This is a genomic window from uncultured Ruminobacter sp. (assembly GCA_902764345.1).
In the GTDB taxonomy this organism is placed as follows: Bacteria; Pseudomonadota; Gammaproteobacteria; order Enterobacterales; family Succinivibrionaceae; genus Ruminobacter.
Window position 1 is genome coordinate 1 of sequence record CACWVT010000008.1, and the last position, 115,343, is coordinate 115,343.

Below are 115,343 nucleotides of genomic sequence, written 5' to 3' on the forward strand. Positions count from 1 at the left end.
TGGCTGACTTAAATAAGAATCAGCTGGCAAATCTGGCGATGAAGGCTTAATTTGGTAAAAAATTTATTTTATAGGTTTTTATAGATCCAAAATAGCGGAATTGCGGCGATTTTTCAGTTCCGATAATTATGGGAAAGCCGTGAAATACAATGATCTTTCATTCATAATTGAAGCCCTCCAATAAATAATTCTGTTAAAACAGCATAATTCATATATAATGCAAAATCGTGTTTTATTTTTAAAATTCGAGGTTTATGACAATGGATTTATTTGCAACTGCATATGCTGATGAAGGCGTTCAGACTGCTGCCAATACGGTTCCTGCCGGCGGCCCTGACATTACATTTCTTGTGATGATGGCCGTAGCTTTTGCCTGCTTCTATTTGTTTGTCCTGAGACCGGGCAATAAAAAGAACAAGGAGCGTGCCGAGTCTTTAAAGAAGCTTGAGGTGGGTGACGAAGTTCTTACCAGTGGCGGTTTAATCGGCAGAATCACCAAGGTTAATGAAGACCTTGATCTGCTGACAATTGAAATCGCTCCGGGTACATCAGTAAAAGTCAACAGACAGTACGTTGTAAGTCCTTTACCAAAGGGAACTTATGATGAACGTAAGGTCGAATCAAACAAGCAGAAGAAATAAAAAAATTTCGTGCTTTATGTGTGTGCGGGTATCAGATACCTGCAGGAGAATGCAAGGAGTAGGTTTTGATAAACAAATATCCTTTATGGAAAAATTTGCTGATACTGGCAGTTCTGATTGTTGGCGCAGTATACGCATTGCCTAATCTTTACGGTGAAGATCAGGCTATCCAGATTAGCGGTTCCAAGGGGATAACCCTGGAAAGCGAAGATTACCAGAAGATTGAAGGTGTTATCGCAAATGACTGCCCTGACTGTGTTGTTGAAAGAAACGAAGGTCAGGCCCTCATTCGTTTCAAGGATAACGATTTGCGCCTTCGCATGAAGGAAAAGCTGGTAGGTGAACTCGGTGACAATTACATTGTTGCCCTTAATCTTGCCGCAGCAACACCGGAATGGTTAAAAGCCATCGGTGCCAAGCCGTTAAAGCTCGGTCTTGACTTAAGAGGCGGTCTGCACTTCCTTATGGAAGTTGACATGGACGAAGCCATCAAGAAGATTGTTGCTCAGTCAATACAGGATTTCCGTACCGAACTCCGTGAGGAGAAGATCCGTCTGTCAGGTATCAGAAGCATCGGTCAGGACATCGTGATTACCTTCCGTGACGAGGAAACCCGTAACAAGGCCCTCAGACTGTTATCAGGCAAGCATCAGGATTTAACCTTTACCGAAGGTGATTCCTCTTCCTCATTTGAAATCAAGGCCGTAATGAAGCCTGAAAAGATCAAGGAAGTAAAGACTTATGCCGTTGAACAGAACATCAACATCATAAGAAACCGTGTTAATGAACTCGGTGTTGCGGAACCTCTGGTTCAGAGACAGGGTGCGGATCGTATTATTGTTGAACTTCCGGGTGTTGAAGACTCAGCAAGAGCCAAGGAAATCTTAGGTGCCACTGCTACCCTTGAGTTCCGTCTTGTTGATCAGGCAGCCGACCTTCAGAGCGCCGCAAGCGGTGTGGTATCCTCAAACGATGAGGTTCTTACCGACAGAAACGGCAGACCTGTGGTCGTAACCAAGCATGTCATTCTTACCGGTGACCATATCATCGACGCCAAGAGCGGCATGGATGAAAACGGTCGTCCTGAGGTAAACATCAGCCTCGATTCAAAGGGCGGCAACACCATGTCTAACTTTACCAAGGATCATATCGGTCAGCCTATGGCAACAAACTTTATCGAGTATAAGGTTGTTGACGATCAGAACGGCGGCGACGGTGCCGTAAAGTTCAGAAAGGTTGAACAGATTATCAACGTTGCCACCATTCAGGCCCGTCTCGGCAACAAGTTCCGTATTACCGGTCTTGACAGCCCTACGGAAGCACACAATCTGGCGCTGTTACTCAGAGCAGGTGCCCTGATTGCTCCTATCCAGATTGTTGAGGAAAGAAACATCGGACCAAGCCTCGGTAAGCAGAATATCGATAACGGTATGAGAGCGATGATGTACGGTCTGATAGTTCTCGGTCTCTTCATGATCGTGTACTACAGAGCTTTCGGTATCATTGCCAACCTGGCCCTGATTTTTAACATGGTTCTGCTTGTGGGCGTAATGTCCATGATCCCAGGCGCCACCATGACCCTTCCGGGCATTGCGGGTATAGTTCTTACCATCGGTATGGCCGTGGATGCCAACGTACTTATTTACGAACGTATCCGTGAAGAAATAAGAAACAACCGCGGCGTGCAGCAGGCAATCAATCTCGGCTATGAAAGAGCCTTTGTTACCATTATGGACTCCAACATTACCTCCATTCTGGTAGCTCTGATTCTGTTTGCCGTCGGTACCGGTGCGGTTAAAGGTTTCGCCCTTGTTCTGATGATTGGTCTGGTTTGCTCAATGTTTACCGCAGTTACATGCTGCCGCGCCATTGTAAATCTCATCTGGGGCGGTCGTGATGTTAAGAAGCTGGCTATTTAAAGGAGGACAGAAATGTTTCAAATCATAAAACCGGGAACAGTTATTCCTTTCATGAAGATAGCCAAACTGGTGGAAATTATCTGTATTGCCGCAGTACTGTTCTTTATCGGCTGTCTCTGCACCAAGGGACTCAACTGGGGTCTCGATTTCACCGGCGGTGTGGTAATTGAGGTTCAGTATCCAGAAGAGGCAAATCTGGAACGTATCCGCGGGGATCTGGCAAAGTCCGGCATTTCCAATGCGGTGGTTCAGAATTTCGGTACAACCCGTGACGTATCAATCCGCATTCAGCCTAAGGGTGAGGAAAATCAGAAGGATATCACCGAAAAGGTTAAGGTCGTTGTATCTGAACATGACAAGAGAGCTCAGGTTACCCGTTCAGAATACGTTGGTCCTGCCGTGGGTCAGGAACTGGTTGTAAGCGGTGTTATTGCCGTTCTGCTGTCACTGGTTATCCTGCTGGTGTACATTGCTGCACGTTTCGAGTGGAGAATGGCTACCGGTGCGATTATTTCCCTGGCGTATGACGTTATCGTGGTACTCGGTATCTTCTCCGTGTGGGGTATCGAGTATGACCTGACTGTTCTTGCAGCGGTACTGACCGTTATCGGTTATTCATTAAACGATAAGATCGTTGTGTTCGACCGTATCCGTGAAAATGCCAGAAAGCTGCACAAGATGGCCATGGTGGATTTGTTCAACAGATCTCTTACCGAGACCTTCTCAAGAACAATAATCACCTCACTCACCACCATAATTACCGTTGCGTCACTGCTTATTTTCGGCGGTGAAATGATTTTCGGGTTCTCTCTGGCTCTGTTAATCGGTATCGTATTCGGTACATTATCATCAATTTACGTGGCTTCAACCTGGCCTTTATTACTCGGAATCTCAAGGGAAAATCTCCTTGTTACCGAAGTTAAGAAGGATGTTGAGGAAATTTCTGAAGCAGATTACTGATTGAAATCTTCCGAAAAACGCAATTGATTCGTAAAGCCGTTCCGACAGTATGCCGGAACGGCTTTTTCATCCGTAAGAGCCGATATGTGACCTAATGATGGTGGCAGTTCTCATTTTTCATGAATAACGCATGGTCGGTAAGACGTTAAATATTATAATCTTTAGTATCCGGCGGTTCCTGCAGATACGGGGAAGAACCGTCAGCCTCATAATAAATAATGCTTCAGCGCTGCCCCGAAACAGCGTTTTATATCCTCTGAATCAGCATAATGTCAGTTAATGCAATGGAAAATAGTAATGTTTAAGAAAATCATCCACACGGCCGTAACGGCATCCTTGACAGTCATGCTTTCGGCATGCGCATCAACCGGGACGGAAACGGCTGACGGACATATCAATCCTGATTTCATTAAGATTGAATTGCCGCGCGTCGTTACACCGGCTGAACAGCTTAACATGGTTAAACTGTCCCAGGTTCTGGGAAACACCAAGCTCAATCATACCCAGGTAAGCGTGGTTATGTGGCACCGTGCCGAGCTTTATAACCGCATGGGACTGGATTTTCTGTCAGTCCTCAGTCTTCTGGGATGCGTCAACGAGGATAATCAGAATTCCGACTGCTATCGTGACTACGGCGGAGCCCTGTACAGTCACGGCAAGTTCCTTGAGGCTTACGATGCTTTAGACGGGGCACTGGAACTGAGTCCAAAGGATAATGCCGCCCATTTCAGCAGAGGTCTTGCCCTTTACTACGGTAAAAGGGAGAAGATGGCTGAAGAGGATTTTTATAAGGTTTATCTGAGTGACCGTCAGGATCCTTATTTTCAGCTGTGGCTGTTCTATGCGGAATATGCCTCAGATCCGGAAAAGGCCGGAAAGAATCTTCTGAGCAGGTACCGCATGATTAATGTGAAGGATCTGTCCTTCGGAACCAGGGTGCTGGAGGTTTATCTGAATATCAGATCAGAAAAGGATTTGTGGGATCATATTTTTGACGGAACCAAGAATTACATTGAAAGAAATGAAAGACTCTGCGAAGCCTATTTCTACATGGGTAAGATGCATCTCATGAACGGGGAGACCACGAGGGCTCTGGATTACTTCAAGCTGGCAAGAACCACCAACGTAAGCTATTTCCTCGAGCACAGCAATGCGCTGCTGGAGATTCACATGCTTGATACCGAAAATGAGTATGATGACATCGGCTTTGATGAAAAGATGGTAAACAGTGAAACCGGAACGCCGCAGTAATCCGCCTTCCCGGTTGGTACAGGCCGCCGGGATGAAGTCATGAAGTCCGGGAGGCCGATAATACACTCTTGTATTATCGGTCTCCTTGTGTTAGCTTTATCCACGGCGTCATGATGTCGCGCACATGACTTTTTTCGGGTTCGGGTCATGGCCGGCAATGCTGCGGAGAGAGTTTTTGGGGACTGATAATCGGAGAAAAAAGATGTCAGACAACTACGGTTCAGAAAAATATGAATGTCTGAATAACATGGTGATAATTCTGGTGGACCCAAGCCATTACGGCAATATAGGTTCGGCCTCGAGAGCAATGAAGACCATGGGATTATCGAAATTAAGAATTGTTTCATCAAACGGCAGTATTATTACCGATGAGGCCCTGGCTCTGTCAAAGGGTGCGGCTGACGTCCTGAAAAGTGCCGAGGTTTTCTCCACACTTGATGAGGCTCTTGCCGACGTGACGTTTGTTGCCGGTACGTCTGCTAGACACCGCAGCATAGAACTTCCGCTTTATCAGCCGCGTGAGGCCGTGGAGAAGATACGTCCGCACCTGATGAACGGCATGAAGTGCGCCATCATGTTCGGCAGGGAGAGAACCGGGCTTACGAACGAAGAACTGCAGCGCTGCGACATTCACATCAACATAGATGCCAATCCCGAATATTCATCACTGAATCTGGCAATGAGCGTGCAGGTGCTTTCCTATGAACTGAGACAGGCATGTCTGCGTTCCGGAAATCAGGAACCTGCGGCTGATTTTGATGAGGGACTCCGTAAGCCGAAGCATTCGGATCTGGAGCAGTTCTATAATTTCATTGAGAAGAATCTCTGTGACTGCGGATTCCTTAAAAAGAATCATAACGGCAGTGTGATGGGGCAGATAAGGCGTGTCTATGCCAAGGCGGACATGAGTGCCCATGAACTCAGAATCATATACGGAACCCTGGCATCAATGCTTAAGCACAGAAAGGACGGCGGAGAGTAACGCCGAAGCAGGCAGACCCGGTGCCGGTCTGACGGTGACGGATCATGGGGCTGCCGGCAGACCGGTTTTACGAAAATCCTGACGGTCAGGAGTGAGATCGTCAGGATTTTTTTGTCTGAAGTCGAAAGGAATCCGTAATTCAGAGGTATCTTTACCGGTAATATACACAAAACATGTTTGTGTTTCGTATAACAACAGAATACTTTAATATTATTGACGTGATTCACGAATATAAGGAAAAGAGGTCATTTTTATAAGATAATTATATTTAAATATCATGAAAAAGCTTTCATTATGTTTAAAATTTGTTAAAATTAACAAAATATTAAATCAGGAACAAGTCCTGATTTTTTTAAACATGTCCTTTTTTTCCATTTCCAGAGTGAATCCATATGAGTAACAGAATGTTAAGAATCAACGGCCTTTCCCTTGCCGTTGGTTTGGCAGTTGCCATCCCGGGGTTTGTCGTGTCTGATGATGCTCAGGCCGCCGGTGTCATAGCTGCAACCCATATATATCATAATCACATGCCTAATTTCTGGCCTTACTACAATACCGCAGATTACGAAAAGGCTGCCGTAGGTGATCCGATAAGATACGCCTATGACGGTCAGGTATTCAGGATTAAGGAAAACCCTCCTGCAGATTACACTTATTTTCTGCCTAAGAAGGGGACTCCGATGCCTCACGACAATCTGCAGCAGTATTATGACAGGGATGCAAAGCGCAACGCCTATACTTCATGGCCTGCTCAGACCGCCCGTGCCAACAGCGGGGCCCATCCGTTAAGCCAGACACAGGTAACAATGTCTGCTGCCGTAATCAATAACGTGCAGAGCTTTGCGGAACTTAATATTTTTGACTTCTTCAAGGAAGGCTGGTCTTCCGACTGGAAGTCAACCGTGGGTTCTCTTAAAACAACCAACGGCTTTAATGCCCTGGAACCGATTCATTTTACCGGTCACCATTCAATGGGACCTCTTGTCGGCCCAAGATATTTCCTCAAGGATCTTATTTATCAGAACGTAACCCTGCAGCGTGATTACTTCCTCGGTGCGGACAAGTTCAGATCTTCGAAGGGCTTCTTCCCGACAGAGCTCGGTTTCTCCGAAAGACTTATCCCAACCCTTACCAAGCTCGGCATTGAATGGTCTGTTGTGGGTAACAACCATTTCTCAAGAACCCTGAAGGACTACCCGTACAACTATAAGGATCCTTCATATGATACCCTGGTATCCCCTCCGAACAGGGCTGATCTGCAGAATACATACGAAGCAGGTGAATGGGTAAGGGTCGGCATGTCTCATGAACAGCAGCAGATTGTGAATAAGTTCCCGTTCTGCGACATTCCTCACTGGGTTCAGTATGTTGATCCCGTAACCGGCAAGGCTGATAAGATAGCCGCCATTCCGGTGGATCAGAACGGTTCCTGGCTTGAAGGCTGGGAAGGTGAGGCAAACGCGCACACCGAAATCGAACGTTCAAACTACGTTGCAGACGCAAATGGCAGAACCATGTACTACGTAATTGCCCATGACGGTGATAACGGTGAAGGCCGTGCCGGTTCAATCAGCACCTGGCTGGCTTCCGGTTCCGAATACAGTGCCGACGGAGTCGTCGGTATGGGTGTGGAGGAATATCTTAAGGCCTATCCAATCCCTGAATCCGACATTCAGCACATTCAGGACGGTTCATGGGTTGATACCCGTGATTCCTCATCAGATCCTGACTGGTATCACTGGCATATTCCGATGGGTGTATGGAAAGGACAGCTCAGTGATTTCAACAAGGCTTTAGGTACCGAATTCGAAATGCCGGTGAATTTTGCCGGAACCCCTATGGGACATGCCGTTTCCATGGAATACGGTTACCATTATCTGGAAAGAAACTTTGCCCTGCTTCAGGCAGCGGAAAACTACGCCGTCACCGCAGAGCAGATCTGGCTTGATGATCATCCTAACTACTGGTCTCCTTCAACAGATGCCGAAAAGCAGGTTACCTACGATGGCAATCAGCTTAACCCTTACATGATGTCATATCCTGTAAAGGGTGATGAGCAGAATGATTACAGGGGCGGCGCAAATCCTGCGGAACTCGGCTGGTACTTCCTGATTTCATCAATTGATTCAGGTTTTGGTTACTATGATGAAAATACCGATGATAACGTGAAGCCTTCTCTCGGCTTCAACCAGTCACTGTACTTTACCGAACCTTATGTTACCAAGAATGCGGCAAAGGACAAGACCGGACCTTCAATGTGGTGGGTTCAGCGCTATCCTACCAATCCGGGTTCCGCAAACAGCGGCAAGGCTGAAGGCTGGACTCCTATGTATGCCGACAATACCTTTGCCGTTTATACCTATGCCTATGACGTAAGCGGCATAAAGGATGTCAAGGTTTACGTCCGTGCCCACAAGAACAAGAGCATGGGTCCTACCGACATCGCTCCGCGCGTATATGATCCAAAGGCACTCGGTATCAGCGGTGATGCAGTGGGTGAATGGAAAGTATATGACACCAAGGTCAGGGATCTGACTCCTGACATGAACGGTGTGGCCTGGCAGGATAATGAGGTAAGTCTCAACTATAAGGTAATACCGGCCAAGAAGATTGCAAGCACCTATTATGCCTACATCAGCGATTTCAGGGACCAGCTGGTTGACTACTACATGGAAGCTACCGATACCCGCGGTAATGTTACCAGAAGTGAAATCAACCACACCTACGTCGGTGCCGGCAGATACAATCTGGTAGACGGTGCCTACATTGAAGACGTTAACGGTGAAATCGAAGGTTCACACATGTTCTTTACCGACGGTTCCGTCGTGCTTACTGACAGCGTAACCGTTTACGCCAAAGCAGGTGATGAATCAGTTACTTCCGTATACCTTGAACACAAGGACAAGGGTACTTCAGACTGGAACGGCGTGGAAATGAAGAAGGTCGGGGACACCACCTATTTCAAGACCACCGTGACCTATACCCGTGATGCCACCTGTGCCGATATCAGGGTCAGGGAAAACGGCGGTTCTTACTATAACGGTAACTCCGGCACCTGTCTCAGCAAGGGAACCTACGTCATCGGAAAGGACGGCAGCATAACTGAAGGGGCTCCTACCGATATCGTTACCCCTGTTACCTTCTACTTCAAGCCTGCATCATCACTTACCAGTGTCTGCGTTCACTACCGCGGTACTCCTCAGACCGGTGACAAGGGCTGGACTGCCGCACCGGGCGCTGCCATGACAGCACAGAAGAACGGCTGGTGGAGTTACACCGATACCGAAAGCTTCGGTGCCGAAATCTCCGGACTGGAATTCCTGTTCAACGACTGCGGCAACAGCTGGTACAAGAGCTCAAGCAACGGAAACTTCGTACTCAATTCAGTAGGCGACGTATGGGTTGACGGTACCAAGATGGGAACCGGTACCCCTGCAGAGCTTGATAATTCAAACAAGGCTCCGACTGCGGTAATTTCCGCTTCATCACTGAACATCAAGCAGGGTGAAAGCGTGACTCTTGATGCTTCAGGTTCAACCGACTCCGACGGTTCCATTGTTTCCTATAAGTGGAACACCGGCGAGACTTCGTCAAAGATTACGGTAACTCCTGATGAAACCACTGTTTACACCGTAACTGTAACCGATAATGACGGTGCAACCGCCACCAAGTCCGTAACCGTTAACGTTGAACAGCTGGCATGTGCCGTGGATCCGTTCTGGTATCTGCAGGCTGATTTCCTGGCAACAGTTCAGGGTGGTACGGTTAATCTTACAGATAATACCTATTTCGGTGAAAGAAAGAACTGCACATCTCCGGTAACCTCAACCGGAGTCAAGGTGTCCGAACAGTGTCTGGAGACCTTCGGTTCAGGCCCTGACTGCGGTCTTGTATACAGCTGGGATTTCGGAGACGGTTCATCTTCTTCAGAAACCTTCAGCGTTTCACATACCTACCAGCAGTCCGGCACCTATACCGTTGTGCTTAAGATCAGCAGAAACGGATCAGCATCAGATGTTCATACCGTAACAAAGAACTTCACTGTTGACGTTCCTCAGATCATCATGCCGGTGGCTAAAATCACGGTTGACAAAACTGAGATAAACAAGGGTGAAAGTCTTGTTCTCAAGGGAACCTCCTCAACCGGTAATGAACTGAGCTATCTCTGGAGCACAGGGGAAACCTCTTCTTCAATTACCGTTCAGCCTGAGGCAACCACCGTTTACACCCTTACCGTAACTGATAAGGACGGCAATACTTCTGAAAAGGCCAGCGTAACCATAACCGTGAAGGACGTGGTGAACCATGCTCCCGGCGTGTCCGTGGTAACATCTGCAGATAACGTGAACAGAACCGTCAAGAGCGGTACCACCGTAACTCTTGATGCTTCAGGTTCAGCAGATGAGGATAACGATCAGTTAACGTTCCTGTGGTCAAACGGCAAGACCGGTGCCGTAATTACCGAAACCCTTTACGAAACCACCACGTTTACCGTTAAGGTAAGTGACGGCAAGGCTGAATCAACAGGTGCCGTAACCATTACCGTTGTTGATGACAATGCCGCTCCTATTGCCAGAATCAGTACAAAGCAGACCGAGGCCGTAGAAGGCACCGAAATGACCTTCGACGGTTCAAGTTCAACTGATGACAAGGCCGTAAAGAAATATGAATGGGCGGTTAACGGTACGAAGTACGGTACCAACAGCAGCTTCACCCATAAGTTTGAAACCGCAGGTACATACGTTGTGACCCTTACCGTTTACGATGAAGAAGGCCTTTCAGGTTCACAGGCGGTAACCGTTACCATTGTTGCTGCCGAGGAACCTGTTGTTGAATTCACCATTTCAGGAAGCACGAATGTAAACATCAATGAAACTGCCGTGTTTACCACCTCTCTGGTGAATGCCGAAGCCTCATCATACTCATGGTATATTGACGGTGAAAAGGTTAACGGTTCTCAGAGCTCACTGAGCCATCAGTTTACCGTAGCCGGTACCCACGAGGTTAAGGTTGTCGTTACCGACAAAAAGAACGTGCAGCATCAGGCAGTAAAGCAGGTAACCGTGAACAATCCGTATGTAAGTACTCCGGTAAAGGTTGAAAACGGAAGTCAGAATCAGACCAAAAATAGCGAAATCCGTTTCGTGCAGTCAGATTCCGATGACAGAACCCCGGTTTCAATTGAAAGCCGTAAGATCATGAGCTTTGTGATTTCAAACATTTCTCATGAGGCTACCGTCCAGGTTGTAAGACTTCCTGACCAGAACGTAAAGACCTCCGGCGAACGCGTATGTCAGATTTTCAGCGGCTATGTTGTTGACTGCGACGCAACCGACGGTGTGGACTACAATCAGGTTTCCAACGATGCAACCGTTGATCTCAAGTTCATTCAGGCAGGCAGCTATGAAGTTAGAATCAAGGGTAAGAACCTTGCCGAAAGTGACTTCAGCGGCTATATTCCGGTAAGCGTTACCGAAGAAGAGAACAATATCGGTTCAAGTGAAGAAGAGGTTGGTTCAACTCCTTCAGAAAATACCGGCAGTTCTTCAGGCAAGAAGGGCGGCGGTGCCATCGGACTGTTTGATCTCATTCTTATGGCCGGTGCCGGTATCTTCGTGAGAAGACGCAGAAAGTAAGATTATATTATTAGACTTAAGGTGATTAAAGGCGGATCCCGGAAACTGAAGGGCTCCGCCTTTTTAGTTGATTTTTACCATGAATGAATTTATTATAGGTGTAAGCCGTTGCTAACAGAAAGGATGGTATTTAATTATGAGATATCATTACAGGGTTCTGGGAATAGACTGTCCGATGTGCGCATTAAGTCTTTCCGGAATGCTCAGGCGGATTAAGGATTTGCAGTCGGTTAACCTGAACATAATGACCCATGATCTGATTATATATACCTGGCTGGAACAGAATGAGCTCGATGCCGTTCTGGGCAGTAATGCGATATCGGTTCACGGACAGCTTGAGTACAGACTGATAAGCGCTTCATGATCTGAACAATCTTATACCAATATAACGGATTCGGAATATCCTGATGACTGACGTAAACAAGAACATTAATGAGTGCTTTACCCTGCACGACGCCAAGGCCGAGTGTCTTGACAAGCTTAAAAAGGCAAAGGTAAGAATGTCAAAGCAGCGTCTTGAGCTGCTTGATCTGCTTTTTTCCGGAACTTTTAACTGTACCAAGGAACTCTATTATGAGGCCCAGTCAAGAAATCCTGAACTGGGAATGTCAACAGTATACCGTTTCCTTAAGGTTCTGTATGACGTGGGCGTTATTTCAAACAACAAACTTCTGGACGTGAACTGCTCCAACTGTAATTTCAAGCTGGCTGCCTTAAGGGATCACGAAGGTCAGGAGTTAAGGGCCGACGGGCTGGATCTCCAGGAGCTTTTAAGACTGGGAATGGTGGTCAAGGGACTGATTAAGTCTGACGAAAAAATTGACGTAAAGATGCAGGATGATTCCGTCTATATTTCCGTGCTTAACGGAAAATAGTACCCGGCGGAAATCCTCTCTGAAAAAGAAAAAGCAGAACTGAACCGTCACACGGATAATAAAAAGAAAGAGACGGTTCTTTCAGGATGCTGACCGAACCTTCACGAAGCTGCTGACGTAAGGTCCGGTGCGGTATTCCAAACGGACATTTTGGTGTTTATCGGTAAGATTTTTTGGCGGAATGTCGGTGTATCCGATGTTCCCTTTTACAACTGAAAATAAGGAATACAGATGTCCAGAACAATCATAATAGGCGGTTCCGCCGCAGGCGCAACCGTTGCGGCAAGGCTCAGAAGGCTTGATGAACACTGCGAAATAGTCATCTATGAGAAAGGCCCGGATATTTCATATGCAAGCTGCGGTCTTCCGTATCATATCGGCGGGGTTCTTCCCGGAAAACAGTCTCTGGTGGTTACGTCCGTCGGAGCTTTTGTAAACAAATACAATGTTGACGTAAAACCTCTGCATGAGGTTCTTGAAATTCATCCCGAAGACAGAACCGTGACCGTGAGACGTCTCGCGGACGGAAAAATAATCACTGATTCCTATGACAGTCTTGTTATTGCCGCAGGTGCGTCTCCTGCAGTTCCGGGGTTCATAAAGGGGGCTAATCTTTCGCAGATAAAAACACTGAGAACCATAGAGGATGCCGACACCATCAGAAAGGATGTGGTGTCCGGCAGGATTAAGTCGGCAGTCATAGCCGGCGGCGGTTTTATCGGTGTGGAGCTTGCCGAGAATCTGATACGTTCGGGAGTCAGCGTGACGCTTGTTGAACTGAAGTCTGAGGTTCTCGGAGTCATGGATTCCGAACTCGGCAGACTGATGACAAAACATCTCCGAAGAAACGGCGTGGATGTCAGAACCGGAACTGGTATTAAGGGGTTTACCGTAAGTTCCGCAGACGGCAGGGAGACTGTAGATGCGGAGCTTACCGACGGAACACGCGTGGAGAGTGATCTGGCGGTTCTTGCCCTTGGAATCAGACCGAATACGGACATCCTGAAAAATACCGGCATCAGCACGGATGAGAAGGGCTTTATCAGGGTGAACTCTTATTTTGAAACGGGAGTTGACGGCATTTATGCGGCGGGTGATATTGTTGCCTTAAATCATGTCGTGACGGGTAAGCCCGTAAGCAGTGCCCTGGCAGGTCCGGCCGTGCGCGGAGCCAGAATAATCGCCGGCAGAATCGCGGGACTTGAGGAGGTTTCCGGATTCCCGGGAACAACCGGAAGCGGCATAGTTCAGGCCTTTAATCTTCAGGCCGGAATTACCGGATTCGGTGCAGAGTATCTTGAAGCCTCCGGTCTTGTAAGGGGAAAGGATTTCTTCACGGCCCTGGTTTCACAGAAGTCGCATGTCGGCTGGTTCCCGGGAGCAGGATTCCTGTTCATCAAGGGGATGTTTGAAAAAAAGAGCGGCAGGATTCTCGGTGTGGAGGCCGTCGGTTCCGCATCGGTTGACAAGGTTATTGATGCGGTTTCGGCTCTGATTCTTAAACACGGAACATACCGTGATCTTATGGAACTTGATGCGGCCTATGCACCGCAGTTCAATGCCCCGAAGTCTCCGCTCAACATGCTTGGGTTTACCGCTGAGAACATTGATCTGGGACTGGAATCTCAGACGGAGATTCAGGAGCTGCTGCGGATTATTGAGGATATGGAGCGGAACGGCGGCAGATCCGGGGAATATTATCTTCTGGACGTCAGGGAGCCGTCAGAGGTTATGTCCCTGAGACTGCCATGTTTCAACAACATTCCGCTCGGAACCCTGAGGGACAGTCTTGCGGAAATACCGAAGGACAAAACGGTAATCATAACCTGTGCCGTCGGAGTCAGGGCCTGGAACGCCGCCAGAATTCTTGCCGGAAACGGATACAGAACATCAGTTCTTACGGGCGGAGCCTCACTCTACGCCATGTATAAATAGCACGGACTGACCGTTTTCGGGCTTTTGTGCGGACGGACGGGCATCATTCTGAGGTGCCGTCCCGTGGAGGACATTCTTCGTAAAATATGCGGAGATGTCCTCCGTTCTTATTCTTTCACATCGTCTCCTGCGGTGTCTTATCCTCTGCGCTTACGGTAAATTGCCAAAGGCGGATTCGTGTTCCGAACAGTTCTGTTCTATAAAAATGTGAGGAGTGATATAATTTCAGCCGGTTAATTTATCACTTTGTATTTATTCAAGATTGTCTGAATCTGATTTTTTAGGTGGAATATCCATGAAACTTCCTGTTTATTTAGATTATGCTGCCACTACTCCGGTGGATCCAAGGGTCGCAAAGAAGATGGCTGAATGCCTGTGTCTTGAGGGAACCTTCGGTAATCCCGCTTCCAAATCACACATATACGGGTGGCAGGCCGCCGAAGCCGTGGATATTGCCAGAGGACAGATAGCCGATCTCATCGGTGCCGATACCAGGGAGATTGTATTTACCTCAGGTGCCACCGAATGTGACAATCTGGCTGTTACCGGGGTTGCTCTCGCCAGTCTCGGCGGCAGCAGAAAGAAGATAATAACCTCGGCAATTGAGCACAAGGCCGTGCTTGACCCGTGTCATTATGCGGAAACCCTGGGATACGAAGTGGTATATCTGAAGCCTGATGCTGACGGGCTTGTGACTCCGGAAATGCTGGAGGAAGCAATTGACGACAATACCCTGCTGGTAAGTCTCATGCATGCCAACAACGAGATTGGCGTCGTGCAGGACATCAGCAGACTTGCGGAAATAGCCAAAAGCCACGGTGCACTTTTCCACAGCGACTGTGCACAGAGCGCCGGCAAGGTCAGAATTGATGTAAACACCATGCCTGTGGATTATCTGTCACTTTGTGCACATAAGGTCTACGGACCGAAGGGCATAGGTGCGTTTTATGTCCGAAAGGGGGCTCAGAGACCAAATCCCGTAATAAGGGGAGGCGGACATGAAATGGGTATGCGCAGCGGTACCCTGGCCACTCACCAGATTGTGGGAATGGGTGAAGCCTTTGCTCTGGCAAAGGCCGAAATGAAACAGGAAAACAAGAGAATCGAAGGTCTCAGAAACCGTCTTGCCGAAGCTCTTCTTTCCCTTCCGGAAACATCAGTGAACGGTACAATGAATTCCCGTCTTCCCGGAAATCTCAATGTCACCTTCCGCGGTATTAACGGAGAGAACTTCATGCTGGCTCTGAGAAACATAGCGGTATCCACGGGATCCGCATGTACCTCGGCGTCTCTCAATCCTTCGTACGTGCTTAAGGCTCTGGGCTTAAGCGATGCCGACGCCCACAGTTCCATCCGTTTCAGCCTCGGTCGTTTTACCACGGAAGAGGAAATCGATTATGCCATCGGCGTGATTTCGGAGGAATATCAGAAGCAGCGTAAACTCGGCAGTCTCTGGAAGGTTTAAACAGACAGCGTTATTCCCCGTGCACTCCGTCTGAGTGCACGGGGCGGCAACCGCCGTAAATCGGCGGCGCTTTTTTAGTTGGATTATCTCCTATCTTGGAATGATTAAATGGAAAATACAGAAGATTTCTTTGTTCTTAAGGTTTTTAAGGCAGCTCCGGGAACCGCGACCGCTCCATATCTTAAGGACTGTGCCCTCAGCTATTCGGAAGAAGGTGCCTTTATTCATGCGGATACCGCGGAAAAGAAGAGTTATCTCAGAGCCGTTCAGGCGGCCGGTAAGAATATTTCGTCTGCAGGATACCGCAGGGTTGAACTTGCCGACAGGGAAGGTTTTAAATGGACAGAAGAAGATGCCATGTCCTTCTTCCTCGGTTTCCGCAGCATTAAGAACGGAGCCGACATCGTTTATCCGCAGGATCTCGATACCGAATCCTTCAGAACCGTAAGAAGCATAATCACCTGGTTAAGGGATACGATTGATGAACCGGCTTCGGCACTTAATCCGGTTTCATACATCGTTTATCTCAACAGTCTGAATGCCATAACGGGAAATGCCCTGACGGTTAAGGCATATACCGGTGACAGACTGCAGTCAGAAAATCTTACGGGACTCATGACCGTCGGCGGCGGCAGTGACAATCCTCCGTGTCTTTATGAGCTGGATTACAATCCTACCGGTGATGAAAACGCACCGGTATTTGCCGCTCTTGTCGGCAAGGGCATAACCTTTGATACCGGCGGATACAGTCTCAAGCCGTCTGAACTGATGCGTTCAATGCATACGGACATGGGCGGCTCCGCCACTGTCGCCGCCTCACTGGCACTTCTTGCCGTCTCAGGTTTCGACAGACGTGTAAAGGCATGGCTGTGCTGTGCGGAAAACATGGTTTCGGGAAAGGCCATGAGAGTGGGTGACATAATCAGTTATCCGAACGGAGTCAGCGTGGTAATCGACAATACCGACGCCGAAGGACGTCTGGTTCTTGCCGACGGTCTCATCCGTGCGGGTAATTCCGGGGCCGAATACATCATTGACGCGGCCACGCTTACCGGTGCGGCAAAGGTTGCTCTCGGAAGGGACTATAATGCGGCAATGAGTCTCAATGCCGACCTGAGCAGCGAATTCGTCAGAAGTGCCGCTTCCGTAAATGAGTATGCATGGCCTCTGCCTTTTGATAAATTCCATCTGGGACTGGTTTCATCACAGCTTGCGGACATAACCAATTCCGCATCCGGTGACGGTATTGCCGGAGCCACCTCTGCTGCGTCATTTCTCAGCAGATTCGTTCCTTCCGAAAAGTGGAATTCATGGCTGCACATAGACCTGGCGGCAAGTTACCGCAAGACTCCTAATGACATCTATCAGATTGGAGCCATGGGACACGGAGCCAGATCCGTTGCCGCATTCATCAGAAAGCTTGCCGGAAGACGGTAGGATGGTAATTCACTGTCCTTAATTCAGGTCAGTAAGCCGACAAATCCCGGAAAAGGTGTTTTCATTAACCTTTTCCGGGATTTTCTTTTTCAGTCTGCCGTCTTGTCCTTTTGAATGACTGTCAGGTGTGTGCGTACATGCATCCCGGCCGGTGATGTAGATATACTTCAAAAATCACGGCGGATGTGAATATCAAAGATCACATTTTGAATGCGGAGGCCTTACCGCAGGCGTTTTTTGAATTATTCTAGATTAAAAGTTTACGGATTCCGTCAGGCTCCGCGATAAAAGTCCCGACCGTCGGGACGGGGAAGAGCGGAACGATTGTGAAACGCCGTACCGTTATATGCCGGTTGCCGCCCCTGGCGGTTCAGGAAGAGGATCGGCAAAGTGTTATTCATAAAGGAGGGTATATGGCATTAGAAAGAACATTTTCAATCATCAAGCCTGATGTTGTGGCTCGCAATCTCATCGGCGACATCTATCACCGTTTTGAAAATGCCGGTCTGCGCATTGTTGCCGCCAAAATGGTTCATCTCAACCGTGAGGAGGCTTCAGGTTTTTATTGCCATCTGCGTTCCAAGCCTTTTTTTGAGGAACTGCTGGAATTCATGATGTCAGGTCCCGTCATGGTTCAGGTTCTTGAAGGAGAGGATGCGATAAAGCGTCATCGTGAGGTTATCGGCGATACTGACCCGAAGAAGGCCCGTGCGGGCTCAATCAGGGCCGACTATGCCACCAGCATAGATCAGAATGCCGTACACGGTTCAGACTGTCTTGAGGCTGCCGAAAAGGAAATAGCGTATTTCTTTACCGATGAGGAACTGTGTCCACGTACCAGATAATTATCATCGGCTTAATGACATCGGGACGGACATGAGTGCCGTTCCCTGCGTATGATTGATGATGCCGGAGCCGGTCCCTGACCGGTTTTCGTCTTTTTTCGGCATGTATATGCGGTTCCGGTGATGCGGACTGCTTTTTTCGGAGGTAAACATGAAAGAAATTCGCAACATACTGATACTTACCGGAGCCGGAATTTCCGCCGAATCGGGAATACCGGTGTTCAGATCGGAAACCGGACTATGGGAGCAGCACCGGGTCGAGGACGTGGCTACCTATGAGGGCTTTATGAGAAACAGACCTCTGGTTCATGAGTTTTACAACAGGATGCGGCGTAATCTTTTCAATGTCAGACCAAATCCGGCCCACTTCGCGCTTGCCCGTCTTGCCAATGAATGGAAAAAGGGCAGCGTATGTCTGATAACCCAGAATATTGACAATCTGCATGAGGCCGCAGGGTCCGGAAATGTCATTCACATGCACGGTGAACTGATGCGCATAAGCTGTGAAAGCTGTGGAGCAGTTGTCGACTGGGATAAGGATTCCTCCGTGGATACCAGATGTCCGAAGTGCGGTGAGGCCGCCATGCGTCCGCACATCGTGTGGTTCGGGGAAATTCCTTACCATATGGAACATATTGACGAGCTGCTTCGTGACTGTGATCTGTTCATGTCGATAGGTACTTCCGGAGTTGTTTATCCTGCCGCAAATTTTGCGAGAATGACACATGCCCTGGGAGCCTATAACATTGAATTCAATCTGGAAAAGTCCGCAACCGCGGGAAGCTTTGACAGAGGTATTTACGGCAAGGCCGGAACCACTCTGCCGGAATTTGTGGACAGTCTTTTGAAAACCGGAAATCTGGATTTTCTGGATCGGTGAGACTGAGTGTTAAGGATAAGCCTTCAGAAGCTTAAATCATTAAATAACGGAAAGCTCCATGGTATCGGAGCTTTTTCTTTATTCAAAACGTATTTTTATAATGCAACAGGGGTTTTCTCCGGATATTAAGCTCAGACATCCGCTGTCATTGCCTTCCTGCATTTTTGTCCGTGCTGTACTGACCGGTGGAATATGATCCCGGATTCCGGATTGCTGCAGGAAGCCTGTGTTTTCAGAAAAATCACCGGCGTTTTTATTCTGCGGACAAAGACGGCTCGGAACCCAGTTGCATATAAATAAAAATGGGACAGTTATCGTGTATTCTGATATAATCACGCAAATAATTGTGTTTATATTAAACTCGGGTAAGTTGTTGTCATAATGTCAGAAAGTAAGATTAATTTATTGGATTTGGATCGCGACGGTCTGAGGGCTTTTGTGGCCGAAATGGGCGAAAAGCCGTTCAGGGCGGATCAGATTATGAAATGGATATATCATTTCGGTGCTGATGATTTTACCAAAATGACCAATATCAACAGGGCCATGCAGGCAAAGCTTTCTGAATGTGCATACGTAAAGGCTCCTGAAATCAAGGCGGAGTACCGCAGCAGCGACGGAACCATTAAGTGGGCTCTGGACGCCGGAGACGGTCAGCTGATTGAGACCGTGTACATCCCTGACGGTGACAGGGCTACGCTGTGCGTGTCAACTCAGGTCGGGTGCGTGATTAACTGTGCGTTCTGCGCCACCGGTGCTCAGGGCTTTAACCGTAATCTTTCCACCTCCGAAATTATCGGGCAGGTGTGGAGGGCTACCTCCGTTATAGGCTTTACCCCGAATCCGAAATTCAGAGCCATTGATAACGTGGTTCTTATGGGAATGGGTGAACCTCTTCTGAATTTTGACAATACCGTGAGAGCCATGAAGATCATGCTTGATGACTTCGGCTTCGGACTGTCCAAGAGAAGGGTAACCATTTCCACTGCCGGTGTGGTTCCGGGAATTGACAGACTGGGTGATGCCATAGACGTGGCACTGGCCATTTCACTTCATGCTCCGAATGATGAACTCAGAAGTAAACTTATCCCTCTTAATGATAAGCACAACATCAGCAACATTCTGGCTGCCGTGAAGAGATATGTGGATAAGTCCAATGCCAACAGCGGCAGGGTTACCATAGAGTACATCCTGCTTGCCGGAGTAAATGACAGACCTGAGCATGCGCACGAGCTGGCAAAACTTCTGGCCAATACTCCGTGCAAGATTAATCTCATTCCGTTTAATCCGCATGAAGCAGGCAGATTCAGCAAGCCGAAGGCTGCGGATATTGACAGATTCTACAGAATCCTTCTGGATTACGGATATACCGTCGTCACCCGCAAGACCAGAGGTGATGACATAAAGGCCGCCTGCGGACAGCTGGCCGGCGAAGTGAAGAATAAACTGAAGAAAATAGCCACCTTCAGCGGAAAGGATCTGTAAGGATTCCTAAATTCCGTAAAGGACGGCAGATTTTAAATAAATATAAAGGGACACAGCTAATGAACATGATGAACAGATTATTACTGGCGGCAGTTGCCACGGGGCTGCTGACGGGATGTATAACGTCCAAGGAAATAATTGTTGGCCGTGATGAAAACGGCAATGAAATTGTCCGCAAGGCGGATGATATTGATTATGAAAAGGCATCACTTGCCAGAATCAATCTGGCATACAGCTTTATGCAGCAGAGGGAAATGAGTTCGGCAAAGGAAAATCTTAACATTGCCGAAAGCTATTCTCCGAATCTTGAGGCACTGCATCTTGCCTGGGGACGCTATTACGATATCGTGGGTGATTACGGCAATTCCGAAAAGAAGTATCAGCTGGCAATCAAGGAATATCCTGAATCCGGCATGAGCTATACCCACTACGGCAGTTTTCTGTGTTCCAGAGGCAGACGTGACGAAGGTCTGAACAACCTGCTTAAGGCAGTTTCAATTCCTAAGTTTGCCCAGATGAGCATGGCCTACGAGGCAGCGGCAACATGTGCATATGAAGCCGGAAAGATAGATGAATCAAGGAAATACTTTGAACAGGCAATGAGCTACGGCGGCAATGCTCCGTCACTCCTGTTCAACTACGCCACCTTCAGCTTCGAGAACGGGGATTATGAGAAGGCGGACAGACTCATGCGCAACTATGACATGTTCCAGCACAGGGACACACCGCAGACTCTGTTCCTTAAAATCAGAATTTCCCAGAAGATGGGTGAGTATGCTTCATCCGAAATATACGGCAGAAAGCTTCTCAAGGTATTCCCTAAGAGCGATGAAGCCAAGAAATTCAAGGCCGGCGATTACTAGAAACGGGGTAGAGGTTTAAACGGAAAATGATAAACAACAGTGCAGGCAGCGAAGCTGCCCAGCTTCTCGGCAACATGTACAGGGAAGCACGTGAAAGAAACAATGTTTCCCTCACAACGGCTTCAGAGCAGTTAAACATCAGAAGTTATCTGCTTAACGATATGGAAAAGGGGCGTTTCGGTCATCTTAAGCTTGGTGACTGTCTCGCATATGCAAAATACCTGTCCGTCGACATCGGCGTGGATGAAATCAACAAGATAAGACAGATCCAGGGCGCATCAGGCGAAACCTACGTTATTGACAGAAAGGTTTATGTGGGCGGTGCCGTGGTTCTCGGCCTGCTGGCGGCAGCCATTCTGGCACTGACCTCCGGTTCAGGAAAGAATGATAACGCTGCACCTGAAAACGGTGTTCTGCAGATTCCGCAGAACGGTGGCAGCGGCGTGATAGAGCTTCCTGCAGCAAATACTCCGCAGACGGTGGAGGTTCCTCTTGTTCAGCAGGCCCCAGCCGCGCAGCAGCCGGCTGCTCCTAAGGTGCAGATGGCAGACACCATGCCTAAGGAACCTGAACAGACCGCAGTGACTGCTCCTGCTCAGCAGAAGGCGGCTTCCGGGGTGGTTGTCGGTCCTGAAAGCGGTGACGTAATCGTTGAAGAGGAAATCAGATTTGAAAGTCTTCCTGACGTTGAGCCGTCTGAGGCTCCGGTTGTTGCCGCACCAAGAACCGAGACGGTAAGAAAGACCGGAACCGCAGGTGCTCCTGTCGCCAAAACCGTTCCTGCCGCAGGTAATGCAGTTCAGCATCAGCCTGCCCGTCAGCCTGAAAAAACTGCTGACGTCAGAAAGGAGGTTAAGCCTCAGAACGCATCACGCAGTGAGACTGCAAAGACAGCGGTAAGCACATCCAAGTCCGCGGTTCAGAATACAGCCGCAGGTGCTGAACGTAAGGCTCAGACCAGAACTCAGACCGCAGCGCCGGCAAAATCAACCGGACTCAAGTCCGGTCAGGTTGTATCACTGGCCGATGAACTCGGATATCAGAAACCTGCCCGCGCATCTCAGACATCTGCGTCAAAGCAGAGCGCAAAGCCTGCCCAGAAGCCTGTTCAGAAGCCTGTTCAGAGCCAGACCGCAACTGCGCCTAAGACTGCTGCTTCCGGCGTGAAATCAGGCAGTCTCAAGTCAGGTCAGGTGGTATCTCTTGCAGATGAAATGGGCTATCAGAAGAAGCCTGCGGCTCCTAAGAGCACCGGTGCGGCCGTTTCATCAGGAAACAGCGCAAAGAGCGGTGTCGTCGGACCGAAGATTACCGACCAGGCTGAAATAAAGAGACGTGCAAGTCAGGTTGTGATTACAGAGGCTGTACAGTAAGTCATGATTACATTAACGGAACAGATTAAGAGACGTAAAACCAGACGTATCATGGTAGGAAACGTACCGGTCGGCGGTGATGCCCCGATTTCGGTTCAGAGTATGACCAATACCGATACCACCGACATCGACGGCACAATTGCCCAGATAAGGGCAATTGCCGAAGCGGGAGCGGATATAGTGCGCGTCAGCGTGCCGACGCTCAAGGCTGCTGAGGCCTTTAAGGAAATCAGGGCCGGCTCACCGATTCCGGTGGTTGCCGACATTCACTTTGATTACCGCATTGCCCTCAAGGTAGCCGATTACGGTGCTGACTGTCTGCGCATAAATCCGGGCAACATCGGCAGTGACGAAAAGGTGCGTGCCGTGGTTTCCTCAGCCAGGGAGCACGGTATTCCAATCAGAATCGGCGTTAATGCCGGTTCTCTCGAGAAGGATATTCTTGAACGCTACGGTGAGCCTACTCCGGAAGCGCTGGTTGAGTCAGCCATGCATCACATCGGAATCCTTGAGCATCTTGATTTCCCGGATTTCAAGATTAGCGTTAAGGCATCAGACGTGTTTGTGGCATACGAGGCCTATAAGCTCCTGAGTCAGAAGATCGAGCAGCCGCTGCATCTCGGCATAACCGAGGCAGGCGGCTTCAGAAAAGGCTCTGTTATGAGTGCCATCGGCCTTTCCTGGTTACTTAAGGAAGGTATCGGTGATACCATGCGTGTGTCTCTTGCGGCTGATCCGGTAGAAGAGGTAAGAGTGGCCTTTGACATTCTGAAGGTGATGAAGCTGCGTACCAGAGGTATTAATTTCATTGCGTGTCCTACCTGTTCCCGTCGCGGCTTTGACGTTATCGGAACGGTGAACGAGCTGGAAAAGAGACTCGGAGACGTTACCGAATCACTGAACGTGGCCGTCATGGGCTGTGTGGTTAACGGTCCGGGTGAGGCTTCAAGGGCTAATCTCGGAGTATGCGGTGCCGCGGAAAAAAGCTATTACTACGAGGATGGCGAACGGCTTGACAGAATTCCGAATGAACAGCTTATTGATGAGCTGGAAAGGAGAATAAGGGCATACCTTGCGAAAAAGCAGGCCTAGCCCGGGGACTTCGGGATCCTTACCGGTGCGCATCGGAAGGCGATGCGGAAAAATAATAAAACCGGCAGATCCCGGCCGAAAGGTTCCGTGAGCCGGACATGTTTCCGGCTCACAATGATTTTGTGATTATATGGTTTGAATAATGTTTTTAAAGGAAGCTAGATAAAGTGGCGGTTAAAATTAACGCAATCAGAGGTATGAATGATCTTCTGCCTCAGGACAGCAGTATGTGGCAGCAGGTTGAAGCGGTTCTTAAATCAACCGCAGCCTCTTTCGGTTTCAGTGAAATCCGTTTCCCTATCGTTGAAAAGACCGGACTGTTCTGCAGGGCAATCGGTGAGGTTACCGATGTGGTCGAAAAGGAAATGTATACCTTCAACGACCGCGACGGTGATTCACTGTCATTAAGACCTGAGGGTACTGCCGGCTGTGTGAGGGCATGTCTTGAGAACTCCCTCATTCACGGTCAGGAACAGAGACTCTGGTACACCGGACCGATGTTCCGTCACGAAAGACCTCAGAAGGGCCGCTACCGTCAGTTCCATCAGTTCGGCTGTGAGGTGTTCGGACTGAAGGGACCGGATATCGATGCTGAAATCATTGCCTTTACCGCAGAAGTTCTGGCAAAGCTCGGTCTTACCGAACACGTAAGCCTGCAGCTTAATTCCCTCGGCTCCTCCGAAGAGCGTGCCGCATACAGGGATGCCCTGGTTGCATTCCTTGAAAAGCACCAGGATGTTCTTGATGAAGACTGCAAGCGCAGAATGTACACCAATCCTCTCAGAGTTCTTGATACCAAGAATGAGGATGTTATCGCCGTACTTAAGGACGCTCCGAAGTTAAGCGATTATTTCGGGGAGGAGACCAGGGCTCATTTTGAGGGACTGTGCTCAAGACTTGAAAATCTGGGCATTAAGTACGAGCTCAACAGCCGTCTGGTCCGCGGTCTTGATTACTACAATCTTACCGTGTTTGAATGGGTTACCGATGCTCTCGGTTCACAGGGTACCGTGTGCGGCGGTGGCCGTTACGACGGACTGGTGGAGCAGCTTGGCGGTCAGAGCACTCCGGCGATTGGTTTTGCCGTAGGTCTTGAAAGAATGATTCTTCTTCTTGAAACCCTGCAGCTTGTTCAGCGTAAGCCTGCGGTTGACATCATGATCTGTGCCATGGGCGAAGAACCTGAACGTCAGCAGTTAAAGCTTGCCCTTGATCTTAGAAAGGCACTGCCGGGTTTGGGTATAATGACACACTGCGGCGGCGGCAAGTTCAAGAAACAGATGGCCCATGCCGATAAGTCAGGTGCCCGTTTTGCGGTAATCATCGGTGATGATGAAATAAACAACCGGGTACTTAGTATCAAGGATCTGCGTTCAGGTGAACAGCAGACTGTGGAAATGGCGGCAGCAGCTGCTTATTTTAAGAGCGTATTTTAACAGGAGTATAATAAATGGACGTTTTTGAGGCTGATGCACAACAGAGAGAAGAAGAACTTCGCAAGTGGTGGCATGATAACTGGAAGAGTATTGCCATGGGCGTTATTCTGGCATTCGTCATTATTACCGCCGTGTTCTGGTACAGAGACCATACCAGAAAAATCAGATATCAGAATGCCGTGGATTTCTATGGGGTTGTAATGAACACCAATATGGCTGATGAAAAGAACGTTGCCGAAGTCAAGGCTTTCATCGGTGAACACGGTAACGACGTATACAGTCAGCTCGCAGCTCTTTCACTGGCAAAGCAGTTTGTAAGCGAAAAGAAGTATCAGGAAGCCGCCGATCTGTTAAACGGCAGTCTCGGTGCCGCAAAGGATTCAATTCTTGATGACGTGGTTCGTTTAAGAATTGCCAGAATCGACATTGAACTCAAGAAGTTTGATGATGCCGTTGCCGTTCTCAATGCAGTCAGAAACAATGACTCATTCAGATTTGAAGTTACCTCATTAAGGGGGGATGCCGCTTATGCTTCAGGCGACCTTAATGCCGCTTTCAAGTACTACGATGAAGCTCTTTCATATGCCAAGGCAGATGAAGATACCACCGTGGTTAAGATGAAGAGGGATGCCCTCAATGCCGTTAAGGGTGTGCCTGCCGCTAAAAATGCCGCACAGGTGACTGAACCTGCGGCTGAAGCTGCTGTCAAAGATACCGTTGCCGATGATGCGGCAGAAGCTGCGGCAAAGACTGTTGAAGCGGAAGCCTCAGCAAAGCAGTAAGCCGTAACCGGTTATGTGCAGGGATTTTGAGTTAAGAGAATTATCAGATGTTCAGCTTTTTTAAAAAGCAGTTTATTTCAGGGACGGTATTAGCACTGTCGGCACTTGCGGCAGGCTGTTCCACCGATGTCGACGTGTATAAGCCGGTATCGGCTCCAATTGTGACCAACAGTGTCGAAACCACTGTCGTATGGAGTGCATCCGTAGGTTCAGGTGTCGGCAATTACTATACCAGACTTACGCCTGCGGTGGATGAGGTTAAGGTATATGCGGCCTCACGAAACGGTGACGTGTTCGCACTTGACAGGGAGACCGGTTCAAGGGAATGGCATATTGATCTTGATGATGAGGATGAGAATGACGATCGTCGTTCAGCCCGTCTGTCAGGAGGTCTGGTCCTTCAGTACGGTACTCTTTACGTTACCAGTGAAAACGGCTATCTGTACGCCATCGATGCCGAGGAAGGCACCCTGAAATGGAAGACTGAAGTAGGGCAGGAGGTCATGGCAGCTCCGGCAGCCGGATATGACAAGGTATTCGTTCTGACGATTACCGGTCAGCTCCTCGCCTTCAATTCCGAGACCGGAGAAAAAATCTGGGCCAACGGTAATGACGGCAATACCGTTTCCCTGCGCGGAGACAGTAACCCGGTTGCGATTTCCGACCAGGTTGTCATCTACGGAACCTCAAACGGTAAGGTCAACATCGTTTCGCAGGAGACAGGCGTACTTATTCATCAGCTGAATGTTAATAATGCAAACGGTGCAACCAGAATTGCACGTCTCAATGACGTGAACAGTACACCGCTCAGCATTATGAATGAAGTGTACTCAGTGGCTTTCAACGGTAACTTCCAGGGATTCCTGATACCTGAATTCAGTTCAATGTGGAAGAGACAGTATTCGTCATGTCTTGATCTGGCAAGTGACTCAACCGATATCGCCCTTACCGACGTATCCGGTCATGTCTACTCCATCATCAGGGTTGACGGAACCCAGAGATGGGCAAATACCCGTCTTACCTACCGTGGCGTTACGGCGCCGGCTTATTTCAAGCGTCATGTGGTTGTAGGGGATTATGAGGGGTATGTTTATTTGCTGGATGATGCGACCGGAGAAATCAAGTCAATGCGCATGATTGACTCCAGCGGCCTCTATGCCGCTCCGGTAAGCGATGATGATTATCTCTATCTCCAGTCAAGAGACGGAACTCTTTACGCCGTTGACATTGAAGAGAAAAAAGAAGAATAGTATGTCCGGTACCGTGTTGCCGTGCATGTTATTCCGTGAATAAATTAAAAATTAACCGAACCGGCTTATCCTGCGGATAAGCCAGTTTTTTGATTATTATGAGGAAACAGATTGTGTCCAAGGTTGTTGCTTTAGTAGGTCGTCCGAATGTGGGTAAGTCCACATTGTTTAACCGTTTAACCAAAACGCGTGATGCGCTTGTGGCTGATTTTCCGGGACTTACCCGTGACAGAAAATATGGCCGCGCAATTTATAATGACAGTGAATATATCCTGATTGATACAGGCGGTATTGACGGCAGTGAAGAGGGTATTGAAACCCATATGGCCGAGCAGTCCCTGCTGGCCATTGACGAGGCCGATCTTGTTTTCTTCCTGGTTGATGCCAGAAACGGTCTCACCTCAGGTGACTACATGATCGCCGATTATGTCAGACGTCACCAGAAAAAGACCGTACTGGTAGCAAACAAAATTGACGGTCTTGATTCAGACGTGGCAACTGCAGAACTGTATGCTCTGGGTATTCCTAATATTTATCCTATTTCCGCAAGCCACGGCCGCGGTCTCAGTTCCCTTCTTGACGAAGTGCTGGCACCGGTTCTTTCTGACGGTGAAGAGCATCTTCTTCCTGAAGCGGGGCCTTTTGATGATCCGGACGTAATCAAATGGGAAAAGGGCTTTGAATTCCTGGACAATGTTCCGATGGACAAGGAAGCCGGCGGTTTCGACTGGCATGCCTGGAAGAAGCGTCATCAGAACGGCGGTGATGCCAACGAGTCAGAAGGTGAAGGTTCAGGTAATGATGAAGCAGCGGCAAAGGCCGAAGAGAAGGAAGAGCATGACGGTTCATTCTCCGATCTTCCTGTAAAATTTGCCATTGTCGGACGTCCTAACGTAGGTAAGTCAACCTTAACCAACCGTCTCCTCGGAGAGGACCGCGTTATCGTGTTCGATATGCCCGGTACAACACGTGATTCCATCTACATTCCTCTTAAGAAGGATGATCAGGAATACATCGTAATAGATACTGCCGGTGTCCGTAAGCGCAAGAAGGTTAACGAGGCAGTGGAAAAGTTCTCCGTGGTTAAAACCCTTCAGGCGATTGAGGACAGTAACGTTACCATTCTGGTAATCGATGCCAATGCGGGCGTAACCGATCAGGACCTTAGCCTTTTAAGCTTTATCATTCAGAGTGGCCGTTCACTGGTTATCGCCGTTAACAAGTGGGACGGACTTGATAAGGACGTGAAGGAAAAGGTTAAGCAGGATCTTGAACTCCGTTTGGGCTTCGTTGACTTTGCCGAAATACACTTTATTTCCGCACTGCACGGTACCGGTGTAGGACATCTGTTTGAATCCATTCTCAGTGCCTACAGATCAGCAACCACCCGAGTAAGTACCTCCAAGCTCAACCGCATTCTGACCATGGCCACCCAGGAGCTTCAGCCTCCGCTATCCAACGGTCGCCGCGTTAAGCTCAAGTATGCCCATGCCGGCGGTTACAATCCTCCGCGTATTATCATTCACGGTAACAAGACAGGTGATCTGACCGATGCCTACAAGCGTTACCTGAATAATTACTACCGTAAGAGCCTGCACATCATCGGTACTCCGATAAGTCTGGAATTCCATGACAGTGAGAATCCGTTTGAAGGTAAGAAGAATAAACTTACCCAGAGTCAGATCAGAAAGCGCAAGCGTATGATGGACTTTGTGAAGAAGGCGAAAAGAGATCGTAAAAAGAAGAAGTAAGGCACGGCTTTTCAGGTTTGCCTAATCGCTGATAAGGTCCCGGCTCCGGTAAGAGTCGGGACTTTGACTGTAATGAGAGGCAGATTCATTACGCTTACGTGAGATCGGTGAATGCGGACAGGTCCGTGTTTTTTCAGGGCTCTGGTGAACTTAAAGATGTCTCAATTTGCCGACAGTGCTCAGTCAGTCTTAAATGGATAAAAGAGTCTGTTCATGATCTTCGGGCATGCTGAACACGGACTGTAGTATTCTGGATTATTAAAAGGAAAAAACATGGCTGTAATTAAAAAGAACATATGTCACTGTGGTCTTACCGGAAAGGATTACCGCAGCTGCTGCGGTCTGTATCATACAGGAGCCAGGGTTACGGACAGATCTCCGCTGGAGGTGCTGATGAGCCGTTACAGCGCATTCTGTGAAAGCAACGGGGAATATCTGTTAAAGACCTGGCATCCTGATTTCAGACCGGATACCACTGCCAAAAAATTCAGCAGGGAAATAAAGAACGGCGGTAAGTGGATAAGGCTCAAGGTTAACGGAGTACTGGTTAATCCGGGACGAACCGAGGCCATGATCAGGTATGAACTGTCATACCGGGATGCATCAGGAGTTGTCAGAAGCACCTGCGTGTCCAACTTCGTATTTGAAGACGGAAGATGGTTCTATACCGATGAGGCGGAAAATACGGACATGAACGCACTGCCGCCTGAACTTGATTCTGCAGATACCGTACGGGCCGAGCTTGACCTGATTGCAGGCTGAATAAAACCGTAACGTTTCCTCCATTAAGGATAACTGAGAGGATAACGAATCCTCTCATCACCATACAGGTGGCTCCGTTTGTCTTTTAGCGGACTCGGGGACAGATGGCTTAAAATTCTTTCTCCGATTCTCTTTTTACCGATTGCTAGACCTTCATCAAAAAAGCGTCAGTTGAGCACATGATTTTTTCGGGAAATGCGTCAGGCATTAGATAAGATAATCTTATGGACATGGTATTAATGCACGGTACCGAGTAATGCCGGTATCGTTTTTTCTGAGGGATTCTCTCTGTTAGCAGGAGAGCTTATAAGGCAGGTGCGTCATGAATAAAGATACTGACGGCGGTGACGTCGCACGCAGCGAAGTTGACGGTGACTATTCCTTTGAGCCTGTTCCACTTTCGGCCAGAAAGGGATTCATTCCGCTTCTCTTTGTAATGATGGGATTTACCTTTAATTCCACAGGTATGAATGTCGGGGCCAAGATGGGGGTGGGCGCTGACATGACCGAATTTGTTCTGGCTCTTATACTCGGCGGAATCTTTCTGGCGATCTTTACGGGATTGCTTGCCTTTATAGGTTCCAGAACCGGGATGACCTTTGACCAGCTTGCCAGGAGGTCTTTCGGCACAACAGGTTCAAAATTTCCTTCACTTATAATCTCCGTTACCCAGATCGGATGGTTCGGTGTCTGTTCGGCAATGTTTTCCCAGCCCGTGGCGGAATATTTCGGCTGTTCTCCATACGTTATCATCGCCTGTGCCGGGGTATGCATGACGGCGTCGGCATATGTCGGATTCAAGGGACTGGAGATTATAAGCTATATAGCCGTTCCGCTGATTATAGTGCTGGGAATGTGGTCCATTTATCTTGCCATGGAGGGAACTCACGGTTGTTCGGATATTTTCAGCAATCATCCGGTAATCCATAATCTGAATGCACTGGTTGGCATGGTTATAGGAAGCTTTGTTTCCGGAGGGTGTTCCACTCCGAATTTCACAAGGTTTGCCCGAACCTCAAAAAGTGCCGTGATATCTACCGTGGCTGCCTTCCTTTTGGGGAATTCACTGATGCTGATTTTCGGAGCAGTGGGCGGGGCCGTTACCGGTAAGGATGACATATTCTACGTCATGATTGCTCAGGGACTGGTTCTGTCAGCGTTCGTGGTTCTCGGTGCCAATATCTGGACAACCAACGACAATGCTCTGTATTCTGCAGGTCTCGGTCTTTCCAATATCTTTACGGTAAGAAAGAAGAAAATGGTTCTGGCAGGCGGAGTCGTGGGAACGGTGTGTGCCTTCTGGCTTTACAGTAATTTCGTGTCATGGCTTCTCATTTTAAGTGCCACGCTTCCCGCAATCGGCATAATCATGATTCTGGACTATTTCTTTTACCCTCATAAGTACGTCGGGGGAGCACCTGATTCGATCTGCCGAATTCCCGCACTGGCAGGAACCATACTTGGGCTTCTCGCCGGTAATTTCATAAAATACGGAAACAGCGGGGTTAATGCCATAATTACGGCTGCCGTTGTGTGGTTTGTCTGTCAGATTGCTGAAAAGAGATTCCGTGCCGCCCATGCTGCGGACAAATGATGCGTACGGGGGTATAAGAGTTTCCGCTACCCGGAGTCATATGGGAAGGAATAAGACAGGTGAAGTCTGAAAAAGAAAAGGTCTCACAAAGGTGAGACCTTTTCAGTATGTTTCAGATGACTAATGCATCAGATACGCAGGTATTAAACGATACCCTGAGCGTACATAGCCTTGGCAACCTTAACGAAACCAGCGATGTTAGCACCTGCAACGAGGTTGTTCTTATCACCGGTGTATTCTTCAGCTGCAGAAGAAGCAGCCTTGTAGATGCTCTTCATGATCTGCTGGAGCTTAGAATCAACTTCTTCGAAGGTCCATTCAAGACGCTGTGAGTTCTGGCTCATTTCGAGAGCAGAGGTAGCTACACCACCAGCGTTTGCAGCCTTAGCTGGTCCGAAGATGATCTTAGCGTTCTGGTAAACAGCGATAGCTTCATTGGTTGAAGGCATGTTAGCACCTTCACCAACAGCCCAGGTACCGTTAGCGATGAGCTTCTTAGCGCTGTCAGCGTCGATTTCGTTCTGGGTAGCACATGGGAGAGCGATATCACACTTAACGTCCCAAATGTTACGGCAGCCTTCAACGTACTTAGCTTCAGGATGAACGGTTACGTATTCCTTGATACGTGCACGCTTAACTTCCTTGAGTTCGTGAATTAACTTGAGGTCAATACCGTTAGCATCGTAGATGTAACCGTTTGAGTCACTCATTGCAACAACCTTAGCGCCGAGTTCAGTTGCCTTTTCAGCAGCGTAGATAGCTACGTTACCTGAACCGGAGATAACGGTGGTAGCACCCTTGAAGCTCTTACCGTTAGCTTCGAGAGCTTCCTTCATGAAGTAGCAGAGACCGAAACCGGTAGCTTCGGTACGAGCAAGTGAACCACCCCAACCGAGGCCCTTACCGGTTAATACGCCGGTGAATTCGTTACGTAAACGCTTGTACTGGCCGTACATGAAGCCGATTTCACGACCACCAACACCGATATCACCGGCTGGAACGTCGGTATCAGCACCGATGTGCTTTGATAATTCGGTCATGAAGCTCTGGCAGAAAGCCATGATTTCACGGTCAGACTTGCCCTTTGGATCGAAGTCTGAACCACCCTTACCGCCACCGATAGGGAGAGTGGTAAGGCTGTTCTTGAAAATCTGTTCGAAACCTAAGAACTTGATGATACTTAAGTTTACTGAAGGATGGAAACGGATACCGCCCTTGTAAGGTCCGATAGCGCTGTTGAACTGAACACGGAAACCGCGGTTAACCTGTACATTACCGTTGTCGTCAACCCAAGGTACACGGAACATGATCTGACGTTCAGGTTCAACTAAACGATCCATGATGCCGGCCTTTACCCATTCTGGGTGCTTTTCTAAAACTGGTTCAAGAGTTTCTAAAACTTCCTGAACTGCCTGGTGGAATTCAGGCTGGTTTGGATTGCGGGCTAAAACGCTGTCCATTACAGGCTTTAATAATTTCATATTTTGTTATCCTAAAAGTTATTTATCTGGATTTTGTTAATACCTAAAAATATGTGTGCAACAACATCTGGCAATAACCAAAATACACGCAAATACATATTATTTTTTTAATTGCATAAAATGTCAAGAATTTATGATTAAAAGTCCGAATTATTTTCGGTGACAATTATCCGTAAAATCGGTGAAAATGCCTGATTATCAATGGCAGGAAGTGTTTTTGGGTAAATGAATAATTATGCGTAAATATGAATATTTATACAATAATGTTTGTTTTGTGAACAGCAAAAACGGTATGAAAAATACGTTTTTTTAACCGGGAGCCTCTGGAAAACAAAAGACCGGAAAAAATGATTTTTTCCGGTCCGCTCCCCGGACGTCCGGGGACTGAATTGTCTTATTCTGAAAAACAGACATTAAACTTCGGTCTTTTCAAAATGAATGGTATAAAGAACATGACGGCGCTGTCTGTTTCTGCGCTTGGCAACAAGTGACGGAACTCTGTGTTTGGACAGTCTGCTTGCTGTAAATCTGGAGAGTTTCAATCCTCTTTTCATGGCTGTAATCCTTTATTCTGTAATTTTATTTGCCGAATAACTCCGGGAATGCATGTGCCGCACGGCTGAACGGAAAGGTAAAAATGCCGAAAGCCCCGGTTTCAGGCACTCTGCCGGTGTCCGATACCCGGAAGGTCCGTTTGCGGGAATGATATTTGGGGTTCGCCCGGAAAATTCGGGTAAAGAGTATACTACTATCTTTACGGTTTGTTAATTATTATTACCGGATTCGGCATCTTATCCGATTTGTCGCGTGAATAACATGTAATGACGTAACCGTACATCATTAATGTGTACTTTTATCACAATTTTAACTATAATTACCATGTTTTTTATCACTAACTTTTTTCTTTAATCCGTGCCATGCACGGATTGTTGTATACGTTCAAATTGAGAAGTCTTATGGAAATTTTACACGGTGCTCCGGCTCTTTCTGAATTCCGTACCAAAAAGCTTTTATCCGGTTTTGCGGAAAAGGGATTAAAGATCAATTCCGTATATGCGGAATACGTTCATTTTGCCAATGTCAGTGCTCCTTTAACCGAACAGGAAAGAGACGTACTGGTTAAGCTCTTAACTTACGGTCCACATATTAATGAAAGTGAAACCAAGGGTACTCTTTACGTGGTTACTCCACGCCTGGGAACCATTTCTCCATGGTCATCAAAGGCTACCGATATTGCCCATAACTGTGCATTATCAAAGATCATCAGACTCGAAAGAGGTATTGCCTACTACATTGAAGGTGAAAGCAGCGGCTGCGCTGATGAAATTCTGCCTCTGATTCATGACCGCATGATGGAGCAGGTGTTTACCAATCTTAACGATGCCGAACAGCTTTTCGGTACCCAGGATCCTAAGCCTCTTGTTTCAGTTGACATTTTAGGACAGGGCAAGGCCGCTCTTGAAAAGGCAAACGTTGAACTCGGTCTGGCACTTTCCGATGACGAAATGGATTATCTGGTAAAGAGCTTTACCGCTCTCGGCCGTAATCCTAACGACGTTGAACTTTACATGTTTGCCCAGGCAAACTCCGAACACTGCCGTCATAAGGTGTTCAATGCAGACTGGGTAATCGACGGTGTTCCTCAGGAAAAGTCTTTATTCAAGATGATAAAGAACACCTATGAAAAGAATCACGATTACGTGCTGAGTGCCTATAAGGACAACGCAGCCGTAATGGAAGGTTCCGTTGCAGGCAGATTCTTCCCGGATCCTGAAAGCCACACCTACAGCTTCCATCAGGAACCTATTCAGATTTTAATGAAGGTTGAAACTCACAATCATCCTACCGCCATTTCTCCATACCCTGGTGCAGCTACCGGTTCAGGCGGTGAAATCCGTGACGAAGGTGCAACCGGTGTGGGTTCAAAGCCAAAGGCAGGTATGTGCGGTTTCAGCGTGTCAAACCTCCGTATTCCTGGATTTGAACAGCCTTGGGAAACCGACTTCGGTAAGCCAAACCGTATTGACAGCGCTCTGGACATCATGATTGACGGTCCTCTGGGAGCTGCAGGCTTCAACAACGAATTCGGCCGTCCTAACATCAACGGTTACTTCAGAACCTATGAAGAATCAGTAGACAGCCATAACGGTCGTGAAATCCGCGGCTATCACAAGCCTATCATGCTTGCAGGCGGTCTCGGTAACATCAGAAACGAACACATTCAGAAGGGCGTTATTCCTGTAGGTGCCAAGCTTATTGTTCTCGGCGGTCCTGCAATGAATATCGGTCTCGGTGGCGGTGCCGCATCATCAATGACCAGCGGTCAGTCAGCCGAGGATCTGGATTTCGCATCTGTACAGCGTGACAACCCTGAAATGGAACGCCGTTGTCAGGAAGTTATCGACGTGTGCTGGCAGATGGGTGAGAACAATCCTATCCTCTTTATTCACGACGTTGGTGCCGGCGGTCTTTCAAACGCTCTCCCTGAACTCGTAAATGACGGTAACCGCGGCGGTATCTTTGAACTGCGCAAGGTTCCAAACGATGAACCAGGCATGTCTCCGTACGAACTCTGGTGTAACGAATCTCAGGAACGTTATGTTCTTGCCGTAAGTGCCGAACAGTACGAAACCTTTGAAAAGATCTGTAAGCGTGAACGTGCAAACTTCGCCGTAGTGGGTACCGCTACCGAAGAACGCCGTCTGGTTCTGAACGATGAACACTTTAACAACAAGCCTATCGACCTTCCTCTTGACGTGCTTCTCGGAAAGCCTCCTCGCATGCACAAGAATGTTAAGACCTTAAAGGCTGAAGGTAAGAAGCTTGATCTCGAAGGCGTAACTCCGAAGGCTGCCGCAGAACGCATTCTGCGTCTCCCTGCAGTTGCGGAAAAGACCTTCCTCATCACCATCGGTGACAGAACCGTAACCGGTCTCGTAACCCGTGACCAGATGGTGGGTCCATGGCAGGTTCCTGTTGCAGACTGCGGTGTAACCGCGGCTTCATACGACACCTACTATGGTGAAGCAATGGCAATGGGTGAAAGAACTCCTGTTGCACTTCTTGACTATGCCGCTTCCGCACGCATGGCCGTAGCTGAATCAATCACCAACATTGCTGCCGCATACATTGGTGACATCGAAAGAGTTAAGCTGTCTGCAAACTGGATGGCTGCTGCCGGTCACCCTGGTGAAGACGCCGGTTTATATGCCGCCGTTAAGGCAGTAGGTGAAGAGCTCTGTCCTGCTCTCGGCATTACCGTACCTGTAGGTAAGGATTCAATGTCAATGAAGACCAAGTGGACTCAGGACGGTGAAGATCGTGAAATTACCGCACCTCTGTCACTCATCATCAGTTCATTTGCCCGTGTTGAGGACGTACGTTTAACCAAGACTCCTCAGTTAAGAACTGACCTCGGTGAATCAAGTCTCGTATTCATCGATCTTGGTAACGGCAGAAACCGTCTCGGCGGTTCAGCACTGGCTCAGGTTTACAAGCAGCTCGGTGACGAAACTCCTGATGTTAACAGCGCTTCACAGCTCAAGGGCTTCTTTGAGGCAATTCAGTTCCTCAATAAGAAGGGCTATATCATGGCTTACCATGATAAGTCAGACGGCGGTTTATTCACTACCATCGCTGAAATGGCGTTCGCAGGTCATACCGGTGTTACCGTAGATCTCGACACCTTAGGCAGTGACGACCTTGCAGTTCTCTTTAACGAAGAACTCGGTGCCGTAATCCAGGTAAGAAAGGAACATGTTGAAGATGTTCAGAACATTCTTTCAGGTCACGGCCTTGCCAACAATATCTTTACCATCGGTACCCTCAACGGTGACGATCGTATCGTGTTCAGAAGAAACGGTGCTGACGTTATCAATGAAACCAGAACCTACTTCCGTTCAATCTGGGCTGAAACCACTTACCACATGCAGGCTCTCAGAGATAATCCTGCCTGTGCCGCAAGTGAATTCAAGGCTAAGTCAGATGACAAGGATCCTGGTCTCAACGTTAAGCTTACATTTGATGTTAACGAAGACGTTGCGGCTCCTTACATCGCCAAGGGCGTGGCTCCTAAGATTGCAATTCTCCGTGAAGAAGGCGTTAACTCACAGGGCGAAATGGCTGCCGCATTCAACCGTGCAGGCTTTGAATGTATCGACGTTCACATGTCAGACATTCTGAATGCCCGCGTTACCCTTAAGGATTTCAATGCTCTCGCTGCATGCGGCGGTTTCTCCTACGGTGACGTTCTCGGTGCAGGTGAAGGCTGGGCCAAGTCCATCCTCTTCAATGCCCGTGCCCGTGATGAATTTGAATCATTCTTCAAGCGCAATGACACCCTGGCTTTAGGTATCTGTAACGGCTGTCAGATGATGTCAAACTTAAGGGACATCATTCCTGGTGCTGAATTATGGCCTCGTTTCGTACGTAACGAATCAGAAAGATTTGAAGCAAGATTCAGTCTGGTTGAAATCCAGAAGTCTCCTTCACTCTTCTTCTCCGACATGGCCGGCTCACACATGCCAATCGCCGTATCTCACGGTGAAGGCCGTTCAGAATACCGTGATGCCGCACACCTCAGACAGGTTTCAGAAAGCGGTCTTGTAGCCGTACGTTACATTGATAACTACGGTAACGTAACTGAACGTTATCCTGCAAACCCTAACGGTTCACCTGAAGGTATTACCGGTCTCACCACCACTGACGGTCGTGTAACCATCATGATGCCTCATCCTGAACGCAGCATGAGAACCGTGTCAAACAGCTGGCATCCTGATGACTGGGGTGAAGGCAGTGCCTGGTTGAGAGCATTCAGAAACGCACGTAAGGCATTAGGCTAACCGCGGGTTTTTCTTAAATGTTTATGCCGTGCTTTCCCGTCTGGGAAAGTACGGTATCAGGAAATAAAGAAAAAGTGTCATACCGGAAGGTATGACACTTTTTTATGTGTGAATAACTTTTTAAACTTTTCTCAGTTCCGGACGGGTAACGGCATTAAACCCCTGGGTTACCTGCCGGTCTCGTTCGCTCCTTTACAGCCGGACTGATTTCCTAATCTGCAGGCCTTAGCGAAATATTCCCGGGCTCTGGCATTGTCCTTTGCCGTTCCGAGACCGTACTTGTATGTGACGGCGACTTTAAGGCAGCCTTTGTCATTATTCAGTCCGCAGGCTTTTTCGGCATAATGTAAAATTTTATCCGTATCCTTTGTCTCGAAATAATACTGTGCCAGATTGTCACAGCCTTTGCCGTCGTTAAGGGAGCAGGCCTTTTCAAAATAGTTTGCCGCAGTGGACAAATCCCTGCTGACGCCATTGCCCTGAGCGTACATGTATCCGATGTTTATGCAGGCCGGGGCATAATTCATATTACAGGATTTTTCGTGGTATGATTCAGCCATGCCGTAGTTTTGTACTGTTCCCCGGCCTGTTTCGTACTGAAGTCCAAGCAGAAAACAACTTTTGGCGTCATCATGTCTGCACCCGGATTCATTGTAAGGTAAGGCTCCTTTGTAATCATTTTTATCAATGAGGTCTTTAGCTTTCGCAAGACACTCACTAACGTCGTTACAGACTTCTTCGGCAGGAGCGTGTTCTTTGGCGAGGGCGTTTACGCCAAAGGCAGGTGATATGAGTGCTGCCAGAAATGACATCACGAGCACAAGATGTTTTTTGTCGTTCATTTAAGTGTTTCTCAGGTGTTTTGGTAAACGCATTGTACGTCGGTCCGTACGGAAAACCGTAACCGCTGACGTAAAAGCATTAAATCACATTTTGCCGGTACCGTGCAAGATTGCCGGGATTTGGGCATAAAAAAACCTGAATGCCGGAGCATTCAGGTTTTTGAGTTTAATAAAGCGGATGAGTCATCGCATTAGGCAATGTTTCTGAACTTTCTGCGGTGAGGCTTAACAGCTTCTTCACCATAGGTCTTAACCTTCCATTCTTCATATTCGGTAAAGTTACCGTCGAAGAAGGTGATCTTGCCGTCATCCTGATAGTCCAGAATGTGGGTGGCAATACGGTCAAGGAACCATCTGTCGTGTGATATTACCATTGCGGATCCCGGGAATTCCAGAAGAGCGTTTTCCAGAGCACGCAGGGTTTCAACGTCCAGGTCATTGGTAGGTTCGTCGAGGAGCAGAAGGTTACCGCCGGCCTGTAACAGCTTGGCAAGATGCAGTCTGCCTCTTTCACCGCCTGACAGGTCACCGACACGCTTCTGCTGATCGGTACCCTTGAAGTTGAAGCGGCCAATGTAGGCACGGCTTGGGATTTCATAGTTGCCGATGCGGAGAATGTCCTGTCCCTGAGAGATTTCCTCGTAAACGGTCTTTTTGTTGTCCATGCTGTCGCGGAACTGACCCACGTCAGCCACAACCACGGTTTCACCGAGGGTGATGGTACCTGAGTCCGGCTTTTCGCTGCCGGTGATCATTCTGAACAGGGTGGACTTACCGGCACCGTTGGCACCGATGATACCGACAATGGCTCCCTTAGGTACGGTGAAGCTCAGATCATTGATGAGTGTTCTGCCTTCATAGCCCTTGGTGAGGTTGGTAACCTCGAGAACCTTGTCGCCGAGTCTTGGTCCAGGCGGAATGAACAGTTCGTTGGTTTCATTACGCTTCTGGTAGTCAACGCTGTTGAGTTCTTCAAAGCGGGCCAGACGGGCCTTTGATTTTGCGTGTCTGCCCTTAGGAGACTGTCTAACCCATTCAAGTTCCTTCTGAATTGACTTCTGACGGGCATTTTCGCTTGCCTGTTCATGGGCAAGACGGGCTTCCTTCTGTTCCAGCCATGAAGAGTAGTTGCCTTCCCAAGGAATACCTTCGCCGCGGTCAAGTTCCAGAATCCAGCCTGCTACGTTATCAAGGAAGTAACGGTCGTGGGTAATGGCTACAACGGTGCCGGAGTACTGGTTGAGGAAGTTTTCCAGCCATGCTACGGATTCGGCATCAAGATGGTTTGTAGGTTCGTCAAGAAGCAGCATGTCAGGATGTTCAAGAAGAAGACGGCATAAGGCCACACGTCTTCTTTCACCACCTGAAAGAACCTTGATTTTGGCATCCGGATCAGGAAGTCTCAGAGCGTCGGCAGCCTGTTCGATCTGGTTGTCGATATTGTGTCCGTCTCCGGCCTGAATAATTGCTTCGAGTTCAGCCTGTTCAGCCGCCAATGCATCAAAATCGGCATCAGGATCGGCATAAGCCGCATAAACTTCGTCAAGACGGGTAAGTGCTCTCTTTACGTCACCGAGAGCTTCTTCTACTGTTTCTTTTACTGTTTTTTCAGGATCGAGCTGCGGTTCCTGAGGAAGATAACCGATTTTAATTCCCGGCTGAGGACGGGCTTCACCTTCAATGTCGGTATCGATACCGGCCATGATTTTTAAAAGGGTGGATTTACCGGCACCGTTAAGACCCAGAACACCGATTTTGGCACCTGGGAAAAACGATAGGGAAATATCTTTTAAAATGTGTCGCTTAGGCGGTACGATCTTGCCTACGCGGTTCATTGTATAGATGAATTGTGCCATATTTTTCCTATGGGTTGGTTAATGAAATTTTGAGCGTATTTTACCATAAAGAGCTTTTTTCCTCCATATCGTATGAGTCTTATTGACATACATGAAGCCGTTAACTCATGAAGGGAATGCTGAAAGATGTGATGATTGTGAACAACCGTCTTTTTGACAAATAATAAAGCGGGGTGCGTTTTTGCTGCCATGCGCACCCCGCTTTGAAAAATGGAGAATTTATTGCCCGAAAGGTTATTCCACAAAAAGATTTTCTTCCGAATAAAGTACGGCCTTGCCTGCAATCTTTACCCTGTTGCCACGGATTCCGGTGTACAGAACGCCGGATCTTTTTGATGCCTGAAAACAGGTGAGTTCCTTTCTTCCGAAACGTGAACACCAATACGGAGTAATCATGCAGTGGGTACTTCCGGTTACCGGGTCTTCCGGAATATTCAGCTTAGGTGCGAAAACCCTGCTTACGCAGTCATATTCACTGCAGTCCGATGGAGCCGTAACAGCTGTTAACAATCCATCTAGCTGATTCAGTCTGTGAAGATCCGGTGTAAGGTTTCTGACTGATTTGGCATCAGGAAGAACAAGAAGAAGATCCCTGTCTATGTACGCTTCAAGCGGTGTGACGCCAAGAGCCGCCGTCATTTCGTCGGTTACGGGGATTTTTTTGAGGTTATATGCCGGAAAATCCATTTCATAGATGTCGCCGTTACGTTTTACCGTAAGTTCACCGACCATGGAGGTGAATGTTACCGATGAACTGAATTTTTCCTGATAGTTAAGAATGACAAATGAAGTGCCGAGAGTGGCATGACCGCAGAAATCAATTTCTCCGCCCGGAGTGAACCAGCGTAAACGGTAGGAGGTGCCCTCCTTTACGGCAAATGCGGTTTCGGAAAAATTGTTCTCAGTTGCAATATTCTGCATCAGCGCATCATCCGGCCAGTCATTCATTACGCACACGGCGGCCTGATTGCCGTTGAACAGGTGTTCGGTAAATGCATCAACGACAAACTGCTTCATGGTAATCTCCTGTTAGGGTAACGCTTATGTACAATATAAAACGCAGATTGGGAGCCTTCAAGATTTATGTCGTTTTGGCAGTTGATTTATTGATATGTTTCATTACGGAATGTATGTCTTCGTATGTGAATAAAGCTTTTTCATTGTGTCTTATTCACGTTTCACCGGAGATATCAGACATGTGTCCCGTAAGGTAACAGTACATTGATAATTGGAAAAGGTAATATTCAAAAACACAAGTCCCTCTCTTAACCAACTTTAATAAGAGAGGGACGGTTCCGATTCGGTTAGATTTTTGGAGTTGGATTTCTTTTGCCTGAAGACTCACTCGGGAGTGGTATTTCAGGTCTTGAATTTGTCTTGTTCAATGAAATCATAGCAAATACCTCAATATTAAATTCATTAGCTTAATACCGGGTGCTTATTTGCTGTGCTTTAGGAATTCTGTTTAAGCACGCCGGTATTGCCTGTACAACATGTATGAACCATACATTAGCCCCGCGACTTATAATTCTGATTTTGGGTTTCTCGGGATTTTTGTTCAGGAATCTCAAACCTGATGGGTAGTCTTACTTAACGTAACTGAAGTGGTATTCACGAGTTACGGGAGCGTAAGCGCTGCCTTCATTCTTCTTCATAAAGTATCTCATTTTAAATACCTCTCTGTGTTAACAAAAACTTCCGGTTCTTACGGCTTACTTAACGTAACTGAAGTGATATTCACGGGTTACAGGTGCGTAAGCGTTGCTTTCATTCTTCTTCATAAAGTATCTCATTTTAAATACCTCTCTGTGTGTTAACAAAAACCGTCTGATGACCTAAGCTTACTTAACGTAACTGAAGTGATATTCACGGGTTACTGGAGCGTAAGCATTGTTTTCATTCTTCTTCATAAAGTATCTCATTTTTAATACCTCACTGTTAGTTAACAAAAACTTCCGGTTGACTTACCTTACTTTACTTGACGTAGCTGAAGTAATATTCACGGGTTACTGGAGCGTATGTCTTGCTTTCACTGTTCTTTAAAAAGTATCTCATTTTATTTTCCTTCCTGGATGTCGTTGACGATGATTCGGTGTTATGTCTTACTTAACGTAACTGAAGTGATATTCACGGGTTACCGGAGCGTAAGCATTGTTTTCATTCTTCTTTAAAAAGTATCTCATTTTTTATTTCCTCATATCTGTTATCTTTTTTTTCGAGCTCTTTTCCTTAGCTCTTGAGTATATGATAGTGATAATAATCACGTTTTACAAGTAAAAACATTAAAAAACTTTCAAAAAGTTTCATGAAAACATTTACATTTGCATGAAAATATTTTCATAGGCATGCGTATTTTTTATAAAACCCTAAAAATATGAGATTGATATCTAAAATTAGAGTGTTTGGTAAGCAAAATGTTAATTTTGATAATGTAATAAACTTTCATAATCATGAAAGTTTTACATAAAATAGTGGTGTGAGATGTCAGAAGCGGATAATCTGATCTGCATGGTGACATGAAGGGGGAGGATACATGGCGGTAAACCCGGTTTTTCCCTTATATGCGTCCGGAATAACGTGAATTTGGCGGAAGAATAACCGGTGACAGAGTGCGTTTACAGGGGAATGAAGCCTGTTTTACGCATAGGTATGAGTCTGAAGTCAGCGCACGGCGCGTATTTTGTTCAGGATGTCGGCTGACCCGGAATCATGAAGCCGCGAGCCTTCAAGAGCATAACGTTCGGCTTCATCCATTCTGCCGTTAAGAAAATAAAGACGGCTGAGATTGCCGTAGGCCTCAGGATGACGCAGGGCTACGGCTCTCAGCAGAAGCTCTTCGGCTTCCTTAAAGCTTTCTCTGTCTGTCGGGTCTGCAAGTGTCAGCAGGTTGGCGGTTTTCACCAGTGAAAGAGGCTGGTTGAGCTGTACTCCCTTGCGGTAAAGCCTGTGGGCCCCGATTATGTCAGAGTCCTGACTGATGAGACAGTCTCCGAGATATGCGTATATGTCATGCTTCTCATAATGAAGTTCATATGCGGATCTGAAGGCGGAGCAGGCACTTTTTATTTCCGCACCGGACGTTAAGCCCGTATTCGCTCCGTTTATAATGGATTTTCCGAGATTGTAAAAGCCTTCTGCCGAGCCGTTGTCTGCAGCCTTTCGGAAATATTCGGCTGCCATGTCATGATTTTCGGGAATCAGAGTTCCGTCAGTCAGCAGGGTTCCCAGATGATTAAGTGCTTCGTTGCTGCCGTGTTCCGCAGCCTCGGTCAGATATGAAATACCTTTTGCGGAATCATTCATGTCACCGGTGCCGTTAAGATAAATAAGTGCAAGCTGATACAGTGCCGCGCGACTTCCCTTTGCGGCGGCCGTCCGGTACAGGTTAACGGCAGTATCGGAATCACCATTATCATAAAGGATACCGGCAAGCAGAACTTCAGTCCTTCCGTATTCATCCTCCGGCAGAGCTTTCAGCAGTCTGATTTTTTCGGAAGTGTCGGCTTCGGCAATGTCACGATAGGGCGGTATATTCCAGAATTTATCCGCACTGTCTTCTTCCGGAGACAGAGAACGTGATTTGCCGTCGGCACTTTCAAAATGTCTTATGTACCTGTCTGAACCTTCCTCATGAATAATAAATTTCTGATCCTGGGTTATCTGTACGGCATAATGAATGATTGAGGCCGGATAAAAAACTGATTCCCTGATTCTTATTTCTATTGCGGCTATGTCTGTGTTTCGGGTTATTTCTGTTCCAGTGTCAAAACCCGATACCCTGATGCCTTCAATGAACAAACCGCCGTAATCTTCGGCAGAAGGAAAGAAGGAGTTTAATGATCTGCCGCCGTTTCTGCACAGCGAAGCATTAACGGTTTTACGGTCATAAACGCATTTTTCAAGTTCATGAAGGATTTCATCAGTTTTTTTCCTGATTGTGCTTTTTACATATGTCTTCTGAAGGCTTGAACAGGCGTAAGCGGTCAGACCGATACATGCGGCAGCGGCTGAAGTCAGCAGACATATTACGAGGATTTTCTTGAAAGGCATGGATAATCCGGAGGTCTCTTTCCGATTCTTCCTTTCAGTGTTTTTAGATTTTGAACTGCCGTAATCATCCATGTGATTCTTCCTGCCGTGGACTTGTCATGTTTATGTGGAAGGCCTGCTTATTTTTCGGCGGCATTATATCAGATATCCGTTTTTATAAAAAACTACTGCCGTGAGGGGAGGTGAAAAAGAATAAGTCTTACCGTTTCCCTTGCTGCCTTAAAAAGAAAGGCCTGAGCACTGCTCAGGCCTTTGAAGCTAATTTACTTGATTCACATCAGGTATTAAGCACACCATCCGAAGAACTTTGAAGCGTAGATAACTAACGCAGCAAGAGAGAAGATGACAGCCAGACCGTAGAGAACATAGTGATGAACACGGGTAGTGTGAATGCACAGATCATGGAGACCATGATAAATTCTGTGGAAACCGTGCCACATGGATGCTGATACGATTACGAATAAAGCACCGGCACCCCACCAGGTCTTAGCAATGGCAGCGAGCTTAAAGCAGTCAACACCAAAGCCCTGAAGAATCATAAGGGTTAAGATTGCAGGTAATGCAAAAGCGATAACCATACCGCCAAAACCGAACAAACCCCAGTAAATTGGTTCATCTGAACGACGAGTAGACATTTATGGCTCTCCTTTACACTAAACAAACACAGGCTACAACGATAACCGCAAAGGCAACAGCCGCACCGATCCATTCTGCTGAAATGATAAGCTTAGCAGGAATGAGCTTGGTGTCGGTAGGCTTCTTGGTTGCAAACATGCGAACAGCCTTAGGCATCAGATTGAACCATGTAATGGTGTGGTACATAACTGAAGCTAAAGACAGAATGTTTACTAAAATCACTAAAGGATTCTTCAGGAATGCAACGATTGATTCCTGTGACATGCAGCTTAAAACCAAAAGTTCAAGAGCAACTACAACAGCTAATACAGCGGTAGCTTCACGAATCATATAAGCGATATAGAAACCGCGATCGGTCCACCAGTTAGCCTTTACAGGACGAACGTATGGCTTACGATATGACTTTACATTGTTTTCCATTATTCTTCCTCACCTGGCTTGAACATCTTAATTACATAGTCGATGGCACTTGCCTTCTTGCCGAGCTGAATTGCTGAGGCAGGGTCAACGTGCTTTGGACATACCTGTGAACAGTAACCAACGAAAGTACAGCTCCAAACACCTTCATCAAGGCTTAAGAGCTTCATACGTTCTGCAGCACCTGCGTCACGGCTGTCGATGTTGTAACGATAAGCCAGAGTTAAGGCAGCAGGTCCGATGAAGTTCTTGTTCAGCTTGTACTGTGGGCATGCTGCATAGCAGATACCGCAGTTGATACACTGAGCGAACTGGAGGTAGCTGGTCATCTGCTGAGGAGTCTGAATATAACCTTCGGTTAAAGGCTTGTTTTCATCTTCCTTAGATGGGATGATGTAAGGCTTGATACGTTCAAGCTTTTCGATAAAGTCTGAAATATCAACAACCAGGTCGCGTTCGATAGGGAAGTTGGCCAGCGGTTCAATCTTCATTGACTTACCGGCGTAATCTCTTAAGAAGGTCTTACAGGCAAGCTTAGGTACACCGTTAACCATCATACCGCAGGAACCGCAAACGGCCATACGGCATGACCAGCGGAAGCTGAGTTCAGGTTCCAGGAAGTCCTTGATGTAGTTGAGAGCTTCAAGTAAAGAGGTTTCCTTTCTGTAAGGAACTTCGAAATCCTGAAGATACGGTTCTTTATCTGTTTCAGGGCGATAACGTGAAACAGAAATTTTCATGATCTGATTTTCTGACATTACTTGGCTGCCTCCTGTTGTCTCTTCTTTTCAGCATCTTCCGCAGCTGCGCCGTATACACGTTCTGCAGGCTTGAAGCGGGTGATCTTAACATCGCTGTAGCTGATGGTTGGAACATCGTCGCCGTTCTTGAATGCGAGAGTGTGCTTTAAGAAGTTTACGTCGTCACGCTTCTTGTATGCGCCGTCCGGACCGTCAAGACGCTGGTGAGAACCGCGTGATTCCTTACGGTTGATGGCTGAGTTAGCCATACATTCGGCAACATCAAGAGTGTAACCAAGTTCGATGGCGTTAAGGAATTCAGTGTTGAATACACGGCCTGAAGTATCCTTGATCTTGATGTTCTTGTAACGCTTCTGAAGAGCCTTGAGGGTATCAATGGTCTTCTGCATTGATTCTTCTTCACGGTAGATACCAACGCCTTCTTCCATTGAGTCGCCCATTTCATGACGAATCTTTGAACAGCTTTCGGTGCCGGTGCTGTCTTCAAACAGTCTGGTTGCCTTGAGAACAATTTCTTCAGCCTGCTTGGTGAGGTTTGCTTCATTACCGAACTGAACGCTCTTAGCGTAGTTTGCAGCTTCGATACCTGCAACCTTACCGAATACGATGGTTTCAACGAGTGAGTTTGAACCGAGACGGTTTGCACCGTGAATACCTACGGAAGCACATTCACCTGCTGCGTATAAGCCCGGCTTGCGGGTTGCGGTCTTACCGTCGGTTTCGATACCACCCATGGTGTAGTGAACTACCGGACGGATAGGTACAGGAGATTCTGCAGGATCCACGCCGGCGTAAGCCATGGCGAGTTCACAGATGAGTGGGAGACGTTCATGGAGGTAGTCACGGCCTAAGTGTCTCAGGTCGAGGTGAACGGCATCGCCTAACGGAGTCTTGATGGTTCTGCCCTTCTTCTGTTCGTTCCAGAATGCCTGTGAAACGCGGTCACGAGGACCAAGTTCCATGTACTTGTTCTTTGGCTGTCCTACAGGGGTTTCAGGGCCGAGACCGTAGTCCTGGAGGTAACGGTAGCCGTCCTTGTTTACGAGGATACCGCCTTCACCGCGGCAGCCTTCGGTCATTAATACGCCGCAACCGAGAAGACCGGTAGGGTGGTACTGAACGAATTCCATGTCGCGTAAAGGTACGCCGTGACGATAAGCAAGAGCCATACCGTCGCCGGTTACGATACCGCCGTTGGTGTTGAAGCTGTATGCACGGCCTGCACCGCCGGTAGCCAGAATAACTGACTTGGCAATGATGGTGCGGCATACACCGTTCTGAATGTCATAGGTTACAACACCCTTGATCTGACCGTCTTCTTCCAGAAGGTCGAGAACGAAGTGTTCGTCGAAACGCTGGATTGAAGGATACTTGATGGAGGTCTGGAATAAGGTGTGGAGCATGTGGAAGCCTGACTTGTCGGCAGCAAACCAGGTGCGAGGTACTTTCATACCGCCGAAACGACGTACGTTAACACGGCCGTCCGGCTTTCTGCTCCATGGGCAGCCCCAGTGTTCGAGCTGGAACAGTTCTTCAGTGGTGTGAGCCACGAAGTAGTCAACAACATCCTGTTCGCACAACCAATCACCACCGGCAACGGTGTCTTCAAAATGCTTTTCAAGGGTATCGTCTTCACCAATTACACCAGCAGCACCACCTTCTGCGGCCACGGTGTGGCTGCGCATTGGGTATACCTTGGAAATCAGTGCAATCTTGGTGGTAGGATCCTGTTCAGCAACAGCAATGGCTGCTCTGAGACCAGTACCACCCGCACCAACTATGGCGACGTCGGTCTTAATAATCTCCACGTTATTCTCCTAAAAAGGTACAAAATTAAAAAAGTAAAAAAGGGAAAAAAATAAGACAGTTTTTTTAAACTGACATGCTGTCTGATATTCTATCAAAAATCAGCTAAAAATTCTCACTTTTTTTCAAGTAAATTAATTCCCGCTAATGCGGACTGCGTGCGGGTTTTATGACACTTTTTGGTGCATGTCCGGAAGAATCTCCGTACAGCCGTGGACATGCTGACGGTTCACGGTTTTTAGTGTTTTAAAAAGCAGTAGGACATGCCGTAACGGCCGTCATCACGGACGGAAATTTTGGGAGATGTCAGAAAGAACGGCATATTCCGAACAGGATAATCCGCTGAAGTAAAAAAGGAACGTAACGGTTTGTTTACCGTTACGTTCCTGATTCCGTATTATGGCAGTCCGTTTGACTGCTTCCGGTTAACAGCGTTACTTATCTCAGCCGTTTTCGGTTTCGCTCTTTTCGTTTTCGATATCAGCAAGAGGTTCGCCGAATTTTACCGCCTTTCCGGATTCAATGCCTTCAACAAATGAAACGGCATCGCGGCCGAAGAGCAGGATTACGGTTGAGCCGAGGTAGAATTTACCCATTCTGTCGCCCTTGTTGAGGGTAATGTTCTGGTCTGAGTAGTCCCATACGGTCACTTCTCTGAGTCTGTTAGGAGATACCTCACCGTGCCATTCGGTTGAAATGCTGCCTACAATTGTAGCTCCGACGAGAACCATGGCCATCGGACCGGCAGGGGTGTCAAAAAGACAGACTGCTCTTTCATTCTTTGTAAAAAGTTCACTGATGGTTTTTACATAGGTAGGGTTGACGCTGTAGTATTTGCCCGGAACAAACACCATTTTTCTGAGGGTGCCGTCAATCGGCATGTGAATACAGTGGTAATTGGCAGGGGACAGGTAAATGCATATGAATTTACCGTCATTAAATGCTTCGGCATCCGAGTCATTTCCGCCTATAAGGGATCTGAAGCTGTAATCCTGGCCTTTGGCTGCCACGATTCTTCCGTAGGTTATGTCTCCGAATTCCGCAACGGTTCCGTCAACAGGCATGCACAGTCTGTTTTCTTCGGGACATACCGGTCTGGCGCCGTCCTTAAGTGCACGGGTGAAGAATTCGTTAAAGGTTTTGTATTCCTCCGGCTTCTCCTTCTGTGCTTCACTCATGTCAATTTTGTATTTTTTGATGAACTGAGTAATGGCCCAGGTGGTAAGACCTCCCAGTTCGTTGCGTGCCAGAACGCCGGCAAGTCTGGTAAGCAGATATTTCGGTGTCAGGCGGTGTATAAGAGTCATAACTGATTCGTTCATTTTACTGTTTCCTTGTTTTTTTACCGGGAGAACTGAAACTTGATGGTGCATTCTGCTGCATTGATTCAATTATACGGTGATAGTTGTTAAAGCGGAATTCCGCAATTTCAGAATTTTTCACTGCCTCAACAACGGCACACCCAGGGTCGTTGAGATGTTTGCAGTCCCTGAATTTGCAGTACGGGGTTTTTTCCAGAAATTCAGGGTACCCCCTGATAACCTCTTCAGGAGACAGGTGCCAGAGTCCGAATTCACGTATCCCCGGGGAGTCAATGATGGTAGTGTTCTCCGGCAGGTGGTAGAGGCGCGAACTTGTGGTGGTATGCTGACCGAGTCCCGAAATATCGGATATGCTGTTTGTGGATGCGTTTGCTTCCGGGATAATCGTGTTTATGATGGAGGATTTCCCCACGCCGGACTGACCTACGAGAATGGTCGTTTCACCTTTGATTATTTCCCTGAGGCTGTCAACGCCTTCTCCGGTTCTAGTGCTTATCCACAGCGATTCATAGCCTATTTTTCTGTAGGTCTCCAGAATGATGTCGGTTTTCTCTCTTTCCTCCGGAGTGAACAGATCGCTCTTGTTTACAATGATGACGGGTTTTACGCCGCAGTGAATGCAGGCGATAAGATATCTGTCAATAATGTTTGTGGAGAATTCAGGCTGGTTGGTGCTGACTATTAGTATTCTGGTTATGTTGGCAGCCACTGGCTTGACGCCGTCATAATAGTCCGGACGGCTCAGAAGACTGGAGCGTGGTTTAAGTGTTTCCACAAGACCATTCTGTCCTGCGGCATCCTTTATGCTGATTCTGAACAGAACCCTGTCTCCAGTAGTGAGGCCTTCAACGGTTCTTCTGATGTAGCATCTGTGAACGGACAGATCGGCATCGTTTTCCACGTCGGCCTGTTTGCCGTAGCGGCTGATGACCGTTCCTTCAAGAAGCGGACCGAGAGATGAATCGTCAGGCAGCTGCTCTTCCGTTGTTTTCAGCAACCGTTCGTGTCTGGCCTTGATGTTTCTGGCCTGTCTTGCAGTTATTTTGTTTTTTGCCATTAATTATGGTAAATCCTGTATATGAATTTAACTTCCTTTAATTTACGGAATATTTTACTTCATTTTGTGTTGGAAACGGAAACAAAGCCGATAAAGATTGCTGATTATCGGTTATTCCGTCATTCATGTTTGGTGTTTCAATACTGAGAATGGCATTGTCGGCGGTTTTTTGAATGTGTCTGGTTAAAAAATGTATATTTAAAAGAAAATTTGCATTATTTATCAAAAAAATGTTGCAAGACTCCGAAATACAGGTATAATGCACCTGTTTTTCAGCGGGAATAACTCAGTTGGTAGAGTGCAACCTTGCCAAGGTTGATGTCGCGAGTTCGAGCCTCGTTTCCCGCTCCAAAATCGCAGCATATGTTTGATGCGGGAATAACTCAGTTGGTAGAGTGCAACCTTGCCAAGGTTGATGTCGCGAGTTCGAGCCTCGTTTCCCTGATGTCGCGAGTTCGAGCCTCGTTTCCCGCTCCAAAATCTCTGAAAATCACCGATACATGATTAAATATTGCAGTATATCGTACTGTGCTAATGTTTTTTTGTTTTCCGTTATTACATGTAATGTTAAGTATCCATGACTGCCAAGGTTTTTAATTTCAGATCCTTTTCAATAAAACGTGAAAAATCAGGCATGAAACTGAGCACGGATGCCGTGCTTCTCGGTGCCTGGACGGCAGATCTCCTGCAGAATGAGAATCCGTTAAGGATTCTGGACATCGGCACGGGAACCGGCATTCTGGCCCTGATAGCGGCTCAGTTTTTCGAGAGAGCCTGCGTTGATGCGATAGATTCCGATGACGGTGCGGTTTTTGATGCCGGGATTAATTTTTCTGAAAGTCCGTACGCCGACAGGCTGCGTCTTATGAAGGCGGACGTCAGAAATTTCTGCCGGAAAACAGGTGCAGGTAATAATGGTTTACATGAAGGTCAGTCTTTCGCAGGAAAAAACATTATTCCGGAAAAAGTGACCGATCATGACAGTGTCGGGATATATGATCTTATCATCTGCAATCCTCCTTATTTCGATTTCAGTGTGCCGCTGTCAAGTATTTCAAGACATAATGCGAGATGCAGTGACAGTCTTTCCGCTGCCGATTTGTTTGCGTCCGTAAGCCGTCTGATGACGGAATGCGGCAGGGCCTGCATAATTATCCCTTATGACAGGGAAAGTGATTATGTCAGAACGGCTCTGGACAATGGGCTTACTGTTCACAGATGCGTGAGGGTGAGTTCCAAAAAGGAAAAGTCACCGTATGTCACGTTACTCTGTTTTGTCAAAAAGTCTCAGTCAGATGCGGAAGCTTCTCCATGTAATGAAAGCTCAGCCGGTGATGCCGAAAACCGGTATCTTCTTGAGGACGACGGAAGCAGAAGCGAATTTTTCAGAAACATCACAAAGGAACTGTATCTCAAGTGACAGTTTCGTAAAGTGATCATATTATTTGTAATCGGAAGTATCATGTGAACAGTATTGATTCTGAAGGAGAACTGTCTTGAAAATTGAACATGTCGCCATGTATGTACACGATCCTGAAAAGGCCCGTGATTTTTTTGTGAAGTATTTTAACGGCAGGTCAAATGAAGGATATGTCAATCCGCGTACCGGCTTCAGATCATTTTTCATTACCTTTGATGACGGCGCCAGACTTGAGATTATGCAGAGGCCTGATATGACTGACAGTCCTGCCGATCTCTACCGTACCGGTTTTATTCACATTGCCTTTTCCGTCGGCAGCAGGGAGACTGTTGACAGCCTGACGGAGCGGCTGCGTAATGACGGATTTACGGTCGTAAGCGGCCCAAGAACCACCGGAGACGGATATTACGAAAGCTGTGTGGTTGCCGTGGAGGGTAATCAGGTGGAGATAACCGTGTAGGGTAATCAGGTGGAGATAACCGTGTAGGTCTGCCGTTTCCTGAATTGCATGATTGCAGCAGTCTGACTGTCAAAGATTGAGATTGTTATTACTAATTGAAACAATTGCTGTGGATAAAAGGCCAAAGGTAAATTATTATCTGAGAATATGTTTTCGGATTTCAGAAGGATGAATGTTTTATGTATAACAAGGATATGGGAAAATACAATACCGATTCCGGTTCTGCCAGAAAAAAGTCCGGCGGTTATGACAGTAAATATTCATCAAGAGGAGATTATAACAAACGCAGTTCCGGCGACGGTGAGTATGAAACCCGTGCAAAATCACGTAAAGCCGATGCGGGGGCTGAGTCATCCCTTTTTGGGAACATGAACGCATCTGCTGATGCGGCCAAAACGGAATCCGGAAGTCAGGAGGAAAAGCGTCGCAGTTATCAGGAAGCTGATGATTCTTTTTCTGATCTCAATGGGGAAAAGGACAACAGTTACGGAAGTGACGGTAACACAGACTTTACATCATCATCTTCTTCTACCTCTTCCTCTTCTACCTCTTCCTCTACTTTTACATCGACATTTTCTTCAACATCCTCATCTTCGACATCCGCATCATCATCTTCTTCCTTTTCTTCCACCTCTTCCGTAAATGCGGACGGAGGTGTGAACAACCCGCAGACAACAGTAGTGACATCGGTAAATATTTCCGATTCTTTTGAAAACGGAGATGGCATATACGGCAGAACCCAGAACGGTGAAAGCTTTTGTTACGCAGGTCCAGGAACTGCAGGAAGCATGAAGGCGTTTAATGCCGCGGCAGAGGCAAGAAACTGTTCCGGCCTTATGGTTGTGGCCCTTGTTCTTCATATAGTTGGCATGTTTATCATGTTTCTTTCACTGTTCGCTTTGATCTGCACATTCATAGCCGTTACAAAGGTTAAAAAATTTTTCTCGGCCGTGAACTGTACGGAAGGCCTTCAGATGGCTAAAAAAGTATGGAATCTGGTTCTTGGACTGTTTTGCGGCGGTTTCGGCCTGGTGTTCTTTCTTTTTGTGTGTGTCGGGGTTAGTTCGGATAACAGTGAAGGTGGCCCACTGGTGATGCTGACTGTTTTTGTAATTGTTGCCTTGATGTTCGGCTGGGTGATCGGGAGTGTGTACCTTCTTTACATGTGGATAAAAATAAAGGAGCAGCTGAAACGGTATATGTAACGTGTTTCAGGCAAACGTTAACGACGGCATGAGACGTCGCTCAAAATATGGCCGGTAAAACGGCCGTTTCCTTTTTTACGGCCGACGGGCTGTCAGGAACCGTATTTTTCAGAATATTTCATTCCTTTTCTTTTTTTTATATGTCCTTAAAATGAGATCTCTCACATATATTTGTAAATTGAATAAAGTCAGTCATTGAAAAAATGCGGAGCATAACATATTTAAAATATAGCATTCAGATTTTCAGAACGTAAGGCACTTGTGGCAGGCAGTCGTTAAATCTGGTCAATAGAAGTGTGCGCTGGCCCATTACTGACAAATTATGCTAAGACAAACAGCATGTATTCCTGTAAAATACAGGGCCGTATGTGTATAAAACGTTTGTATACGGAAGAATTAAAACAAAAGAATAACTGGTTAGAATAATGTTTCAAACAATACTTACAAAAATTTTTGGCAGCAGCAACGAGCGTATCGTAAAACAGCTGAATAAGGTCGTTGCAAAGGTTAACAGTCTGGAGCCTCAGTTCAAGCAGCTTAAGGACGAGGATTTCAGAACCTATACGGAAGAATACAAAAAGCGTGTGGCTGAAGGGTTAAAGCTTGAAGCCGACGGTAAAAAAGCGTACGGCAGTACACTCAATGACATTCTGCCTGAAGCTTTTGCCCTTGTAAGGGAAGCCTCACTTCGCGTTCTCGGTCTCAGACCGTTTGATGTTCAGATTATGGGCGGTATGGTTCTTAATGAAAATCAGATCGCCGAAATGAAGACCGGTGAAGGTAAGACCCTCACCGCACTTCTTCCTGCTTACCTGAACGCACTTACCGGAAAGGGCGTTCACGTTGTTACCGTGAACGATTACCTCGCAAAGCGTGACAGTGACTGGTGTCGTCCGCTGTTTGAATTCCTCGGCATGCACGTGGGATGCAATATCTCCGGTATGGATGCCGAATCCAAGAGAGCCGCTTACGCCTGCGACGTAACATACGGTACCAATAACGAATTCGGTTTCGACTATCTGAGAGACAACATGGCCTATGTTCCTGAACAGCGTGTTCAGAGACCTCTTTTCTATGCTCTTGTGGACGAAGTTGACTCCGTTCTCATCGATGAGGCCCGTACCCCGTTAATTATTTCAGGTGCGGCCGAAGACAGTTCCGATCTTTATGTTGCCGTAAACAAGATTATTCCTGAACTTGTTGAACAGGAAAAGGAAGATTCCGACGAATACCGCGGAAACGGTGACTATACCCGTGACCTGAAGACCAAGTCCGCATATCTTACCGAAAACGGTCAGATTCATGTGGAAGAACTTCTGCAGCGTGAAGGCATCCTTCCGGAAAATCAGACCCTCTATTCAAGCGCAAGCATTACCCTGCTTCATCACGTGATGGCGGCACTTCGTGCACACGTGCTTTTTGAGAAGGATGTTGACTATATCGTTAAGGACGGTGAGGTTATCATCGTTGATGAACACACCGGCCGTACAATGCAGGGCCGCAGATGGAGCGACGGTCTGCATCAGGCAGTGGAAGCGAAGGAAGGCGTTGAAATTCATCATGAAAACCAGACACTGGCTTCCATTACCTTCCAGAACTACTTCCGTATGTACGAAAAGCTTGCCGGTATGACCGGTACCGCTGATACCGAAGCATACGAATTCCAGCAGATTTATAACTTAAGAACAGTGGTGCTTCCTACCAACAGACCGATGATTCGTGAAGACCTCATTGATCTTATCTACGGTTCTGAAGAAGAAAAGTTTGAAGCTGTGGTAAAGGACATCAATGAAGAAATCGGTAAGGGACGTCCGGTTCTGGTTGGTACCATCTCCATTGAAAACTCAGAAAAGCTGTCCCGTTATCTGACTCAGCTTAACATCAAGCATCAGGTTCTTAACGCCAAGTTCCATGCTCAGGAAGCTCAGATTGTTGCTCAGGCCGGCCGTCCCGGCACCGTAACCATCGCCACCAACATGGCAGGCCGCGGTACCGATATCGTTCTCGGCGGTTCACTTGATGCGGATCTGGCTGCTCTTACCGATCCTACTCCTGAACAGATTCAGCAGGTTAAGGATGAATGGCAGAAGCGTCATGATGCGGTGGTTGCCGCCGGCGGTCTCCACATCATCGGTACCGAACGTCATGAATCCCGTCGTATAGACAATCAGCTCCGTGGCCGTTCAGGCCGTCAGGGCGACCCAGGTTCATCACGTTTCTACCTGTCACTCGATGACGATCTTCTGAGAAGATTCGGTTCAGACAAGCTTAAGACAATAATGAAGCATCTCGGTCTTGAAAGAGGTGAGCCAATCGGTCATAAGCTTGTTTCAAGAGCCATTGAAAATGCTCAGCGTAAGGTTGAAACCAGAAACTTCGATCTGCGTAAGAGTCTTCTTGAATTCGATGACGTTGCCAACGAACAGCGTAAGGTAATTTACGAGGAACGTAATTCACTTCTTGACGGTAAGGTTGATGAAGGCAGTATCGATCTGATCCGTTCTGACGTTTACAACTCCGTAATCAACGAGTTCATCACTCCAAATTCAATGAGTGAGAACTGGGATGTTCAGGGCCTTACCGACAAGCTCAAAAATGAATTTGCCCTTGAGCTGCCTATCCAGAAGTGGATTGATGAAAGTGACAGGGTAGACGAGGAAGGCATCCGTAACAGGATTGTTGATGAAGCCAAGGATGTGTTTGAGGCAAAGAAGCTGCTCATCGGTGATGAAAGAGCTTCACAGCTTATCCGCAACATCATGCTTCAGTCACTTGATACCCTTTGGAAGGAACACCTTGCCTCAATGGACTATCTCCGTCAGGGTATCGGTCTGAGAGGCTATGCTCAGCGTAATCCTAAGCAGGAATACAAGCTTGAATCATTCCGCATGTTCTCTGAAATGATTGATAACTTCAAATATCAGGTTATCAGAATTTTAAGCTGCATCCAGATCAAGGTTCAGGAAATTGATGAGATGGAACAGAAGCGTCAGGAACTTGCTGATGAGGCTGAAAAGAAGTTTAACGATGAGGCTGAATCAAAGGCCAAGGAAATTGAAAAAATGAATGCCGCCTTTGCGGATCCTAACCACAAGGTAGGCAGAAATGATCCTTGTCCATGCGGCAGCGGCAAGAAGTACAAGAACTGTCACGGACGTCTTGTATAATTTCCTGTCTTAATCAGAAATTCTAATCAGAGTTTGAAACCGTTATTGATTAAAATGTCAGTAACGGTTTTTTTTATCATGAGGAAAAACCGCACGGTAAAAAATAGTATAATGACACAGCCTCATGATTACGGGGCGGATACGGAATGCCTCCCCGAAGGCATAATCATGTCAGGTTTTTAGATTCCACTTACATTGCGGCAGGTTATATATGGCTTTTGAAAATTTATCAAAAATGGATCCTTACATTTTACTTTCAATGGTTAACATGAAGCTCCGTGATTTTGATGATCATGATCTGGACAGCTTCTGTGCCACCTATGAAATAAACAGGGAAGAACTGGAAAAGAAGCTTAAGGATGCGGGCTTTGAATACGATCCGCAGACCAACCAGTTTAAATAGTTTTTCCCGGAGAACCGAATTTAAAATCCCTGAGGAACGGCTTTCGGATTACGGGCTGACTTTCCGGGGATTTGGTTTTTATCTTAGTCTCTTTTAAAATTACCGCAGTATAAAAACATGCTTCTGATACATCTTCTTCCTTACAACCGTGATAATTATCCATGGTGCGTGGACATCGTTTCCGTCAATGCCGAATCATATGAGGAGGAGGGCAGAAGCCGTATCGTGGTGACTCCTCCTGCAGGGATATGTCCGTCTCCCGCCTTTGCGGTATCCTTTGACTGTGACTGTATTGAGACTGTTAAAAATCACGGACTGAAACCTTCAGAGGCGGCTCCGCTTCTTGCCGACATTTTGAAAAAGCACGAACAGGTGGTTTTTTCGAATGCCAAGTCATGTCAGATGTTCAGGGAACTTCTGGTGAGTCTCCAGATGACTGATGTTTTAAGAGATAAAACAGTTTCCTCATTTAAAAGCATACTGCATGCCGCAGTAACCTTAAAAAACATTTATTATCCGAAGGCCTGGTGCAACATCAAGAAGCTCTGTTCGGAGCTGGGCTTTGCGGAAAACAGGTACATAGGGTGCATGTACAGGGTATTTGCCGACCTCTACGGGAAAGCGCCGAAGCTTCTCAGCTACTTTGTGAAAAGGGATATGGTTCTCGGCACGGCTGAGTCCTCCGGCAGAATTGTACTGGGAATCACCGAAGACGGCTTTCGTATAATCACCCCCGTAATGGTGACCCGGGACTATATTCTTGGAATGGACATATCAAAAGAAGTGAAGCCGTGCGTACTCCCGCTTAACGGCTCGGTGTGCTATACCGTAAGCTCGGCAATTAACGGTGCCGTGGCACAGTCTCTCGGGACTGATTTTGAGTCCATTAAAAGGAGATTTGCCGAGGCTCTGCCTTACTGTAATTCCGATACGCCTGAGCATGAAAAACTTATGTCGGAACTCGGTGAGCTTCTTAAAAACGGCGATTCTGATGACACGTCAGCCGTAACCGACGAAAAACTCCGTTGTCTCACGGGGCTTGTACCTTCAGGAAGAGTCTTTCTCGGAGCTTCTGAGGTTTCCGCATATGTGGAAAAGGTGTCAGGACCGCTTCGTACGGCCATGCTTGATTATCTGTACCTTGAGGAGTATCCGTTCCCGATTGGTTATGAGGAAGTATACAGGGATATAGTTTCCTCCAGAATAAACGCTGCCAGAAATGCCATGGTATCGGAACTTGAATATGCCACCGCAGAGGCTGAAAAAAACGGCAGTAAGGAGAGCCTCAGCAGGCTTTCCAACCTGTACAGGTTTCTGTCGGAGTAGAACCTAAGCCTGCAGGCGTGTAACCGCTACGGAGAATGTTATTCCGTTTTCCGTAACGTTTATATCCATGAGACGGCAGTCTGCCTAAGATTATACAATTCTGTTGATGTTAGGACATACCGCAACAGCGGTGACGACCGGAATGCCTGTAACGGGATTTACTCCGGTTACCACAGAACCTATGTTAGCTACCGGACGTCCTGCCCGCAGTCTCGTAACAGCGGTGGTTGCTGAAATTACTCCCACGCATACGGCTCCGGCAACTGCATCGCCGATGCATGCGGCAGGCAGTCCCTTGACCAGCCTTATGGGAGCTCCCGGGCCTGCAATGACGTCACCGGTGGCTGTAAGGTTGGCAATTGTTGCTATCGGGGTTGGCATAATTCACCTCCTTGTCGTTGCGGCTATTCAATATTCAGGGCTTTGGTATCGGTATTCAGGGCACCGGCCTGGGTACCTACGGCTTTGGCATCGGCATCAAGAGCATTGGCATTTGCAGTTGAGGCGTTACCTTCGGTTTCTGATGCCTTCACAGCACCTTTTTGTGCCTCAACCTCATCTTTGGCAAGACTTTCCTCAGTTTTGCTGGCTGAGGTATTGTTTTCGTGAATGGTGGTCTTGCCATCATCTGCACACAGGTGTTTGCTGCCGGTAATATTATCATTTTTGTAGTTGGTTGATGACGCGGCACACAGTGCCATGATGCCGATGTCAATACTTAGATTTAAAGCTGAAACTGCAACCGCTTCGGCAATGGCTGTGCCGAGCTTAAGACTGAGTTCATCGGTATTCATTTTGGGTACCTCATTTTTAGATGTTTGACCGCAGGTATTCAGATTCGGGAATTTACCATTTTGTTCATCGGCTTTATTATCATAATTCTGTTATTGATTTTTATTTTAAATAATATATTAATCTTATTGATCAATAATTTCCAAATCTTCATCTTTTATCTTTTGATCTATCACTTGTGATTGGGATAAATCCGACACAGGTGAATTTGATTCTTGAGAAATCTGCGACGTGTTCGTTGTTGTTTTGGCTCCAAATGCTATATTTGTAGCGGAGAGTTCCATTGAGGAAGCAGATTTCATTGATCTCAGATTATCTGCTGCAAGCGGAGTATAGGATGCCAGAGAGGTAACCATTCGCGCACTGCTGCTAACCATTAAATAGATATCATGAGGGCTTATGTAGTTGTTTTCCTTTGTACGCTTGCAAAATGAAATGTCATTATCATTTTCGGCAAGGATTATGTTGGTAACAAGATTCTCAATCATATCCGCTGCGTCAAGAGCCAGACCAATGCCTGCTATCACAGCATTATAGGCACTTCTTGTTTTACAGTATCTGTTCGTGTCTTTATTGTAAAGGATTATGGTTGCAAGTATGTCAGCAATGATTGAAGTAATGCTGTTGGCTGCTTTTACACAGCTGGAGCTTACCATCCATCCTTCGGAGTTCGAATCCGTCCAGCCGGTGCTGAAAGCTCCATTAAGCACCTTTGCTCCCAATCCGGCGGCTGTTTTCAGAACGGCAGGAGCAGTCAGAGTAGCTGATTTAAGGCGAACGCCGTTGGAAGTGAGCTGTCCGTATTTAGTACTGAAGCCTCCGCCAAATGAATCGGAAATGGCAGAGCTTGTCAGGGAATTGGCCTTGAACTGGAAACCGCTAACGGTGACACCGGTTGTCGGACTCAGTGACACGGATGCATCCCAAGGTGAGAATTTGTTGGTAAAGTACGCAACCGCCATCTGGATGGTGTTGCCGTTAATATTAAGCTTTGAATTGCCTACCTGAAGTGTTATTGACTTATCAGCCGTCAGAATAAGATTGTTCTGAGCTTTTACCGTAACATTGTTTGACAACAAGGAAGTGTCAGCATCAGCATATATTTCATGTCCTTTTGCATATATTCTGCTGCATCCTGTGGTAAACAGAATACTGCCACAAGGAACAAGAGCTTTCTGCAGAGCTAAATCCATTTGTTTATCTGTAAGCTGACTTTCTGTAAGCTGATCGTCCTTATATTCGCTTATGCTGGTATCGTTCTTGATTATTTTTTTTAATGCAGATGATATCACTGCATCAGTCTTTATTGCACTTATCAGATCATCTACGTAGCTATCCTGAGATGTGTACAGATCCTTAAGTTTCTGTATGTCATCGTCTGTTGATGTCTGACTGCCACTCCGGGCTGCCTTGAGGTCACCGTCCAATTTGTTTTTGGCATCTATAATGTCCTTAAGATTGGTCTCAAGATTACTTTTATGTGATGACGTATAGGTATCTATGATTTTCTGGGAACTGAATTTTGTTCCGACAATATTCATGAAAGAAGTAATTTTACCTGTATTAACCATGTGTTTAATAAGGTTTTTTGTCGAACTTAATTGTGTGAAATCCAAAATATTGTCATCGGAATCCCTGTTCCCATTGTTTATTGTTTTAGTGAGATTGTTCGCACAGAGATGTCTGCTGTATATAAGTTCATTTCTCATGGAACTGTCAAATACGGGCAGAGCTTCCGTTGTCGGCAGGTATCCCTGAAAATAATAACTGCCGTTAACTAAAATAAGCAGAACTTTCTGACCGATTCTTGGGAAATTCCCCAGAGAATCATCACCGGATGATGTGCTTACATATGTTGCGGTTACTGTTTGGTTTGCATCGTTAAGTAAAGCGTAGAATGATGACGGGAATGCCGTATTGTCATCAGATGACGGCTGAATGGTTCCGATTGACGTTACGGCACCATCCTTATCGCATACGGTGGCAATGAATACTGAAGGTACGGATGAACTGCCGCTTTCTCTGACCGTATTATTAGTGCCTGCAGGCACTGTTGACGGGGCGTTCACCGTCACCGTGTCTTTTTCTGCTGAGTCTGCGTCATCGGCATTTATGCCTCCAAGCGTACAGAGCGGCGCAAGAGTACTTTCTTCGTTTTCCGGTTTCGGAATTGCTACGGCAGTAAGATCAAGCTCATGTTCTTTTGTCTCGAACCCTACGGCCTGTTTAAATGCTGCGGGGTAATCCAGATTGAAACCAAAATGCGAGCGGATTACCAGATAGCTTTCGCCATCGATTTCAAGAATCTGACCTGCTGCCACGGCAAAATCGTGTGATGTAATACGGATTCTGTCAGATGAGACGTTGCTGATGGCTGCCTGGGATTCACTGATATAGTCTGACATTGATTTTTTCAGTGGGGCAGCCAGACCTTTGACATGGTCAAAACCTTCATGCTGAATCTGGTATTCTGAATTTATAATACTGTCTGCACGCAGGGTGGTGGTACTGTTCTCACCGGTATAAATGCTTCCCTTACCGATGTATCCCGAGCTTATCATCCTTTCAAGGTATACAGGCTCCGCATCAAAGCTTTCAGCATTGCCGCGATCGACCGCACAGACGATTGTTTCCTTGTTAACCAGGGTACTGTTTCCTGTCAGCTGTTTGGCGTGACCTGTTTTCCAACCTCTGGAGAACACAACCTTTACTGAAGATTTTGATGAGTCGTCTTCAGCAGGAGTGAGTTCGAATACATAGTTAAAACCGAAATTTCGGCAGATTCTGTTGATAAAGCTCAGATCACTTTCATTGTTCTGCTGCAGAATGTATCCGTTTTCTGGAATGCGGTCAAACATGGATGAGCTGATTTCGCAGTTCTGCTGATAGGACGCAAAAATTTCACTGATGACATCGGTAGGGGTACTGTCGCTGCTGAACCTGCGGGTGCGACGGTTAAGTCCCATCAGTACCATTTCCGGTTCTATTGTGAGTTCATAACAGTAACAGTCATCTCCTGAAACTGTACTGCCCAGACTTGACACAAGTCCAAGTGACCTGTATGACGTTATTATTCCCTGAAACCTGCGGCCACGGCTAACTGAGCCGGCAGTGTTGTACTGAAGCAGGGTAATTTCAGTCTTAACGTTGAGACAGCCGTTCAGACTGTTTCGTTTGAGAGCGTCTTTGGAAAACAGTGTTACCACAGCCCTGAAGGGAACACTGATGCCTTCACTCAGTATGCATTTGTACGGAGTAACATTCTTAAAATCGCATTTGCCGATAAAAGAGATGTTAATTTCTTTTTTCAACATAAGTTCATTCTCTCAAATAAATTGTCACGGTCTGCCAGTCTGAGGTCATATGAGCGGTAGGGCTTGAAGAGCTCCTTTGTTATCAGTAGGCTGACAGTGCCGGCCAGTTTTCAACTGACGGCCATTTTTCCGGGGCCAGCATCTTCTGTCCGAAGTAGACCTTTAGGAACAGAATTCCCTTGTCTCCTTCTGATGATAACACGTTAACGGGTACGTAAGATGCGTTGTTCTTATCATTATTTAAATGAATCAGGTGTTCATCCAGATAAAGTTTTAACGGCGCGTATCTTCCGCTGATTGCCACTTTGGCACCGGCCTTGCTGTCATCGGAATATCTGTAGAAGTCAAGTTCCAGACTGTCAATGTCCACGGTATCTTCATAGATGACCTTGTCCTCATCATTGACAAAGGTGCTGAAACGCTTTTTAGCGGCCTTTCCGGCTCTGATGTCCACGTATCTGAAGCGCAGCATGGCATTGGAGTAGTCCTTTCCGTACAGCTTCTCTATAAGCGCGTTCTGGGTTCTGATGTTCGGAATTGCAATCTTTGCAATTACCGGATTATCAGTGGAGCCGAACGTCTTTAAGATGAAGTCAACGTTGCTGACCCACTCGGATATGTCACTGCGGCCAGCCTTGAGACCGTTCAGAAGAGGTTCCTGAATTGAGCTTACACCCTCATCAGAACTTTCCTCAGCCTGTGGATTCTGTGAAGCTGCGGTTTCGTTTTTGCCGGTATCGTTACCTGCGGCCTTCTTCTGTCCGATGCCGAAGCTCAGCAGCTGCTTTCTGAGTTTCTGCATGTCTTCAGGGACAATGACCTGTCCGCTGGTGTTGCCGTTACGCAGTACAGGGAAATAGTAGAGCCTGTTCTGGAATTCGGTAAGAGACGCGGCAACGGAATAGTTTGCTTCGGATTTAAGCAGACGGATGCCGAGTCTTACGTAGGAGTCCCACCACGGCAGTGTGTTCTGGGACTTGCCCTGGGCCATAACCAGTGTAAAGTCGTTACGTACTTTCTTTTTATCCAGAGAGTTGACGTAACGGTTGGCACTGAGTACATCGTCCGGGAGCAGTGTCCAGGCGTTCAGAATGTTCGTGCAGGCCTGATTGTAGTTAAGATCCATGAGTTTTCTTCTGGAATCAATGACCTTAAGGGCATTGTTTCTGCTGCCCTGACCGTTGGCTGAAAGCACGGAATCATGAATTTGGGACAACACTTCGTATGACATGTTGTAGACATCACGGAGCTGCGCATTGATTTCATATGCCCGACTTTCTTTTGTGAAGTCGTGGAAGGTTGAGTAATCATAGAACACCGGTCTTATGCTGTCTCCGAATGCGGCCCAATAGTTAACGTAGGCATCGGAGTAAAGCATGACGCTTTTTCTTATCCTGCTGATGTGCTTGTCATTCTCGACATATTGAGAGAAGAGTTTTGAAGACTTGTTTTCGATCCTGTTCTTATCGTCCTTCTGCTGAGCTTTTGCTTTTACCCGGCTGTCAAACTGCAGGAGATAGGCAATAGGATTTATGAATGATTCTACTGCCTTCGGTGCATACTGTTCATCCAGTTCAAAATATCCCAGAGCCCTTCTTGCTGATTCGAAGTTAACCATCCCGTTAAACAGGCCGTCTTCATCGTCTGCGGCATCATTCATGCTCATGGCAAGATCCGCAACCTTTCTTGTAAGACTGCTGTCGTCAGGATAATGCTTCAGGAGATTTTTAGACAGCTGAACCTTTGAAACAAACTCTGCGTATTCGAGATACATCTGGGCAGCGTTAACCAGATCCTTGGCATTTTCCAGATTCTTGTGGCTTTCCATGAAGTTCTTAAGATTTCTGTTCTTTAATGCAAAGATGCTTTCCAGCTTTTTAAACTGACTTTCAAAGTATTCCGGATCCTTTACCTCAAGCGGAAGCTCGTCTTCCGTGGCGTAGACCAGTTTAAGAATATCGGCCAGAACGCGATATCCGTATTTTTCTTCCTGATTTCCGAATTTGATTTTGTCGTAGACGCGACTGTTGATTATTGATGAAAGGCGTTTTTTAGTCTGTTCATAATCACGGGTGATGTTGTCGGCGGCAACATTCTGCAGATGCAGAACCTTGCTGGTGTCAGAGTAGTCTGAATCAAAATATCTCTTTCTTTCCGTGTTGTTCTGGATGTAGTCAGTAAATTCCTTAAAATCATCATTCACTATATTCTTATAGTCCAGATAGCTTTTTTCAAATAAAGCGGATCTCTGGAGATCAAGTGTTTTACTGGCTTCTGCTTTATCTTTGCTGTCTTTCTTTGCTACCACGGGGGTTGAGAAAGTGCTGAGAAACTCGGCATAGTTTCTGTCAAGATAATCAGCCCTGTTGATGGTGTAGTAGATTTCACGGCGGAGCTTCATGTATTCCTCAATTGACTGATCCAGATCCCTGTTGGAGATGTCGGAGGTGAAACTGATGAACTTTTCTGCCGTGAGTTTTATTTCATTACCATTCTTGATAAGGAATTTAAAGGTCTGATAATCAGACTCAGGGTAGGCGTTTCCCTCAATGATCTGTTTTATGAGATTGCGGATTCCCTGATTGATGCTTGGGTAGTATTCCTTGTAGAGAAGTATCTGTCTGATTACGCTGGCGGAGTAGTTTTCGTTTCCTCCGGTAATGTCGCTGAGTTCTTTGGCAACCTTTGATGATACGTCAGGGTACATGTAGTCAACAATTGACTGCAGACTCTTTCTGATGGTGCGGGAATTTCTTCCGGAGAGAATTCCGGGATCACCACCGACCTGTGAAAGCTTCATGAATGCCAGCAGTGCATCAGCCCTGGCTTCAGTGTAGTAAGAGTCGTTGTTTTTCAGATTGTAGGTAAAAGAGGTTGCTGCCGGGAAAAATATCATGTCCGCGGCCATTTGGTTGTAAATGGTCTGACGTTCCTGATGGTACAGATTGTTGTAGTCATAAAAAAGGTAATTGGTCGGGGCGTAGATCATCGGCAGAGGCCTGTCCGCAAGGAGCGTCAGTTTTGAATTTGTGAAGAAATTAAATCTGGTTACGCCCGGAATGTTTTCCATAAGTTCATCAAAGCGATCGATACCGTTTCCGGAGTTATAGTCCACGTCAAGAAGAGGTGAGTTCAGCATGGCGTGAGACTCGAAAAGAGTGCTTATCTGCTTGTAGTACTGGGTGTCCATTTCCAGCTTTCTGCTGATAAGGCTCTGACCGAGTATCGCTCCTGCAAGATAGTTAAGGGTCAGCAGACCGAGAACCAGTCCTATGGTAACGGCTGGAACGTTGCGTCTTATCTTTTCGCTTTTTGTAAAGTCGGCTCTTCTGTCGAGGAAACCGAGGGATGAGCCAAGTACGCTGCTGACAAAATATGAACCCTTAAGATGTTCGTGGGATTCGGTCAGCGGAGATTCATCCGTCGTGGTCTGCTTCAGTTCGGCAAAGCCTGAGTCAAAACAGATGCCCTGATCCGCAGTGGAGCAGAAGTAAACCCCTTCCGTCATGACACGCGGTGTACCGGTGTTTGCGGAATTGAAAATTATCTTCAGGTAGTGCCTGAGATTGGATCTGAGTGTTTCAACCTGCTGCGGAAAGGTGAATATGTAGGAGGACAGATCTATTCTGCCATTGTCGGTGTAGCTTGCATCAATGATTTTTTTGGAAAGGAACATGCCTGCGGCAGTTTTCTTCAAATCGGAGATGAAGCTGTCCCACTCCTCTGTGAAACGCTCTTCCTCATAGACTCCGCTGTTGCTGGTGAGACTGAAGCCCACGGTTCTGTTTCTGCCTGTTCCGGAAACGCCTGAGAAGAATTCTCTGAAGCCGCGGATGCAGTCTGATTTGGTGATGAGCACTCTTACCGGAATTCTCATTCTGATTGTTCCGGTTAGACGCAGAAGTTCAGAGGATATCAGTGAGGCCTTTTTCTCGGTAAGGCCTTCATTGTCGGCAAGCAGAGCGTCTGCCGGAATTGTCAGAATAATGCCGGAGAGCGGTTTGATGCGGTGGGTTTTTTTGATAAGGTCGCATATGGTATACCATTCTGCGGAGGAGCCTCCCATCCAGTTGTCAAAGAAAACGCGTCCCTTGACGCTAAGGTAAATGCGTTCACTGTTTACATGAAAATTTACGGGTTCCTTTCCGTGGGTGTCGTTTTCATGCAGAACGGAATAGGTATTCAGCTGTCCTTCAGTGAACAGGCTGTTCTTTCCGGATAGAGGTTCGCCGATAACCACGTACCACGGGGTACTGCCTTTTTTTGGACATCTTGTACCGATAACCTTTTTGGCCGATGCGAAGAACATTTTGATGAGTTCGGTGTTAGGGGACAGATTCTGCTTACCCTGTTTGTTTTCGTTCTCACCGGATACCATTTTGGAAAGGTTGGACCAGATCATTAAATCGTCTTTAAGTGAACGGCGTTCCTTTTTCATCTGGTGCCTGTGTTTAAATCTCTTAACGAGTATATATACTGCAAGTACCAGAATCAAAAAAAGAATAATGAGTATCACTATTCCCAGCGGATTGCCGAAAAGTGATGTCATAAAATCCTGTGATTCCGTCTGAATGTCCGGAGTTGAGGCATTATTCATTTTTATTTGGACTCCTTTTCGCGTACGGTGTCGGATACTGCCGGAGCAGTGCTGTTGCCGCTGAGTTTTTCTGCCGTTCTCTTGCCGACGGCTTCCCTGTCGTCCGTTCTTCCGTCATACTTAAATTCGTGTGAGGATTCTTCCTTGTTATCACTGTCTGCCGTGATTTCTTGTTCTATGCCGGAGAGATCCTGTTTTTCGTTGACCGTACCGTATCCGATTCTGTTTTTATCAGAGCCTGCTTGGAATAATTCCTTACCGTCGTCAACAAGATAGTCACGGCTCGGGGCGGCCATTTCCAATGCCGACATTATGCTTTTTCTGAAAGGACGGGTGTTGACGTGAATGCTGAGTACATTCAGAATAAAACTGAACAGCGCAACAACGATAATGGCTGACAGTATTTTGATTTTATGGGCAAGAAACCATGGCGTATCAGACGGCTCCGTTTCAGTTACCATGTCTGCTGACATCTCCCGGCACACCATTTCATAACCTGAAGAATATCTGTCATCCAGTTTTTCGAAACAGAGCTGCATGCGTCTGACAACTTCAGCAGGTTCTCTTTTGAATGCTCCGTCAAAGCCCAGGCCAAGCATGATGTAGTATATGTTCAGAATTTCCGGATCGCTTTCTCCGGCAATGGCTTCATCCAGACAGTCGAAGAATTTGTCATCGCCTGACAGTTCATTGTAGCTGTGAGCCACGGGGACGTAATCCTGAGAGAAGGAGAAACCGGATTCCTTAACCGTATAATCGATGAAGAATATGAGCGGGAATTCAATCTTTCTGTATGCGGATCTGAGAGCATCGCTTTTTTCAGCGGTGTTCCTGGCATTTTTCAGAAGATGACTTATCTCTGCGGTAAATTCCGCATATCCAAGTTTGTATCCGTTACGCTCATAAATGTAATAGTTGCAGAGCTTATGCAGTATCGGACTTACAAGCTCATAAATCCCGTTTGGTTCCATTCCCTCGGTCCTTTTTAATTCTCTTCATTTTCCGTCAGCACAAACAGCTTTGCGGTGAATTTGTCGAGAAGAGAATGTGCGCAGTCTATGATCATTGTTTTGTCATCCAGAATGTAACGCCATATTCTGGCTGATTCATCCTTCATTACCTTAAAGTAGATCGTGTTGCTGTTTTCCAGAGGCAGATAGCGTGGCGGAAATCTTGAGTAACTCAGCTTGACTCCGCGGACGCGGCTTTCAAGCGAACCTCTGTCGATAAGCCTGAAATTATCCCCGGCTTCAATGTCATTGAGAAGCTCTCTCCAGTTGAGTTCTCCTTCAAGGGCTATGTAGAAGTCTGACGCCTTGCTGAGTTCCTCGGCATTGAACCTTGCTTCAAGGTGAGATTCACTGCCGGTGTTTTCAAAATCAATCTCGATGAATTCAGCCTTTCCTTTGATGTTTACGAGAGATCTTATGGAACGTATTACCTCGTCATAAACGCCGAAAAGGTTGTAATGGTCATATCCGCTTAGTTCATGAGTGTCTGAAAGAGGATAAAGCGCCTTAAGTGAAGCCTGAAGATTTGAGAGTACACAGTACAGATCGAACGGCGTGGTTTTGTCTGGAACCAGCAGATTGTTAAGGGTGTTGATGTATACGTTCAGACATTGGAGCTGCATGATTTTCAGAACGTTGGATCCGGTAGCAAGTGAAGGTACAAAACCGGAATTTTCAATGTTCGTTAAAAGCTTTGATTTGCAGTTTTTCAGTTCAAAGAAAAGCTCCCTTACCATAGTGAAAAGGTTTGAGGTTCCGGAGATAAGAATGGTTGGAGGGGTATAGGTCGATACCTTTTCCAAAACCGGAGTGTTGCTGTTTTCGAGAGTCCATCTCAGTTTCATGATTGGCAGAACGGCACAGTCAGTGGCTTTTTTAGGATCCGTAATAATCTTAACGTTAAGGCTTCTTTTAAAAACAGTGGTTTCATTGTCACCGGTATTTTCATCGACACAGGTAGTTTCGTGAAGCAGATAACGGCGCTGTTCGCTGTTGCCGGTTTCATTAAGATTGGAATCCATTACTGAGTAGAACGGTACCGCAAGATAAATGGTTATTTCTTCGTCTGCATGCTGAATGTCCAGATCGAGTGTGTGCGGCATGACTGCGCAGTTTCCGGGCATACAAAGGAAAACCCCGTCAGGCATGACTGCCGCCAATGAATTGATGACGATTCTTTTTGACTTCAGAGCCTCTGTGTCCACTTCAATGTCACAGATGCCTTCCTTGTAGGGGATGGCAAGGCTTGAGTGTGCATTAAGCGCGTCATTGATGACACGCTGAAACTGCTGAAAGTGATGAGGCTGCAGAAAGAGCCCTTCACTCCAGTGAAGAAACATTGGAAATTTCACGCTGGCATTCTCTTCTTTGTTTGTATTTTACATTCCAAAATTCCGGATGGCCGGAAGTGTTATAAAACGGCAGGAGACAAGCCTCGCCGTTTAGCGCTGTCAGTTAGGGGCTCTTTCCTCCTTCGGCGGAAGCTCCTGACATTTAAGCTCCCTGCCACCGGATTTAACGCAGTTAAGTTCCATATTATGAGGCTGTTTTGCCGTTTCCGGGGCCTCAGGAAGTTCCTCCTCGGCATCTTCCTTTGTGGTTCTTACTATTCCGGTTCCCACAATTTTGAGGTACAGATCCGGCTGTTCCTCGAAAAACCCAGTAGGTATCTGATAGGTGAATATGCGGGGATCAAGCTTCGGAGCGGCCGCACCTTCTTCTCCTTCTTTTTTCTCGGGACCGTAAGGCAGATTGACGATTACAGCCAGATACTGCGGTGAACGTCCCATGATTTTTTTGTACGCAGGATCGTCTGAACTCAGGGTTTTTACCTTCAGATCATTGTCTGAGAATCTGAAGGTTACCGGAGCGTAGTATTTGCGCACCGGACTTTCCGACTCAAAATATCTGTCAATTGAGTAGGTTCCGAGCTTAATGGTGTCCTCGTTCCCGGCCCCGAGTATGTCTACCTCAAAGCTGGGATAGTAGCCGTATACCTTGGCCAGATCCTTAGACGGATAGATGCTCACGTCAAAGCTTGCACTGGTCCCCTCAGATGAGGAACATCCGACAATCACGGTTGAGAACAGACATGCACATGTAAGAAAAATGTTCTGGTTCAGATTCATTTTCAGCCCCTGAAACGTTCAAATTTCTTGTTGCCTGCATCGTTTAAGGCTTTTTCAGCAGCCTGTTTCATGGATGCATCGTCCGGTACCTTCCCAATAACCCCCGTAAAGCCTCCGTGACCGATTTTATGATGCGGAGGTTCCATTTCCGTAAGAAATTCAGACCAGTTGTTGATTCCGAACACTACTTCTCTGCCGATTTCAAAGTACAGCTTCATGCGTTCCTTGAATTCCCTGGTGCCGCCTTCAGTAAGGGCGCACTTAAGGAGCAGTGAATTAAGTCCGGTAGGAGGGAGCTCCGGAGGAGTTCTGACAATCTGCTCCATGTTCGGCGTAAGATTGCCGTAGCACCAGAAGGTAAGGAGTGAAAGCAGTCCCTCATGTGTTTCCGGACAGGCATTGCCAAGGTTAAGACATCTTGTGGCATTCTCATCCGTGGGAGCCGTTATTCCGGCATAGACCGCATCCATGGCATTATCAGTCTGTTCCTTAAGTTCTTCCCTGCTTTTTGAAGGAACAGCCGCCTTAATGGTTTCAACGGTTTTCTTTCTGATGGCTTCAATTTTTGCGTCGAGTTCTCTTTTCATCTGGAAAACAGGTGATTTTTCCTCGTTTACAAATGCAGGTTCCTTAAATTCTTCGACTTTTTTTATGGCATCCGCAAGCATTTCCTCGGGATCCATGCCGACGATGCTTTTGAACTTCTCATAAATATTTTTACGAAGTTCCATATGCCTTTCCCATATTCCGGGAGGCAGCATTTTAATAAGTTCCTCGTTTTTCGCCTTAATTGCGGAAATTTCCTGTTGCAGCTTTATGTAGTCGGGATTTGTTTTGTAGTCCATCTTTTCTGGTTCAGGCATTTTGGCCCATTCCGGAAGTTCAGGATTCTTGTGCGTGCCGATGTCCGATATGTCTCTCGGTTCAAAAGGAATTTCGAAAAGTTCGTTTTTGACGCTGAGCACGCAACAGTATCCCCACCATGCCAGAGCCCGCTGGTGCAGGTTGAATGCCAGAAATTCACTGGCTTTCTGATAGTTTTCAGCCACGGCAAGCTGCTTAAGGAAGTCTTCCGCCAGCGGATGTTCATCTGCGGTTTTTCTTAATTCAAAAGGTACCTTGTAGCGGCAGTTTTCAACCACCTCGGCAACGGTTCTGTACTTTAGCAGAACAAAGTGCTCATTGAGCCAGTCTAGTTTATCAGGCATAAAAATCTCCGAACAGTTACTGTTATCATAATCTTATACGCAAGTTATTGTACAGACAGGGATTTACGGGTTTTACAATTTTGAGAATACAGTCACAGTGGTTATTTTCGGCAGATTTTTCACGTGCCCGGCGGGTTTGAAAAATGCTGATTCAGAAAGATGAGGACGGAACTTTCTTGAAGAATCTGTGCATCATGATGGATGTCATGTTGATGCTGACGGTCGTAATGCCTTTACCCTGACTTGAATTGAGGTGGGTTCCGTGTCCCAAAGCCTTGGTACCGTCAAGATAAAGCTCCCTGACAGTTCCTGCGTCTATTTTCAGTTCGGTATGGACGGTGAGAGGTCTGTTGAGATAGGAGGAGATGATTTCATACATCTGTCTGAAGTTAGGTGTTCCGGGCATATAGTCAAGACTCTCTTTATAATTTATGGGGCCGATTTCCACGATAATGTCCTGTGTCCGAGTGGTATATCTGCTTCCTATCTGGGCATTGAGTCCCAGTACGGAGGTATCTCTGTTTCCAAGATGCATCCTAACCTCTTTCGGGATGAAATGCGTTTTTTCCACAAATTCCCTGATGTTTATATGTATGCCAAAATATGATTTGAGGATGTTTTCCAGTCCGAGAGCCGAGCGTCTTCCGTGAAGAAACTCTGCCGTGAAGGCAAATTGGGCATATTCCGGAAGACTTGTGATCTTTTTGTATCCCTGACGGTTGAAGCTTCTGAAGAAGTTCATGAGAGTCGGATCCTCTCTGTCAAAACATACCGGCATTTCACACATGCTGAAGGCCCGGTAGTAGAGGGACAGGAAACGGTGATTTATGATGTCAAGAAAACGTCTGGTCGTGGCATCATAGTCATTGATGTTCTGATGGTAAATAAAATCGGTAAGCTCAAGGGGCATTGGACCGTTTGGTCCAAGAAGTCCGAAGAAATAAACAAGAACCTCATAAATTCCGTACCGGCCTTCGGCTGATTTTTGGGTCACCGAATGAATGTCTGAATCAGTATGTTTCAGAAAAGGCATCTGACCGAATCGTAATGCTTCGGCATTCGGATGCTGTGCCGTACCAATGCGCGGCAACTCCTTCATCTGATTTTCCAGAAGGCGGACAAGGTAGAAAAAGTCGGCTTCCGTGCTGCCGTCATCTTCTTTTGCCAGGGATTTAATTATTCCATCAAGTTCTTGCATGAGTATACAAATCCTTTTTCATCCGAATAGACGTCAACGCATACCGGAATGTTCAGATCCCGGTAATTTATGATGAGAGAGGCAATGATTCTGGAGAAGGTGAAGAATCCGATACCTTCCAGATCCCTGTGACTCAGGGTAAGTTCAATCAGATAGCCTTTTTCAAAAAATACCACTCCCTTACTGATGAAACGGTAGACTTTGGAATTGATTTTTACCTTTCGCAGGGCTGATTTCATGCGGGCGGTTTCCTCCGCGTTTTTCATTGAGAAGGCATCCATAAGCTGTTTCAGATTGTACAGCAGTCCATCATCGCCACTGGCAAGAACGGAGGCAAAGTTACACATGATAAAAGCCAGTCTTTTAAAGTCATCGGAACTGCCGGATGATATCAGGGGAGGCATTGGCTTTGTAATCTGGCCTATGATCTGAACCTCGTGCAGATCGCCCAAAGATGCGGTGTTGAGACGATCGTGATTGGTCAGACAGCATGGAAGGTCGGCATTTGTTACCAGACAGTCCGCCACGAACTGCAGGTTTTCACTCATCTTCTGAACATAGTCCTGACCTGAGAATGATATGAACGTCTCCTGCTTTTTATAGAGACGGTTTTTATATCCCGTGCTTCCTGTCTGTCTCTGTCTGCGGTGTACGCTGAAGAAATTGCGGTATGTCCTTCCGTCTCCCTGATCGGGGCCTGTTGAAAAAAACGGATACGCGCTGAAGATGGGCTGATTTGAGTTGTCAAAGAAGTCTGCTCCGATAACGTAGTAAATTTCATAGTCCAGCTGATGGGTACTGTCAACGTTTACGTTTATCTCAAAGTCATGGTTGGTGAACATTCTCTGGGTTCTTTTTCTGAACAGATTTATGAGAGGAATGACATTGAGAAGAAGTGATTCCCGATGCAGTTTGTCACTGTTTCCGAAATTCTGCTTCTTATCGAATATGAATACCAGTGAGATTTCCCTTGAGGTTATGCCGTTAAAGGCATTCTTCAGGCCTCTGATGCGCAGAAATTTCATGAGCCCCGGATACTTCATGTAGAGATTCATGTTGTTGATGCCGCTGATGGCAGGGGAGTTTGCGGAGTAGACATTGCTCTTTGCATCAAGCAGTGAAAGTTCCACTGATACTCCGTGAATCTCCCTGTAGCTGTTGTCCGGAAGTTTTATGAATACTCTTTTCAGACTGGCGAAGAAGTATTCGCACAGATTGGATGCATCCTGATCGGTAAGATTCAGGTAAATGTCCAGATATTCCGGATTGATGGATGCGAAGGTGGCATTGCCCTCGGTATTGAGCGTCATGGAAATTGAGTTTCTGTAGCCTTCTCCCGTGAGATTGGTAATGGAAATGTCGTGTTCCATTGTTTTTACGTCTTTGAGTGACAGAGCGTGGATTTCGGTTTCAAAGAAACTCTCGAAACAGATCTGTGTGGTGCTTTCGGATTTTGTCTTGGTGAATCTGCATCCGGGGGAAACACGGAGACAGCCGCCGGTTATTTCCGGAAGTGATGCTTCGGGAATCTGAACGTTGCACATGGACGGAATTGGAGCCACGGCATTTGGATTAACAGAGTTCAGGATGGATTCAAGGAAACGTTCGTATCCGTGATCGAGCCTGTTTTCAATTCTTGCACTGAGAAAAGCCGTTCCTTCAAGCAGTCTTTCAACAAAAGGATCCTGACACTCGATCGAGGACAGATCAAGATGAGACGCGGTTTTTGGGAATTCCCTGGCAAATTCTTGGCCGAGCTTGCGGATGTATGCCAGGTTGTCACTGTAATACGCAAAGAAGTCTTTTTTCATTTACTTAAGCATCTCCTTTAACGGCTGCCCTTCCTGTTTCCAGTTCTATGTAGAAATTGCAGGAAAAACCGTCTTTCAGCTCTGATATCGCAAAAGCTGCTTCGATGTGCAGGGATAAACTGCACTTGTCCGCCTCCTGAGTGTCAAGTCTGGTAATGACCAGAGTGTCCGGGTTAAGTCTGGGTTCAAAGCATCTGATTTGCCATGATATTTCCTTTTTTACCATGTCAAAAATTCTGTCACTGTTATCCAGTCCGCAGAAGTCGGACAGCCCGTAGCCGAGAACCGACGATCTTACCTCCGGCCATTTGTCCAGATCATCGGCCCCAGGATGCATTCTTGAATTGAACAGCATTTTAAGATTCAGCAGAATTTCCCGATGAATGCGGGAAAGAAGCGAATCTTCGGCGGATCCGTTCCCGGTGAGGCTTCTGTCAGTGAGTCTTGACAGAATGCACGGCTGAAATTTGTCCTGAATGTGTATTTTCTGTACCATGTCGGAGTTCGTCCATGAATCATTTTATGAAAATGCGATCCGGACACTCCGGATAACCTAATTTTAACATGCATGACTCATTAAAATTTTGCGTAATGTTTTAATTTAAGCGGTAAAAACAGCATTATCCTACCCGTTGAGCATTCTTTCAGGCGTCACTGTGATGCGGGACGCGGAACCTTTGTGGTAAGACACAGGGTGGTGGTCAGACCTTCAAGCTGATAATGCGGTTTTAGATAGAATTTAACGTTATAGTATCCCGGCTGGTTTTCAATGTCGTCAATGCTGACTTTTGCTTCCGCGAGCGGATAACGGGCCTTGATGTCCTCATCGGCGTTGGGGTCGGTGGTTACGTATTCACTGCTCCAGTCCGAAAGCCATTTTGTCATGTCCTCCTTTGATTCGAAGGAGCCGAGTTTGTCGCGTACTATGCATTTGACGTAGTGGGCGAATCTTGAGACAGCAAAGAGGTATGGCAGTCTTGATGACAGCTGGGCATTTGCCGAGGCATTCGGGTTGTCGTAACACCTTGGACTGTTAACGGTCTGACCGCCGAGGAATACGGCGTAGTCGGTATTTTTGCAGAAACACAGCGGGATGAAACCGCATGAGGAAATTTCAGCCTCTCGGTGATCGGATATGGCAATTTCCACGGGAAGCTCCATGTCCTCGGCCGGATTGCCAGTAAGTCCGATGAATTTGGACAGGTGGTCAACGAGACCGCCTGATTTTATTCCGCGGATCTTGGCACACCAACCGTATTTTTCGAAAGCTCTGTTGATGTTGATTCCCATGGCATAGGCTGAATTCATCCATACGTGGTTGAGGCTGGCGTTACCGGTCGTATCCTCAGTGAAATTCAGGCCTTCAATGTGATTTGAATCAGGGCCGTAGGGGAGTCGTGCCAGAATTCTTGGCAGTGTCAGTGCCACGTATCGGCTGTCGTCTGAGTTGCGGAAGGATGTCCATGAGGCATATTCAGGCGTGCTGAATATATTTGATATACCGCGGGGATTGGCGAGTTCTGACCATGAATCAAGATTCATGACGGACGGATCCGCAGCACTTATGAACGGACTGTGTGCGGCAGCAGCTATCTGGGAGATTCCCTTTAAAAGTTCAAGATCCGGTGCCGAATGATTGAAGTAGTAGTCACCGATAATGACTCCCAGCGGTTCACCGCCTGCGGTTCCGTACTCGTCCTCATAGAGTTTTTTGAATATGGGACTCTGATCCCAGGAGGTTCCCCTGAATTTTTTAAGGGTTTTTCCGAGCAGCTTTTTGGAGATGTTGAATACTCTTATCTTGAGGTTAGCCGAGGTGTTGGTGGAGGTAACAAGATAATAGAGTCCGCGCCATATTCCCTCAATTTCCAGAAAATCGGGATGGTGAATGATGAGGTTTATTTCCTCTCCTATCTTTATGTCGGTTTCGGCAATGAGTGATTCAATGAGATAGCGGGGATTCTGTGTCGCAAGCTCAGGATTTCCGCTTATGACCCTGGCACAGGTCAGAAGTCCTTTTTTCTGTTCGGCGTCAAGCGCAGACAGACACTTCGTGATTTCCGAAGTGTCCGCTAACGCGGTAACTTCCGTATCGTTTTCCTGCGGATCGGACAAAGTGCTTCGGGTTTCGTTTTCCGCAGTTACGCCCTGCCCGGGCTCAGGTTCCGTGAAAAAGCTGAATCTGTTCATGAGCTGCTTCCCTACTGTCATTTCTTACCGGTCGGTATTCTTTCGTGCCTCCGGAGGTCTTGGCATTTTGAAAAACGGTTTTTAAGGAACCGTCCGATCTGCTCCGGAATAAACGTAAAAGTCCGCATCTTAAGAATAATTAAATACCGGTAAGGTTGGCGTTAGATCTAAGGTTTATTGTATTTCAAACAATGCCGATGGTGACTGATTTACATGCGGCGACGTTTAATTTCCGTGATACCTGAAATAGAGTTGGAGTTTTTGCCCCTAAAAAACAGTGAAGCCGCGGAGGAGACCCCGCGGCTTCACGATGAAACTGCTAAGGCAGGATCATGTCTGTCTTACTTTTCGGTAAATTCAAACACGAACTTTCCGTCGGCCGCGTCAGCCTTTACTGACGCAAGTTCTTTACCCTCCATGGTTACCTCCAGGAATTTCTCACTGATGTCCGGAAGCAGATCGTTGCTTATCACGGCATCGATGAGACGTGCGCCTGAGGCCGCGTTATCACAGCGGCGGATGATTTCATCACGCAGAGCCTGCGTGCAGGTGAGTTCCGCATGATATCCTTCCATGACGCGTTTCCTGATCTTGTTGAGCTTGAGATCAATGATTCTGTTGGTGGCAGCCTTCCCGAGAGGATAGTAAGGCACGATGGTTATGCGGCCAAGGAGTGCTGCCGGGAACACCTTCATCATGTCATCCTTTATGGCGTTTGCAAGCGTCCTGGTATCAGGCAGATTGTTCTCGTCAGCGGAAAGCTCCATGATGGTTTCATCACCCACGTTGGTGGTGAGAATGATGACGGTGTTGCGGAAGTTAATGAGTCTTCCTGAGCCGTCTTCCATCTGCCCCTTGTCAAAGACCTGGAAGAAGATCTCATGAACGTCCCTGTGGGCTTTTTCTATTTCGTCAAGAAGCACCACACTGTACGGACGACGTCTTACGGCCTCCGTAAGCACACCTCCTTCGCCGTAACCCACGTATCCCGGAGGGGCTCCTTTAAGGGTTGACACGGTGTGGGCTTCCTGAAATTCACTCATGTTAATCGTAACCAGATTGTTTTCGGTTCCGTACAGCTGTTCCGCAAGCGCCAGTGCTGTTTCGGTCTTACCCACGCCTGAAGGACCGGCAAGCATTATTACCGCAATCGGCTTGTTCGGATCGGCAAGTGATGCCCGAGCCGTGAGGATGCGCTTGGCTATGAGGTCAATTCCCTGATCCTGACCGATGACCCTCTCCTTCATGTAGTTGCCAAGATTAAGCACGGAGGTGATTTCATCCTTCACCATGCGGCCTAAAGGAATGCCCGTCCATTCCGAAATAACCGTACTTACAGCCTGTTCGTCGACTTCCGGAAGGATCATCGGACTGTCGCCCTGAAGCTCGTTGAGTTCGCAACGGGTGCTCTGCAGCTTCTTTCTGTCCTCATCGGAGATTATACCCTTATCGGGAGTCTGAGCACTTGATGCTTCTGATTCAGTAACGGTGCCGTCAGCCCCCGCATCGGCACATGATGAACTGTCTGAGACAAGTTTTGTTCTGAGTCCGATGTATTCAGCTGACTTCTTTTTAATCAGCTCAAAGCGTTCGTTAAGTTCTTTGAGATGTGCTTCGCTTTTTTCAATTGAAGCGGAAACTTCCGCAATCTGTTCTTCTCTGTTAAAACCTTCGCGATGTTCCTTTGTGAGAATGTCCTTTTCGAGCTTCAGAGCCTCAAGCCTGCGGCCGGTGAATTCGATTTCGGCAGGTATCGTACTTTGGGAGAGCGCTACCTTGGCGCACGCCGTGTCAAGAATGCTTACGCCTTTGTCAGGAAGCTGTCTTGTCGGAATATAGCGGCGGGACAGGGTAACGGTGGCTTTAACGGCTTCGTCAAGAATACGAACCCCGTGGTATTTTTCGAGAAAGCCCGTCATGTTGCGGAGCATTCTGAAGGCCTTTTCGTCATCCGGTTCCTGTACCAGAATATTTTCAAAGCGTCTGGTAAGTGCAGGATCCTTTTCGAAGTATTTTACGTATTCGCGATATGTGGTGGCGGCGATGCACCTCAGTTCGCCCCTCGCAAGTGCCGGTTTAAGGAGGTTTGCCGCGTCATTCTGACCGGCCGTGCCTCCGGCACCTATAAGGGTATGGGCTTCGTCAATGAAGAGGATAATCGGTGTGTCAGAGGCTTTGACTTCTTCTATTACCTGTTTCAGTCTGTTTTCAAATTCCCCCTTCATGGATGCGCCTGCCTGAAGCAGTCCCAGGTCAAGGGAACGGAGTACGGTACCTTTTAGGCAGTCAGGTACGTCTCCTCTTGCCAGTCGCACGGCAAAGCCTTCGACTACGGCTGTTTTACCCACACCGGCTTCACCCGTAAGTATTGGGTTGTTCTGTCGGCGACGTAGCAGTACGTCCAGCATTTTACGGATTTCCTCGTCTCTTCCGACGATGTTGTCGATTTTGCCTTCCTTTGCAAGTGCCGTCATGTCGGTAGTGTAGAGTTTAAGAGCTTCTCCCTTGCCGAGAGACGGATCTGACATTACGGATGCCACCTGCCCGGTACCGGCATCAGACACCGTATTGACGTGACCTGCTTCGGCTGAGTCACTGACTATTTCTGAAAACTTTTCCTGCAGGAGATCTCCGTTTATCTTAATGAACTCGCCGCTTATTTCATGAAGTCTGCGGGCAAGGTCTGGATTAAGCTTAAGGGCCAGAATGATGTGTCCGGTACGGATGGCTCCTGAGCAGTATACTATGGATGCCGCCATCCATGCTTCCTGAATGGCTGTTTCCACAAGAGGTGAGAATCCCGATATTGAACTGGCACCGCGAGGCAGAAGATCCAGTGTTTTGGTAAGATCGTTTGAGAGTCTGGCCTCGTCTATGTTGAAGTATTTAATGATCTCGTGGAGATCGTTGGGTTCGCTTAATAGTATCTGGTTAATGTAATGGGCTATGTCAACGTAAGGATTTCCTCTGGTCTTGCAGAGGGTGGTGGCACTTTCGAGTGCCCTGTATGCCACGTTTGACAGCTTTGAGAATAACTGTTTTTTCTTTAGTTTTATCATAAGAAGAATCCCCTTTGATTTATTCAGGGATTGGACGTTAAGCGCCTGTATGCCGTCATGGGGCCGGCGGATCATCCAATCTTCTGAGAGATGCTGACCAAATACTATGGTAACGAATAACGGGGTATTTAAACCGCGATCAGTTCAACAGTTTCAAATGTTTATATTGTTTTGATGAAGGTAATTGACGTATTTGTCAAAAATATTGGGAGAACGATAATAAATATGCATAAACGCGTAAAAAGGACGGATTTTAAATTATCCGTCCTTTTTTATGCTGTTTGCCTGAAAACCGAGTGTCGGCCGGCAGGTGTAAACTTAGGCGTTTTCTACCTGGTTGAATGAAGCTTCAACTGCGCCGTCCTTGGTGTTGTCAGGCTTGATTGCGGTGAACTTCCAGGTGATCTTGCCGGCAACGATGTCAACAACTTCCACAGGATAAGCGGAATTTTCCGGAGGAAGGATGACGTCAGGTGCTGAACCCGGAGTGGTTGAAACAACTTCTGCCTTAACGATCTTGCAGTTTTCAAGGGTAACTTCGTATACAGGTACCTGAGCGCCTGCGATGGCACGGCATACCTGGAAGCTGACCTTGGCGATCTTCTGACCGTTCATACAGAACTGCTGGATTTTAGGGGTGGCCTTGTCCAGAGCATGGGTAAAGCTGAACGGGGTGAAGGTGCCTCTGCCTGAAACATCGGTTGTACGGCCAGAGGTTACGTTCTGTGCAGAGCCGTGCTTGAAGTTAACAACTTCGATCCACTTTGCGTGGGCCTTATCGTTGGATTCACCATCGATACCATCGAGTTTGATAAAAAAGTCAGATGCCATAACAGTACTCCTGCTTTCAAAATTAAAATACTAAAATCACAAAATAAAGCTTTGGTTCATTGCTGAACCTTCGCATTCATGGCTTAATTCTTGCACAAGGTAGGGGTTGTTGGTAAATATTTGATCTCGTTTTTTAACATGGTCACACCTTTTATTTTCATGTTGTGAAGCCGTTTCAATATTTTACATTTAGTTATTAGACGGTGAAAAGTTGGTATGATTCTTAACCGAAAAATCAGTATAAATAAAATAGCTTAACATGCTTATTTTTCAACGGTTTCAGGTGGATTATGACTGGATAAAAAACGTCATGAAAGAGCATCTTTTTGAGGGGAACTGTCCCAAATTGAGTTCCTGTTGAAGGACTTTCTGAAACGGAATGAAATAATTTCATGGAAAACGGGGGCTTTACCTTAAAAATAAATTGCGCGAACCATATGTCAGGTTCGCGCAATTATCACATGGCGTGATACAGGACTATGATCTATTTGCCTGCACTAGGGATCTTGGTGGTAAGTCTCAGTGATGTGGTGAGACCTTCAAGCTGATAGTGCGGTCTTAAATAGAATTTGGCATTGTAGTATCCCGGATTGCCTTCCACGTCTTCAACCACAACCTTGGCTTCGGCAAGAGGGTATTTGGCTTTTACCTCTTCGGAAGCGTTAGGATCGGATGTTACGTAGTTTGAAATCCAGTTGGACAGCCACTGTTCCATGTCGGCTCGTTCCTTGAATGAGCCAATCTTGTCTCTTACGATGCACTTGAGGTAGTGGGCAAAGCGTGAGGTGGCAAAAATATAAGGAAGTCTTGCTGACAGATTTGCGTTCGCGGTTGCGTCCGGGTTGTCATATTCCTGCGGCTTGTTCACGGTCTGGCCACCGAGGAATACCGCATAGTCGGTGTTCTTCCAGTAACACAGAGGCAGGAAACCGTTCTTTGACAGTTCGGCTTCGCGACGATCCGTAATTGCGATTTCGGTAGGGCACTTCATAATCATGCCGCCGTCATCGGTAGGGAATGTGTGGGTAGGAAGTGATTCAACAACACCGCCGGACTCAACGCCGCGGATGTGTGCACACCAGCCGTAGTCGGTAAACGAACGGTTGATGTTGACGCCCATTGCATATGCGGCATTCATCCAGTTATAGTTCTGTGAATCTCCGAGGTTGGTGTCTTCGTTGTAGTTAAAGCCTTCAACCGGATTGGTTGTTTCACCGTAAGGAGCACGTGAAAGTACGCGTGGAAGTGTCAGAACAACATAACGGCTGTCATCAGATTCTCTGAATGATCTCCATGCCGCGTATTCAGGGGTCGAGAACACCTTGCTGATGTCACGGGGCTTTGAAAGATCCTGCCAGCTGTCAAGGTTCATGATTGAAGGATCCGCGGCGCTGATGAAAGGAGCATGGGCAGCGGCGGCGATCTGGGAGATCCCCTTTAACAGTTCAATGTCCGGACCGGTCTGGTTGAAGTAGTAGTCACCGATGAGTGCACCGAAAGGTTCACCGCCGGCGGTGCCGTATTCGTCTTCATAGATCTTTTTGAAGATAGGGCTCTGATCCCAGGAGGTGCCCTTGAATTTTTTCAGGGTCTTGAGCAGTTCTTTCTTGCTGATGTTCATCACGCGAATCTTCATTGATTCGTTGGTGTTTGTATTGTTGACAAGATAGGATACGCCTCTCCACGCACTTTCCATACTGGTGAAATCCTTGTGGTGAATGATTTCGTTAACCTGGGTGCTGAGCTTCTTATCCAGCTCGGTGATGATGCTTTCAATTGTCTTGATTGCATCGTCACTGACGATATTGGCATTCTCGAGAGCCTGACCGACAAGGGTCTGTACGGCACTCTGCACTGCGGTCTTGGCTTCTGCTGATTTTGGCTTGAATTCCTGTTCAAGAAGCTGGTCAAATTCAGAAAATTCAATACCTGAAGCAGCCTGTACCTGTTCTGCTGATTTTTCAACTTCGCTCATGTTTTTCCTCCTTATTCAGCCTTGTTTTCTTCGTCTGCCGGTTTTGCTTCCTTGGCAAGTGCCTGAAGCAGTGCGGGATCCTTCAGAAGCTTGGCAATGAGTTCCTCCGCACCGGTCTTGCCGTCCATGTAGCTTAAGAGGTTGGAAAGCTGTTTGCGGGCTTCGAGAAGCTGCTTGAGTCCTTCAACCTTTTCGGCTACCTTGTCCGGAGAGAAGTCATCCATGCTTTCAAAGGTAATGTCCACGGCAATGTTGCCTTCACCGGTAAGGGTGTTGGGTACTGAGAAAGCCACTCTCGGCTTGATGCTCTTTAAACGGTCATCAAAGTTCTCGGCGTTGAATTCCTGAAAGCTTCGTTCTTCCACGTTTGGAAGCGGTTCTGCCGGTTTCCCGGAAAGATCTGACATGACTCCCATTACGAAAGGAAGGTTTACCTTTTTCTCTGAGCCGTAGAGTTCGACATCATATTCAACCTGAACGCGAGGGGCGCGGTTCTTGCCCACAAACTTTTGAGAATTTGTAATTGCCATTGTTAAAATCTCCTCGTTCTACTGTTCATCCTGAATGAACTACTGGTAACAATTTTTAAAAACGTTTTTGATAATCCCGTATTAATATTCCTGATTCTGCTCTGGAACTCCAAGCTGTTCACGAACCTTTTCGAGTGCTCCCTTGTCGATTTCAGTGAGAATCTCGATAAAATTCATGTCGGACATTTTCAGGACCCTGTCCAGAAGGTACGGCAACGGGCTTGAAGGTTCCGCTTTGCGGAAATATTCGGCGCTTTTCTTTACCATCATCAGAGCATCATTTCTGTTAGTAATGATGACGGTACTGAGATTCGTTACCCCGCATGCCGTCTTGGATGCTCCGGCATTTCCCTGCTGGGACGTGTCTGCCGTGACGGGAACTGCAGTATCTTCATTTGCGGTATTTTCTTCAGGGAGCAGGGTGTCAAGAAACCTGTTCATGTGCCCGATTTCCCGATCAAGGGCTTCGAAGTTAAGCAGTGCAGAGTCTCCAGTTTTGGTGTTAATGCTGTTTCTGATGTTTTCAAGGAGCTCTTTTATTTCACCAAGCAGTGCGGATTTCTGTGCAATAATGTCACGCGGTAGGTTTCTGAATTCGGACACCATCAGTGAAAAATCAGTTTTTGCTTCCGCCGTGATAATCCCCTGAGCAATGAGGACGTCTCTTAGGGTGTAGGGCAGTTCGTCGCATATTCTGTGTCTGCGGAACTGACCGATGAAATCAATAGGGTCGTTGTAGCTTCCCGTCTTTGGGGAGAGCATGCTCAGAATGTTGATTCTTTCGGTAGGATCGTTGTCATCGTCAGGATCCAGTTCGGGATAGCATTTATCCCATAAAGAACCGCACAGATAATTTATCATTGAAAGGCCCTGCTTCATGCCTTCAAGTCCGTTAAGACAGAAGGCGGCCAGGGTGTGATAAGCCGCAACACGCAGATCCCTGGTTCTATTCCAGAGCTCAATGGTGTTCTTTATGAGAGACCTGTAGTCAGGTTCTTTTCCTTCGCTTACGCTGTCGCCGATTTCAGTTGGCGGAACGGCAAGAGCAAGTTCTTCCATCTGCAGATACGCGGAATCGTATTCCAGATTCTCGCCGGTGTCATTATCGGGAAGAGGGGTAAGCAGGGATTCTGTGCTTGGTAAATCCATTTTCCGTTTCTTTAAAATATCGCTAAGTGTATTGATTCTGTTGGCCGTTCGCTTATAAGGCCAATTTTTATGTTACACGAAATCACACGGGTATTAGTGACATGTTTCTCATTTCAAAAAACAGAAAATAAATATTATTCAAAAGTGAGAAGTGTGATGTTTTTAAAAGGGTATGGGGAAGTCGTGATTGTTGCCGGGCCGTGGGTTGTAGAGCTGTGGATTCTTTGATGATTATGAGAAAGGAACGCTTTTTCGGTAAAACCTGCTGACACCGCCGGGAGTGTCAGCCAGAGCGTGCGGATGCAGGGGGATGAGGCAGTACGGCAGCATAAAACGGTCAGTCATTGTGACCGTTTTATTATTTAAATCCATTTTGAGCATGGAGGTTAGCCGGCCTGCGGAGAAAAGATGAGGCAGGAAGATGATACGATCTAGGCTACGGGCCCCAGCAGCTTAAAGCTCTTCTTCGCATCTTCAAAAGCTTCCGTAAGCATTTCAAAGGCGGAAGGGTGGTAGAAGTTGTAGCCGATGAGGTCATCCAGAGTCTGTCTGTTGTACAGGGCTCCGTAAATGAACTGCGACATCTGCTGTGCATAAGGGGCGCAGATTTCCGCTCCCAAAAGCAGTTGGGTTTCACGATCAAAGTATACATGAACCAGACCGTGTCTGTATCCCTTTATCACGGAAGTGGTGTTGTCTGCAGTTGAGCTTTCACCAAGAATGAATTTATGTCCTGTTCTTGCACACTGTTTTACTTCCTCAAATGACAGACCGGTAACGGTGATTTCCGGATCAGTGAAGGTGATGTCCTGATGTGGCATGTTGCAGGTCTGATACAGTCTCGGATATGTTGCGGCATTAGCTCCCGCAATCTTTCCCTGATACAGGGCTTTCTGCAGGTTGCTTCTTGCGGATGAGGTGGTGTCTCCCGCAATAAAAATGTGCGGAACGCTGGTCTGAAGAGTTTCCTCGTCACAGTATGCCTGGTTGAGTGAATTAAGCTGAATGCCTGCGGTTTCAAGCTGCAGATCATCCAGATTCGGGATTCTTCCGGTGGCGCAGAGAACATAGTCCACCTTCAGGTAACATTCATGATCGGTTTCGTCAAGATAGTAGATTACGACGGAGTCATCGGTCTGTTCCATGGTGGTGAACCGGCCGTAAGGCACGATGAACACGCGTTCCTTAATGGCATTCAGTGCTGATGCCGCAACCTTCGGATCGGTAAGGTGACCGATTTCTCCCTTCCCGAATATTACCGTCTTAACGTTTAATCTTGTAAGATATTCACCGAGTTCGAGACCAATGCTTCCGGTTCCGAAAATGGCAATGCTTTGCGGAAGTTCCTTCAGTTCGAAGAGATCCCCGCTGGTGATTACACGGTCGCCGATTCTCTGAAATTCCGCAGGAATATAGGGCTTTGAACCTGTGGCTATTACAAAGCTTCTTGCAGATATGGTGGTATCAGTGCCCTCGATTGCCACGGTGTAGGGATCAATGAAAAAGGCCTTGCCCATGATGCGGCAGTCTTCAGGAATGGTGTAGAACTCCTTGATATACTGATCCAGAAAGGCTCTTTTTTCATTTCTGACGGAGTTGAGTATTTCACTGCGTTCGAGCTGTTTGTCCGCTGACTTGCCGTATAGGGTCATGGTCAGCATGGGAGTGCTGTTTGATGAGAACTGGCGTCCCATTTCATGAAGCAGCTGTGAAGGTACACATCCTGAGGTTATTGAGGTCGGGCCTAAAGGTCCCTGTTCAATGATTATTGTATCTGCATTATTTTCAACTGCGGTCTTGTATGCCTGCATACCGGCAGTGCCGGCTCCTATAATTACAGTATCAACAGAGATGTGTCTCATGGCAATGTCCTTTCTTTTTATGATTTATTATACTTATGTTGACCGTCCCGAGACAATTATTTTCGGCTTAAAGAGTGTTGTCACCTGTGGATAATTTGCTAGAATGTCTCGGGCCGGTGACGGCCGTGTATGGCACAGGATGAACGCCTTAATCATGTAATGCGACTATTTCGGGATATTTATGAATTTTGAGAAACTTCTTCAGTATAAATGTCTGATTTTTGATCTGGACGGAACGCTGGTTGATTCCATGCCGTTTCATTACGGCGCATGGGTAAAGGCCGTGGAGCCGTTCGGATTTGTTCCGGACAGGGAATGGATGTATAAGCACGGAGGCGTACCGAGTCATAAGATTGCCACCATACTGATAAGGGAACATAATCTTCCGTTCTCAGATCCTCATGAGCTTGCCGCAATCAAGACAAGACACTATCTCGAAAATATTAAGAATGTTGAGGTATACCCGGTAATGAAGGAGCTTCTGGATTATGCCAGAGCACACTCCATTCCCATGGGAATAGGTACTGGGACACTTCGCACAAATGCCGAATACATAGTAGGGAATACCATTCTTAAAAACTACATCAGCGTGATAGTTTCCGCAGATGACGTCAGCAATCACAAGCCTCATCCTGATACATTTCTGAAGGTCGCTGAAGCGTTTAATGCAGAGCCTTCCGAAAGCGCAGTTTTTGAGGATTCGTTTTTCGGGTTTGAGGCGGCGGTAAACGGAGGCTTTAATCTCATAAAGATTGTGGACGGAGTACCCCAGTTCTAAAGCTTACCTGTTTCACTGTTCAGTTTGGGAGACGAAGTATTGCGTCTGGGAATCCCTGCAGGTATCCAGGAAGTGAAAATACGCCTTGGGATGGACGGTAGGGCAGACGGCATAACATCGGAAATAATCCTGCTCACACATACGTAAAAACGGACTGCATCCTCTGAAAATGAGTGCCGTCCGTTTTTTTGCTTATCCGTCTATGCCCTATACTCTCCGATAAAAGCGGTAAGGGCAGGTGAGTCCGAATCATCTAGTAACATCATGAGACGGACTGACGGGATTTGCGTTATCAGTTCTGATTCTGAAAAGTCTTCTGAGGTCTGTGACCGCCCGGTCTGAATCCGTTTCTGTGAGGGCCTTTATCAGAATTTCCGGCAATGGTGATTGTGGAAATCTTGGCCTTGTAGATGAGCTGCTGGTTTCCTGCAGCGTCGGTCAGTGCCATGCTGTACTGATCGTGGCCGCTGATTACGCCTTCGAGCTTGATGCCGCTCACTAAAAATACTGAAACGGTCTGCTTGGTTTCCTTGAGCCAGTTCAGAGCGGTGTTCTGGCCGTTGCCAAGAGAAAAGGCCTGTTCTAATGATTTATAGTTAAGGTTTTCTGCGCTTTCAGAATTCTGATTGTCTATTGAATTGTCTGTCATTGGATTCTCGTGATTTTTATGGTTATAAGGATGTGTTCATTGTTCCTAGTGTCTAAAATTCTATACTAAAATTTCAATTAGACAACAAAAAAGATGAATATAATGCACAAAATCAAATATTCATTAGATTTTTACTGGAATGAAAAGAGGGGAAATAAATGGTGCCCAGAGGCGGAATCGAACCACCGACACGGGGATTTTCAATCCCCTGCTCTACCGACTGAGCTATCTGGGCATTAGAAGAATTGAGTGGTGCCGGCTAACGGAATCGAACTGTTGACCTACTGATTACAAGTCAGTTGCTCTACCTACTGAGCTAAGCCGGCATGAACCTGGTGCCCAGAGGCGGAATCGAACCACCGACACGGGGATTTTCAATCCCCTGCTCTACCGACTGAGCTATCTGGGCAACACGTGCTATTCTACAGAATGATTTTTTTAAGTCAAATATTTTTTACAAAAAAATCCTGTTTTGGGGTTGTTTGTTTAAATATTATGCTAAATATGCGGGTAAATTCCGTATTTTTAATAAAATGACATTTTTCCGGTTATCAGTACGTTTAACCTGGCGGCTCTGAACATTGTCGGTATAAGGTCTCTAAGGTTTTTCTTACATTAGGTTGATGAGCCATCTGCTTCTTCATCATAAGCAGTTTACCGGTAACATCCGTCATCATCACCGTGTTGCTGTATTCATATATATTGTTGAGCACGGACAGCGGCCACGGATTTCCTGAGAAGCTCGGGTGGGGAAGAGGGGCTTCCTCAGAAGTCAGGACGGGTACATACGGTTTTTGCGGACACGTTTCAGAATATCATTCAGTTTAAATCCCTGTAGATTAGTCGGAAATGGTAAAAAAACAATCAAAATTTCACAAAAAATACGTGGCAATAAAAAATCTTCAAAAAATTTTTATCGTATAAAATCTTTAAAATCAAGGCTTGTGACGTTTTCTGCCAAAAATTTTTAAATTTAATTCTATAAAACCTATTGCATTAGTATGTAATATTCTGTATAGTATATTCAAACCTAGTTAATCGATAGGAAATAAGGAGATAAATAACAATAAAACAAGGTAACGGCGTATTAAACAATAACAAAAACAATAAAGAATGATAATTAAAAATAAAACAGAAAAACAAAAACTCTAAAACAGAAACAAACTAAACAATAAGAAGTTTTTTTAATAAACAAACAATAAGAAGAAACACAATTACGCCGCAAACAAATTCCTGTCACACGATTTGGCTGGGTTGATAAGCTGAAGGTGGTCCGTAAGGCCCCGAAAAAATTGAATTACAGAAAAACAGATAAGGAGACAGATTATGTCATACAGATTTGAAACTTTACAGTTACATGCAGGTCAGGAAAAGCCGGACAGCGCAACCGGTGCAAGAGCAGTACCTATCTACTTAACTTCTTCATATGTGTTTAATGATTCCCAGCATGCGGCTGATCGTTTCGCCTTAAGAGATCCTGGCAATATTTACGGCAGACTTACCAATCCTACCGTTGATGTTCTTGAACAGCGTATTGCGGCTCTCGAAGGCGGTGTCGGTGCTCTTGCTACCGCATCAGGTCTTGCAGCCATTACCTATGCCGTTCTTACAGCCGTAAGCGGCGGTCAGAACGTGGTTGCGGCATCCAACATTTACGGTGGTACCTTCAATCTGTTTGCTCATACACTTCCTGATTACGGTGTTAAGACCAAATTTGTTGATCCGTCAGATCTGGAAGCTTTTGAGGCTGCAATCGATGAGAACACCCGTGCGCTTTATGCCGAAACCCTGGGTAATCCTAACTCAGACGTTGCTGACATCGAAGCTCTTGCCGCCATTGCACACAGACATAAGATTCCTTTAATTGTTGACAGCACCTTCACTCCTCCGTCAGTTTTCAGACCTATTGAACATGGTGCTGACATTGTCGTTCATTCCGCCACCAAGTTTATAGGCGGTCACGGTACCGTACTGGGCGGCTTAATCGTGGATTCAGGTAATTTTGACTGGGAAGCTTCAGGTAAATATCCGTCTTTAACCGAACCAAATCCTTCTTATCACGGCGTGGTGTTTACCAAGGCTGCAGGCAAGGCTGCATATATCGTTAAGGCCCGTGCGGTATTTTTAAGAAACACCGGTGCAACTTTGTCTCCGTTCCATGCATTCCTGTTCCTCCAGGGGCTTGAATCACTGTCTCTCCGTCTCGAAAGACACGTTGAAAATGCCCTGAAGGTCGTTCAGTTCCTTAACAGTCATCCAAAGGTTCGTAAGGTTAATCATCCGTCCGTAACCACTGATGCAAGACAGCAGGAACTCTATAAGAAGTATTATCCGAACGGTGCAGGCTCAATTTTTACCTTTGAAATTGACGGCGACATCAATGATGCCAGAAAGGTAATCGATTCACTCAAGCTGTTCTCACTGCTTGCAAACGTTGGTGACGCCAAGTCTCTGGCAATTCATCCGGCTTCAACCACTCATTCTCAGCTGAATGAGGAAGAACTGCTTGAACACGGTATTAAGCCTAACACCATCAGACTTTCAATCGGTATCGAACACATCGACGATATCATTGAAGATCTGAAGCAGGCGCTCGAAAGCATCTGATAAGCATCCGCACAGGATATAAGAGAAGATATAACCGCAATGCCGCAGAATAAATTCTGCGGCATTTGCGTTTCGTTCACGGCACCGTTACCGGTGCAGGGCAGTCATGTCCTGATAATGATTTCTGATTTTAGGATTATTGCCGGAACAGGAAATGTTTTATAAAAACCGATATTTTTATTTGAAGTGTTATTTTTTTTCTGAGTGTTTACGGTTTGATTTTTAAACAGAAAATAAACAGTGCTAAAAAAGTAAACAAAAGCACATTAATCTGCTAAAATCAGCGACTATTTTATCCGCAGGTAGTATACTGACTGCATTTAAATGCCGGATTAGGCATTGTTATCCACAGAACACATATTACAGTATTCCCTTAAATTATGAACGGTCCGATCGATAATACGGATGTTCGCATTAACAGTTTAGACTGCAAAACCCCGGCCGACACAACGGTGTGTGCGCAGCCGGAATGATAACCCAGTCGTGATTCATTAATAAGGATTGGCACGCGCAGGTGCGTATCACGGCTTCACCTCGAAACCTGTCAGAAACAGACATGTTTGTATTAACGGCAGAATGAAAAATAATATAGAGAAAAGCATGAGCGTGAAAAAAGAATTAGACAAGAAGTTTTCCGGAAAAAAGATTTCTGCGGAAAAGTCCGCAGCCGGAGAAAACGTAAAAGACAATAAAATCAGCAGAGAAGTAAAAAAAGAAAAATCAAAGACCGGTGTAACCGCAGCTGAAAGCGGCGTAACCGATCTTCTTTCACTTTATCTCGGAGAGAAGGTGGCTGTTTCCGCCACTGCTGAACCGGTCCAGGGAAAGAAAAAGAAGACAGGCTCTTCAGCCTCGAAAGCAGCCGCAGGCAGTGCCGGTAAGAATTCAAAAAAGACCGCCGGATCCGCAAACGCCGAAATTGGAGACGGGGAGCTTAGTGAGCTTGTTGTATATGCGGCCGAAAGAACCATTATAAAGGCCGGTTTTGATTCCGTGAATGCCTCCCTGAATAATCCTAATGCGGCAGACGGTGAATATCTGGGAAATCTCAGAAAGATTATCAACAGACAGAGCGTTTCCAAAAAGTACGGCCTTACAGAGATTAAAAAGGCCTGGTGTGATTTAACTGCCGGCAAGGTTCTTATTCCCGTGGATCTCGGGGCAAATACAATTGTTCTTCCCGCCGATTCCCTTGAAAACATCGAGGGGAAGGTTGTGTATGAATATGAGAAGATTGAGGAAGTTGACATTGTTTACTATTCCAAGAAGCTGGAGTCAGTCGAAACAGGTGAAACCTGCATTCTGTATCTTCCGGATTCAACCGTGTTTCACGGCGATACCGTACGATGCGTAAGAAACCGCAGAACGGGGATTGCCTACTATGTTTCAACAGTGGATCGCCACAATCTTATTCTCGGACGCTGGCGCAAGACCAAGGATCGTGCGGTGCTTAATCCTGAGGATCCGCGTTTCGGTCAGCTCCGCTTTGCATTCAGAAAGCTGTCAGATGTTGACGGCATCGGCATGGGCAGCATAGTTATCTGCCGTATCGTAAAGAGACATCCGTCAGGTGACTATATTGTGGAGGTCGAACACGACCTTAAGGACGGAGCCCGTCTAGACAGCCGTATTCAGATTGCTCTTGTGAATAACGGCATTCCTCATGAATGGAATGAGGCCGTGAGAAAGCAGGCTGACAACATTCCAGACGAGGTTCAGGAAAAGGATAAGGATGCAAAGAAGCGTGTCGATTTAAGATCGCTGCCTCTCGTGACAATTGACGGTGCTGACGCCAGGGACTTCGATGACGCCGTATACTGTCGAAAGGAAGGAACCGGATTCAGACTGTTCGTGGCCATCGCCGACGTATCGTTCTACGTACGTAACGGTTCACCGCTCGACAATGAAGCCAAGCACCGCGGAACCTCAATCTATTTCCCTAATTACGTGGTTCCGATGCTTCCGGAAAAGCTCTCCAACGGCCTGTGTTCCCTCAATCCTCACGTGGACAGACTCTGCATGGTCTGTGAAATGGAGGTCAGAAAGGGCGGATCCATCGGAGAGTACAGATTCTATCCTGCGGTAATGAACTCACATGCACGTCTCACCTACAGTGAGGTGGCAGCAGTTCTTGCCGGGGAGGATGTTACCGATCCTGAGATTGTTCCTTTAAAGGATGATCTGCTGAATCTCTATGCTCTTTATAAGGAGCTCAAGCTTGACAGGGTTAACCGCGGAGGCATTGAGTTTGAGGGCAGTGAGGTCAGATTCGTGTTTGATGAGAATCAGCAGATTACCGACATTCTTCCGGTTGTGCGTAACGATGCACACATGCTGATTGAGGAATGCATGATTGCGGCGAATGTCTGTGCTGCCGACTTTGTTGAAAAGAATAAGGGCTTTACCCTGTTCCGTGTTCATCCGAAGCCTGCCGCCCTGAAGGTTACGGCATTCAGAAACTTCATTACCCCGTACGGCTTAAGTCTTGACGGCGGTGATGTACCTGAAAGCAGTGATTATGCCGCTTTTGCGAAAAAGATTGAGAACAATCCGTATAAGGACATTCTGCAGGTGATGATGCTGAGATCTCTTTCTCTTGCCACCTATACGCCTGAGAATGAAGGTCACTTCGGTCTGGCTCTGGATCATTATGCCCATTTCACTTCACCAATCAGAAGATATCCGGATTTACAGCTTCACAGGGAAATCAAGTATCTTCTGGGAAAAACAGGAGTGTATTCCTCAAGTCTTGTAACCTCCATCGGTGCCAAAAAGTATGAACTGCCTGAACTGACAACACTGTCAGACAGCTGCAATACCACCGAACGCCGAGCCGACAAGGTCAGCGGTGAGGTTGAACTGTCGCTTAAGGCCAAGTTCATCGAGAAGTTTATCGGCAGGAATCTTCCGGGAACCGTCGTGAACGTGACTCCGTTCGGTCTGTTCGTGAAAATCAACAGATTCAACATAGACGGCATGATTCACGTATCGCAGATTTCCGCAAACAACTACATGACCTTTGATGAAACCAAAATGCGTCTTGTGGGTGAAAAATCAGGTTTTTCCGTAGGACTCGGTGACGTCATTACAGTTGTCATTACCGATGTCAGCATTGATGACGGGAAGATAACCATGATTCCTGCTGCCGGTACCTTCGGCAAGAATAAAGCTTCAATAAACGAAGAGGCAAAGAAGACCGTAAATGAATACACAGGCAGTGACGCGGTTGATAATGAATCGGTCAACACGGCAGTGAGAAGGTCAATGGCAATCTGGAATAACATTGACGGTCTTGACGATGACCTGATGGATTCCGTTGTCAGTGTCAGCAGGGTAAAGTCTGCTCCCCATGCCAAAATCAGCGGAAAGCATAAGGCAAAGAGCGGAACCGAAAAGAAATCAGGTTCCGGGAAATCTGGTAAGAAGCCTGTGAAAAAAGCCGCTAAGAAATCGGCCGGAAAGGCAAACGAAAAGCAGGCCGGATAATCCCGAGGCCGGCTGGCGTCATTCAGTGGCTGTATCTTCCAATATCTGACGTAAACCTGTTTAGCAGGAATACATATTAAAAAAAGAAGGCGGAAAGCCTTCTTTTTTTATGGATTCGTGATGTTAATTGCTCTGGAATGTCCTTTTCATGAATCTGTTCCGGGAAACTTTTTTGGTGGTCAGTATTCGCCAACGTTCTCAAGATCGTCCAGGACAATAGGATCGTTTTTAAATTCTTCAATTATTACATTCTCGGATAAATATCTTAAAAGTTCCTGATGATCATTTATTCCAAGTTCGGCAGACACCAGTTGAAGTTGTTTTTCGGATAAACCGTCACAATGAGCTAGGAGTATGTAATCTTCAATAGAGATTTCACCTTTCTGTCTGATCTGTCGGAGAACTTCCACGATATTACTGTCATCATCACTGACGTCATCTGTTTCGAAGGAGGAGTCCGGTGTGCCATTATCAGCGAAGAAATCCTTCGTATCCTGAACTTCCGTAACAGCCGCATTAGTAGCTGTAACCCCGATATCCTGTTTTTCGGATGCTTCTGATGTTTCTGATGTTTCATCGCTTTGGATTTTCTTTTGGGAATCCTGAAGTTTGGTCTGGTCTTCCATGTCAGTCATGGAGTCTGTTTCCGTATCGGAATCGACGCTTTCGTTAGCGGTTGCGTCTGTGCATTTCTCTTTTTGTAGGGCCTGAACGTTATTTTTCGAATGTATTGTCCTAAAGAAGGTGTCGGAAACATTTACCCTGCAGATTAATCCCGACTTGCGTGCTTCATCATTCAGCAGAAAACTTCCTGCTTTGGTCAGCATGTCAAGAAGGGAGGTTCTGTTGATTGAGGCACGGCCGGTATCAATAACTCTGTAAATATAGTTGGTGTTGGTGATGTTTCTGTTGATTTCGTAGAAGGCCCTCACGTGTTTTTTGCCGACATAAGCAGGAAGTCCGAAACGCTTGAACAGCTTTTTGGTCAGCATGTCCAGTCTGTGCAGAAGCTTCATGTCGTTTATATGGCGATAATAGGATAGCCATCCCATCTGTTTTTTATCAACAATGACACCGGCGCACATAATGGAGATTTTGTTTGTAAGTTCATAAAACAGTGATTCCGGAATGGATTTATAGGATTTCCTGTATTGACGAATCGCTGCTGAATATTGTCTTATGAGATTCTCAATTGCTTTTTCATGTTTTATGACCGACTGCTTTCTTACGGAAATGACGTCTCCGTTAAAAACATACCCCAGATACTGAAATTCTTTGTTCAGTGAGCCCTGATTATCCTTTTCGTCATTAAGGGACATTTTAAGGGCTGTAATATCTCCCGTTATCTCGTTTCTCACGGAGGAGATCATTCCTTCATGACACAGAACAAGTATGTCATCAACAAAACGGAAATATGCGATGTCTTTTCTGTTTTTATATGTATTGTCAATGTCACTCAGAAAAATGTCAGCAAGTATTCCGGAACATGAAAGACCTTCAGGGATGCCTTTTGTTCTGTTTTCTTCATCGGATTTTCTTAATTCGGTTTCAAAGGAACTGTTTTTAAGAATTTTCCTGATGAGGTTTAGAATTTTTACGTCTGAAATCCTGGTTTTAAGCTTTTTTATCAGCAGGTCGTGATCAACTGATGCGAAGAAGGTTGTAATGTCGAGTTTAAAGAATTCGGCATAATTCTTTCTGGTTTTTATGAATTCTGAAATTACCTCTCGGCATGTTGGAGTTCTGGTTGCATCTGGAAATTTATGTTTCAGATATTTTGCAATAAGGTCGATAATGATTCTGTCACGTATTGTCGGAATGCAGATTTTTCTTGGCTTCTTTTCAGGTCCTTTAGGTATAAGCATCATGCGGTACCTTGTAAAAGAATATGTTCCGTCAGCCGTTTTTCGCTGAATGATTTCCATCTCTTTATCAAGACTGTTTAAAAAACTTTTGGCTCCCACAAGATCCAATCCAATGGACACTGAATCCTTTTTCTTAACCTTGCGTCTGACAGAATCAAGAATATTGTTTGGGGAAAAGAGATTATCGTAATCGAATTTAAAATCTTCCGTTGTTTTTTCAGTATTCGTATTTGAAGAATCCATATCTAACTCCGTGTTTCCGGTTTTTTTGCAAACCGTAATATCCGCATCAGGTAAAGTTTTAGGTTGTCAGTAAACTGCCGATAAGGAACTGACATGATAATAGTGAGATCCAGTTAGTCGTGTTGCGGGATGCATATATCGACAGCAGTACGATAAACATGGAATGTGTCTGTGATGGCGGTAGATGAGAATCGTAAGAAACGGTGATGTTAAAAAAACTATCACTCTTATTCCATGCATATCCCTCCTGCGTGACCGCAACGGCGGAATATACGTATGAACAAGCAGGGAGTACGTCTGATTTCAGCCGTGTCCCGAAACGTTCATGTGAACGTTTATTTTAATATCATAATAAGGAAACCCTCTGGCAGAACGCCAAACATCACCGTGGGAGAAATTATATCACTTTTTAGATTTCAGGTTATACAGACAGTACTGTAATTTGATTGAATGTATGAAAAATATTCTGTTTGTTCGGATGTACGAAAGCACTGAGAATGGTGCTTCATCCTTGTTGTCTGCGGTAATCTAATCGAGACATTAAAACCTGCAAATATTTGGCTGACACAATGCATGCCAGTCACCTGAACTCTGAATAATATGCGGAATTTCAGTAATAAAACGTGTTATTCTCGATCAGGTTCACAATAATGTGTTTTTTTTACATATATTGAAAAAATCGTCTGATATAAAAGGTGTTCAGATGTTATTTAAACAGTTCTGTTCGGAGGGGAGGTCTGACGGAAGTACGGCTATGACGCAGGTAGCCGATGTTCGATATCAGAATGCTCTTTTCTCTAATCATAAGCTTTGAGTGTGGTTGTCAAAATGGGAATTGCAATTTATTTGTTTGAGGCAAAATCTATCCAATCTTATCTTGCCAGATCCGGAAGATTAAAGGACGTTGTTAATGCAAGTAATTATCTTGCAAAAATGATTGATGATGGTGATGGTAGCGATTTATCGAAACTGATGAAATCCTCTGGCCTGTATGAAAAGTCAGATCTCTCCGGAAGTCAGAAGGGCAGTGACGGAATTCATTTTTTCAGAGTAAAAGGGGGTTCCTTCTACTGTTGGTCTGATAATAAGGCAAATCTGCAGAAACTCCGCCGGTGCTGGACGCTGTATTTCCAGGCATGCTTTCCAGGAATGGCATATACGGATGCTCTGGAAGAAGGTGAAGATTTTCATAAAACCCTCAGCAAAGCTTTCGAGTCAATGACCAGAAATTTCAACTCTCCGTCAGTACTTCTTCCTTTCGGTACGGCCGTTTGTCAATCCACTCCGAGAACAGGTATGGCATCAGTTGAATGCAAAAGAAACAGAGGTAAAAATGAATACAGCGATTTGGCAAACGTACGTCTTCGTTCACAGGATGAAAATGCCAACGATTATCTTTACAGTCAGACGATTCCTGAAATATTTTATGACAGAATAGAACGTCTCTCTGATTATTTTTTCCGTTACACCGATAACAACTCACAGAAGTCACGTGATATAGCACTGATTCATCTTGATGGTAACGGAATAGGGCAGATTCTGATGACACTGAAAAAATCACTGGAGAACAAATCAAGTGATGAGTATTCGAAGAATATGCGTCAGTTTTCAGAAATGCTCGAGAAAATTACCCAAAATTCCATGCGCAGTGCAATGAAAGATATTCTGAACGGGGAGCCTGGTGATTTTCTGTTCAGACCTCTGGTACTTGGCGGTGACGACGTGACATTGCTGCTGGAGCCAAGATTTGCATACGATTTTGTTATTTCATTCTGTAAGAGTTTTTATAAATATTCAAAAGAAGAAATAGGTAAAAACAAGGTGCTTTCGGAGGCTTTGAAAAAAGCCAATGTCCGTCCGTATCTTTCGGCAAGCGGAGGCATTCTTTTCAATAAGATTGCTCATCCGTTTTTCAACAGTATAAGTATTGTTGAAGGTCTTGCTGAAAAGGCAAAACAGCTGACAAAGTATAAGCCTGATTTGAACGATTATACGGATTCTGAAAAAAATGAGCTGTGTCGTCTTTATAATTCAGAAAATACGGATTCTTTGAATAATACCATGCTTTACTCCGCAGTAGGAGTTTTCAGAATGTCCAGCGCATCGGCAATAAGCAGTGGTGAACTTCTAAGCAACAACAGACACGCCGATTATGAAAACGGCAGTGTCATCACCACCGGAGACTGCGTGTATTTTGTAAATCGCGATGAGTTTGAAGAGGACATGAGAGATCGCATGCTCACGCTGGAGGATATCAGAGATTTTGTTTCGGTACGGGAAAGGGGAAATTCTTACGGCACGAATCTTTCAAAGTTGATAGGCAGAATAAGAAAGATGACCGGCTACATGATGAACGGAAACAGTCAGGAACAGAGGAGGGAAGAGCTTATTTTAAAAAAGAATTTCCCTAAACATGAAAGTGATGATGACGGCAGAGGTGTTTACAGTGAGTACTCAGACCTTCTGAAAAAAGCCTTTTTTGCCTGGAATCACATCAGTTTCGGTCAGCCTGATGACAAGAATCTACAGATAATAAGAAAGGTATGCGGTAATGCGTCTCATGACTACATGGCTTCAGTTAACGATGATATTCTGGTTGCTTACCACTTCATCAATGAAGAACACCAGTCAGCTGAGTATCTTGCAAAGAAAAAAGCCGGAATGATGACAGAGAAGGAGTCTGTAAATGAGTAATTATGAGTTTAAGATAACCATTAATTTTTTAAGTTACTGGTTTATCAGTTCCGGAGTTGAAAATGGTGCTTATGCTGACCAGATAACCCTTAAGGATCGTGACGGTTTTCCGTATGTTCCTGGAAAGTCAATTAAAGGTGTATTCAGGGAAGCATTCAGAACGGCGTTAAAGTCAGGTTGGTTTGACAGGTTCAGACATGATGACACAGACATGATGACAGTATGTCTGATGAAGAATTTCACGATAAGTTAATCCAGCTGATTTTCGGACAGAACGGAACCGTTGACGGATACAGCAGGGATGAACTTCATGCAGAGGGACTGATTCATTTTACCAATGCAGAGATAGCCGGAAATGCTAGGAGCAAAATAGGAAAAGAGAATTCGTTTTATCTTTTTAAAACAGTTCAGAGCACCAAAATCAATAAAGAAACAGGTACCGCTGAAAATAAAAGTCTAAGGACCATAGAAGTTCTCTAGGAATAACCGAAAAGGACATGTCAGATATCCTAGCACTGTTTGACAGCGTATCTTCCTTAATTACTGAAATTGGGGGAAAGCGTCGTCGTGGGTTTGGCCGTTGTTTATGCAGTATGGAGATAATTTAAATGAGATTATATTATTTGGCCAACATGATTGATTCCGTAACTGTAAGTGAAAGACATAATTCCGATTACAGTCAGAAGTGTCTGGATTATATTCCCGGAAGTGCAATTTCAGGGGCACTGGCCTCAGTTTTATATCGTGCTCATGATATCGATAAGAAATCACTGAACACTATTTTTCAGTCAAATTCATCTGTTTTTTCCAACTGTCTTCCGTTAAAGAGGAATGAGGACAATGGCACATATGAATTTGTGCTTCCCGCCATCAGCTGTCTGTATTTTGAAAAAGGTACCGAAGAAGGTGAGAGTCCGTTTGTAAACAGGGTAATTTCAAGAGAAAACGGCAGTAAGCAGCTGAAACAGGTTCGGTCTGGATATATGTCTGCAGACGCTAGAAAATATACCGTAACAAAGGATTCGGTAACTAAGACGGCCATAGACTGCAGGACGCTGACTGCTGCTGAAAGTCAGTTGTTTTCACTTTCATTCATCAATAAGATGGAAGCGTTTTGGGGATGGGTTGATATTCCTGACAGCGTTTCCTGCCCGGATGTCATCAAGAATTTTTTCAATACGGAAATAAGAGTGGGAAAGAGCAGATCCAGTGAGTTTGGTCGCGTTAGGCTTCAGCTGCTGGATTCAACCGTTTCTGAAAAGATAAGAAGATGGCAGGAACATGTGGATAACAAGAATGACAGTCTGTATTTGTGGTGTGTAAGCGATATTGAATTTATTGATTTGAAATCAGGCATGCCTACGGTCATTCCTCAGGCATCCAATTTCTGGCTGAAGGATTTTGTTTCGACTGATTGGGAATATGATGCCGACAGGTCTTTTATCAGAACGGGAAGCGTCAGATTCTTTAACAGAAAAAGAAATGGTCTTGACGGAGAAAAACAGTTTATCAAGAAAGGCAGTTTAATTTGTTTTAAACGTAAGGGCGAGAGAGTATTTTCAGATGATGAACTGAAGGAGATATCTCTTCACGGCATAGGGTTGTCTCGCCATCAGGGGTTTGGTACGGTTCTCGTAAATCCGGAATGGATAGACAGTAAGCAGGAAATAAAAGCTGGTACTGAATTATCGCTTTTCAATAAAATTGTTATAGATGAGCCTCAGTTCGGTACAGCGACTGATATAGAGGATGATTATGATTATCTGACATCATATGTTAAAGCCTGTATTACCAGAGATGATAACGATTATGAGTATCAGGCACATGTTGTTCTGAAAAGTATTAGGAAAATTTACAACCAGGCCAGATTGTTTAATGACAAGCTTGATATCGATCAGTATGGAAGAGAGACGGATCAGGTTGTTAACTGGGGACCTAATAACTCACAGTGGGGCGTTCTGCTTGAGATAATAAAGAATGTGAAGGGTGCAGATGACAAACCTTTGTCAGATGGGGCTAATTCATCAGTGATGAACGAAATCCGGAAAAAACTGGATTCTGAAAAGAAAAGAGAATCATCAAAGACCACATGGGATGTTCATTTTGCAACGGACGAAAGCTCTAATGCCACCTTTGCAGAAGAGTTTATGAAAATTATAGATTGTCATAAGTTGGGGGCAATAAAGCACGTTTTTGATACTCTGCTGCATTACAACTTATCAGATTTCAATAAGGAAGACTGGGATTAACAGGAAAGGGCTTAGAGATTATGAAAAGTGTTGTATTATCAAGAATTACAATTGAAACTATTTCGCCTTTGTCCATATATTCAGGCGAGCGAACCCTGTTGTCAAATGATGCTTTGGCTAGGGACTGGAACGGACTTCCTTATATCCCGGCTACAAGTCTTACGGGCGTATGGAAATCTGTTCTTGATGAAAAGTTCAGTGAAGAACTTGATTTCTGGTTCGGTTCCTTATCTGAAAAAATGGATGATGATAAAAGAAAGGCCTCACGAATGCTCGTTTTTGACGCTCTGATGCTGAATCATGTGTCAGAATTGCCGGGTAATGCCCAAAAACTGAGAGGTATCATTACCTCGGAAGATATCAGAAAAGATTCTCTGCTGAGCCGGTTTACCCTGGAAAACGACAAGGATTTTGAAAGAACAAACTGCAGTATCAGCTCCAGAAAGTCAGCGAAGAACAAGGCTTTGTTTAAAACCCTGATTCTTCCCAAAGGACTTCGTTTTGCCTTTGATGTCAAAGCCGAACTTGATGAAGATAAAGACTTTGAAAAATACGAACAATTACTTGGTTATATAGGTTCTGTCGGCTTTTCCATTGGAGCCAGAACATCAAACGGACATGGACAATTTAAGGTTATCGGAATAAAAACAGAACAATACCGTATCGGGGATTATGCAGAACATCCGGAAGAGTTGGCCGGCAATATCCGCAGATTTATGTCTTCAAGAAAGGTACCGCTGGACACTAAAGACTCAGGTTCCTTGTTATCAGATTCAGGTTCATTCATCATTCCTGAAGGCTGGGAATTTTCGCTTGAATCAAAAGGAACATGGAGGCTTGGAAACGGCAGAAAATCAGCTGAAGAATTATCTGAAGGCCGTAATAGGACAATAAAACATCTGGAAAGTGAGCGGAAGAGCGAACAGACTCCGCAGAAATGTTTCAGTGACGGTGTTGTGGAATGGAATCCAGACAATACGTTCAGACAGATTAAATATGAACTTCTGGTTCCGGGCAGTACCGTTAAGGGCATTATTGCACACAGAACGCTGTTTCACTATCTCAGAATCAATGAATGCTTTGCGGATGAGGCAAGTCCACTGGATGTCGGGAGTATGGTAAGCGACCTGCACAATGGTAAAAAGGCAAATGCCCTGTTGGATGATTACTGTGAAATATTCGGTGCCAATGATCCCGAAAACCCAGACGGGGTTAAATCAGGCGCAGTCAGAATTTCTGACTGCAGAGTAGACTGCTCTGGTGCGGTAACCAGAACACATAACTGTTTGGATCGCTTTACCGGCGGTGTAATGCCTTCTTCTCTTTTCAGTCAGGAAAAAATCGTTAATCCGCGGATATATGTATCCATACGCATTCGAAGGGATCGTTGGGAAAAACTGAAAGATAAACCTATCGGAGAAGCCCTCAGATGTACTGTATATGATTTAAAGAACGGTTTTCTCAATATATGCGCAGGAGCTGGAAGAGATACGGCCGTGTTTAGTGAATATAGGGAAGGAAGGGAATAATATGACAGATAAGGATAGTGTAAGTCTGTGTAACAGCGTTAACAGCCTGCTGACTGATAAGAAGCTTGAGGTTCAGTTTTCTTCCGGAATTCTTCAAACGGAATCTGAAATTTACGATGATGAGCATGGCTGTGAATATCTCTCATCTCTGACAGAAAAGAAATATGAATCATGGGTAATGTTTTCTGACTGTGTTGTGCGCAATGTTTACATAGATAAGCTTGTTGAAAAGATTAATGATCTTCTGGAAGCTGAATTCTTTTTTGCGGATGAATGTCTGAGTCTCAGAGTGAAACGGCTGAACGATTCAGAGATTCTTATGTGCAGATATCGCAGAGAAAAGTCTTCAGCCGAAGAATCCGAAGTATATACTCATGTTTCAGTATGCGTAAGACAGGATATTCTGCATTTCGATGAGTTTGATGAATCAAAAGTAAGGTATGCCCTCTGGTACAGAAATGATGATGACCGAATGGTTCCTTATGCCCAGGTTTTTGAAGGTTTTGAAAAATAGAGGTTTTAAAAATGAGAGATAAACCGATTAAAATAGTTGTTCCTTACAATTTTATTCCTTTGTCCTCCTGGGTATATACTCCTGATTGGGCGAAAAAGGCCTGTCACGACATCCCTTTTAAAGACGGAATTTCCGGCAAAATAAGGTACAGACTTAAAAACAGCACACCTATCTGTGTTGGACATCAGAAGAATGCCGAAGGTGTTCTGGATTGGGAAAAAGATTCTGAAGGTCGTTACGTTATTCCGGGATCTTCCGTAAAAGGGATGCTGAGAACGGCACTTGAAATCGTGTCATTCGGTCGAATGAAGTGTTTTTATAACAGAAAGCATGCATCCAGACACAGTATCGGTAATGTAATGAGTTCCGATAATTCCATGTTTGACAGACTTCCTGTTTTAGTGAAGCCGGAAAAAGATGGGAACTGGAAATATTTTGTGACGGAATATAATCCTGAGATGAAACCGGTATGTGCATCAGTAAAAATTGATAATTTGAATCTGGGGCTGAATCAAGATTCAAAAGCAGCTGATAAGCTTACCAAAATCATGAATCTATATGGAAGAGGAGAGAAGCTTCCTATAGTATATGCCGAAATTAAAGATAGTGAGGGTATATCCAGGAATCAGTGGAAAAAAAACAGAGATAAGCAGAGGAAGACTTATTGGAAAGAGGTTGTAAGTATTTCCGAAAAAAAGGATGAAAAACATCAATATGCCGGAATGTTTCTGTTCATGGATAAGAATGTTTCAAATAACAGGAGTAATCCTAAGGCAAATCAGTATACAGATTACTTTTTCATTTTTGATGAGGATAAACTGAAAGATCCCCGGAATTGGAAACATATGGATATTGATCTTGTACAGAATTTAAAACAGTCCATGGCTCCGTTAAAGAAGGGAGAAGACACGCTTTTTGACCTCTACTGCACGCATATGAATGACATTGCAGGTTTTCCAGTATGGTATCTGAGAAGTAAGAACAGTGAATCAGACAGTTCACTTGGGTTCTGTCAGGTAATGCGTCATGTTTACAAAAAATCAGTGAAGGATTTGGTGGAGGCTCAGCACAAAATAGAAGGTGCAGATCTGCCGACTACGATGTTCGGTTACTGTTCCAATAAAGAAGATGATATGTCCCTGGGCAGCAGAATAGGCTTCAGTGATCTGGTTGGAATAAATATTAAGAAAACAAAGGTGGAACAGTATGTGCTGGCAGAGCCAAAATCGTCTTTCTATCCGGAATATCTGGGAAAATTCAGTTATAAAAAACCTTACGATGAAGGTTCCAGAATAGCGGGGAGAAAAATTTACAAAGTAAGAGATCGTCTCGCCGAACCAAATATTGCTAATGATAACCAGAATGTTGTGAGCAAAATAAATTTTGTTGAAAAAGACAGTGAGTTTGAAGGTACGATTGTTTTTCACAATTTGAAACCTGAAGAACTTGGAGCCCTTGTTTGGGTTATGACATTTGGTGAAGGTTTGAAAACCGAAGATTCTTCAAAATCATCCTATTACCATTTACTTGGACACGCTAGAGCTTTCGGTGCCGGAGCTGTTCAGTTTGAACTTGGTTCAGAATCATTTGAATTCCCTTCATATCAGAAATTTTCCGATACTGTCGAACTGGTAAAAGATTGTCTGGTTAAATTTGAGAAGGTTATGAATATCAATTATCCGTTTTCCATCAAGGAGGATTGCTGGAAACAAAGCAGTATTGTAACCATGTATCTGAAAAATTCAGAAATAGATTCTGATTTTGACGTTAAGAAAGTATATAACGTTTTTCCAGATGAATTTAGTAATATTAAACAGGATTATGAGAATTCACCGAATGCCGGAAAATCAAAACAGCAGGTGGGATTTTATCCGGACGGCAAAAATACCGGTCCGGTCTGTAACGTGCTGAAGGAAGAGGGAGACTTTTCAGAAAAAACATGGAAACAGAATGTGGATAAAAAGCGTAAAAAAGAAGAGGAAAGACAGAAGGTAGAACTGAATAACAGAAAAGAAGAACAGGATAAACTGGAAAAAGAATTAGTTGCTGCCAATAAAAAGAATGAATTGGAAAGGCGACTTAACGAGATTCTTGATTCCAGCAATACTGGTTCCGAGTTGTATGTTCTTGAAGTCGAGGTGCTAAGGAACAGAGAACTTTGTGAGAAATACAGGGAAAAACTTGGTTTTTCAAACTTTAATCAGTTCCTAAAGAATCTGAAGAATAAAGGAATCGAAATCAACGATGACACACTTCAGAGAATGTCGGATGTCATCAGACAGGATGATGAACTGATAAAGGATGCTCTTGACAGTTGTAAAACTCAGAAAAAGAAGGATAAGAATTTTGTTATTGCTTCTAGGTTGTACGATTTATTGAATAATTAAGACATAACACTCTGTTTTAAATTGAATCACGTCATTGGGAAACCGATGACGTGTTTTTGTTTTTTGAGAAAATATATTTGATGAAATTATGACATTGCTCCCACAGTTTTATGAGTTGTGATATAATTATCGCCAATTTTGAGTGTCAGCTTTGACCGGGACATTCCGTGTTCTGTTTCGGTGCATAAATACTGGTATTTGGACCGGAATCAGCAGAGTATGACTTCAGTCGAAAGAAGAAATAACACAGGTATTTCCTATTTATAAGGGTATAAACATGTTTTTTGAAAAAATCGTTGCAGCTCCTGCAGATCCTATTCTTGGTTTAACCGAAGAATTTAAGAATGATCCACGTACTGATAAGATTAACCTCGGTGTAGGTATCTACAAGACCAATGAAGGCGTAACTCCAATTCTTAAGTGTGTTAAGAAGGCTGAAGAAATCATTCTTAAGGAAGAAACCACCAAGAGCTACTTACCAATCGTTGGTACTCCTGAATACGGTAAGCTTGTTAGGGAACTCGTTTTCGGTGCTGACAGCGAAGTTATCGCTTCAGATCGCGCACGTACCACTCAGGCTCCAGGCGGTACCGGTGCCTTAAGAGTAGGTGCTGACTTCTTAAAGCAGCAGAACGTAACTGCCAAGATCTGGATTTCTGACCCAACCTGGGCTAACCACTTCCAGGTATTCGGCAAGGCAGGTCTTGAAACCGCTAAGTACAGATACTATGACAAGAACACCCGTGCCCTCGACTTCGAAGGCATGAAGGCTGACCTTAAGAATGCCAAGGCCGGTGATGCTGTTCTTCTTCACGCATGCTGCCACAATCCGTCAGGCATGGATCCTAACGCTGCTCAGTGGGAAGAACTCGCTAAGCTCGTTGCTGAACTCAAGCTTCTTCCATTCTTTGATTTCGCTTACCAGGGCTTCGGTAACGGTATTGAAGAAGATGCTTTCGGTATCCGCACTTTCCTTAAGTACAACAAGGAAGTTCTCGTAGCAAGCTCATTCTCAAAGAACTTCGGTCTCTACAACGAACGTATCGGTGCCTTAACCGTTGTTTCAGCTGATAAGGAAACCGCTGACCGCGTATTCTCTCAGGTTAAGATTGCAGTTCGTGCAAACATTTCAAATCCTCCTGCACACGGTGCAAAGATTGTTACCACCGTTCTTTCAAACCCAGAACTTCGTGCTGAATGGGTTGCTGAAGTTGCTGAAATGCGTGACCGTATCAAGAACATGCGTGAACTCTTCGTATCAAAGCTCAACGCTTTAGGCTGTGCAGTTGATTTCAGCTTCATCAACACCCAGTACGGTATGTTCTCATTCTCTGGTTTATCTCCTGAACAGGTTGCAACCTTAAAGAAGGACTACGGCATTTACATGGTTGGTAACGGCCGTATCAGCGTTGCAGGTATCACCACCTCTAACATTGATGCTTTATGTAAGGCTATTTACGAAGTTCTTCAGAAGTAACAGTCTGACAGAAATTTACCGGAATTAAACCGGTAAAGCTTCAAATCCGCCGATCAGATTCCTGATCGGCGGATTGTATATATGTAAATGCATTTGTAATTTTTCAGCTTCTCATGACTGAAACGAATGGATTTACATATGTATCCGGCAGGTTTGAGTGTTTTAAACGTCAACTCGTGCCATGTGTTTTTCGTATGTCGGAGGCTCTAATGGTAATCCGACAGATTGAAAGCTCTCTTTTTCTCCAGGAGATGTTATGAGTAGTAAAAATGAATATGTATACGGAGTTCATGCCGTAAGTGCCCTTATTGAGAATGAGCCTGAAAGAATTATCGAGGTGTATGTTCTTAAGGGGCGTGATGATGCCAGACTGCATGCAGTGGTAACTGCTCTGAACACACTGGGCATTACCGTCAATCAGGTTAACAGAAAGACTCTTGACGACAAGGTTTTCGGCGGAGTTCATCAGGGGGTTGTTGCCCGTGTTAAGAGTGCCAAAATGCTTGGCGATTATGAACTTAATGAATTCCTCGACAAAACTGAAACCCCGTTTCTGCTCATTCTGGATAATGTTACCGACGTGCATAACCTCGGCGCATGTCTGAGAAGCTGTGACGGTGCAGGTGTCAATGCGCTGATTACGTCAAAGGATAAGAGTGCCTCCCTTACCGCTGCCGCCAAAAAGGTTGCATGCGGTGCGGCTGAAAGCGTACCTGTATTCTACGTTACCAATCTTGCCAGAACCATGAAGGAATTACAGGACAGATTCATCAGAATCATCGGTACCGCAGGTGAAACTGACAAGGTGATTTACGATGCCGACCTGACCGGCCCTCTGGCCCTTGTCATGGGTGCGGAAGATACCGGCATGAGAAGACTTACCAGGGAAAACTGTGACGAACTGGTTAAGTTACCGATGCTCGGCAAGGTAACCAGCCTTAACGTTTCCGTTGCTACTGGCGTATGTTTATACGAAGCCTTAAGACAGAGAATGTTAAAGAGCAGATAAATTATCCATTCCGGATATCCGTGAGGATATGATTTAGAGTTGAAATGAAAGAACCTCATACCCTGGATTTGGGTATGAGGTTCTCTTTATTTGGGACTCTTGAAGGAGACTCCCTGCATTACATCAGACTGATTATGTAGAGCAGGACAAAAGACATAAGCATGCAGAGAACACTGACAATGCCGCCGGCTTTAATCATGTCAATGTTTTTGATTTTGCCTGTAGCATAAGCCAGAGCATTTGGCGGGGTGCTGATTGGCAGTGTCATGGCAAAGGACAGAGCCAGGGCAATGAACATCAGTGAGTATGACATGTCTATGCCGGTGTTGATGCTCGGACTTGAAAGCACGGCCACGGCGATAGGAATAAGAAGATTGGCTGCAGCGGTGTTGGATATGAAGTTTGACAGAATCCAGCCGATTACGGCAATGGCTCCGACAATCATGAGTCCTGAGAAGGAACTGTAGTCAACCATGTTTGCCAGCTGCGCGGCAAGTCCGGTGGTTTCCAGGGCATTACCGATGGCAATACCGCCTGCGATGAGCCAGATTACGTCCCAGTTCATTGTTTTGATGTCCTGTGCCCTGATGATGCCGGTACAGGTGAAGGCGATGAGAGGAAGGATGGCCACAATGTAGCTGTTGATGCCGTGAAGTTTTTCAGTCATCCACAGAAGAATCGTGATGGAGAAACAGATGTAGACGAAGATGGACTTCCAGTCGGTATTGAATTTTGATTTTATTTCAAGAGAGATTTCCTTGGAACTGAACGGGAACAGAAATTTGAGCAGGAACCAGGTCGCAATAATGCAGATTACGGCCAGAGGGAAACCGATACTCATCCACTTTACGAAGCTGATGGCGTGTTCTCCGTGAAGAAAACCCAGTGCTATGGCGTTCGGCGGAGTGCCCACGGGAGTGGCTATGCCGCCAACGTTTGCGGCAAACGGCACCGCCAGTATCAGAGCCTTGATGCCTTTGTCTTCGGCTTTAACGGAGGCAAACACCGGAGCCATCATGGACAGCATCATAACCGTGGTGGCGGTATTGCTCATGAACATGGCGAAAAATCCGGTTACACACATAACACCGAGCATGACCAGATTTGGTTTTTTACCGAATGGTTTAAGCAGTACTCTGGCCAGATTTATGTCCAGCTTATATTTGGTTGAGGCAATGGCCAGGGCGAAACCGCCGAGAAACAGGATGATTACCGGTGAGCTGAAACTGTTAAAGACGGATTTGTAGCTCAGCAGATGCTCCGCGTCCACCGATTTCAGATAATTCTTTATCGGCGTTATTGCTCCGTCAGATGCCAAAAGACACAGAGACCCGATAATGGAAAGCGAAGTTGCATAAACCGGCATTGGTTCCAATATCCACAACAGTGCCGCCGCAACAAAGACGGACATGGTGATGTTCTGAACCGGAGTGAACGGCAGGGCCTGCGGAAAAATCATCGGCAGACAGTAGCAGACCAGGGTGACAAGTAAGATAAAGCCGACTTTAATGGTTTTAATCTTCATTATTCTTTTTTCAAGCTGCTCAGTCTTCGGAAGTTCAGGCTCTTCAGGTTGGGGGTTTTTACGAGTTAGCATGTTGTACTCCGTTAATGCTATTTATAATTATTCTTATTCTTATGACACGGCATGATTTATTTGAATCGATCCGCCGTAACCGGTTTACGTACGGGGACTGAAATTCAAATGACGCTTGGTGCTTTGTCTATGCCGGATGATGAATATTCTACTGTTCATGTACTGTTTAAGATATAGACAGATACCATTCTTGCGATACTGTTATAATATTTGATCCGATTTAATATGCAGGGCTCACATTATTGGCAGTTGAACCCATTATGCGGACTGTACAAATTTTCGCTTGCTTAATTTTCAATAAATCTATATAATTCGCACCGTTTACCGGTCAAAACATTTCGTTCCTTGCCTTAAAGATCAGACCGGAATCTAAGAGGCTAATTAACCGTAAGGGGCATTTAAATGCGTCATTATGAAATTGTGTTCCTGGTTCATCCAGACCAGTCAGAACAGGTTGCTAGCATGACTGACCGTTGCGTTAGCATCATCGAAGCCGCTGGTGGTAAGATCAACCGTCGTGAAGACTGGGGCCGTCGTCCACTCGCTTATCACATCGACAAGCTTTCTAAGGCTCACTACGTTCTTTTAAACGTAGAAGCTGAACAGTCAGCAATTGATGAAATCGAAAACCGTTTCCGTTACAACGATGCTGTTCTTCGTTACCTCATCACTCGCGTAAAGAAGGCATTCACTGAACCTTCACCAATCATGAAGTCAATGGAAGCTCACCGCAATGCTCGTGACAACCGTGAAGAACGTGTTGAAAACAAAGCTGCCGTAGCTGCTGATGCTGAATAAGGAGAAATCACATGGCTTATTTTCGTCGTCGCAAGTTCTGCCGTTTCACTGCTGAAAAGGTAGATGAAATCGATTACAAGGATACCGCAACCTTAAAGAACTACATCACTGAATCATGCAAGATTGTACCAAGCCGCATCACCGGCACCAGTGCAAAGTACCAGCGTCAGCTTGCTGTAGCTATTAAGCGTGCACGTTACTTGGCTTTATTACCTTACACTGATTTACATAGCACTGCTAGTAAGATTAAGTAAGGCCTAACTCTATTTTTTAATTTTTTAACCGAGGAAAGGTAATGGAAGTTATTCTTCTTGATAAGATTGCTCACTTAGGCAGTCTCGGTGATAAGGTAAAGGTTAAGAGCGGTTTCGCCCGTAACTATCTTATCCCTCAGAAAAAGGCCGTTATGGCTACTAAGGAAAACCTGGCTAAGTTCGAAGCTCAGCGCGCTGAGTTAGAAAAGAAGTTAGCTGCTGATTTAGCTGCTGCTCAGGAACGCGGTGCTAAGCTCGATGCTTTAGAAACCGTAACCATCGCAGCTAAAGCAGGTGATGAAGGTAAATTATTCGGTTCTATCGGTACTCGTGACATTTCTGATGCAATCACTGCAGCAGGTGTTGAAGTTAAGAAGAGCGAAATTCGTTTATCTGAAGGTGTTTTAAGATCTGTTGGTGAATATGAAATCACCGTATCTTTACACCCAGACGTTAAGTCAACCCTTAAGGTTGTTATCGTTGCTGAAAAGTAATTCGTAAGAATTAAATTTTCTTAATCATAATTTAAGAAGGTGCCGTCAGGCACCTTCTTTTTTATTTCATAAGAAAAATTTTCGTTAATCCAAATGATTTCTGATGTGGATGTTTTCAGGTGGAATACCGAGACGGTATACCTTATTCGGACATGTTATTGTGTAGAATACGGCCAAATCTGTGCTAGGTAGCTCTTTTTGAATTTTTTTATTAATGTTTTTAATGGTGTTCTGCCAAAAGTCTTTTTGCGAGGTCAGGAAGTCCTTATTTAGTTCGAAGGATTCAATTTTTACGGGGTGAATCAGGTTATGATTTCTTCCGCTGTCATACGGATCTCCGTTAAGGATTATAAAATCTTTTTTACCTGATCTTTTTAAAACAATGTTTGCATTGTCAGCCAGAGTGTAAAGCCAGTTAGTGTTTTCTGAGTAGGGCGGAATAACAGGATCTGTTATGTTGCATTCCTCAGCGTATTCGGAGATCTTGCTGTTGATTGCTTTTATCAGTTCGTATAGCTCGGAATCTCGAGTTTCAGTTATTCTTTTTTGGAACATTTCATCTTTAACCGGTATCTTGGAGAAAAGTTCAAAAAATGATTTCACGGCATCTATAAAAGATTCATATTTGTATTTGCTGCTTGGAATGGTAAATCCTTCCCCGTTTTTTATTTTTTCTATGATAAACATAAAAACAGCAAATTCACGTGGTTCAAGAACAACAGATATCTGATTATTATTCAGAATGACAGATTTTTTTTCACTGATGGTAAGTGTAAATGTGCCGGGGTCAACGGTTAATTCCAGATATTTCGGATTAATCATAAGTCTTTTATTTATTTCGTTGACCGCATGTGTGTAACCGGTAAGGAGACTGCTGTTCTTGTTATCAAGTAAGGTTCTGAGGCGCATCAGAGGAATTTCAGACAGTTCAACTTTTGCCTTTGACGTGTCAAGATATATTCCTTCCTGTTTCCCGGGGATAAGGTTTTCACTTTTGGTTGGATAATAGAATTCTTTGTTTGATTCGAAGGCTTCACTTACAAGTACATGACTCAGTCTATCTTCGGGATTTGCCAGAATGTTCATGGAAGAGCCGGTGAGATACGTCATGGTCTTACGGCCTCCTGCTATTGAAGCATGAATGCGATATTTTGGTGTGTTGTTTTGGTTAAGTTCAGTAAGTTCTTTAATTTCATTGAAAATAAAATCAGCAATGACAGCCTGTTCTTCCTTTGTTCTTGCATCATCAATTAATTCTCCGTCAATGTCATGAATTATTTTAAGATGACGGTCTTCATTGAAAACAATTGGAGAAATTCCATATTCTCTGCAAAATTCATTTAATTTGCCTTTTTCACCCAAAAGATTGTTTCTTACTCCCTCAGCCCCTTTTTTGGTGGTGATGATATAAATTTCTTTAGGAAAACGTTCAGGTGTTTCCTTATAAATGGCGTATAAGGTTTCAGTCACAACCTGTGGTGTCATGCCTGTGACGGAAAGCAGAATATCTATGCTGTCGGTTTTGTTCATGTTTTTATCTATCTCCTAAATGTTTTCTGGCTGGCATGTCTCAGATAAATGATATCCGATACCGGTTACAAAAAATGTAATTGGTTTCAAAAAGAGTCCGGTGCAGTGTTGCTTTTGTATGGTAAATAATATTTTAGACAGTAATGCGGAAGACTCAATCATTTCGGGTACAGTTGTTCCAATGTGTTCAATTTGCAATTTATTTCGTTTTCGGTTTTGTACCAGTTCCAATGCATGTACCTGCATCCGGCACTTGCGGCCGCAATGCGATCCCTGTAATCGTCACCTATGTAAATGACTTTTTCCGGCGAGGTCGTTCCGCAATTCTTCATGGCTTTGATGATGCCGCATGGACTCGGCTTATACATCCTGCCGACATCTTCGTAGCAGATTACCGCACTGAACTCAATATTGGGATAATAATGTGAGAGCATGTAATTTACGTAGCAGCGTGGGGCACCGGAAAATACGGCTAAACTGCATTTCTTATTGAGATTTTTCAGCGTTTTTTCAGGAATTCTTGTCAGATTCCCGCATTTGCCCAGAAAATCTCTCAGTACCGGCAGATTATTTTCATTTCTCAGTGATCTTCTGATTGGATCCAATTCAGGGTAATCCGTTTTAATAAGAGTATTATCGAGATCGAAAATTATGAGATCCATTGATTTGAGTCCCTTTCCTTATGGTTGTGTTTATAATACTGCCAGTATCGGCTATGCTCAATTTTTTAGGTGCTCTTCCATGGCGTAATAGGTTTTGCCTAAAGCAACGAATTTAAAATGTTCGGCACCTTTTGTGGATAAGAACTGTCTGGCATCCATCATCGCGCAGCCCCTGGTTACGATGTCATCAATAATGACAACGTTAGGTCTGGAGATGCTTCCTGTTAGCGTTATGTGGGAACAGGCGTCGATATGAGGTCTGTTCGGGGCAGTGTGTTTCTGTTCCTTGGTCCCGATAAATTTTACGGAATCATTTAAGAAACAGACATCAGGAAGTTCTTCTTTTAATCTGTTGATTAAATGATTGTACCTTCTGATACTTTTTTCCTCGCTGGATGCCGGAATGCAGAATACTGACCAGGAACCGTCATTTATGTTTGGCATGTTCTTAATGTATTCAACAAGAATTTCAGTTAATTGTTTTCTGTCAGTACTGTCTGTGCCGTCTTTAAATCTCCAAAGAGCATTTTTGAACCAGCGATCTTCCTGGGAAAGAACATTGAATTTCTCGCTGGCGTTGGAATAATAGTCGAAGAAGTAATTAACGGTTCCTGCGGGATAAGTTTTTTCTTTTACATTAATCATAATTTGGTTTCCTTATTGTTGAATTTATAATCTGTGGGCATTGACTATGCGCATTTTTTTAACTGATTTTCCATGGCGTAAAAGTTTTTGCCTAAAGCAACGAATTTAAAATGTTTGGCACCTTTTGCTGATAAGAATCTCTTGGCATCCATCATTGCTTCGCCTTTGGTTACAATGTCATCAATAATGACAACATTAGGACGTGAGATGCTTTGAGTGAGCTTTATGTGCGAACAGGCATTTATATTAGGTCTGTTTGCGGTAGTGTGTTTCTGTTCCTTTGTTCCGGTAAATTTGACGTGGTCATTTAAAAAACAGACGTTTGGAAGTACTGCTTTTAATCTGTTGATTAAGTCAGTGTACCTCCTGATGTTTTTTTCTTCACTGGATGCAGGAATGCAGAATACTGACCATGAACCGTCATTTATGTTCGGCATGTCCTTAAGGTATTCAACAAGAATTTCAATTAATCTGTCTCTGTCAGGGCAGGCGGTGCCATCCTTAAATTTCCAAAGAGCATTTTTGAAACGACGGTTCACAGAAGAAAGAATGTAGTATCTTTCGCATGCGTTTGAATAATAGTCGAAGAAGTAATTAACGGTTCCTGCAGGATAAATTTTTTCTTTTGCTGTAATCATGGTAATAATTCCTTATGTTTAGTGTTGAAAGTTTTATTTGCGGAAGGCTTTTTGATCTGGGAAAAATCTGCCGTTCGCTAATTTTTCGCTTTTGAGCCTCACCGGACATTTTCAATGATAAAACAGGAATTATTCCTAAAGTTTTTCAACCATGGTTGAAAAAGTCGTTTTCAAAAATACTTGTGTTGCGAAACATATGTTCGTGATAAATTGATAGTCACTGAAGAATGAAAAGCCTATTATGGATGCATGTCCTAAGGCAGTCGCATTCAGGCATGACAACTAAAAACGCATGGTGTTTTTATCTGCATAAAGACGTTATTAAAAACACGTTGGCGTAAGCAAAAGGAGATATTATGAACGTATGTTCCGAGACTTGCCGTAAGGCCATGATAATTTCAAGATTAGGAAAAATTGGTCCGGCAAAACTGAAAAAGATTCTTCTGCATGAAGATTTAAGTATGTCACCGGAAAGACTGGCTGAACGTTTAAGCCGCTATACCAATACGGCTCCAGAAGAAGTGTTAAGACAGATTTTTCAGAATGAGGAATTCGCCGAACATCAGATTGATGAGGCCGTAACCCAAGATGCGCACATAATCTGTACTGCTGATAACGGTTATCCTGAACTTTTAAAAGAATCCAAATTCGATCCAGGCATACTGTTCGTAAAGGGAAATCTGGGAAATCACCTTAACAGTGCTGCCGTGATCGGCAGTCGTGAGCTGCCTCCCCGATACGACCAGATAACAGCCAGAATAACGGGAAATCTGGTTGCTAAGGGGGTTTCAATCGTAAGCGGGCTGGCCGTGGGGTGTGACAGTTATGCTCACAAAACGGCAATTGCAGAGGGAGGTCATACCGTGGCTGTTCTCGGACACGGACTTGACAGCATATATCCGAAAGAAAATGCGGGACTTGCTGAAGATATCATATCCAGCGGAGGGGCTCTCGTAAGTCAGTTCCAGTTCGGTTCTCGGGTGAATTCATATAATTTTGCCAAACGTGATTTGGTGCAGGCTGGTCTTTCGCGTTTTGTCCTGATGATTGCTTCCGGTGTGCCCGGAGGTTCCCTCATAGCATCCGGAGCCGCACTTGAAGACGGCCGGGATCTGTTTGTCCCGGCCCCGATTAGGGAGTCTGTAACCAATGATAAGGTTAGGGCTAACAATATTTTGGTTGGGGAAAATCCTGAGGAAATCTGCAGAATTCTTAAATTGAAGCGTGAATGCTTTAGCCCGGGACATCTTCACATTATCAAAGACAGAAACGATTACGGTAAGTTTGATGATTTCATTTCAGGAATTGCTAAGGCAGACGGG

At 45.7% G+C, this 115,343-nt stretch carries 82 protein-coding genes, 5 tRNA genes and 1 pseudogene (1 of these 88 running past the window's edge); 48 read left to right on the top strand and 40 right to left on the bottom strand.

Going from position 1 to position 115,343, the window contains the following annotated elements; genetic code table 11:
• The first annotated feature begins 260 nt into the window (after positions 1-260).
• The 23 genes and pseudogenes from yajC to codB all read left to right on the top strand — a co-directional run bounded on the left by yajC (position 261) and on the right by codB (position 31,211).
• Positions 261-641 (top strand): preprotein translocase subunit YajC, encoded by a 381-nt coding sequence (gene yajC, locus QZU58_RS02620; protein ID WP_294463364.1) that lies wholly within the window; start codon positions 261-263, stop codon positions 639-641.
• 65 nt (positions 642-706) lie between these two features.
• A complete protein-coding gene (secD, locus tag QZU58_RS02625) occupies positions 707-2,560 on the top strand; it encodes a protein translocase subunit SecD (protein WP_294494558.1) in 1,854 nt (617 codons plus the stop codon).
• A gap of 12 nt (positions 2,561-2,572) precedes the next feature.
• A complete protein-coding gene (gene secF, locus QZU58_RS02630) occupies positions 2,573-3,520 on the top strand; it encodes a protein translocase subunit SecF (RefSeq protein ID WP_294494560.1) in 948 nt (315 codons plus the stop codon).
• Positions 3,521-3,817: 297 nt separating this feature from the next.
• Entirely contained in the window at positions 3,818-4,771 is a 954-nt protein-coding gene (locus tag QZU58_RS02635) for a tetratricopeptide repeat protein (protein WP_294494563.1), read from the top strand.
• Positions 4,772-4,973: 202 nt separating this feature from the next.
• On the top strand, positions 4,974-5,753 hold the full coding sequence (locus QZU58_RS02640; protein WP_294494567.1) for an RNA methyltransferase: 780 nt from the start codon (positions 4,974-4,976) through the stop codon (positions 5,751-5,753).
• A 392-nt stretch (positions 5,754-6,145) separates the two neighbouring features.
• Positions 6,146-11,389, top strand: a complete 5,244-nt coding sequence (locus QZU58_RS02645; RefSeq protein ID WP_294494571.1) for a PKD domain-containing protein — start codon at positions 6,146-6,148, stop codon at positions 11,387-11,389.
• A gap of 136 nt (positions 11,390-11,525) precedes the next feature.
• Positions 11,526-11,753 carry a hypothetical protein gene (locus tag QZU58_RS02650; protein ID WP_294494575.1) on the top strand — a complete coding sequence of 76 codons (228 nt, stop codon included), beginning with the start codon at positions 11,526-11,528 and terminating at the stop codon, positions 11,751-11,753.
• A gap of 43 nt (positions 11,754-11,796) precedes the next feature.
• Positions 11,797-12,264: a transcriptional repressor gene (locus QZU58_RS02655; RefSeq protein ID WP_294460312.1), complete on the top strand. Its 468-nt coding sequence runs from the start codon at positions 11,797-11,799 to the stop codon at positions 12,262-12,264.
• A 231-nt stretch (positions 12,265-12,495) separates the two neighbouring features.
• A complete protein-coding gene (locus QZU58_RS02660) occupies positions 12,496-14,199 on the top strand; it encodes an FAD-dependent oxidoreductase (RefSeq protein ID WP_294494579.1) in 1,704 nt (567 codons plus the stop codon).
• Between the two features lie 295 nt (positions 14,200-14,494).
• Positions 14,495-15,664, top strand: coding sequence for an IscS subfamily cysteine desulfurase (locus tag QZU58_RS02665; RefSeq protein ID WP_294494582.1), 1,170 nt, complete (start codon positions 14,495-14,497; stop codon positions 15,662-15,664).
• 108 nt (positions 15,665-15,772) lie between these two features.
• Entirely contained in the window at positions 15,773-17,101 is a 1,329-nt protein-coding gene (gene pepB / locus QZU58_RS02670) for an aminopeptidase PepB (protein WP_294494586.1), read from the top strand.
• Between the two features lie 413 nt (positions 17,102-17,514).
• Positions 17,515-17,946, top strand: coding sequence for a nucleoside-diphosphate kinase (gene ndk, locus QZU58_RS02675; RefSeq protein ID WP_294460301.1), 432 nt, complete (start codon positions 17,515-17,517; stop codon positions 17,944-17,946).
• Between the two features lie 151 nt (positions 17,947-18,097).
• On the top strand, positions 18,098-18,826 hold the full coding sequence (locus tag QZU58_RS02680; protein WP_294494589.1) for an NAD-dependent deacylase: 729 nt from the start codon (positions 18,098-18,100) through the stop codon (positions 18,824-18,826).
• 381 nt (positions 18,827-19,207) lie between these two features.
• Positions 19,208-20,308 (top strand): 23S rRNA (adenine(2503)-C(2))-methyltransferase RlmN, encoded by a 1,101-nt coding sequence (gene rlmN / locus QZU58_RS02685; RefSeq protein WP_294494591.1) that lies wholly within the window; start codon positions 19,208-19,210, stop codon positions 20,306-20,308.
• Positions 20,309-20,373: 65 nt separating this feature from the next.
• A complete protein-coding gene (locus QZU58_RS02690) occupies positions 20,374-21,171 on the top strand; it encodes a tetratricopeptide repeat protein (protein ID WP_294460295.1) in 798 nt (265 codons plus the stop codon).
• A gap of 26 nt (positions 21,172-21,197) precedes the next feature.
• Complete coding sequence (locus QZU58_RS02695; RefSeq protein WP_294494594.1) at positions 21,198-22,544, top strand: hypothetical protein; 1,347 nt, start codon at positions 21,198-21,200, stop codon at positions 22,542-22,544.
• A 3-nt stretch (positions 22,545-22,547) separates the two neighbouring features.
• Entirely contained in the window at positions 22,548-23,636 is a 1,089-nt protein-coding gene (gene ispG, locus QZU58_RS02700; RefSeq protein WP_294494596.1) for a flavodoxin-dependent (E)-4-hydroxy-3-methylbut-2-enyl-diphosphate synthase, read from the top strand.
• Between the two features lie 167 nt (positions 23,637-23,803).
• A complete protein-coding gene (hisS, locus tag QZU58_RS02705; RefSeq protein WP_294494599.1) occupies positions 23,804-25,072 on the top strand; it encodes a histidine--tRNA ligase in 1,269 nt (422 codons plus the stop codon).
• A gap of 14 nt (positions 25,073-25,086) precedes the next feature.
• Complete coding sequence (locus QZU58_RS02710) at positions 25,087-25,854, top strand: tetratricopeptide repeat protein (RefSeq protein WP_294494601.1); 768 nt, start codon at positions 25,087-25,089, stop codon at positions 25,852-25,854.
• A gap of 47 nt (positions 25,855-25,901) precedes the next feature.
• The gene (gene bamB, locus QZU58_RS02715) at positions 25,902-27,104 is read left to right on the top strand and encodes an outer membrane protein assembly factor BamB (protein WP_294494604.1); all 1,203 of its coding nucleotides are present in this window, start codon (positions 25,902-25,904) and stop codon (positions 27,102-27,104) included.
• A 113-nt stretch (positions 27,105-27,217) separates the two neighbouring features.
• Positions 27,218-28,804, top strand: a pseudogene (gene der, locus QZU58_RS02720) (ribosome biogenesis GTPase Der); the annotation flags it as partial.
• A gap of 324 nt (positions 28,805-29,128) precedes the next feature.
• Positions 29,129-29,617 (top strand): YchJ family metal-binding protein, encoded by a 489-nt coding sequence (locus QZU58_RS02725; protein WP_294494610.1) that lies wholly within the window; start codon positions 29,129-29,131, stop codon positions 29,615-29,617.
• Positions 29,618-29,939: 322 nt separating this feature from the next.
• Positions 29,940-31,211 (top strand): cytosine permease, encoded by a 1,272-nt coding sequence (gene codB / locus QZU58_RS02730; protein ID WP_294460589.1) that lies wholly within the window; start codon positions 29,940-29,942, stop codon positions 31,209-31,211.
• A gap of 143 nt (positions 31,212-31,354) precedes the next feature.
• Here codB and gdhA read toward each other — a convergent pair whose 3' ends face one another.
• Positions 31,355-32,692: an NADP-specific glutamate dehydrogenase gene (gene gdhA / locus QZU58_RS02735; protein ID WP_294460585.1), complete on the bottom strand. Its 1,338-nt coding sequence runs from the start codon at positions 32,690-32,692 to the stop codon at positions 31,355-31,357.
• Positions 32,693-33,105: 413 nt separating this feature from the next.
• A complete protein-coding gene (locus QZU58_RS02740; protein WP_157608040.1) occupies positions 33,106-33,246 on the bottom strand; it encodes a hypothetical protein in 141 nt (46 codons plus the stop codon).
• 402 nt (positions 33,247-33,648) lie between these two features.
• On the opposite strand from QZU58_RS02740, the gene purL reads away from it, so the two are divergent.
• The gene (gene purL / locus QZU58_RS02745; protein ID WP_294494613.1) at positions 33,649-37,533 is read left to right on the top strand and encodes a phosphoribosylformylglycinamidine synthase; all 3,885 of its coding nucleotides are present in this window, start codon (positions 33,649-33,651) and stop codon (positions 37,531-37,533) included.
• 167 nt (positions 37,534-37,700) lie between these two features.
• Here purL and QZU58_RS02750 read toward each other — a convergent pair whose 3' ends face one another.
• The 10 genes from QZU58_RS02750 to rsgA form a co-directional block, all read right to left on the bottom strand.
• The gene (locus QZU58_RS02750) at positions 37,701-38,375 is read right to left on the bottom strand and encodes a tetratricopeptide repeat protein (RefSeq protein WP_294494616.1); all 675 of its coding nucleotides are present in this window, start codon (positions 38,373-38,375) and stop codon (positions 37,701-37,703) included.
• 191 nt (positions 38,376-38,566) lie between these two features.
• A complete protein-coding gene (gene ettA, locus QZU58_RS02755) occupies positions 38,567-40,231 on the bottom strand; it encodes an energy-dependent translational throttle protein EttA (RefSeq protein ID WP_294460576.1) in 1,665 nt (554 codons plus the stop codon).
• 234 nt (positions 40,232-40,465) lie between these two features.
• Positions 40,466-41,248, bottom strand: a complete 783-nt coding sequence (locus QZU58_RS02760) for a PhzF family phenazine biosynthesis protein (RefSeq protein WP_294494619.1) — start codon at positions 41,246-41,248, stop codon at positions 40,466-40,468.
• A gap of 1,644 nt (positions 41,249-42,892) precedes the next feature.
• Positions 42,893-44,281, bottom strand: a complete 1,389-nt coding sequence (locus QZU58_RS02765) for a tetratricopeptide repeat protein (protein ID WP_294494622.1) — start codon at positions 44,279-44,281, stop codon at positions 42,893-42,895.
• 284 nt (positions 44,282-44,565) lie between these two features.
• A complete protein-coding gene (gene frdD / locus QZU58_RS02770) occupies positions 44,566-44,916 on the bottom strand; it encodes a fumarate reductase subunit FrdD (RefSeq protein ID WP_294494624.1) in 351 nt (116 codons plus the stop codon).
• Positions 44,917-44,929: 13 nt separating this feature from the next.
• Complete coding sequence (locus QZU58_RS02775; RefSeq protein WP_294461111.1) at positions 44,930-45,337, bottom strand: fumarate reductase subunit C; 408 nt, start codon at positions 45,335-45,337, stop codon at positions 44,930-44,932.
• On the bottom strand, positions 45,337-46,092 hold the full coding sequence (locus QZU58_RS02780) for a succinate dehydrogenase/fumarate reductase iron-sulfur subunit (protein WP_294494627.1): 756 nt from the start codon (positions 46,090-46,092) through the stop codon (positions 45,337-45,339). Before QZU58_RS02780 ends, QZU58_RS02775 begins: the two co-directional genes overlap by 1 nt.
• Positions 46,092-47,903, bottom strand: a complete 1,812-nt coding sequence (gene frdA, locus QZU58_RS02785) for a fumarate reductase (quinol) flavoprotein subunit (protein ID WP_294461106.1) — start codon at positions 47,901-47,903, stop codon at positions 46,092-46,094. The genes QZU58_RS02780 and frdA overlap by 1 nt, the downstream gene beginning before the upstream one ends.
• 441 nt (positions 47,904-48,344) lie before the next feature.
• A complete protein-coding gene (gene asd, locus QZU58_RS02790; protein WP_294461103.1) occupies positions 48,345-49,223 on the bottom strand; it encodes an archaetidylserine decarboxylase in 879 nt (292 codons plus the stop codon).
• Between the two features lies 1 nt (position 49,224).
• Positions 49,225-50,280 (bottom strand): small ribosomal subunit biogenesis GTPase RsgA, encoded by a 1,056-nt coding sequence (rsgA, locus tag QZU58_RS02795; RefSeq protein ID WP_294494630.1) that lies wholly within the window; start codon positions 50,278-50,280, stop codon positions 49,225-49,227.
• Positions 50,281-50,555: 275 nt separating this feature from the next.
• On the opposite strand from rsgA, the gene QZU58_RS02800 reads away from it, so the two are divergent.
• The 8 genes from QZU58_RS02800 (at position 50,556) to QZU58_RS02835 (ending at position 58,261) form a co-directional block, all read left to right on the top strand.
• Positions 50,556-50,631 (top strand) — tRNA-Gly (locus QZU58_RS02800).
• 21 nt (positions 50,632-50,652) lie between these two features.
• Positions 50,653-50,757 (top strand) — tRNA-Gly (locus tag QZU58_RS02805).
• A gap of 157 nt (positions 50,758-50,914) precedes the next feature.
• A complete protein-coding gene (locus tag QZU58_RS02810; protein WP_294494633.1) occupies positions 50,915-51,700 on the top strand; it encodes a methyltransferase in 786 nt (261 codons plus the stop codon).
• A 76-nt stretch (positions 51,701-51,776) separates the two neighbouring features.
• On the top strand, positions 51,777-52,160 hold the full coding sequence (locus QZU58_RS02815; protein WP_294494635.1) for a VOC family protein: 384 nt from the start codon (positions 51,777-51,779) through the stop codon (positions 52,158-52,160).
• 179 nt (positions 52,161-52,339) lie between these two features.
• Entirely contained in the window at positions 52,340-53,365 is a 1,026-nt protein-coding gene (locus tag QZU58_RS02820) for a hypothetical protein (RefSeq protein WP_294494638.1), read from the top strand.
• Between the two features lie 425 nt (positions 53,366-53,790).
• The gene (gene secA / locus QZU58_RS02825; protein ID WP_294461092.1) at positions 53,791-56,532 is read left to right on the top strand and encodes a preprotein translocase subunit SecA; all 2,742 of its coding nucleotides are present in this window, start codon (positions 53,791-53,793) and stop codon (positions 56,530-56,532) included.
• Between the two features lie 211 nt (positions 56,533-56,743).
• Entirely contained in the window at positions 56,744-56,935 is a 192-nt protein-coding gene (locus tag QZU58_RS02830) for a DUF4250 domain-containing protein (protein ID WP_294461090.1), read from the top strand.
• A gap of 117 nt (positions 56,936-57,052) precedes the next feature.
• On the top strand, positions 57,053-58,261 hold the full coding sequence (locus QZU58_RS02835) for a hypothetical protein (protein WP_294494641.1): 1,209 nt from the start codon (positions 57,053-57,055) through the stop codon (positions 58,259-58,261).
• 90 nt (positions 58,262-58,351) lie between these two features.
• Here the strand turns inward: QZU58_RS02835 and QZU58_RS02840 are convergent, their stop codons facing one another.
• From QZU58_RS02840 to QZU58_RS02925, 18 genes are all read right to left on the bottom strand, one after another.
• Positions 58,352-58,642 carry a hypothetical protein gene (locus tag QZU58_RS02840; protein ID WP_294461084.1) on the bottom strand — a complete coding sequence of 97 codons (291 nt, stop codon included), beginning with the start codon at positions 58,640-58,642 and terminating at the stop codon, positions 58,352-58,354.
• 23 nt (positions 58,643-58,665) lie between these two features.
• The gene (locus QZU58_RS02845; protein ID WP_294461082.1) at positions 58,666-59,055 is read right to left on the bottom strand and encodes a hypothetical protein; all 390 of its coding nucleotides are present in this window, start codon (positions 59,053-59,055) and stop codon (positions 58,666-58,668) included.
• A 123-nt stretch (positions 59,056-59,178) separates the two neighbouring features.
• The gene (locus QZU58_RS02850; protein WP_294494644.1) at positions 59,179-62,367 is read right to left on the bottom strand and encodes a contractile injection system protein, VgrG/Pvc8 family; all 3,189 of its coding nucleotides are present in this window, start codon (positions 62,365-62,367) and stop codon (positions 59,179-59,181) included.
• Positions 62,368-62,449: 82 nt separating this feature from the next.
• Positions 62,450-66,964: a type VI secretion system protein gene (locus QZU58_RS02855; protein WP_294494647.1), complete on the bottom strand. Its 4,515-nt coding sequence runs from the start codon at positions 66,962-66,964 to the stop codon at positions 62,450-62,452.
• Positions 66,965-66,966: 2 nt separating this feature from the next.
• Positions 66,967-67,935 (bottom strand): DotU family type IV/VI secretion system protein, encoded by a 969-nt coding sequence (locus QZU58_RS02860; protein ID WP_294461075.1) that lies wholly within the window; start codon positions 67,933-67,935, stop codon positions 66,967-66,969.
• A 14-nt stretch (positions 67,936-67,949) separates the two neighbouring features.
• Positions 67,950-69,326, bottom strand: coding sequence for a type VI secretion system baseplate subunit TssK (gene tssK / locus QZU58_RS02865; RefSeq protein ID WP_294494650.1), 1,377 nt, complete (start codon positions 69,324-69,326; stop codon positions 67,950-67,952).
• A 99-nt stretch (positions 69,327-69,425) separates the two neighbouring features.
• Positions 69,426-70,103, bottom strand: coding sequence for a hypothetical protein (locus QZU58_RS02870; RefSeq protein ID WP_294461070.1), 678 nt, complete (start codon positions 70,101-70,103; stop codon positions 69,426-69,428).
• Between the two features lie 2 nt (positions 70,104-70,105).
• Positions 70,106-71,311 carry a hypothetical protein gene (locus tag QZU58_RS02875; RefSeq protein WP_294494653.1) on the bottom strand — a complete coding sequence of 402 codons (1,206 nt, stop codon included), beginning with the start codon at positions 71,309-71,311 and terminating at the stop codon, positions 70,106-70,108.
• A 151-nt stretch (positions 71,312-71,462) separates the two neighbouring features.
• On the bottom strand, positions 71,463-72,509 hold the full coding sequence (tssG, locus tag QZU58_RS02880) for a type VI secretion system baseplate subunit TssG (RefSeq protein WP_294494656.1): 1,047 nt from the start codon (positions 72,507-72,509) through the stop codon (positions 71,463-71,465).
• On the bottom strand, positions 72,488-74,320 hold the full coding sequence (gene tssF / locus QZU58_RS02885; protein ID WP_294462798.1) for a type VI secretion system baseplate subunit TssF: 1,833 nt from the start codon (positions 74,318-74,320) through the stop codon (positions 72,488-72,490). Before tssF ends, tssG begins: the two co-directional genes overlap by 22 nt.
• Positions 74,321-74,324: 4 nt before the next feature.
• Positions 74,325-74,816, bottom strand: coding sequence for a GPW/gp25 family protein (locus QZU58_RS02890; RefSeq protein WP_294494659.1), 492 nt, complete (start codon positions 74,814-74,816; stop codon positions 74,325-74,327).
• Between the two features lie 155 nt (positions 74,817-74,971).
• Positions 74,972-76,531, bottom strand: a complete 1,560-nt coding sequence (tssC, locus tag QZU58_RS02895) for a type VI secretion system contractile sheath large subunit (protein WP_294494662.1) — start codon at positions 76,529-76,531, stop codon at positions 74,972-74,974.
• Between the two features lie 320 nt (positions 76,532-76,851).
• A complete protein-coding gene (gene tssH, locus QZU58_RS02900) occupies positions 76,852-79,569 on the bottom strand; it encodes a type VI secretion system ATPase TssH (RefSeq protein ID WP_294494665.1) in 2,718 nt (905 codons plus the stop codon).
• Between the two features lie 318 nt (positions 79,570-79,887).
• Positions 79,888-80,400 carry a type VI secretion system tube protein Hcp gene (locus QZU58_RS02905; protein WP_294494668.1) on the bottom strand — a complete coding sequence of 171 codons (513 nt, stop codon included), beginning with the start codon at positions 80,398-80,400 and terminating at the stop codon, positions 79,888-79,890.
• A 484-nt stretch (positions 80,401-80,884) separates the two neighbouring features.
• A complete protein-coding gene (gene tssC / locus QZU58_RS02910) occupies positions 80,885-82,375 on the bottom strand; it encodes a type VI secretion system contractile sheath large subunit (RefSeq protein ID WP_294494671.1) in 1,491 nt (496 codons plus the stop codon).
• A gap of 11 nt (positions 82,376-82,386) precedes the next feature.
• Positions 82,387-82,905, bottom strand: coding sequence for a type VI secretion system contractile sheath small subunit (tssB, locus tag QZU58_RS02915; RefSeq protein ID WP_294462564.1), 519 nt, complete (start codon positions 82,903-82,905; stop codon positions 82,387-82,389).
• An 81-nt stretch (positions 82,906-82,986) separates the two neighbouring features.
• On the bottom strand, positions 82,987-84,054 hold the full coding sequence (tssA, locus tag QZU58_RS02920; protein WP_093141504.1) for a type VI secretion system protein TssA: 1,068 nt from the start codon (positions 84,052-84,054) through the stop codon (positions 82,987-82,989).
• A gap of 431 nt (positions 84,055-84,485) precedes the next feature.
• The gene (locus QZU58_RS02925; protein WP_294494679.1) at positions 84,486-85,916 is read right to left on the bottom strand and encodes an FAD-dependent oxidoreductase; all 1,431 of its coding nucleotides are present in this window, start codon (positions 85,914-85,916) and stop codon (positions 84,486-84,488) included.
• Positions 85,917-86,097: 181 nt separating this feature from the next.
• Between QZU58_RS02925 and QZU58_RS02930 the strand changes: the two genes are divergently transcribed.
• Positions 86,098-86,694 (top strand): HAD family phosphatase, encoded by a 597-nt coding sequence (locus QZU58_RS02930; protein WP_294494682.1) that lies wholly within the window; start codon positions 86,098-86,100, stop codon positions 86,692-86,694.
• A 292-nt stretch (positions 86,695-86,986) separates the two neighbouring features.
• On the opposite strand, the gene QZU58_RS02935 is transcribed toward QZU58_RS02930, so the two are convergent.
• The 4 genes from QZU58_RS02935 to QZU58_RS02950 form a co-directional block, all read right to left on the bottom strand.
• Positions 86,987-87,343: an RNA chaperone Hfq gene (locus QZU58_RS02935; protein ID WP_294462551.1), complete on the bottom strand. Its 357-nt coding sequence runs from the start codon at positions 87,341-87,343 to the stop codon at positions 86,987-86,989.
• 159 nt (positions 87,344-87,502) lie between these two features.
• Positions 87,503-87,578, bottom strand: a tRNA-Phe gene (locus QZU58_RS02940).
• Between the two features lie 15 nt (positions 87,579-87,593).
• Positions 87,594-87,669, bottom strand: a tRNA-Thr gene (locus tag QZU58_RS02945).
• A gap of 7 nt (positions 87,670-87,676) precedes the next feature.
• Positions 87,677-87,752: transfer RNA gene (locus tag QZU58_RS02950), tRNA-Phe, on the bottom strand.
• 917 nt (positions 87,753-88,669) lie between these two features.
• Here QZU58_RS02950 and QZU58_RS02955 point away from each other — a divergent pair.
• Positions 88,670-89,950, top strand: coding sequence for an O-acetylhomoserine aminocarboxypropyltransferase/cysteine synthase family protein (locus QZU58_RS02955; protein WP_294494688.1), 1,281 nt, complete (start codon positions 88,670-88,672; stop codon positions 89,948-89,950).
• A gap of 600 nt (positions 89,951-90,550) precedes the next feature.
• Positions 90,551-93,436 (top strand): ribonuclease R, encoded by a 2,886-nt coding sequence (rnr, locus tag QZU58_RS02960; RefSeq protein WP_294494691.1) that lies wholly within the window; start codon positions 90,551-90,553, stop codon positions 93,434-93,436.
• A gap of 179 nt (positions 93,437-93,615) precedes the next feature.
• Here rnr and QZU58_RS02965 read toward each other — a convergent pair whose 3' ends face one another.
• Positions 93,616-95,544: a reverse transcriptase domain-containing protein gene (locus QZU58_RS02965; protein ID WP_294494693.1), complete on the bottom strand. Its 1,929-nt coding sequence runs from the start codon at positions 95,542-95,544 to the stop codon at positions 93,616-93,618.
• Between the two features lie 828 nt (positions 95,545-96,372).
• On the opposite strand from QZU58_RS02965, the gene QZU58_RS02970 reads away from it, so the two are divergent.
• The 9 genes from QZU58_RS02970 (at position 96,373) to rlmB (ending at position 107,403) form a co-directional block, all read left to right on the top strand.
• Positions 96,373-98,238, top strand: a complete 1,866-nt coding sequence (locus QZU58_RS02970) for a hypothetical protein (protein ID WP_294494695.1) — start codon at positions 96,373-96,375, stop codon at positions 98,236-98,238.
• Positions 98,231-98,491 carry an RAMP superfamily CRISPR-associated protein gene (locus QZU58_RS02975; protein ID WP_294494699.1) on the top strand — a complete coding sequence of 87 codons (261 nt, stop codon included), beginning with the start codon at positions 98,231-98,233 and terminating at the stop codon, positions 98,489-98,491. The genes QZU58_RS02970 and QZU58_RS02975 overlap by 8 nt, the downstream gene beginning before the upstream one ends.
• Positions 98,461-98,718, top strand: a complete 258-nt coding sequence (locus QZU58_RS02980) for a hypothetical protein (protein WP_294494702.1) — start codon at positions 98,461-98,463, stop codon at positions 98,716-98,718. Before QZU58_RS02975 ends, QZU58_RS02980 begins: the two co-directional genes overlap by 31 nt.
• Positions 98,719-98,846: 128 nt before the next feature.
• On the top strand, positions 98,847-100,487 hold the full coding sequence (locus tag QZU58_RS02985) for a hypothetical protein (protein ID WP_294494705.1): 1,641 nt from the start codon (positions 98,847-98,849) through the stop codon (positions 100,485-100,487).
• 20 nt (positions 100,488-100,507) lie between these two features.
• Positions 100,508-102,016, top strand: a complete 1,509-nt coding sequence (locus QZU58_RS02990) for an RAMP superfamily CRISPR-associated protein (protein WP_294494708.1) — start codon at positions 100,508-100,510, stop codon at positions 102,014-102,016.
• Between the two features lies 1 nt (position 102,017).
• Positions 102,018-102,530, top strand: coding sequence for a hypothetical protein (locus QZU58_RS02995; RefSeq protein WP_294494710.1), 513 nt, complete (start codon positions 102,018-102,020; stop codon positions 102,528-102,530).
• A gap of 11 nt (positions 102,531-102,541) precedes the next feature.
• Positions 102,542-104,917, top strand: coding sequence for a TIGR03986 family CRISPR-associated RAMP protein (locus tag QZU58_RS03000; protein WP_294494713.1), 2,376 nt, complete (start codon positions 102,542-102,544; stop codon positions 104,915-104,917).
• A 277-nt stretch (positions 104,918-105,194) separates the two neighbouring features.
• Entirely contained in the window at positions 105,195-106,394 is a 1,200-nt protein-coding gene (locus tag QZU58_RS03005; protein WP_294460236.1) for an amino acid aminotransferase, read from the top strand.
• 256 nt (positions 106,395-106,650) lie between these two features.
• Positions 106,651-107,403: a 23S rRNA (guanosine(2251)-2'-O)-methyltransferase RlmB gene (gene rlmB, locus QZU58_RS03010; protein WP_294460234.1), complete on the top strand. Its 753-nt coding sequence runs from the start codon at positions 106,651-106,653 to the stop codon at positions 107,401-107,403.
• Between the two features lie 118 nt (positions 107,404-107,521).
• Here rlmB and QZU58_RS03015 read toward each other — a convergent pair whose 3' ends face one another.
• Positions 107,522-109,000, bottom strand: coding sequence for an SLC13 family permease (locus tag QZU58_RS03015; RefSeq protein WP_294494716.1), 1,479 nt, complete (start codon positions 108,998-109,000; stop codon positions 107,522-107,524).
• Positions 109,001-109,402: 402 nt separating this feature from the next.
• On the opposite strand from QZU58_RS03015, the gene rpsF reads away from it, so the two are divergent.
• The 3 genes from rpsF to rplI are packed head-to-tail and all read left to right on the top strand — an operon-like array spanning position 109,403 to position 110,546.
• The gene (gene rpsF / locus QZU58_RS03020) at positions 109,403-109,798 is read left to right on the top strand and encodes a 30S ribosomal protein S6 (protein WP_031578437.1); all 396 of its coding nucleotides are present in this window, start codon (positions 109,403-109,405) and stop codon (positions 109,796-109,798) included.
• An 11-nt stretch (positions 109,799-109,809) separates the two neighbouring features.
• Complete coding sequence (rpsR, locus tag QZU58_RS03025; protein ID WP_031578438.1) at positions 109,810-110,052, top strand: 30S ribosomal protein S18; 243 nt, start codon at positions 109,810-109,812, stop codon at positions 110,050-110,052.
• A gap of 41 nt (positions 110,053-110,093) precedes the next feature.
• The gene (gene rplI / locus QZU58_RS03030) at positions 110,094-110,546 is read left to right on the top strand and encodes a 50S ribosomal protein L9 (protein ID WP_294462724.1); all 453 of its coding nucleotides are present in this window, start codon (positions 110,094-110,096) and stop codon (positions 110,544-110,546) included.
• Between the two features lie 84 nt (positions 110,547-110,630).
• Here rplI and csm6 read toward each other — a convergent pair whose 3' ends face one another.
• From csm6 to QZU58_RS03050, 4 genes are all read right to left on the bottom strand, one after another.
• The gene (gene csm6 / locus QZU58_RS03035) at positions 110,631-112,076 is read right to left on the bottom strand and encodes a CRISPR-associated ring nuclease Csm6 (RefSeq protein ID WP_294494721.1); all 1,446 of its coding nucleotides are present in this window, start codon (positions 112,074-112,076) and stop codon (positions 110,631-110,633) included.
• 158 nt (positions 112,077-112,234) lie between these two features.
• Positions 112,235-112,738 carry an NIF family HAD-type phosphatase gene (locus QZU58_RS03040; protein ID WP_294494724.1) on the bottom strand — a complete coding sequence of 168 codons (504 nt, stop codon included), beginning with the start codon at positions 112,736-112,738 and terminating at the stop codon, positions 112,235-112,237.
• Between the two features lie 57 nt (positions 112,739-112,795).
• On the bottom strand, positions 112,796-113,383 hold the full coding sequence (locus tag QZU58_RS03045; RefSeq protein WP_294494726.1) for a hypothetical protein: 588 nt from the start codon (positions 113,381-113,383) through the stop codon (positions 112,796-112,798).
• 44 nt (positions 113,384-113,427) lie between these two features.
• Positions 113,428-114,021, bottom strand: a complete 594-nt coding sequence (locus tag QZU58_RS03050; protein WP_294494728.1) for a phosphoribosyltransferase — start codon at positions 114,019-114,021, stop codon at positions 113,428-113,430.
• A gap of 356 nt (positions 114,022-114,377) precedes the next feature.
• On the opposite strand from QZU58_RS03050, the gene QZU58_RS03055 reads away from it, so the two are divergent.
• A protein-coding gene (locus tag QZU58_RS03055; protein WP_294494731.1) for a DNA-processing protein DprA crosses the window boundary here: on the top strand, positions 114,378-115,343 show its 5' portion. 33 nt of this gene lie beyond the right edge of the window; only the first 966 of its 999 coding nucleotides appear in the window; it begins with the start codon at positions 114,378-114,380; the stop codon falls past the right edge of the window.

Coding starts and splice junctions, on each gene's coding strand:
- yajC (WP_294463364.1), top strand. CDS start 261: ATGGATTTATTTGCAACTGCATATGCTGATGAAGGCGTTCAGACTGCT.
- secF (WP_294494560.1), top strand. CDS start 2,573: ATGTTTCAAATCATAAAACCGGGAACAGTTATTCCTTTCATGAAGATA.
- QZU58_RS02635 (WP_294494563.1), top strand. CDS start 3,818: ATGTTTAAGAAAATCATCCACACGGCCGTAACGGCATCCTTGACAGTC.
- QZU58_RS02640 (WP_294494567.1), top strand. CDS start 4,974: ATGTCAGACAACTACGGTTCAGAAAAATATGAATGTCTGAATAACATG.
- QZU58_RS02645 (WP_294494571.1), top strand. CDS start 6,146: ATGAGTAACAGAATGTTAAGAATCAACGGCCTTTCCCTTGCCGTTGGT.
- QZU58_RS02650 (WP_294494575.1), top strand. CDS start 11,526: ATGAGATATCATTACAGGGTTCTGGGAATAGACTGTCCGATGTGCGCA.
- QZU58_RS02655 (WP_294460312.1), top strand. CDS start 11,797: ATGACTGACGTAAACAAGAACATTAATGAGTGCTTTACCCTGCACGAC.
- QZU58_RS02660 (WP_294494579.1), top strand. CDS start 12,496: ATGTCCAGAACAATCATAATAGGCGGTTCCGCCGCAGGCGCAACCGTT.
- QZU58_RS02665 (WP_294494582.1), top strand. CDS start 14,495: ATGAAACTTCCTGTTTATTTAGATTATGCTGCCACTACTCCGGTGGAT.
- pepB (WP_294494586.1), top strand. CDS start 15,773: ATGGAAAATACAGAAGATTTCTTTGTTCTTAAGGTTTTTAAGGCAGCT.
- ndk (WP_294460301.1), top strand. CDS start 17,515: ATGGCATTAGAAAGAACATTTTCAATCATCAAGCCTGATGTTGTGGCT.
- QZU58_RS02680 (WP_294494589.1), top strand. CDS start 18,098: ATGAAAGAAATTCGCAACATACTGATACTTACCGGAGCCGGAATTTCC.
- rlmN (WP_294494591.1), top strand. CDS start 19,208: ATGTCAGAAAGTAAGATTAATTTATTGGATTTGGATCGCGACGGTCTG.
- QZU58_RS02690 (WP_294460295.1), top strand. CDS start 20,374: ATGATGAACAGATTATTACTGGCGGCAGTTGCCACGGGGCTGCTGACG.
- QZU58_RS02695 (WP_294494594.1), top strand. CDS start 21,198: ATGATAAACAACAGTGCAGGCAGCGAAGCTGCCCAGCTTCTCGGCAAC.
- ispG (WP_294494596.1), top strand. CDS start 22,548: ATGATTACATTAACGGAACAGATTAAGAGACGTAAAACCAGACGTATC.
- QZU58_RS02710 (WP_294494601.1), top strand. CDS start 25,087: ATGGACGTTTTTGAGGCTGATGCACAACAGAGAGAAGAAGAACTTCGC.
- bamB (WP_294494604.1), top strand. CDS start 25,902: ATGTTCAGCTTTTTTAAAAAGCAGTTTATTTCAGGGACGGTATTAGCA.
- QZU58_RS02725 (WP_294494610.1), top strand. CDS start 29,129: ATGGCTGTAATTAAAAAGAACATATGTCACTGTGGTCTTACCGGAAAG.
- codB (WP_294460589.1), top strand. CDS start 29,940: ATGAATAAAGATACTGACGGCGGTGACGTCGCACGCAGCGAAGTTGAC.
- gdhA (WP_294460585.1), bottom strand. CDS start 32,692: ATGAAATTATTAAAGCCTGTAATGGACAGCGTTTTAGCCCGCAATCCA.
- QZU58_RS02740 (WP_157608040.1), bottom strand. CDS start 33,246: ATGAAAAGAGGATTGAAACTCTCCAGATTTACAGCAAGCAGACTGTCC.
- purL (WP_294494613.1), top strand. CDS start 33,649: ATGGAAATTTTACACGGTGCTCCGGCTCTTTCTGAATTCCGTACCAAA.
- QZU58_RS02750 (WP_294494616.1), bottom strand. CDS start 38,375: ATGAACGACAAAAAACATCTTGTGCTCGTGATGTCATTTCTGGCAGCA.
- ettA (WP_294460576.1), bottom strand. CDS start 40,231: ATGGCACAATTCATCTATACAATGAACCGCGTAGGCAAGATCGTACCG.
- QZU58_RS02760 (WP_294494619.1), bottom strand. CDS start 41,248: ATGAAGCAGTTTGTCGTTGATGCATTTACCGAACACCTGTTCAACGGC.
- QZU58_RS02765 (WP_294494622.1), bottom strand. CDS start 44,281: ATGCCTTTCAAGAAAATCCTCGTAATATGTCTGCTGACTTCAGCCGCT.
- frdD (WP_294494624.1), bottom strand. CDS start 44,916: ATGTCTACTCGTCGTTCAGATGAACCAATTTACTGGGGTTTGTTCGGT.
- QZU58_RS02775 (WP_294461111.1), bottom strand. CDS start 45,337: ATGGAAAACAATGTAAAGTCATATCGTAAGCCATACGTTCGTCCTGTA.
- QZU58_RS02780 (WP_294494627.1), bottom strand. CDS start 46,092: ATGTCAGAAAATCAGATCATGAAAATTTCTGTTTCACGTTATCGCCCT.
- asd (WP_294461103.1), bottom strand. CDS start 49,223: ATGAACGAATCAGTTATGACTCTTATACACCGCCTGACACCGAAATAT.
- rsgA (WP_294494630.1), bottom strand. CDS start 50,280: ATGGCAAAAAACAAAATAACTGCAAGACAGGCCAGAAACATCAAGGCC.
- QZU58_RS02810 (WP_294494633.1), top strand. CDS start 50,915: ATGAAACTGAGCACGGATGCCGTGCTTCTCGGTGCCTGGACGGCAGAT.
- QZU58_RS02820 (WP_294494638.1), top strand. CDS start 52,340: ATGTATAACAAGGATATGGGAAAATACAATACCGATTCCGGTTCTGCC.
- secA (WP_294461092.1), top strand. CDS start 53,791: ATGTTTCAAACAATACTTACAAAAATTTTTGGCAGCAGCAACGAGCGT.
- QZU58_RS02830 (WP_294461090.1), top strand. CDS start 56,744: ATGGCTTTTGAAAATTTATCAAAAATGGATCCTTACATTTTACTTTCA.
- QZU58_RS02835 (WP_294494641.1), top strand. CDS start 57,053: ATGCTTCTGATACATCTTCTTCCTTACAACCGTGATAATTATCCATGG.
- QZU58_RS02840 (WP_294461084.1), bottom strand. CDS start 58,642: ATGCCAACCCCGATAGCAACAATTGCCAACCTTACAGCCACCGGTGAC.
- QZU58_RS02845 (WP_294461082.1), bottom strand. CDS start 59,055: ATGAATACCGATGAACTCAGTCTTAAGCTCGGCACAGCCATTGCCGAA.
- QZU58_RS02850 (WP_294494644.1), bottom strand. CDS start 62,367: ATGTTGAAAAAAGAAATTAACATCTCTTTTATCGGCAAATGCGATTTT.
- QZU58_RS02855 (WP_294494647.1), bottom strand. CDS start 66,964: ATGAATAATGCCTCAACTCCGGACATTCAGACGGAATCACAGGATTTT.
- QZU58_RS02860 (WP_294461075.1), bottom strand. CDS start 67,935: ATGGAACCAAACGGGATTTATGAGCTTGTAAGTCCGATACTGCATAAG.
- QZU58_RS02870 (WP_294461070.1), bottom strand. CDS start 70,103: ATGAATCTGAACCAGAACATTTTTCTTACATGTGCATGTCTGTTCTCA.
- QZU58_RS02875 (WP_294494653.1), bottom strand. CDS start 71,311: ATGCCTGATAAACTAGACTGGCTCAATGAGCACTTTGTTCTGCTAAAG.
- tssG (WP_294494656.1), bottom strand. CDS start 72,509: ATGCAAGAACTTGATGGAATAATTAAATCCCTGGCAAAAGAAGATGAC.
- tssF (WP_294462798.1), bottom strand. CDS start 74,320: ATGAAAAAAGACTTCTTTGCGTATTACAGTGACAACCTGGCATACATC.
- QZU58_RS02890 (WP_294494659.1), bottom strand. CDS start 74,816: ATGGTACAGAAAATACACATTCAGGACAAATTTCAGCCGTGCATTCTG.
- tssC (WP_294494662.1), bottom strand. CDS start 76,531: ATGACAGTAGGGAAGCAGCTCATGAACAGATTCAGCTTTTTCACGGAA.
- tssH (WP_294494665.1), bottom strand. CDS start 79,569: ATGATAAAACTAAAGAAAAAACAGTTATTCTCAAAGCTGTCAAACGTG.
- QZU58_RS02905 (WP_294494668.1), bottom strand. CDS start 80,400: ATGGCATCTGACTTTTTTATCAAACTCGATGGTATCGATGGTGAATCC.
- tssC (WP_294494671.1), bottom strand. CDS start 82,375: ATGAGCGAAGTTGAAAAATCAGCAGAACAGGTACAGGCTGCTTCAGGT.
- tssB (WP_294462564.1), bottom strand. CDS start 82,905: ATGGCAATTACAAATTCTCAAAAGTTTGTGGGCAAGAACCGCGCCCCT.
- tssA (WP_093141504.1), bottom strand. CDS start 84,054: ATGGATTTACCAAGCACAGAATCCCTGCTTACCCCTCTTCCCGATAAT.
- QZU58_RS02925 (WP_294494679.1), bottom strand. CDS start 85,916: ATGAGACACATCTCTGTTGATACTGTAATTATAGGAGCCGGCACTGCC.
- QZU58_RS02930 (WP_294494682.1), top strand. CDS start 86,098: ATGAATTTTGAGAAACTTCTTCAGTATAAATGTCTGATTTTTGATCTG.
- QZU58_RS02935 (WP_294462551.1), bottom strand. CDS start 87,343: ATGACAGACAATTCAATAGACAATCAGAATTCTGAAAGCGCAGAAAAC.
- QZU58_RS02955 (WP_294494688.1), top strand. CDS start 88,670: ATGTCATACAGATTTGAAACTTTACAGTTACATGCAGGTCAGGAAAAG.
- rnr (WP_294494691.1), top strand. CDS start 90,551: ATGAGCGTGAAAAAAGAATTAGACAAGAAGTTTTCCGGAAAAAAGATT.
- QZU58_RS02965 (WP_294494693.1), bottom strand. CDS start 95,544: ATGGATTCTTCAAATACGAATACTGAAAAAACAACGGAAGATTTTAAA.
- QZU58_RS02970 (WP_294494695.1), top strand. CDS start 96,373: ATGGGAATTGCAATTTATTTGTTTGAGGCAAAATCTATCCAATCTTAT.
- QZU58_RS02975 (WP_294494699.1), top strand. CDS start 98,231: ATGAGTAATTATGAGTTTAAGATAACCATTAATTTTTTAAGTTACTGG.
- QZU58_RS02980 (WP_294494702.1), top strand. CDS start 98,461: ATGTCTGATGAAGAATTTCACGATAAGTTAATCCAGCTGATTTTCGGA.
- QZU58_RS02985 (WP_294494705.1), top strand. CDS start 98,847: ATGAGATTATATTATTTGGCCAACATGATTGATTCCGTAACTGTAAGT.
- QZU58_RS02990 (WP_294494708.1), top strand. CDS start 100,508: ATGAAAAGTGTTGTATTATCAAGAATTACAATTGAAACTATTTCGCCT.
- QZU58_RS02995 (WP_294494710.1), top strand. CDS start 102,018: ATGACAGATAAGGATAGTGTAAGTCTGTGTAACAGCGTTAACAGCCTG.
- QZU58_RS03000 (WP_294494713.1), top strand. CDS start 102,542: ATGAGAGATAAACCGATTAAAATAGTTGTTCCTTACAATTTTATTCCT.
- QZU58_RS03005 (WP_294460236.1), top strand. CDS start 105,195: ATGTTTTTTGAAAAAATCGTTGCAGCTCCTGCAGATCCTATTCTTGGT.
- rlmB (WP_294460234.1), top strand. CDS start 106,651: ATGAGTAGTAAAAATGAATATGTATACGGAGTTCATGCCGTAAGTGCC.
- QZU58_RS03015 (WP_294494716.1), bottom strand. CDS start 109,000: ATGCTAACTCGTAAAAACCCCCAACCTGAAGAGCCTGAACTTCCGAAG.
- rpsF (WP_031578437.1), top strand. CDS start 109,403: ATGCGTCATTATGAAATTGTGTTCCTGGTTCATCCAGACCAGTCAGAA.
- rpsR (WP_031578438.1), top strand. CDS start 109,810: ATGGCTTATTTTCGTCGTCGCAAGTTCTGCCGTTTCACTGCTGAAAAG.
- rplI (WP_294462724.1), top strand. CDS start 110,094: ATGGAAGTTATTCTTCTTGATAAGATTGCTCACTTAGGCAGTCTCGGT.
- csm6 (WP_294494721.1), bottom strand. CDS start 112,076: ATGAACAAAACCGACAGCATAGATATTCTGCTTTCCGTCACAGGCATG.
- QZU58_RS03040 (WP_294494724.1), bottom strand. CDS start 112,738: ATGGATCTCATAATTTTCGATCTCGATAATACTCTTATTAAAACGGAT.
- QZU58_RS03045 (WP_294494726.1), bottom strand. CDS start 113,383: ATGATTAATGTAAAAGAAAAAACTTATCCCGCAGGAACCGTTAATTAC.
- QZU58_RS03050 (WP_294494728.1), bottom strand. CDS start 114,021: ATGATTACAGCAAAAGAAAAAATTTATCCTGCAGGAACCGTTAATTAC.